76 protein-coding genes and 1 tRNA gene are annotated in these 85,519 nt (G+C 43.6%); 43 read left to right on the top strand and 34 right to left on the bottom strand.

Features of this window, described 5'->3' with window-relative positions:
• Nucleotides 1-157: 157 nt before the first annotated feature.
• Complete coding sequence (locus ACT3TH_RS12730; protein ID WP_444756199.1) at nucleotides 158-799, bottom strand: BLUF domain-containing protein; 642 nt, start codon at nucleotides 797-799, stop codon at nucleotides 158-160.
• A gap of 239 nt (nucleotides 800-1,038) precedes the next feature.
• Here ACT3TH_RS12730 and ACT3TH_RS12725 point away from each other — a divergent pair, with 239 nt between their 5' ends.
• Nucleotides 1,039-1,179 (top strand): hypothetical protein, encoded by a 141-nt coding sequence (locus tag ACT3TH_RS12725; protein ID WP_444756198.1) that lies wholly within the window; start codon nucleotides 1,039-1,041, stop codon nucleotides 1,177-1,179.
• A 322-nt stretch (nucleotides 1,180-1,501) separates the two neighbouring features.
• On the opposite strand, the gene ACT3TH_RS12720 is transcribed toward ACT3TH_RS12725, so the two are convergent.
• Nucleotides 1,502-1,592, bottom strand: a tRNA-Ser gene (locus tag ACT3TH_RS12720).
• Between the two features lie 154 nt (nucleotides 1,593-1,746).
• Here ACT3TH_RS12720 and ACT3TH_RS12715 point away from each other — a divergent pair.
• From ACT3TH_RS12715 to ACT3TH_RS12705, 3 genes are all read left to right on the top strand, one after another.
• A complete protein-coding gene (locus ACT3TH_RS12715; protein ID WP_444756197.1) occupies nucleotides 1,747-2,640 on the top strand; it encodes a DNA/RNA non-specific endonuclease in 894 nt (297 codons plus the stop codon).
• 116 nt (nucleotides 2,641-2,756) lie between these two features.
• Nucleotides 2,757-3,020, top strand: coding sequence for a hypothetical protein (locus ACT3TH_RS12710; RefSeq protein ID WP_444756196.1), 264 nt, complete (start codon nucleotides 2,757-2,759; stop codon nucleotides 3,018-3,020).
• Between the two features lie 258 nt (nucleotides 3,021-3,278).
• A complete protein-coding gene (locus ACT3TH_RS12705) occupies nucleotides 3,279-3,662 on the top strand; it encodes a DUF2147 domain-containing protein (protein WP_444756195.1) in 384 nt (127 codons plus the stop codon).
• Between the two features lie 106 nt (nucleotides 3,663-3,768).
• On the opposite strand, the gene ACT3TH_RS12700 is transcribed toward ACT3TH_RS12705, so the two are convergent.
• The 4 genes from ACT3TH_RS12700 to ACT3TH_RS12685 all read right to left on the bottom strand — a co-directional run bounded on the left by ACT3TH_RS12700 (nucleotide 3,769) and on the right by ACT3TH_RS12685 (nucleotide 8,412).
• Entirely contained in the window at nucleotides 3,769-5,031 is a 1,263-nt protein-coding gene (locus ACT3TH_RS12700; RefSeq protein WP_444756194.1) for an ammonium transporter, read from the bottom strand.
• A 75-nt stretch (nucleotides 5,032-5,106) separates the two neighbouring features.
• A complete protein-coding gene (locus ACT3TH_RS12695; protein ID WP_010197981.1) occupies nucleotides 5,107-5,445 on the bottom strand; it encodes a P-II family nitrogen regulator in 339 nt (112 codons plus the stop codon).
• Nucleotides 5,446-5,893: 448 nt separating this feature from the next.
• Nucleotides 5,894-6,754: a universal stress protein gene (locus ACT3TH_RS12690; RefSeq protein ID WP_444756193.1), complete on the bottom strand. Its 861-nt coding sequence runs from the start codon at nucleotides 6,752-6,754 to the stop codon at nucleotides 5,894-5,896.
• Between the two features lie 158 nt (nucleotides 6,755-6,912).
• Complete coding sequence (locus ACT3TH_RS12685) at nucleotides 6,913-8,412, bottom strand: SulP family inorganic anion transporter (protein WP_444756192.1); 1,500 nt, start codon at nucleotides 8,410-8,412, stop codon at nucleotides 6,913-6,915.
• 674 nt (nucleotides 8,413-9,086) lie between these two features.
• On the opposite strand from ACT3TH_RS12685, the gene murD reads away from it, so the two are divergent.
• Entirely contained in the window at nucleotides 9,087-10,511 is a 1,425-nt protein-coding gene (gene murD / locus ACT3TH_RS12680) for a UDP-N-acetylmuramoyl-L-alanine--D-glutamate ligase (RefSeq protein ID WP_444756191.1), read from the top strand.
• Nucleotides 10,512-10,932: 421 nt separating this feature from the next.
• Nucleotides 10,933-12,057: a putative lipid II flippase FtsW gene (gene ftsW, locus ACT3TH_RS12675; RefSeq protein ID WP_444756190.1), complete on the top strand. Its 1,125-nt coding sequence runs from the start codon at nucleotides 10,933-10,935 to the stop codon at nucleotides 12,055-12,057.
• 86 nt (nucleotides 12,058-12,143) lie between these two features.
• On the opposite strand, the gene gluQRS is transcribed toward ftsW, so the two are convergent.
• The 6 genes from gluQRS to ACT3TH_RS12645 all read right to left on the bottom strand — a co-directional run bounded on the left by gluQRS (nucleotide 12,144) and on the right by ACT3TH_RS12645 (nucleotide 17,682).
• Nucleotides 12,144-13,082, bottom strand: a complete 939-nt coding sequence (gluQRS, locus tag ACT3TH_RS12670; RefSeq protein ID WP_444756189.1) for a tRNA glutamyl-Q(34) synthetase GluQRS — start codon at nucleotides 13,080-13,082, stop codon at nucleotides 12,144-12,146.
• A gap of 253 nt (nucleotides 13,083-13,335) precedes the next feature.
• A complete protein-coding gene (gene dksA, locus ACT3TH_RS12665) occupies nucleotides 13,336-13,773 on the bottom strand; it encodes an RNA polymerase-binding protein DksA (RefSeq protein ID WP_444756188.1) in 438 nt (145 codons plus the stop codon).
• Nucleotides 13,774-14,264: 491 nt separating this feature from the next.
• Nucleotides 14,265-15,101 carry a metallophosphoesterase gene (locus tag ACT3TH_RS12660; protein ID WP_444756187.1) on the bottom strand — a complete coding sequence of 279 codons (837 nt, stop codon included), beginning with the start codon at nucleotides 15,099-15,101 and terminating at the stop codon, nucleotides 14,265-14,267.
• 264 nt (nucleotides 15,102-15,365) lie between these two features.
• A complete protein-coding gene (locus ACT3TH_RS12655) occupies nucleotides 15,366-16,187 on the bottom strand; it encodes a metal ABC transporter permease (RefSeq protein WP_444756186.1) in 822 nt (273 codons plus the stop codon).
• An 86-nt stretch (nucleotides 16,188-16,273) separates the two neighbouring features.
• Nucleotides 16,274-17,077 (bottom strand): metal ABC transporter ATP-binding protein, encoded by an 804-nt coding sequence (locus ACT3TH_RS12650; RefSeq protein WP_444756185.1) that lies wholly within the window; start codon nucleotides 17,075-17,077, stop codon nucleotides 16,274-16,276.
• Between the two features lie 56 nt (nucleotides 17,078-17,133).
• Complete coding sequence (locus tag ACT3TH_RS12645; protein WP_444756184.1) at nucleotides 17,134-17,682, bottom strand: Fur family transcriptional regulator; 549 nt, start codon at nucleotides 17,680-17,682, stop codon at nucleotides 17,134-17,136.
• A 196-nt stretch (nucleotides 17,683-17,878) separates the two neighbouring features.
• Here ACT3TH_RS12645 and ACT3TH_RS12640 point away from each other — a divergent pair, with 196 nt between their 5' ends.
• The 13 genes from ACT3TH_RS12640 (at nucleotide 17,879) to ACT3TH_RS12580 (ending at nucleotide 30,865) form a co-directional block, all read left to right on the top strand.
• A complete protein-coding gene (locus ACT3TH_RS12640; RefSeq protein ID WP_444756183.1) occupies nucleotides 17,879-18,766 on the top strand; it encodes a metal ABC transporter solute-binding protein, Zn/Mn family in 888 nt (295 codons plus the stop codon).
• A gap of 263 nt (nucleotides 18,767-19,029) precedes the next feature.
• Nucleotides 19,030-19,431: an ATP synthase subunit I gene (locus ACT3TH_RS12635; protein ID WP_444756182.1), complete on the top strand. Its 402-nt coding sequence runs from the start codon at nucleotides 19,030-19,032 to the stop codon at nucleotides 19,429-19,431.
• A 686-nt stretch (nucleotides 19,432-20,117) separates the two neighbouring features.
• Nucleotides 20,118-20,984: a F0F1 ATP synthase subunit A gene (gene atpB / locus ACT3TH_RS12630; RefSeq protein ID WP_444756181.1), complete on the top strand. Its 867-nt coding sequence runs from the start codon at nucleotides 20,118-20,120 to the stop codon at nucleotides 20,982-20,984.
• 33 nt (nucleotides 20,985-21,017) lie between these two features.
• Nucleotides 21,018-21,266 carry a F0F1 ATP synthase subunit C gene (atpE, locus tag ACT3TH_RS12625; RefSeq protein ID WP_010197960.1) on the top strand — a complete coding sequence of 83 codons (249 nt, stop codon included), beginning with the start codon at nucleotides 21,018-21,020 and terminating at the stop codon, nucleotides 21,264-21,266.
• A 117-nt stretch (nucleotides 21,267-21,383) separates the two neighbouring features.
• A complete protein-coding gene (locus tag ACT3TH_RS12620) occupies nucleotides 21,384-21,854 on the top strand; it encodes a F0F1 ATP synthase subunit B (RefSeq protein ID WP_444756180.1) in 471 nt (156 codons plus the stop codon).
• Between the two features lie 13 nt (nucleotides 21,855-21,867).
• Complete coding sequence (locus ACT3TH_RS12615; RefSeq protein ID WP_444756179.1) at nucleotides 21,868-22,491, top strand: F0F1 ATP synthase subunit delta; 624 nt, start codon at nucleotides 21,868-21,870, stop codon at nucleotides 22,489-22,491.
• 93 nt (nucleotides 22,492-22,584) lie between these two features.
• The gene (gene atpA, locus ACT3TH_RS12610; protein ID WP_444756178.1) at nucleotides 22,585-24,129 is read left to right on the top strand and encodes a F0F1 ATP synthase subunit alpha; all 1,545 of its coding nucleotides are present in this window, start codon (nucleotides 22,585-22,587) and stop codon (nucleotides 24,127-24,129) included.
• 208 nt (nucleotides 24,130-24,337) lie between these two features.
• Nucleotides 24,338-25,219: a F0F1 ATP synthase subunit gamma gene (gene atpG, locus ACT3TH_RS12605; RefSeq protein WP_444756177.1), complete on the top strand. Its 882-nt coding sequence runs from the start codon at nucleotides 24,338-24,340 to the stop codon at nucleotides 25,217-25,219.
• Between the two features lie 38 nt (nucleotides 25,220-25,257).
• Nucleotides 25,258-26,691, top strand: coding sequence for a F0F1 ATP synthase subunit beta (atpD, locus tag ACT3TH_RS12600; protein ID WP_444756176.1), 1,434 nt, complete (start codon nucleotides 25,258-25,260; stop codon nucleotides 26,689-26,691).
• A 93-nt stretch (nucleotides 26,692-26,784) separates the two neighbouring features.
• Nucleotides 26,785-27,201: a F0F1 ATP synthase subunit epsilon gene (locus tag ACT3TH_RS12595; RefSeq protein ID WP_444756175.1), complete on the top strand. Its 417-nt coding sequence runs from the start codon at nucleotides 26,785-26,787 to the stop codon at nucleotides 27,199-27,201.
• Between the two features lie 621 nt (nucleotides 27,202-27,822).
• Nucleotides 27,823-28,539 (top strand): response regulator, encoded by a 717-nt coding sequence (locus tag ACT3TH_RS12590; protein WP_010197939.1) that lies wholly within the window; start codon nucleotides 27,823-27,825, stop codon nucleotides 28,537-28,539.
• Between the two features lie 312 nt (nucleotides 28,540-28,851).
• Nucleotides 28,852-30,540 carry an ATP-binding protein gene (locus tag ACT3TH_RS12585; RefSeq protein ID WP_444756174.1) on the top strand — a complete coding sequence of 563 codons (1,689 nt, stop codon included), beginning with the start codon at nucleotides 28,852-28,854 and terminating at the stop codon, nucleotides 30,538-30,540.
• 145 nt (nucleotides 30,541-30,685) lie between these two features.
• On the top strand, nucleotides 30,686-30,865 hold the full coding sequence (locus tag ACT3TH_RS12580) for a hypothetical protein (protein WP_444756173.1): 180 nt from the start codon (nucleotides 30,686-30,688) through the stop codon (nucleotides 30,863-30,865).
• 48 nt (nucleotides 30,866-30,913) lie between these two features.
• Here ACT3TH_RS12580 and ACT3TH_RS12575 read toward each other — a convergent pair whose 3' ends face one another.
• Entirely contained in the window at nucleotides 30,914-32,401 is a 1,488-nt protein-coding gene (locus tag ACT3TH_RS12575) for an ATP-binding protein (RefSeq protein ID WP_444756172.1), read from the bottom strand.
• Nucleotides 32,402-32,842: 441 nt separating this feature from the next.
• Here ACT3TH_RS12575 and rpsP point away from each other — a divergent pair, with 441 nt between their 5' ends.
• The 4 genes from rpsP (at nucleotide 32,843) to rplS (ending at nucleotide 35,310) form a co-directional block, all read left to right on the top strand.
• A complete protein-coding gene (rpsP, locus tag ACT3TH_RS12570; protein ID WP_444756171.1) occupies nucleotides 32,843-33,112 on the top strand; it encodes a 30S ribosomal protein S16 in 270 nt (89 codons plus the stop codon).
• Between the two features lie 169 nt (nucleotides 33,113-33,281).
• Nucleotides 33,282-33,815 carry a ribosome maturation factor RimM gene (gene rimM, locus ACT3TH_RS12565; RefSeq protein ID WP_444756170.1) on the top strand — a complete coding sequence of 178 codons (534 nt, stop codon included), beginning with the start codon at nucleotides 33,282-33,284 and terminating at the stop codon, nucleotides 33,813-33,815.
• 87 nt (nucleotides 33,816-33,902) lie between these two features.
• Entirely contained in the window at nucleotides 33,903-34,667 is a 765-nt protein-coding gene (trmD, locus tag ACT3TH_RS12560) for a tRNA (guanosine(37)-N1)-methyltransferase TrmD (RefSeq protein ID WP_444756169.1), read from the top strand.
• A 220-nt stretch (nucleotides 34,668-34,887) separates the two neighbouring features.
• Nucleotides 34,888-35,310 carry a 50S ribosomal protein L19 gene (rplS, locus tag ACT3TH_RS12555; RefSeq protein ID WP_444756168.1) on the top strand — a complete coding sequence of 141 codons (423 nt, stop codon included), beginning with the start codon at nucleotides 34,888-34,890 and terminating at the stop codon, nucleotides 35,308-35,310.
• A 241-nt stretch (nucleotides 35,311-35,551) separates the two neighbouring features.
• Here the strand turns inward: rplS and ACT3TH_RS12550 are convergent, their stop codons facing one another.
• Nucleotides 35,552-36,109 (bottom strand): DUF4442 domain-containing protein, encoded by a 558-nt coding sequence (locus ACT3TH_RS12550; protein ID WP_444756167.1) that lies wholly within the window; start codon nucleotides 36,107-36,109, stop codon nucleotides 35,552-35,554.
• A 499-nt stretch (nucleotides 36,110-36,608) separates the two neighbouring features.
• On the opposite strand from ACT3TH_RS12550, the gene ACT3TH_RS12545 reads away from it, so the two are divergent.
• Nucleotides 36,609-38,135, top strand: coding sequence for a DUF3360 family protein (locus ACT3TH_RS12545; protein ID WP_444756166.1), 1,527 nt, complete (start codon nucleotides 36,609-36,611; stop codon nucleotides 38,133-38,135).
• A gap of 156 nt (nucleotides 38,136-38,291) precedes the next feature.
• Entirely contained in the window at nucleotides 38,292-40,136 is a 1,845-nt protein-coding gene (gene uvrC, locus ACT3TH_RS12540; RefSeq protein ID WP_444756165.1) for an excinuclease ABC subunit UvrC, read from the top strand.
• Between the two features lie 229 nt (nucleotides 40,137-40,365).
• Here uvrC and ACT3TH_RS12535 read toward each other — a convergent pair whose 3' ends face one another.
• From ACT3TH_RS12535 to lgt, 3 genes are all read right to left on the bottom strand, one after another.
• Nucleotides 40,366-40,938, bottom strand: a complete 573-nt coding sequence (locus ACT3TH_RS12535; RefSeq protein WP_444756164.1) for a dihydrofolate reductase — start codon at nucleotides 40,936-40,938, stop codon at nucleotides 40,366-40,368.
• A gap of 61 nt (nucleotides 40,939-40,999) precedes the next feature.
• The gene (locus ACT3TH_RS12530; RefSeq protein WP_444756203.1) at nucleotides 41,000-41,869 is read right to left on the bottom strand and encodes a thymidylate synthase; all 870 of its coding nucleotides are present in this window, start codon (nucleotides 41,867-41,869) and stop codon (nucleotides 41,000-41,002) included.
• Between the two features lie 87 nt (nucleotides 41,870-41,956).
• Nucleotides 41,957-42,841, bottom strand: a complete 885-nt coding sequence (gene lgt, locus ACT3TH_RS12525; RefSeq protein ID WP_444756163.1) for a prolipoprotein diacylglyceryl transferase — start codon at nucleotides 42,839-42,841, stop codon at nucleotides 41,957-41,959.
• A 417-nt stretch (nucleotides 42,842-43,258) separates the two neighbouring features.
• Between lgt and ACT3TH_RS12520 the strand changes: the two genes are divergently transcribed.
• The gene (locus ACT3TH_RS12520) at nucleotides 43,259-44,914 is read left to right on the top strand and encodes a DUF4139 domain-containing protein (RefSeq protein ID WP_444756162.1); all 1,656 of its coding nucleotides are present in this window, start codon (nucleotides 43,259-43,261) and stop codon (nucleotides 44,912-44,914) included.
• A 94-nt stretch (nucleotides 44,915-45,008) separates the two neighbouring features.
• Complete coding sequence (locus ACT3TH_RS12515; protein ID WP_444756161.1) at nucleotides 45,009-45,824, top strand: NRDE family protein; 816 nt, start codon at nucleotides 45,009-45,011, stop codon at nucleotides 45,822-45,824.
• Between the two features lie 106 nt (nucleotides 45,825-45,930).
• On the opposite strand, the gene ACT3TH_RS12510 is transcribed toward ACT3TH_RS12515, so the two are convergent.
• On the bottom strand, nucleotides 45,931-46,449 hold the full coding sequence (locus ACT3TH_RS12510) for an RNA pyrophosphohydrolase (RefSeq protein WP_444756160.1): 519 nt from the start codon (nucleotides 46,447-46,449) through the stop codon (nucleotides 45,931-45,933).
• 518 nt (nucleotides 46,450-46,967) lie between these two features.
• On the opposite strand from ACT3TH_RS12510, the gene ACT3TH_RS12505 reads away from it, so the two are divergent.
• Together ACT3TH_RS12505 and ACT3TH_RS12500 are read left to right on the top strand one after the other, a co-directional pair.
• On the top strand, nucleotides 46,968-47,381 hold the full coding sequence (locus tag ACT3TH_RS12505) for an OsmC family protein (RefSeq protein ID WP_444756159.1): 414 nt from the start codon (nucleotides 46,968-46,970) through the stop codon (nucleotides 47,379-47,381).
• Between the two features lie 14 nt (nucleotides 47,382-47,395).
• Nucleotides 47,396-47,821 carry an MAPEG family protein gene (locus ACT3TH_RS12500; protein ID WP_444756158.1) on the top strand — a complete coding sequence of 142 codons (426 nt, stop codon included), beginning with the start codon at nucleotides 47,396-47,398 and terminating at the stop codon, nucleotides 47,819-47,821.
• 60 nt (nucleotides 47,822-47,881) lie between these two features.
• Here the strand turns inward: ACT3TH_RS12500 and ACT3TH_RS12495 are convergent, their stop codons facing one another.
• From ACT3TH_RS12495 to hisIE, 6 genes are all read right to left on the bottom strand, one after another.
• Complete coding sequence (locus tag ACT3TH_RS12495) at nucleotides 47,882-48,913, bottom strand: tRNA dihydrouridine synthase (protein ID WP_444756157.1); 1,032 nt, start codon at nucleotides 48,911-48,913, stop codon at nucleotides 47,882-47,884.
• Nucleotides 48,914-49,001: 88 nt separating this feature from the next.
• Nucleotides 49,002-50,501 carry a UvrD-helicase domain-containing protein gene (locus ACT3TH_RS12490; RefSeq protein ID WP_444756156.1) on the bottom strand — a complete coding sequence of 500 codons (1,500 nt, stop codon included), beginning with the start codon at nucleotides 50,499-50,501 and terminating at the stop codon, nucleotides 49,002-49,004.
• Between the two features lie 215 nt (nucleotides 50,502-50,716).
• Nucleotides 50,717-51,586, bottom strand: coding sequence for a twin-arginine translocase subunit TatC (tatC, locus tag ACT3TH_RS12485; protein WP_444756155.1), 870 nt, complete (start codon nucleotides 51,584-51,586; stop codon nucleotides 50,717-50,719).
• Nucleotides 51,586-52,320, bottom strand: coding sequence for a Sec-independent protein translocase protein TatB (gene tatB, locus ACT3TH_RS12480; protein ID WP_444756154.1), 735 nt, complete (start codon nucleotides 52,318-52,320; stop codon nucleotides 51,586-51,588). The genes tatC and tatB overlap by 1 nt, the downstream gene beginning before the upstream one ends.
• Before the next feature lie 50 nt (nucleotides 52,321-52,370).
• Entirely contained in the window at nucleotides 52,371-52,643 is a 273-nt protein-coding gene (gene tatA / locus ACT3TH_RS12475) for a Sec-independent protein translocase subunit TatA (RefSeq protein ID WP_444756153.1), read from the bottom strand.
• Nucleotides 52,644-52,826: 183 nt separating this feature from the next.
• A complete protein-coding gene (hisIE, locus tag ACT3TH_RS12470; RefSeq protein ID WP_444756152.1) occupies nucleotides 52,827-53,663 on the bottom strand; it encodes a bifunctional phosphoribosyl-AMP cyclohydrolase/phosphoribosyl-ATP diphosphatase HisIE in 837 nt (278 codons plus the stop codon).
• 356 nt (nucleotides 53,664-54,019) lie between these two features.
• Here hisIE and rpmI point away from each other — a divergent pair, with 356 nt between their 5' ends.
• The 5 genes from rpmI (at nucleotide 54,020) to ACT3TH_RS12445 (ending at nucleotide 59,099) form a co-directional block, all read left to right on the top strand.
• Nucleotides 54,020-54,217 (top strand): 50S ribosomal protein L35, encoded by a 198-nt coding sequence (rpmI, locus tag ACT3TH_RS12465; RefSeq protein ID WP_057761939.1) that lies wholly within the window; start codon nucleotides 54,020-54,022, stop codon nucleotides 54,215-54,217.
• Nucleotides 54,218-54,342: 125 nt separating this feature from the next.
• A complete protein-coding gene (rplT, locus tag ACT3TH_RS12460; RefSeq protein WP_011281252.1) occupies nucleotides 54,343-54,699 on the top strand; it encodes a 50S ribosomal protein L20 in 357 nt (118 codons plus the stop codon).
• Between the two features lie 306 nt (nucleotides 54,700-55,005).
• A complete protein-coding gene (gene pheS / locus ACT3TH_RS12455; protein WP_444756151.1) occupies nucleotides 55,006-56,061 on the top strand; it encodes a phenylalanine--tRNA ligase subunit alpha in 1,056 nt (351 codons plus the stop codon).
• Nucleotides 56,062-56,142: 81 nt separating this feature from the next.
• Nucleotides 56,143-58,548, top strand: a complete 2,406-nt coding sequence (pheT, locus tag ACT3TH_RS12450; protein WP_444756150.1) for a phenylalanine--tRNA ligase subunit beta — start codon at nucleotides 56,143-56,145, stop codon at nucleotides 58,546-58,548.
• A 251-nt stretch (nucleotides 58,549-58,799) separates the two neighbouring features.
• Nucleotides 58,800-59,099 carry an integration host factor subunit alpha gene (locus ACT3TH_RS12445; protein ID WP_444756149.1) on the top strand — a complete coding sequence of 100 codons (300 nt, stop codon included), beginning with the start codon at nucleotides 58,800-58,802 and terminating at the stop codon, nucleotides 59,097-59,099.
• Between the two features lie 210 nt (nucleotides 59,100-59,309).
• On the opposite strand, the gene ACT3TH_RS12440 is transcribed toward ACT3TH_RS12445, so the two are convergent.
• Complete coding sequence (locus ACT3TH_RS12440; RefSeq protein ID WP_444756148.1) at nucleotides 59,310-59,681, bottom strand: hypothetical protein; 372 nt, start codon at nucleotides 59,679-59,681, stop codon at nucleotides 59,310-59,312.
• A 515-nt stretch (nucleotides 59,682-60,196) separates the two neighbouring features.
• On the opposite strand from ACT3TH_RS12440, the gene ypfJ reads away from it, so the two are divergent.
• Complete coding sequence (ypfJ, locus tag ACT3TH_RS12435; RefSeq protein ID WP_444756147.1) at nucleotides 60,197-61,087, top strand: KPN_02809 family neutral zinc metallopeptidase; 891 nt, start codon at nucleotides 60,197-60,199, stop codon at nucleotides 61,085-61,087.
• A gap of 332 nt (nucleotides 61,088-61,419) precedes the next feature.
• Here the strand turns inward: ypfJ and ACT3TH_RS12430 are convergent, their stop codons facing one another.
• The 3 genes from ACT3TH_RS12430 to trxA form a co-directional block, all read right to left on the bottom strand.
• Nucleotides 61,420-61,665 (bottom strand): hypothetical protein, encoded by a 246-nt coding sequence (locus ACT3TH_RS12430; RefSeq protein WP_444756146.1) that lies wholly within the window; start codon nucleotides 61,663-61,665, stop codon nucleotides 61,420-61,422.
• Nucleotides 61,666-62,159: 494 nt separating this feature from the next.
• On the bottom strand, nucleotides 62,160-63,428 hold the full coding sequence (gene rho / locus ACT3TH_RS12425; protein ID WP_055125334.1) for a transcription termination factor Rho: 1,269 nt from the start codon (nucleotides 63,426-63,428) through the stop codon (nucleotides 62,160-62,162).
• 532 nt (nucleotides 63,429-63,960) lie between these two features.
• Complete coding sequence (trxA, locus tag ACT3TH_RS12420; RefSeq protein ID WP_444756145.1) at nucleotides 63,961-64,287, bottom strand: thioredoxin; 327 nt, start codon at nucleotides 64,285-64,287, stop codon at nucleotides 63,961-63,963.
• Nucleotides 64,288-64,674: 387 nt separating this feature from the next.
• Here trxA and ACT3TH_RS12415 point away from each other — a divergent pair, with 387 nt between their 5' ends.
• Nucleotides 64,675-65,388 carry an RluA family pseudouridine synthase gene (locus ACT3TH_RS12415; RefSeq protein WP_444756144.1) on the top strand — a complete coding sequence of 238 codons (714 nt, stop codon included), beginning with the start codon at nucleotides 64,675-64,677 and terminating at the stop codon, nucleotides 65,386-65,388.
• 254 nt (nucleotides 65,389-65,642) lie between these two features.
• A complete protein-coding gene (locus ACT3TH_RS12410) occupies nucleotides 65,643-67,202 on the top strand; it encodes a flavin-containing monooxygenase (protein WP_444756202.1) in 1,560 nt (519 codons plus the stop codon).
• An 18-nt stretch (nucleotides 67,203-67,220) separates the two neighbouring features.
• Here ACT3TH_RS12410 and ACT3TH_RS12405 read toward each other — a convergent pair whose 3' ends face one another.
• A complete protein-coding gene (locus ACT3TH_RS12405; RefSeq protein WP_444756143.1) occupies nucleotides 67,221-68,165 on the bottom strand; it encodes a D-2-hydroxyacid dehydrogenase in 945 nt (314 codons plus the stop codon).
• 340 nt (nucleotides 68,166-68,505) lie between these two features.
• Between ACT3TH_RS12405 and rapA the strand changes: the two genes are divergently transcribed.
• Both rapA and ACT3TH_RS12395 read left to right on the top strand, forming a co-directional pair.
• Nucleotides 68,506-71,394 carry an RNA polymerase-associated protein RapA gene (rapA, locus tag ACT3TH_RS12400; RefSeq protein WP_444756142.1) on the top strand — a complete coding sequence of 963 codons (2,889 nt, stop codon included), beginning with the start codon at nucleotides 68,506-68,508 and terminating at the stop codon, nucleotides 71,392-71,394.
• A gap of 384 nt (nucleotides 71,395-71,778) precedes the next feature.
• Nucleotides 71,779-72,681 (top strand): acyl-CoA thioesterase, encoded by a 903-nt coding sequence (locus ACT3TH_RS12395; protein WP_444756141.1) that lies wholly within the window; start codon nucleotides 71,779-71,781, stop codon nucleotides 72,679-72,681.
• Between the two features lie 142 nt (nucleotides 72,682-72,823).
• Here ACT3TH_RS12395 and mutY read toward each other — a convergent pair whose 3' ends face one another.
• Nucleotides 72,824-74,047 carry an A/G-specific adenine glycosylase gene (mutY, locus tag ACT3TH_RS12390; RefSeq protein WP_444756140.1) on the bottom strand — a complete coding sequence of 408 codons (1,224 nt, stop codon included), beginning with the start codon at nucleotides 74,045-74,047 and terminating at the stop codon, nucleotides 72,824-72,826.
• 199 nt (nucleotides 74,048-74,246) lie between these two features.
• Here mutY and ACT3TH_RS12385 point away from each other — a divergent pair, with 199 nt between their 5' ends.
• Nucleotides 74,247-75,062 carry an SEL1-like repeat protein gene (locus tag ACT3TH_RS12385; RefSeq protein ID WP_444756139.1) on the top strand — a complete coding sequence of 272 codons (816 nt, stop codon included), beginning with the start codon at nucleotides 74,247-74,249 and terminating at the stop codon, nucleotides 75,060-75,062.
• Between the two features lie 107 nt (nucleotides 75,063-75,169).
• Here the strand turns inward: ACT3TH_RS12385 and ylqF are convergent, their stop codons facing one another.
• The 3 genes from ylqF to ACT3TH_RS12370 form a co-directional block, all read right to left on the bottom strand.
• Nucleotides 75,170-76,126 carry a ribosome biogenesis GTPase YlqF gene (ylqF, locus tag ACT3TH_RS12380; protein WP_444756138.1) on the bottom strand — a complete coding sequence of 319 codons (957 nt, stop codon included), beginning with the start codon at nucleotides 76,124-76,126 and terminating at the stop codon, nucleotides 75,170-75,172.
• A gap of 139 nt (nucleotides 76,127-76,265) precedes the next feature.
• Nucleotides 76,266-79,403 (bottom strand): DUF2339 domain-containing protein, encoded by a 3,138-nt coding sequence (locus ACT3TH_RS12375; protein ID WP_444756201.1) that lies wholly within the window; start codon nucleotides 79,401-79,403, stop codon nucleotides 76,266-76,268.
• Between the two features lie 215 nt (nucleotides 79,404-79,618).
• Nucleotides 79,619-80,356 carry a dienelactone hydrolase family protein gene (locus ACT3TH_RS12370; protein ID WP_444756137.1) on the bottom strand — a complete coding sequence of 246 codons (738 nt, stop codon included), beginning with the start codon at nucleotides 80,354-80,356 and terminating at the stop codon, nucleotides 79,619-79,621.
• Nucleotides 80,357-80,614: 258 nt separating this feature from the next.
• Between ACT3TH_RS12370 and ACT3TH_RS12365 the strand changes: the two genes are divergently transcribed.
• Entirely contained in the window at nucleotides 80,615-81,106 is a 492-nt protein-coding gene (locus ACT3TH_RS12365; RefSeq protein WP_444756200.1) for a YcgN family cysteine cluster protein, read from the top strand.
• Nucleotides 81,107-81,135: 29 nt separating this feature from the next.
• Here ACT3TH_RS12365 and ACT3TH_RS12360 read toward each other — a convergent pair whose 3' ends face one another.
• Entirely contained in the window at nucleotides 81,136-82,503 is a 1,368-nt protein-coding gene (locus ACT3TH_RS12360) for an Lnb N-terminal periplasmic domain-containing protein (RefSeq protein ID WP_444756136.1), read from the bottom strand.
• A gap of 263 nt (nucleotides 82,504-82,766) precedes the next feature.
• Between ACT3TH_RS12360 and ACT3TH_RS12355 the strand changes: the two genes are divergently transcribed.
• Both ACT3TH_RS12355 and lnt read left to right on the top strand, forming a co-directional pair.
• The gene (locus ACT3TH_RS12355; protein WP_444756135.1) at nucleotides 82,767-83,666 is read left to right on the top strand and encodes a CBS domain-containing protein; all 900 of its coding nucleotides are present in this window, start codon (nucleotides 82,767-82,769) and stop codon (nucleotides 83,664-83,666) included.
• A 269-nt stretch (nucleotides 83,667-83,935) separates the two neighbouring features.
• Nucleotides 83,936-85,519, top strand: a 1,584-nt coding sequence (gene lnt, locus ACT3TH_RS12350; protein ID WP_444756134.1) for an apolipoprotein N-acyltransferase, incomplete at its 3' end; no start/stop codon positions are given.

Below are 85,519 nucleotides of genomic sequence, written 5' to 3'. Positions count from 1 at the left end.
ACCCACGCTATGTCTAAACTAGACAGATATGACGAATCCCAGCATCAACTTCACAGAAGAATTTAGCATAAAGCTCCCTGCCTTAACATTACCCTATGACGCACCTATATCTAATCCTTTTAGGCGCTCTCGTTCAGAATGAGGACATGCTTTAATATCAAGCAATGACATTATATCTAAACAGCAAAATTGCTACAGCAGAACTGATTAGCACACTCAAAAAGATATAGAACAAAACATTATTACTGACCAACGTCTTTTGGACATCGGAATATCCTAGCTTATCAAAGGTAATCAGCTCTTTATTTAGATTAGAGTAATCAATGGTTTTTACGGACTCAATAAAATGATCGACGAACCAATGCGGCCAGTGCTGTGGTTTAAATGGAGAAATATCAGTTAGCTGAGTATGATTTGAGAATTTTTCCCAGTTATTATCATTGAGATTAATACTGTGCATACGCCAATCTGTAAAGCTATAACCGCTTATCTTTTTAGAAAAAACGACATCTACATCCTTATGGTTTTTATCTTTGAAGATTCTTTGCATCAGGGAAGACACAACATCCTTTGTGCCTTCTAGACATTGTAAAAAGCTCTCATTGTTGTTGCACAAAAACCCCACGATTTTGTTATCTTTATTAAAAGATTCTGAATGACGCTGTATATGCGTAAACACAGAGTTATCAGCGGTATTGATACCACTAATATATATCAATCTTATGAGAGCGTTTGCAGGGGTATCACTCATAGATTCTTCTAGTTTGTCGTGACTGTATATGTTCATATTGGTATGCATATTCAATATTATTTCTTGTTTTCATGGATATTATGATTGGTATTATAAAATATTTGTAGATATTTATTTAGCCCTAGCGTATGAGAAATATCATGAGACATCCAAATTTGGATATATTGGAATACAGTCAGCGCCATAACTCCTGAAAACCACTGATGCGTTAATGCAGTAGGTCACGAGCGGTGACCTACTAAAACCGCCTTACCATCAGTTTTTTGCAGCCTGCACGTTTGCTTGAAATGACGCGGCTATTTGCCTTGCTTGATAAAAGAGTAGGCAAAATTGTTGACCGTTATCAGCAAGTCTTTGGCATCAAGGCACTGACTGAATGTATTAGTACTTTTGATGAAAAGGGTAGCCGTGAAGGCGGTGTGCTTTAGCATACCGCAGGTAAAGGTAAGTCATTTACCATGGCTTTTTTCTCCAAGGCGCTGATTTGGTTAGATGGTAGAGTTGTACTTGCATGAGTGAGGAAGAGCGACATTTTGAAATTTTTAAGACAATGGTATTGATCGTTTTAAAGTACAAATGCGTATTAAACTAATCACACTTTTGAGATACCTAAGATTTATTAGAGGTGTTTTGGACATCATTAGATAATTAGTATGGACTGAAAGTCATACTATTGAAAAATTCAAGAGGTGTATAGGAGCGTTTAGGACAAGATACGAAAACTAGGAAGCATTGTTAATCTGATAAGATTGGCGGTGAAGGAGGGATTCGAACCCTCGATACGCGATTAACGTATACACACTTTCCAGGCGTGCGGTTTCAGCCACTCACCCACTTCACCGTTTTGAGACGGGTTAGTATAGCGGATACCATTTAGAATGTCACGACTTGCGGGCCATCTTTCTTTATTTGCAGACGCCTGCTAGGATAGCGTATACGTAATGACCTGTATGAACGTAACGACATACATACATAGATAGATGGTTGAGAGCTGAATGACAATTTCTGATAGATTCAAACACAGTGTTAAAAATAGCGTCATCATGACTGTAACGGCCGTGGTCATCAGTATGACTCCAGCGCAGGCTGACGACTTTAGCCAATGTAGTCAGTCTTTTTATGGCGGAATCTACCCCGAATTTATCAATACTAAGTTAAATAATAATACGCAAGCGCTATGCATGGATGGTTTTGCGGTGATGTACTCTGGCGTGTCGCGCACACCGCTATGGTCGGCAGAATATCTGAATCGTGCGCGCTTGGAGCAGGCCAAACAGATAGACCGTGAAGATAGCTTTCATGAAGAGAGCAGATTACCGAAATCCATGCGTGCCTCTTTGTCTGACTATTCAGGCTCTGGTTATGATCGTGGTCATTTATCACCCAATGGCGATATGGCAACGCGCAGCCAGCAATATGACAGCTTTAGCTTGGCCAATATTGCTCCACAATCACCACGCAACAATCGTTATATTTGGCGCAATATCGAATCAGCGACTCGCTATTTAACCCAGCAATATGGTGACGTTTACGCTGTGACGGGCGTGGCGTTCACGGACAAAAAAACCAAACAACTGGCAAATCGAGTGCTTGTACCCAGTCATTTTTTCAAAGCCGTCTATATCCCAGCAATTAATCAAGCAGGGGTTTATTACGCTCCTAACGATGAGTCAGAGCGCATAGAAGTCATCAGTGTGGATGAATTGGCAGGCAAGATTGGTATTGATGTCTTACCTGGGTTAGATAGTAAAACCAAAACCCAAGCTTTTGATTTGCCATTAAAAGCGGGAGAAAATACAGACACTCCCAATGCGGAAGCAAAAGAGCCTGATTGGCTGCTACTTGTTTGGGCCATCATTGAGTGGATATTGACACAACTAAAAGCATAAATCGCTGATAAATTAATGTCGGCATAAAGTCAGCAGTACGCCAAGTCAACGAATCACATAAGATATTATTAATAAAACGCCATCAGTAAGAGACTGTCAATAAAAAGGATGATCAGATGATTGAACCATTTGCCAACAATCACCAAAGCATGCAGATAGGTGAGCTTGTGATTGAAAATCAAGAAGATAAAATCATTATGTATGGTGATATTGAGCTGACTTTAGATACAGCAGGTTATCAACAAGCGCAGCAGCTCCAGCAATTGATGACCAAAATCGTGCAAGCATTTGAAAAGCCGCATCTCTATAGGAACACTGATAGCAAGTCAAAAGAAAAAGATGACCAATCGGGTAAAAATATCGACAATCCCTTTCTGTAAGTCTTTGATATGGTTTTGTTTTATCAAAATCTTAAAGTGCAAAAATATTACTAGGCAAACGCTGAAAATTGCTTATAATGAATTAAGACATCGCTTATGTCGCTTAAGTCTTTAAAAAAGTTTATAAGCACTCACGAAAATTGGCTTTTATAGCGTATAAGATCGTGATACTTACAATAAAAGATGCTAGCAAAGGATAAGCATAGAACATCAGAAACATAATGTTTCGAGTAATCATTGTATGAAGGGAGTCTATCTATGAAACTATTTACAAAAGCCACATTAGCAGTTGTCGGTATCAGTGTAGCCAGCATGGCATTCGCCGCTGATCCATTAGCCAATACGACTTGGCAGACATTTGATGAAGGCAAGCCAAAGGGTACGGTAAAAATCACTGAATCAAATGGGGTTTTAACCGGCACACTAATCGCCACTAACTCTGCCACAGGTAAAAAGCACGTTGGTAAAACCATTATTAAAGGTTTGAAATCTGATGGTGGTGGCAAGTATAGCGGTGGCACAATTACCGATCCTGAAAAAGCCAAAGACTACCGTATGACGGCAAACTTAAGTGGTAACACACTGAACATTAAAGGATACATCGGTCCATTCTCACGTAGCCAGCAGTGGAAAAAGAAATAAACCAGTCGTATATTTTTAATAAGTTTGATAATCATAAAAAATCCCGCAAAGCCTTTTGGTTTTGCGGGATTTTTATTGCATCAATGCTAATTAGAACCTAACGTCTTTATCTGACGAACTCTGGGTATGCTTCCATACCACACTCGGCTATATCTGCACCTTCATACTCATCTTCTTCAGAGATACGTAAACCAAGAACGGCTTTAATGATTGACCAAACGATTAGGCTTGCAACGAATACCCAAACAAAAATAGTAGCGGCACCAGCCACTTGTCCCAGTAGCGTCACTTCTGGATTGGTGATTGGTACGATAAGTAAACCAAATAGACCGACAACGCCATGAACTGAAATAGCCCCAACTGGATCATCTATTTTTATTTTATCCAATGCCAAAATAGATAGCACTACGATCACACCAGCAGCCAAACCAAAAAGAGTGGCTTGTAAAGCGGATGGTGTAGAGGGTTCTGCCGTGATAGCAACCAATCCTGCGAGTGCACCATTTAGGAGCATTGTTAAATCAGCCTTGCCAAAAATTATGCGAGCCAGTAAGAGTGCGCCAATAGCACCACCTGCGGCAGCTGCATTGGTATTCAAAAAGACTATCGCCACTGAGTTGGCACTAGCAATATCTCCCAGTTTCAGCACTGAGCCGCCATTAAAGCCAAACCAACCCATCCACAATATAAGCGTGCCAAGCGCTGCCAATGGCAGATTCGCCCCTTGAATAGCACGTATTTCGCCATTAGGGCCATATTTGCCTTTACGGGCGCCTAGTAGCAATACCCCTGCCAATGCGGCAGCTGCTCCTGCCATATGTACGATACCGGAACCTGCAAAATCAGAGAAGCCCAAATCGCCTAAATTGAATAAGCCAAGAACGTCTTTACCGCCCCAAGTCCAGCTACCTTCTAATGGATAAATCAATCCAGTCATCACGACAGCAAATATTAAAAACGACCAAAGCTTCATACGCTCAGCCACGGCGCCCGACACGATGGACATACAGGTCGCGACAAACACAACTTGGAAGAAAAAATCAGACGCAGCAGAATAAACAGCATCACCGCCAAAGCCATTTTCGGCTGAAGCCGCCAACGCATCTTCTACTACTGATTCACCGCCTGCAATACCACTCAAGAACAAATCACCACCATACATGATGGCATAGCCGCAGATCATATACATGGTACATGCGGTAGCAAAGAGGGCGACGTTTTTGGTTAAGATCTCAACGGTGTTTTTTGAACGGACTAGACCAGCTTCTAACATGGTGAAGCCTGCGGCCATCCACATGACTAACGCCCCACACATTAAAAAATAAAATGTATCAAGTGCGTACTGAAGCTCGAAGATTTGGTTTTGCATATTAATTCCCCCTTGAATTGATGCAATACAGCTATCGGTATGACTGTTATTTTGTGTCTATATTGATCTTGCGCTTTAGATAGCGTCAGGACCTGTCTCACCTGTACGTATACGAATGACTTGCTCAAGCGCGGTAACGAAGATTTTGCCGTCACCAATCTTACCTGTGCTAGCAATGCGAGTAATGGCTTCGATAGCAGGTTCTACCATCTCATCAATAACAGCCACTTCGACTTTTACTTTAGGTAAAAAGTCCACTACGTACTCTGCGCCACGATAAAGCTCTGTGTGACCTTTTTGGCGACCGAAACCTTTGACTTCAGTAACAGTGACACCTTTTACACCGATGTCAGAAAGCGCTTCACGTACATCATCGAGCTTAAACGGTTTTAAGATCGCAGTGATTAGCTTCATAAAAAATTCCTTATTTGTGTGATGCCGCAGGTTGATAGAAGCGTTGTGGTGCATCGTATCGCTGCCATGCTTACTATCAGTCATTCAAGAACTGTGCCAATTTACTCAAGGGGGTTAGGTAAGATTGGGTTTATTTGCTCAAAAATGACCGCAGTAGTGACAAAAATACTGACTAAGCTATAACGGCAAATGCCGTTTTTATAAGCATAGCTGACGTCAATCAACCTTTAGCGTGAGCCAACGAAAACTTTATTATAACCAACTTTTTAAGTGCTTGGGGAGGCTATCCCCTTATTTCATGTGATGTTTTGCTAACCTAATTTGACAAACTGTGATGAGCGTTTGATGAAGTAGCAGTGAGGAAGGACAAAGAAGACAATAATAAGGGTTGGAGCCCAATGTGGATAATTAGGCTCGGCGCTTAGATAGAGAGGGTTGACGTATAAGGCTAGGCGTACGCTTTTGGTAAAAGCAAATAAGGAGTTTGAGTACTGTGTAGCAGCTTTTTAGTATCACTACCCTTTAGCAGTCCACGCAAACGAGATTGACCAAAGGCGCCAGTCATCAGCAAACCGATGTTATTTTCTTTTTGATAATAATTTAGGGCAGCGGCAACGTCACGGCAATCGAGCAATGCTTTTTTAGACTTGATACCAGCTTGTCTGAGCCGTGCATAAGCCTCGCGTAGAGCGTCGCAGTTTTCTGAGTTCTCTTTACCTACCATGACAATATGAACAGTCAAGGCTCGGACAAGAGACGTTTTGCATAGCCAATTGAGTAATTTATGAGAAGTGGGGCTATTATCAAAGGCAAATAAAGCTGTGGTAGGGGGCAAAAATGGTGCATGAGTCACCAAAATGGGGCAATGGCTAACTCTAATTAGCTGACTCAATGTAGATTTGCAGGTAACGTTATGACCTATGATGATCAACTGTGCTTCGTCATCGACATAATCAATACTTTCACTAAGATTGCCATGCCGATGCAAGGTATAAGTCTTCAGCTTGTGATGATGCTGTTCGCAATATGTGGTGGCTTGATGTAGCAACAGCTTACCTTGCGCTTTTAGCTCACAATTATTCAAATGCTCTTTGGTAGTAAATTGCTCAAGTAATGTATTCTCATCATCGATATTTAGACAACCAGAATAGTTCACCGCTGCTTTTTGCTGCAATGTGGGCACAGAATGTAGCAACCCTACAGGCGCTTGCAGACGAGTAGATGCCCATATGCTTGCCTCCAATACCGCTTGCACATGATCGGGGCAGTCCAAGCATGCAATCACACTATTTGGTTTTAAATTACTCATAAGACTACCCATCGTTCAATAATAAAAATACAGCTGTTTGGCTCGAAGATGGGAGAGAACACCCGTACCCACTTCTTCGTACTAATTCAACTGTCTATTCAACTATTTGTTTATGATTGATCAATCAACGTTTGACCAGTCAGTAGACGCCACTTTGTTTAATCTAGCAAACCAATGTCTCGGCGATCATGCACAGAGAAGCGATCAATTAAGGTTCGGCTTGCATTGTTGAGTCCCACCACTTTGACATCGATGCCTTCGCGTTGCAAGCGCATGACCAGCTTATCCAGTGCATCAACAGCGCTGACATCCCAAAAGTGCGCCTGGCTGACATCAATTTGGACGCTATCCAACGCTTCTTTGGTATCAAAACTGCCCAAAAACTGCGTCGTAGAAGCAAAGAAAACTTGCCCTTGCACGTAGTAGTAGCGGGTATTACTAGTGTCATCATACTCACTAAATATACTCAAAAACTGACCGATCTTATTAGCAAACGCCAATGCTGAAAGCAGAACGCCCACGCCCACGCCATATGCTAAATTGTGCGTAAAAACGGTAGTCAAGACGGTCGCTAACATCACAATATTAAACGACATAGGGTGCGTTTTAAACTCGCGAATGGACTGCCAGTTAAACGTACCAATTGACACCATAATCATCACCGCAACCAGCGCTGCCATCGGAATTTGGCTGACCCACTCGCTCAAAAACACGACCATAATCAGCAGTACAACCCCTGCTATCAAAGTAGACAAGCGTGTCCGTCCGCCAGATTTGACATTAATCATTGACTGACCAATCATGGCACAACCTGCCATACCGCCGAAAAATCCTGACACCACGTTAGCGATACCTTGACCACGACATTCGCGATTTTTATCACTGGGCGTGTCTGTTAATTCATCAACGATTGTCGCCGTCATCATAGATTCCAATAAACCAACGATGGCAAGCGCGATAGAGTAAGGCGCGATGATCAACAATGTATTAAGGTTTAAAGGAATATCTGGCAGCAAAAACATAGGTAGCGAATCTGGTAAATCGCCCATGCTACCGACATTACGAATATCGAGATTCATATACATCGCAACAGCGGTCAACCCAACGATACAGATAAGAGGAGAGGGAATCACGCGGCCGATTTTGGGGATAAGCGGAAACAGATAAATAATCGCCAAGCCAGCAGCTGTCATAACATAAACCGTCGTGCCGACGCGCTCGGTCATGGGGTTAAGCTCTGGCAATTGGGCGACAAATATCAGTATCGCCAGCGCATTAACAAAGCCAATAACTACTGAGCGAGAGACAAAACGCATCAAATTACCAAGCTTTAAGATACCCATCACAATCTGAAACGCGCCGCATAATAAAGTAGCCGCCAGCAAATACTGTAAGCCGTGCTCGGCCACCAAATCGACCATTACTAGCGCCATCGCCCCTGTTGCGGCCGAAATCATACCAGGACGACCACCGACAAAACTAATGACCACAGCGATACAAAACGAGGCATATAGCCCAACCTTTGGATCAACCCCTGCGATAATAGAAAAGGCAATGGCTTCAGGAATCAAGGCTAGGGCGACGACCAAACCTGATAAAACGTCACCGCGAACATTGGAAAACCACTCGTCACGCAAGTTATCAATAAAAGATATCATAAGTAAACTGTATAGGGTTAGAGGCAATAGAAGTAAGCATTGCTCATTAATAAAATGATCGCGTCACTACGCTAAGAGCGCATAGTGACTCGTTTTTCTTTTGCGACAACAGGCGCTGGGTCATGTTGCGGCATTGAATTATTAAAGCTTAATAATAAGTTTGTTTATTGATTTATGTACTCATATCACACATATGCTCAACCACCATCCATACGATGATAAATGCTGTGAGAGTGCCTAAAAAGTGTGATTTAAAATAGGGTACTTAAAGTAAGGTGTTTGAATATGGCACCTACAATAACTTATTAGCGTCAGCAATGAGGTGCTGCGGTAGAGGGTGATAAACAATTTGTCAAATACAAGCGACAGTTTGACATACCATGATCACAACAAGAATCGTTGCTAGAAGGCAGTAACAATAGCGCGCCAACGGTGACAACATGGTAAACTGAAATGCTTGGGTAAATTCCCAATCACGTACAGATTAGGGCAGCTATTATAGCACTAGCGTATCAATATAAAAACAGGCGCATCATAGCATAAAGTCATAAAAAATCAGTACCGAAATCTGAGCGATACCGTTATGATGCCTCTCATCTTAACGGCATTATTTTGCTGCCTGCCACAGTCGGTTTGTTTGATGCCATTTTGCTCGTTCAACAGAAGGAATAGATATGACCACCAATACTGCAACAGACGTTTTACTTCATAAAGGCAGTGGTCTACAAGTCGTGGTCGGTTTGGGACAGTCTGGGTTATCGGTCGCACGCTATCTGGCCAATCAAGGTTATCAAGTAGCTGTCACTGATGCTCAGGCAACCCCAAGCTTAGCCAATCAATTGCCAGTCGAAATAGCGATTCGCCAATTTGGTGCCATTGACGCAGAGTTATTGCAACAAGCGGCCCGTATTATTATCAGTCCGGGTATCTCACTGAACACCGAAGCTGTTGCTGCTGCACGGCAAGCCAACATTCCAGTGGTCAGCGACATTCAACTATTTTGTGAAGCTTGTACAGTGCCAATAGTGGCTATTACTGGCTCGAATGCAAAAAGCACCGTCACTACCTTGGTTGGACAGATGGCCGCGGATGCGGGTATTAATGTCGGCGTTGGCGGTAATATAGGCGTGCCAGCTTTGACGCTACTTGATAATACCGATATGGAATTGGCCGTGCTTGAGCTGTCCAGCTTTCAGCTTGAAACCGTGACCAATTTGGGCGCGCAGGTTGCCACGGTTCTCAATATGTCGCCTGATCATCTAGACCGTCACGGCGATATGCTGGGTTATCATCAAGCCAAGCATCGTATCTTTCAAGGTGCCAAGTCCGTGGTCATCAACCGTGAAGACGCGCTGACTCGCCCGCTGGTTGCGGACAATCTGCCTCGAATAAGTACAAGCATTCAGGCTCCAGACAAAGATCAATACGGCCTCATCACTGATTCTGAAGGTCAAATTCATCTGGCGCGTGGTACAGAAAAACTACTATCGGCAGATAAACTGTTGATTAAAGGTCGTCATAATCTGCTCAATGCCCAAGCAGCATTAGCGTTAGGCGAGCTTGCTGGTTTGCCACTGGACAGTATGATACGTACCTTGCAGCAGTTCACAGGACTTGAGCATCGGTGCCAATATGTGGCAAAAGTTGCTGATATTGACTATTTCAATGACTCAAAAGGCACCAATATCGGCTCAACCATGGCGGCCATCCAAGGGTTAGGCGAAGTCTATGCCCCAAAAGACGGCAAGCTACTATTGATATTAGGCGGACAAGGTAAGGGTCAACAATTTGGCGAATTAGCACCTTTTATCAACCGATATGTCAGTCAGGTGCTGTTTATTGGCGAAGATGCCCAGCAAATTGCGCAACATCTACGTGCCGCAAAGATCAGCGACGACGTCACACTGCATCAATGCCAGACGTTAGAAAACGCTTTTATGACCATTCAACAGGTGACGAAAAGTAGCCTGTCACAAGTGCAAGCGGTGCTATTGTCACCTGCCTGTGCCAGCTTCGATCAATATAGTGGCTACGTGGCTCGCGGCGAACATTTCAGTCAGTTGGTTGGTCAATTAAGTTTGCCTGCTCAAGCAGTATGATCACGACTTAAATATTTTAATGGCATAAAACAGTCATATTTCAACAGGTTTGAATGTGAAGCAGCATTTTCTTTATAAATGATTGTTTTGCTTATAGATTGCTGCTACTGTCAAGCATGACTGATTTATCAGACGATATGCCATACTGTTTGTTTGACTATCGACGGAGTATTTTCGATTATCGACGCAGTATTACAGCTGTATCGGACAAAAGGTAGGTGTTTAATAAGGCACTTCTCCTCTGTCAGGATCAGATATTACTAAGTATCTGATCCGATTTATTTTCTATTTTTCAAACGGTGGCGTTTAATAGACGCCGTGTTTTTCGTTCGTTAGTGTATATAAAATTATGGCGCTCTCTTCTTTGTTTCGTTCCTCATCTCAGTCAACACAATCCTCTGGTTCAGACGGTGTTCTTTCTATGCCGTCAGCTCGCGCAATTTTGCTATCAAGCGTCGGCTGTATGCTGGTGCTCAGTTTATTGATGGTGGCTTCTGCATCCATTCCTTTTGCACTCAGCCGGGGTATGACAGAGCTGTACTTTTTTGAAAACCAGCTGCTGTACATGGCAATTGGTCTGATTATTGCTGCTATTCCTTACTATGGCGTGTCTTTACGAACCTTATATAAGACCGAAACCCAGTTTATTTTATTGGGTATTACCGGCTTATTGCTAGTAGCAACCTTATTTAGTACGCCTATTAATGGTTCTAAACGCTGGCTCAATCTCGGGGTATTTAATTTTCAGGTGGCAGAATTGGCCAAATTGGTCATGATTGTCTTCGTCTCTGACTTCGTGGTACGCCGATCCTTCGAGGTTCGTAATGGCTTAGATGGCTTTTTGCGAATTATGTTGGTAGTTGCACTGATAACTATTTTGCTATTGTCACAACCAGATTTCGGTTCCTTTGTCGTTATTCTAGGCACCATTTTTGCGATATTTTATATCGCTGGTGCGCCTTATAAGCACTTTTTAGCACTGGGCGCAGCCGCGGTTGGTGGTGCGGTGTTGATGGTGACGACGGCGCAGTATCGATTGGTACGTGTGCTATCGTTTGTCGATCCGTTTGATGATGTTCAGGATACCGATTATCAGCTCTCGCGTAGTTTGATCGCTTTTGGCCGTGGCGAGTTTGCAGGCGTGGGTTATGGTGAAAGCATACAAAAACTCTCACATCTACCAGAGGCGCACACGGATTTCTTATTGGCGATTACAGGCGAAGAGTTAGGGTTTGTCGGAGTGAGCATGGTGTTGATACTTGAGGCACTGATTATCGGTAGTGCGATGCGCATCAGTTATAATGCGCTCAAACGTCGACAAATGCGTATGAGCTATACCGCCTTTGGTATTGGCGTAGTATTCATTGCGCAGACCATTATCAATGCAGGAATGAACATGGGCGCGCTACCGACCAAAGGTCTGACCATGCCATTCTTTAGTTACGGCGGTTCTTCAATGCTAATTAGCTTAGTAATGGTTGCGCTATTATTAAAGATTTATAAAGAAAGCCCAGAGATAGAAAAAAGCCAGTGCCGTTACTATTAGCGATGTCTATATGATAAGTAGCTTTAATATTTAATTTTGGTTTTGCTTTCTTCTAAAGCGTCGCTAATAGCGTCGCTTTATCGTGTTTATGAGTCGCAGGAGTTCAACTGCTGCTGACCTTGTAGCGGCGTATTGTCCCATTGAGCAATCGCTTGCTTAAGCATATTGGTAGGCGTATCTTTGTCGACGGCGGATTGTTGTAATAACTGTAAAGCCTTAGCGATTAACTGGCTGGGGTCACGCGTATCAATTGGCTGTGCCAGATTTTGTTTGGAGAGCTTTTGCCCCTCAGAATTGCATATCAACGGCAAATGATACCAATGCCCGATAGCAGGTAAGCGTGCGGCATGCAGGATGCTGATTTGTGCGGTGGTCATGGGCAAAATATCCAAACCGCGCATGATATGAGTAACCTGCTGCAAACCATCATCAATGCTGGCTGCTAATATGTAGTTGATCATACCATCTTGGCGTCGAGCTACCATATCCCCTAATGTCTGCTGAGGATTGTCCCACTGTAACCCTTGAATACCGTCATTAAAACCAATGCTGTAGTCTGGCAGTTGTATGCGTAACTTGTGTTGCTGTCTATCAAGATCTTTCGCGACACAGTGACGCGGGTAACGCGTTCTATCTGACAGTACTTGGCTGCTATCAAAAGGGCTGTTTTTTTTCTCTTTTTCCCAATACTGCTCTAAGTCTTTACGCGAGCACTGGCATCCGTAAGTCAGTGGGCGTAGGGCAGAGGACAAGTAGTCATTATAAATATCAATACGCTCAGACTGATAAATAATATCACCATCCCAGTGCAATCCAAGTGCCTCTAAATCTATCAAAATCTGCTCTGTAAATTGCTGATCACAGCGTTCGGTATCAGTATCTTCGATACGCAATAACCACCGACCACCTAGTGATTTGATGTGGCAAAAGCTGGCAAGCGCTGTCGTTAATGACCCAAGATGCAGCTCACCCGTCGGTGAGGGTGCAAAGCGGCCAATAGGCTGTGATGTGGTTTGAGTTGGCATAAGAGTCTAGAGTCTAAGTAGCTTTTAAAATAAAAGACGATTGATAAAGGAAGTATACGAATAGAGTAATAAAGATGGCGGCAAAAAGATATTCATTAAATACACTTATTTTGTTAGCTACTTCTTAGTTATGCAAATTTTCGAGAAAGGGGCAACAGTGAATAAAACCCCTCACATAAAACGCAACAAGCGACCAATAATCTGGTCGCTTGTGCTTGTACTGACATAAAAGTCGTCTACGTTGACCGCTTTGTTAAGCGCCTTGGTTTTGACGTTCTTTGATTTCAGACAGTGTTTTGCAGTCGATACACTGAGTTGCTGTCGGGCGGGCTTCAAGACGGCGCAAACCGATCTCTACTCCACAAGTGTCACAAAACCCATAGTCATCGTTTTCGATTTCTACCATAGATTTATCGATTTTGCGGATGAGCTTACGTTCACGGTCACGCGTACGCAAAGCCAATGCAAACTCTTCTTCTTGAGTAGCACGATCGTTGATATCCGGCATGGCACTTGATTCGTCTTGGATATATGTCTTAGTGCGATCTGCTTCGCCGATCAGTTGGTTTTTCCAGTCTAACAAAATGGCCTTAAAGTGCTCTAACTGTGCTTCAGACATATACTCTTCGTCTTCAGCTGGCACATAAGGCGTAAACTTAACTTCACTCGGATTTGTGGTCGGGGTGCTCATATGGGTATCCTACTTTTCTCAAATTAATTCAATAAAACGACGTATCAGAAGACAAGACGCTATCAATTCCCAACGCTATAATTTGTCCCTTTATAAAACGTTTTAACACTTGGTCATACAAGTAACACAACTGATCTCATACTACATTAGTTTGGTGTGCTTACATCAGCGTATCAATAGTCAGGTATATTGTTATACATATTTTTATTTAAATAGCACTGTCTCAATAAAACTACAAATCGCTGACTATAAAAACTTAGCTTGTGATCGATTTAGCCATCCTAGCTATTATAATTCTGCCCAATATCCAATATTGGGTAGACCTCATTTTATTCTATAAGTTGTATCATTGTTTCTGATAATTATGAAGTGATTTTTTATATCGACGCCATTTTTACTTCAATGGCTCACTCATATCAAATTAAAGGACATTAGCCAAAAGCCCTGTGCGTAAGGGCTAAGCACAATATATTTGTCAATAATTCTGGGGATCAAGTATCTAGTCTTTCAACCCAGCTTGCAACCTTTCCATTGTTGGCTAATTGCAACCAACGATAACCGGGCCGCGCGTTTTTATCGTAAGAAAAATTGTTTTCAAAAGGTTTGAATTGGTAGCAGGTAGAGGGCGTGCTATAGACAGTAACTCCTTGACGATGACGAACTTGATTTTGATGAATATGACCACTGATAATCACTTTTAAATGATCAAATGCGGCCATATGTCGCCAAAAATCTTCAGCGTTTTCTGCCATATGAATGTCAATCCAAGCAGAGTCTACGGGTATCACATGGTGATGTAGGGCGATCAAAGCAGGCTTATCACAAGCGCTGAGTCGCTCACACAACCAATCAATGTCGGCAGGAGTGACTTCGCCTGCCACTTTTCCAGTGATGGACGAGTCCAATAACAGCAGTTGCCAACCATCCGTATCAATCGCGTGCCGGCTGAGCAAGCGTTTGTCGGCTGGCTGAGCAATCAATTGACGCTGCAAAAACGGCAAATCACTACCAGCTTCATCTGTTACGTCGTGATTGCCAGCGATGCAAGCAAAAGGAATACCCGTTGCTTCTAGCACTTCAAAAATATGGTCGTAAATCGTGGTCTGTACTTGACTAACCAAATCGCCAGTTACCAGAATCAAATCGCAGCGAATGTCTGTATTCAATGCTTGATGGAGTACCGTTTCAAAGCAATGCTGACAAACAGTTGCTTCATCATCATTTTCAACAATGGAAGCCACGGGTGAGGTTAAATGCAAATCAGTAAGTTGTAATATATTTACTTGTTTGTCTGAGGTACTGATTTTAGTGACTGGATAGCTTGGCATTGGATGAGTTCCTCATCGAATCAAAACAATGGATGCTGCTACAATGAAAAAATAGCCAATGATCAGTTTTTCACCACTGACAGTTCATGGCTACTAAGTTTATGGCTACTATAAGTCATATTCATTAAAGCCTTCAACGATAATGGTGTATCAGTGTCGATAACATCAGGGAAAATTTATAACATAAAGCGCGTAAAAGCTCTAGCAGTATTGATAAAATTAAGTTGTATAAAAAAGAGGGAAAACCGCGGTTTTCTTCTCGACTTATCTACCACGAGCCGCCCAAAATTTCATTTTGCTCAGCTTTGAAAAAATGAGCGCGACAAAAAATAAGATGGCTAATATCAATACGATAGAAAGCCCCGTTTGAATATCGAGCCAGATACTACCCCAAACGCCTAAAGTGACACCAAGCTGTGCGATCAGCAGCGATATAATGACCATTTGTTTTGGCGATTTTGACCACAAGCGCGCAGTGAGTGCTGGCAAAACCAACAAACCACTGATTAATAAGCTGCCAACCGCTTGTAAGGCAATCGCACAAAATCCTGCCAGCACACCCATAAAAAATAACCGCTGACGTGTTGGATTAATGCCTTGAATGCGAGCCAACGCCTCATTAGTAGCAAGTTTGATTTGTGCAGGCCATATATAAATAAGTAACCCTAATCCAACCAGTACGCTACCAGCAAGTAGTGGCAAATCGCTCCAATCAAGCTCAAGCAAATTACCGAACAAAAATCCCAATACGTTGGCTTGCTGATCAGTCAGCTGAGTCAAGGTCAACAGACCCAAGCAAAGTAAAGATACGGCAACGACTGCCAGTACGGCATCAGCTGGCAAACGCTCATCATCAATCAGTACCAGTCCCAATACGACCACGACGCTGACCAAAGCCACACCTATACCCATCGGTAACTGCCACATTACTGCCAAAGCAACGCCAAGTAGGGTACCGTGTGCCAATGCATCAGCAAAAAATGCCATGCGTCGCCACAATACCAAACACCCCAAGGGTGCAGATAGCAGCGCTAAAATACTGCCAGCGATCCAAGCAGGGGCAATGATGGCTAACCAAGCAGTCATAATACATATCCGTAAAATTTTTTATAAAGGCGCAAAGCTGGCTCTTTGTTTAATAAGCTCAGTTTTAGTAGATTTAATGATGATTCTTATAGTTCAAGCTCGCTTGGCGCACGATGCATACAAGCATGAGGCTGATGCACGTAGGGCTGCTCATAATAATGACCGAATAGTTTTTGAAACTCTGTGCTAATAGCAAGCTCGCTTGGTTGCCCCTCACAGCAAATATGCTTATTGAGACAAATCACCCGTCGACTGCCCCTCATTACCCAATGCAAGTCATGAGAAACCACCAGCATGGCGCAGCGTAAAAAGTCTGGAAGCTTATCAATGAATTGATACAACCAAACCTCTGTATCAGGGTCAAGCCCTTGCATAGGCTCATCTAAAATCAATAAATTGGGTTTGTCTAATAATGCACGTGCGAGCAATACTCGCTGAGTTTCGCCACCTGACAAATGCAGCATTTGCCGCGATAGCAAATGCGTCAGTGACAAATTATCAAATATAAATTCTCGTTGTTCGGCCGTTAACCGTTTTTTATTTGCCTGACCTAATAAGTCACTGACTCGCAATGGCAATATGGGTGGTACGGCAAACCGCTGCGGCACATAACCCAGTTGTAATGGCTGATGTGCTGTGATGCTACCCTTGGTTGGATCAATCAAACCTAAAATGATTTTAACCAATGTCGATTTACCGGCGCCATTTGGCCCGACAAGGCTGACCGTCTCATTGACAGCAATATCGATATCGATATGTGAGAGTAAACGTTGTTGCCCAATGTGGTAGCTCACATTCTGTAAGCTCAACAACTGTGTCCTATCGTCGATAAAATTAGTATCGATAGGGGAGGCTGGTTGTTTACTTGAGTATGATTCAGAAACTTTCATAGGTTTACAGCGGCTTAATTAAAAAGGAATAAAATAGAGGGTGTCGATAGCCAGATTTAGCTTGATTGACACGTCTGACATAGGCCGCTCAGCTCAATGACACTACGTGCCACGACGAAACCAATGTCTTGCTCAGCAAAGCCCATCATTTCTTGCACAGGCAAGCTACTACATTCTTGTACACGCTGGCATTGCTCGCAAATCAAAAATGCTGCTGTATGCTGTGCTCTTGGATGACAACAAGGAACATAAGCATTAATAGAAGTCAGCTGGTGAATCAAACCTTCACTCAGTAAAAACTCTAAACTACGATAAACCGTTGGCGGCGCCACGTTTTTCGCCGTCTGCTTTTTAGGAGACGACTCTTGATCTTGTGAACCAGACTCTGACAATCGCATTTGCTGTAACTGAGTGATTAAATCATATGCGCCGATAGGTTTGTTGGCTTCCAATACCAGCTGGTATATCTGTTGACGCAGTGCAGTGAAGCGTGCACCGCTCAAGCCGCATTGTTCTTTGGCGGCAGCTAAGCGTTCAGTAATGTCGTGGGGCGTAAAGTCTTGCACATCATGCAAATGTTCGCACATGGATAAGCTGGTGGACATATTGCAAGCTCCTAAAAATAAAATGGCTCATTTCATTATAGTGCTTTTTGCTTTATCATAGTATTTTTTATTGTTATAGTATAACATAATAAAGTGAAAAACAGACAAGTTGTCTATGGATACTCCTATCTTCGATAAGATAGGATGCATCGAAAGATTCACACATCACATCTATTCACACATCAAAGAATCTACTATGAACTCAGTTTTCAAATCTCCTTCACGTTTACTTGTTACCTTACAACGACTACTGATGATGGCTGCCGTAACATTCGGATTTTCGACTGTAAGTGCTCAAGCAGCGACTGTTAGCGTGAGTAATCATCCCATGTCTTTGCTCAGTCAGGCGGTGACGGATGGCACACCTGCTGCCAATCAAATTCTACAAGCTGGCGATGTCGGGCACCATGGCAGTATCAGCCCAAGCGATATGAAAGCCATTAGAGACAGTAAGTTTGTGGTTTGGTTTGGTGATGCATTAGAAAACAGCCTTACTGGCAGTTTGAAGACAGCGCCCAATGCTATTTCATTGTTTGATTTCGATGCTTTTAACCGTCATCCACTTCGTGATGTGACAGGAGCGCCCATCGCAGGTACACTTGATCCGCATATTTGGCTCGATCCTGAAAACGCTAAAGCCATCACCCGTGCGTTGGCAGTCATTCATAGCCATGCCAATCCGGAATATAAAGAAACCTATCAAGCCAATGTCGAAAAATTTGCCCAACGCATGGACTCGACAGTAGCACAGGTACAGCAGAGCACACAAAAGTCTCGTCCTTACTGGGCCTACCATGATGCGTATCAATATATTGAAAACGCCGCACAAATACAGCTGGCGGGTAGTGTCACCTCAGACCATCATTTGTCTCCAAAAGCAAGTCAGCTGCGCTGGCTTAATGAAAATCGTCCTGCTAACCAGATGTGTTTGATCAATCAAAGCACCGCTGCAAAAGGTCTACTTGCCAAACTACAACCAGTCAATACCAATGTACAAATCGAAGACATGAGTGACAGCCAAGACTTTATAGAAGGATGGACACGTATGGCGCAGCAAATCAATCAGTGTATTGATAGCAAATAAGATTAAACAAAACTGTTGATCAAATAAATGTTACTATGCCCAAACGTCAGGCACTTTAAAGACAGGTATGGCCTGACTTTAGCTATGGTATTGATCCAAATGGTTGACAAATTTTAGATTATGCTTGCTTAAAAGAATTAGGCTCCTTATAATGAGTAGCGTTTTATTTTGGTTAAAAGGTAATACCTATAAGAGTGAGCTACTTAAAGATACATTCTAAGTACGCTACATTATCCCAATGCCGCAAGGCGATAGGAATACCAATGACCAAGCCTGCCAAACGCACACAGAAAGATAAAATCGGCGTCTATATCAAACGCCAAGCATGGATATTGTTTGTTCTTATTCTTATTGCTTGGACAGTAGATGCAGTTTGGCTTCATAGTAGTCAGCTTCTTATAGCGAAAAGTACCGCTATCGGTGCGCTACTTAGTTTTGTCACTCAAGCAGTATTTGCTTTTTTTATTTTTTGGTATACCGGTTATCGCGCGCGCCAACATATTGTTAGCCAGCTATATCGGGGTCAGATGGCCAAATGGCTGTTGACTGTGTTAGGTTTCGCACTAATTTTTATTACCGTACAACCCCTATCTGCGCCTGCGCTATTTATCGGTTTTATGGTAATGCAAATTAGTCACAGTTGGATGTTGTGGCATGTACGCTAGTGTTAATAAATAATCGCTACACAGATAGTCAGATAATTGATTAATAGCACTAAGTGGGCCACCCTGCCGTCCAGCTTCTCTATGACTAGTTTTACAAAGTCGAAGCACAAAAACTGTTCTTAAACAGTACCGATGATTTTAAAAACTGCCGTATGAGCGTTTGAAATAAACGCAAAATGCAATGACGTAATAACGGGATAAATTGAACGTATTCATTATTAATAATTAGATTTTTACGTTTTGATTATGCTTGCAACGCTATATTAGCAAACGTTATTAGTAGCTAACTTATTCATACAGTAGACAAAAAAATCATAATTGACTTTACACGAATACTACGCTGCATTAATATAAGCGGCTCAATATTCTGCTTATAGGCGCTGCACTAAGCGTCAACTGTGAAAACACGGTATTAAGCAAGCACATATATAATAATTTTGCGTACATATGCAAGGGCTATTACTGAATCATTATAAGCCCTTTTTTGATAGCTAAAATTTATTTTAAGTCATCAAATTTTGCATTGGCAATAGAACTATGGGTTGGATGTTATTGGTTACATGAGTGTTTTAATGTCATTTATTTGCATGTTATCTAGATAAGGCAAATAAGGCATTCACTCTCATCAAATGACAACCATATTTTTGGTAGTTGATTAAATCGTTGATTAATAAGAAGCTTACATTATGGCATCCGAGCAAACATCATCAGAATATATCTCTCACCACTTAACGAATTGGACGTACGGTTATCTGCCGGGCGAAGGCTGGAAAGTTGCCTATACTGCTGAAGAAGCGGGGCTGATGGGCTTTAAAGCTATCCACCTTGATTCTATGCTTTGGTCAATTGGTCTTGGTGTTTTATTTTGTGCCATCTTTTGGATGGTTGCCAAAAAAGTCACTTCAGGTGTGCCAAGCAAAACTCAAGCAGCGGTTGAGATGATCGTCGAGTTTGTTGATAGCAACGTTCGTGATTCATACAGTGGTACTTCAAAATTGATTGCACCATTGGCGTTAACCATTTTTGTTTGGATCTTCTTGATGAATTTAATGGATTTGATACCCGTTGATTTCATTCCAGGTATTGCAGGGCAAATTGGCGCTGCTATGGGCCATGATCCACATCATGTTTTCTTTAAGATTGTTCCAACGACTGACCCTAATATCACGCTTGGCATGTCATTTTCTGTCTTTGCACTGATTATCTTCTATAGCATTAAAGAAAAAGGTTTGGGCGGCTTTGTTGGTGAATTAACATTGCATCCATTTAGCGCCAAAAACCCAATCGTACAAGCGATTTTAATCCCCATCAACTTTATTTTAGAAGCAGTTACCCTAATTGCTAAGCCAGTTTCACTTGGTTTACGTTTATTCGGTAACATGTATGCTGGGGAGTTAATTTTCATACTGATTGCTCTAATGCCGTTTTGGATTCAATGGGCGTTATCGGTACCGTGGGCTATCTTCCACATCTTAGTTATTACACTTCAAGCGTTCGTATTTATGATGCTGACGATAGTTTACATGTCGCTTGCATCATCAACTGAACATTAATTAGACATTCAATAGGTAAATGAGGATACATCAATGGATCCAGTATTAGGTGGTTACACAGTTATCGCAGTAGCACTACTTATCGGTCTTGGCGCACTTGGCACAGGTATTGGTTTTGCTATTCTAGGCGGCAAATTCTTAGAAGGTGTTGCGCGTCAGCCAGAACTTGGCTCACAATTGCAAACTCGTATGTTCATCGTAGCAGGTCTTCTTGATGCTATTCCGATGATCGGTGTTGGTATTGCTATGCTATTGTTGTTCGCTAACCCTCTAGCAGGTTAATCCGAAAGCTCAGTTGTAAATGTTTGGTACTCAAGGATTGTCTAACAAATATAGTCAAGATTTGACTGCCAAACATGATCAATGAAACTGATTTTTCATTAACAAAGAGGTGATCACGTGAATATCAATTTTACCCTCGTCGGTCAAGCCATTGCTTTTGCAATATTTGTGATTTTTTGCATGAAATTCGTGTGGCCACCACTGATCGGTGCCATTAATGAACGTCAGCGTAAAATTACTGAAGGCCTGAATGCCGCAGAAAAAGCAAAAGCAGATTTGGCAACCGCGGAGCAAGATGTCCAACACGAACTTGACCGTGCGAAGACCAAGGCTGCAGCTTTAATCGAGCAAGCGAACAAGAGTGCAAACCAGCTTGTTGAAGATGCCAAAGCGCAAGCCCAAGTAGAAAGCGAGCGTATTCGTCAACAAGCCCAAGCGTCTATCGACCAAGAAATCAATCAAGCGCGTGAGTCATTGCGTGCCCAAGTTGCTGAACTGGCTGTACTTGGTGCAGAAAAGATTTTGCAAGACAAAGTCGATGCGCAAAAACATGCCAGCATGTTAGACCAACTGGCGGCGAAGCTGTAATTGTGAGGATATAATGGCTGACTTATCAACATTAGCACGACCGTACGCTAAAGCCGCGTTTGACTATGCCAACGAAAACGGGGTAGTAAATGAGTGGGAAAACTTCTTATTTATTGCCAGTACCGTTGTCAGTGACAAGTCTTTCAGTACTTGGCTAGACAATCCAGCTGTTTCTGCTGAGCATAAGTCAGCTGCTTTGGTCGATCTTTATGATACGCAAGTGGCTAGCGCTAATGATTCTGCTTTTAAGCAATTATTAGGTGAGACTCAAGGGATTCGCCCTGACAGTAACGCCAGCTATCCAAAAGTATCAGTAGCACTTAGTAACTTCGTTAAACAGTTATCAGAACAAGAGCGTCTGGTGCTGCTTCCTGAAGTTTATGAGCATTATCGCCGCCACAAGGCAATAAGCTTAAAGCAGCTTGACGCATATGTGACCTCTGCCTATCCATTGACCGACGCTCAGCGTGAAATGCTTCAAACGCGTCTTGCCGCATCGTTAAATGCTAGTGTGGTGATTCACGAGTCGGTCGATCCAAGTCTATTGGCAGGCGCTACTATCAAAGTCGGTGACAAAGTTATTGACGATTCGATACGCGGCAAGTTACAACAGTTAAAAACACAGCTAACTGCCTAATGCCATTCATCGGCGCAGCCATTTAATATCTGCGTGATTGTAAGAGCATTTAAGTCAGTAGGCGGGTTATCATAAATTAAAGGAAACAAGGCAATGCAACAATTGAATCCAGCGGAAATCAGTAACCTGATTAAGCAGCGTATTCAAGACCTTGATGCGGGTGCAACTGCAAAGAATGAAGGCACGATTGTCAAAGTATCTGACGGTATCGTGCAGATTCATGGTCTTGAAGATGCCATGTACGGCGAAATGATTGAGTTTGAAGGCGAAATCTATGGAATGGCGCTTAACTTAGAGCGTGATTCTGTCGGCGCGGTAGTACTTGGTGATTACCTAAAGCTGCAAGAAGGTCAAAAAGCCTATTGTACTGGTCGTATCCTTGAAGTACCAGTAGGTCCTGAGCTGCTAGGCCGTGTTGTTGACGCCTTGGGTAATCCTATTGATGGCAAAGGTCCTATCAATGCTAAAATGACTGACAAAGTCGAAAAAATCGCTCCAGGCGTTATCGACCGTCAGTCAGTAGATCAACCAGTAATGACGGGTTATAAAGCCGTTGATACTATGATTCCAATTGGCCGTGGTCAGCGTGAGCTTATCATTGGTGACCGTCAGACAGGTAAAACTGCGATGGCTATCGATGCGATCATCGCGCAGAAGTCGTCTGGTATTAAGTGTGTGTATGTTGCAATCGGTCAGAAACGTTCGACCATTGCTAACGTCGTACGTAAGCTTGAACAAACTGGCGCATTAGAATATACCACGGTTGTGGTTGCTTCAGCATCAGAGCCAGCAGCGCTGCAGTATATTGCACCGTACTCAGGTTGTACGATGGGTGAATACTTCCGTGACCGCGGTGAAGATGCACTGATCGTATTTGATGATTTATCAAAACAAGCTGTCGCTTATCGCCAAATTTCACTACTATTACGTCGTCCGCCAGGTCGTGAAGCTTATCCTGGTGATGTATTCTATTTACACTCACGTTTACTTGAGCGTGCATCACGTGTAAATGCTGACTATGTAGAAAAATTCACTAACGGTGAAGTGAAAGGTAAAACGGGTTCTTTGACCGCGCTACCTATCATTGAAACTCAAGCAGGTGACGTATCTGCGTTCGTACCAACCAACGTAATTTCAATTACTGATGGTCAGATTTTCTTAGAATCAAGTCTATTTAACTCAGGTATCCGTCCAGCAGTAAACGCTGGTATCTCGGTATCGCGTGTGGGCGGGGCAGCTCAGACTAAGATTATTAAAAAGCTATCTGGTGGTATCCGTACAGCACTGGCTCAGTATCGTGAACTAGCAGCATTTGCTCAGTTTGCCTCTGATCTTGATGACGCGACTCGTGAACAGCTTGATCATGGTGAGCGCGTAACCGAACTGATGAAGCAAAAGCAGTATCAGCCAATGTCAGTTTCTGAGCAAGCCGCTGTTATCTATGCTTCAAACGAAGGGTTCTTAGCTGACGTTCCAGTTGAAAAGATTGGTTCTTTTGAAGAAGCTTACTTACGTTACATGCATGATGAGCAAAGTGAATTGATGCGTGAGATTGATGACACTGCGAACTACAACGATGATATCGCAGGTCGTTTAAAGTCAGCTTTAGAGACCTTTAAACAAAATCACAGTTATTAATTTAACGGGTTAAGCCGGATTGGTTATAACTGTCGTTTATAAAGTGGCGCGTTGTCTAACCAGATATTTGCGCCACTGTTTTAACCATTTACGGTATTAGATCGCGTAATGCACAAGATATAAAATATTATTCTGTAAGACTGATGTTATATATTAAATGATTGTCGCATGCGCCAATGCTTTTTAACCCTCTTATATTGGAATCATTATGGCAAGCTTAAAAGAGATACGTGCCAAAGTCACCAGTATTAAAAGCACCCAAAAAATTACTCGCGCTATGCAGATGGTAGCGGCGAGTAAAATGCGTCGTGCTCAAGAGCGCATGGAAGTGGGTCGCCCGTATGCTGATAGTATGCGCCGGGTTATTTCACATTTGGTGCATGCCTCATCAGACTACAAACATCCGTACATGGTATCGCGTCCGGTCAATAAGGTTGGCTACATTGTCATTACCTCTGACCGCGGTCTGGCGGGTGGTTTGAATATTAACTTATTCAAAGCATTATCTAAAAGTATTCAGCAGTATCAAGACCAGTCTGTACAAACTGAGTTTGCAGTCATTGGCGCTAAAGGTGTAAGTTTCTTCAAAAACTTTGGCGGTAAAGTCACCTCAGCAGTCACTGATTATGGCGATAAACCAACGTTTGAGCAATTAAACGCACCTGTTCAGGCTATGCTTGAAGACTATAGTAACGGTAAATTAGACCGTATCTATGTAGTATACAATCAATTCGTCAATGCCATGACTCAAAAACCGACGGTCAATCAGTTAGTACCTCTTCCAGAAGGTTCTCTAAATGGTGAAGACAGCGGTATACAGACAGAACTTAGCTGGGATTATATCTACGAGCCTGACATCAAGACTTTGATTGATGAGTTGCTTGGCCGTTATATTGAGTCGATTGTTTATCAAGCGGTAATGGAAAACATTGCCTCTGAGCAGTCGTCACGTATGGTTGCGATGAAAGCGGCAACAGATAATGCTGGTGACCTTATTAACGATTTACAGTTGGTTTATAACAAGCTGCGTCAAGCGGCGATTACCCGAGAAATATCGGAAATCGTTGGCGGTGCTGCTGCTGTTTCATAATTGACTACACCTATATATAGAAGTTCAAGGAGAACGCAATGAGTAGCGGTCGTATTGTACAGATTATTGGCGCGGTTCTTGACGTTGAGTTCAACCGTAACGAAGTTCCTCAAATTTTTGATGCCTTGCAGGTAGATGGTACCGAAACCACACTAGAAGTCCAGCAACAGTTAGGTGATGGTATCGTACGTACTATTGCAATGGGTTCAACCGAAGGCCTAAAGCGTAACTTAACGGTCACCAACACGGGCGCTCCTATCGCTGTGCCTGTCGGTATCGGTACGCTTGGCCGTATCATGGATGTTCTTGGTCGTCCTATCGATGAAGAAGGTCCTGTAATCGCTGATGAAAAATGGTCTATTCACCGTGAAGCGCCAAGCTATGCGGACCAGTCAAACAGCACTGAGCTATTAGAGACCGGTATCAAAGTTATCGACTTACTTTGCCCGTTCGCTAAAGGTGGTAAAGTTGGTCTGTTTGGTGGTGCTGGTGTTGGTAAAACCGTCAACATGATGGAATTGATTAACAACATTGCTCTTAAACACGAAGGTTTGTCCGTGTTCGCTGGCGTTGGTGAGCGTACTCGTGAAGGGAACGACTTTTATCACGAAATGCAAGAAGCGGGCGTTGTAAACACCGAAGACTTTAGTAAATCTAAAGTTGCGATGGTATATGGTCAGATGAATGAGCCACCAGGTAACCGTTTACGTGTTGCACTGTCTGGTTTGACGATGGCTGAGTACTTCCGTGATACTAAAGATCCTACTACTGGTAAAGGTCGTGACGTATTATTATTCGTTGATAATATCTATCGTTATACGCTAGCGGGTACTGAAGTATCAGCTTTGCTTGGTCGTATGCCATCAGCGGTTGGTTATCAGCCAACACTGGCTGAAGAGATGGGTATGCTACAAGAGCGTATTACGTCGACTCAGTCAGGTTCAATTACTTCAGTTCAAGCTGTATATGTACCTGCCGATGACTTGACCGATCCATCACCAGCAACGACGTTTGCTCACTTGGATGCGACAGTTGTACTAAGCCGTGATATCGCATCACAAGGTATTTATCCTGCGGTTGATCCACTTGATTCAACATCACGTCAGTTAGATCCATTAGTGATTGGCGAAGAGCATTATAATGTTGCTCGCGGTGTGCAAGAAATTTTGCAGCGCTATAGAGAGTTAAAAGACATCATCGCCATTTTGGGTATGGATGAGTTATCAGAAGAAGATAAGCTAGTAGTTTATCGTTCGCGTAAGATTCAGCGCTTCTTGTCACAGCCATTCCACGTTGCTGAAGTCTTTACTGGCGCACCTGGTAAATATGTACCACTACGCGATACCATTGCTAGCTTTAAAGCAATCATCGCTGGTGAATACGATGACCTACCAGAGCAAGCATTCTATATGGCTGGTGGCATCGATGAAGTCGTTGCAAAAGCAGAGAAAATGAAATCTACTGCAGCGTAAGTTGTGTTAGCATTTGCTAAAGGGCAGATAGGCTTTAACAAGCCTATTTGCCAGTAGGTCACGCATCGCAGTTTTGATTGTAAGGAGTTAAGTATGGCAACGTTACAATGTCGCGTCGTAAGTGCTCGTGAAGAGTTGTATTCAGGCGAAATTAGCATGTTAATAGCTACTGGCACCGAAGGCGAGATTGGTGTATTGCCAGGTCACACACCGCTTATTACTTTGCTAAAACCCGGTGCAATGCGAGTGCAAACACCAAACGGTGAAGAAGAAGTGATTTATGTATCAGGTGGTGTGTTAGAAGTACAACCGAAGATGGTGACAGTATTGGCTGACACGGCAATGCGTGCAGACAATCTTGACGAAAGCAAAATTGTTGAAGCGCGTAAAAAAGCTGAGCAAATGCTGGTTAACCAATCTGATACGGTACAAACCAACGCAGCTTTGGCTTCATTAGCAGAGTCAGTGGCACAACTACAGACCATTCGTAAATATAAGAATCGTGCTTAGTTTAGTAGATTGATTTAGACCTTATTAATAGTAAAAAAACAGCCCACAATGGGCTGTTTTTTTTATGTCTATGATTTACTGTTTTGGTGACTTGCTTAGTCTCACATTCATTTTATGGATCTTTATATTAGAGATTTTTAGCACATTATTATGCATAATATATAAGGTGTCCTACAATATGTGTATGAATGCTAAAGGAATAAACTATTAGTAGGAAATTGCTAAAAATGTTGCTGGCGACAATGACAATATGTGGTTATATTAGATAGGATAGATGATGAGTATCGAGTAGGGGTTGAATGTACTGTTGCTACGCAAGTCACTAAGCTCGATTATTTCTATATATTTAAACAGTGACGGGTAAACAAAATCCGCCTTACTCACTGTTATTCGCTTAGAGTGCGTAATTTTCGGACGTAAACTAAAGTTTTAATGAGTGTAGTTTATAGGTTTTGTTAACGACTATAAGCTATAGTATAGGAAGCTGTAGGTTTAATAGTATACTGTGCTACCAAGTTTGTAACAGCTATACGAACATCAATTGCACCCGCTCAAGGTGCTATTAATTTTACCGCTCTTACTTTTACTGCTTTTAAATTAGATGTATTAGAGGATATAACAATGACAACAACTGAAGAAGACAACACCCCCCGAATCTTAATTGTTGAGGATGATGAGCGTCTAGCCATGTTGACTCAAGATTACTTGGTCAAAAACGGTTTAGAAGTAGCAATTGAAACTGATGGTAACCGTGCTATTCGCCGTATCGTCAATGAACAACCAGATTTGGTCGTACTTGATGTCATGCTTCCTGGTAGCGATGGTCTTACGGTATGCCGTGAAGTTCGCCCGCACTATCAGAATCCTATCTTAATGTTGACTGCTCGTACTGAAGATATGGATCAGGTGCTTGGTCTTGAGATGGGTGCTGACGATTACGTCGCAAAACCAGCTCAGCCACGTGTGTTACTTGCGCGTATTCGTGCTTTATTACGCCGTTCAGAAAACGCACCGTCAGAAGATGTGCCACAACGCCTAGAATTTGGCGAGTTGGTTATTGACAATGGTGGTCGCTCAGTTAATCTAGGCGATGAGTTGGTTGATTTCACTAGCGCCGAATATGATCTATTGTGGTTGCTCGCCTCTAATGCTGGCCGTATTTTATCGCGTGAAGACATTTTTGAGCGCTTGCGTGGTATCGAATATGATGGTCAAGATCGCTCAATTGATGTACGCATTTCACGTATTCGTCCAAAAATCGGCGATGATCCAGAAAACCCAAAACGTATCAAAACCGTACGTAGTAAGGGTTATTTGTTCGTGAAAGAAGGCAATTAAGTCTATCTTGCTTATGCAATAGCTTACTGGTTATCACCGTAAAATAAAAAACCAGCCTATATGCTGGTTTTTTTTGGCTAAATTTTAATTTTTAAACTTAAACGCAGTGTTATGTGGTTTAATTAAGCGATTATTACGGACGCGAATTAAGTATACCTATTATCGATGTGGTTTTAGGCAATGGTTGTCCGTCAATTAAAATATAGCAGCCAAAATGGCTTTACTCAACAGTGCTCGTTACCATTTATAATGCAGCGTTTGTCTGTAAAACGGTAGCAGCAGTTTTTATTCCTTAAGTTGGTCACGGCACGTATGTCATTAGTTTCTTCTTTAAAACACAGTATCTTTGTTCGTATTTATGCTGGACTGCTCATAGTCTGTTTATGTGTGGCATTGTTTGCCCAGCTATTGATGGATACAATCAATAAAGAACGCGTGCAGTCCTACCGTGAAAGTATGGCAACAGGTGCTTTTCATCTGGTAAGTGAAGGAATTGCTCATCAAGACAGTGAAGAGCAGCGTGAATATTGGCTGTCGGATGCCAGTAGCTTATTTGGTTCAAAATTTAGCATCATTCCTATTAGTGAGGTAGATTTTAACGCCAGTGAACTGCGACGTTTCGAAAACGGCAGCACGGTGGTTCGCTATGTCAGTCAACCTATTTATGCCGATGTTTATTATCGTTTGCCAGACAATAAAAATGTGCTAACAGCGAGAATATCGCAAGTCACTGAGCAGCAAGTACGAGCAATTGCTGTATTTTTATTGGACGACTTGTCGTATTACATGACATTGTCAGATAAACGGGAACGGTTGGCTCAGTTAGAAGAAAAGTTTACTTTTCCATTGGAGTTAAAAGCATCAAACACAATGGATCTGGATTCAGACCAGATGGCACGCTTACGGCGTGATGAAGTCGTTATCTCATTACAAGATACCAATAGTAGCAAAACCAACTCTGCTATCAAGATTGTTGTACCTTCTGAAATAAGCGACATGGCAATTTTGATTGGTCCTGTGCCTTTGTTTAACTGGTTCCCACTCAATCTGATTATCAGTATGATTCTTATCAGTATGTTTTTAATCAGTTTGGGTGTGTATGCGCTTATTTTCCCGCTTGAGCGTAAACTACAATTGATTCAAGTCGGTGTCAATGAAGTCAGTAAAGGTAATCTTGATATTCAGGTTCAGGTTATTGGACAAGATGAGATTGCCCGTTTGTCGGCAACTTTTAATGCAATGACCTCGCATATCAAGCGTTTGATTGAATCACAGCGAGAATTGACACGTGCCGTCTCTCATGAACTGCGTACGCCCGTTGCTCGTATCCGCTTTGCCGTCGATATGTTGGCTGATACCGATGATGAAGATTCTCGCTTTATGCAGCGTGATTATATCGATGAAGATATTGAAGCATTGAATGGTTTGATTGATGAGATTTTGACCTATGCCAAGCTTGAAGAAGGTTCGCCAAAGTTAGATTTAGAGCCTGTGAACCTTAGGGAATTGCTTGAGCAGGTCGAACGCGAGACCAATGCGTTGGGCAAAACCATCAAGATCGTCACTAAGCTACCAAATGCTAAAGTAACGGCAATTGCAGATCGACGCTACCTACACCGCGTGATTCAGAATCTGGCTGGTAACGCGTTGCGGTATGCAGAGACGACGATTATCATTAGTGCAGGCGTCAAAAAAGGCAATGCTTTCGTAACGGTTGAAGATGATGGTCATGGTATTCCCGAAGCGGATCGCGAAAAGGTCTTTATTCCTTTTTCACGTTTGGACGACAGCCGAACAAGAGCGTCGGGTGGCTATGGTCTGGGTCTGTCGATTGTGTCGCGTATTGCCTTTTGGTTTAATGGCGGTATGAAGGTAGATGAGAGCGAAGAGCTCGGCGGTGCCAGATTTGTCATGACATGGCCGATCAAACCACTGACGCAGATTCTTGCTGCAGATGAATTAACGCAAGAAAAAAGCGAACGTGATTTTGAGGTGAAGTAATCTGGTGGATTAAATCGTAAATGTTTTTAGGTAATAGATGTTTAAGTGGATTGAGGCATTATAGAATACTTTGATTCGCGAGCAGATTTATTGTCGGTTAACTGATTCTTGCTATAAGTAGATTCAAAGGAAAGGAGGGCGAAAGATGCCGTATTTATTTGGTGGTTTGGTACTTTTGAATGCGATAACGCTGGGGTATTATTTATTTTTTAAGCCGCCATCGACGACGCAAACCCTGAAGGCTGCGAAAGACGAAATCACTCAGCCATTAGCGTTTACTAATAGTGCCAAGTATATTCCGCCTGTTATTGGAACAAAAGATTAGTTTATATCGATCAACACCAAAGCGTTGATCGTATTTTCCTGTTACTCGCTACCCTTTTTGGTCTGTGTTATCCGGCACGCTGTCATTAGCAACTGAGACCGCTTCTGTATCGGCAGCGACGGTATCATCGCCTGCAACCTTAGAGAGTAAGGGAATACGTACGCACACTTGCAGACCGCCGTCAGGATGATTGATGGCTTCTACTGTACCATGATGCAATCTTGCAATACGGTCTACGATGGCAAGACCCAAGCCACTTCCTTGTGTGGTTCGTGCGGTTTCTCCTCGCTCAAAAGGTTGCATGATTCGTTCTAGCTGGTCTTCTGCAACACCACTGCCACAGTCGCGCACACATATCAATAATTGCTCTTGTGCTTCTTTATTGACCGCATTTTCACTAACGACATCGCTGTCCTCATCTTCAATTGTTTCTATAAAGGTTGGCACAACGGTCGCCGACAGATAAATTGGTGGCTGACCATAACGCTTGGCATTGTTGACCAAATTAATAACCAAACGCTTAATAGACATAGGACGTACGGGCACAACTTTGTGACATTCAGATTGGTAAACAAACGCCATTGGTGCAAACTGCACCATGATTTCATTAAAGATGGTGTCCAAATTGGTTAAGCTGACTGGCTCATCCGATCCATCTTTCATAAATGAGATAAACTGCTCTAAAATAGCGTCCATGTCTTCAATATCGTAAATCAACCCTTCCCGAAAAAAATCATCAGGCAGCATCTCAGCTGTCAAACGCATACGAGTCAAAGGAGTCCGCAGATCATGTGAGATACCAGCAAGCATGATCGTTCGTTCTTTTTGAGCTTGGTTCAAAGTAGTGAATAGACGATTGAACGCCATATTTACCTGACGTATTTCTGTAGGGCCTTTTTGCGTGGGCAGTGTGGTGGCGTGACCAAGACGGATATAATTGGTCGCGGCACGCTGTAAGTACCGCAGTGGACGATTTAATTGCCGTGCCAATAAAATAATGGTTAATAGCGATAAAATAGGCAACCCGATAAGGAATAATACCAACAACCCTGGGCTATATTGTGAATAATAAACCACTGGTTCGCGAATCCAAAAACTGTCATCACGGCTGTCTTGTACCCACAGCTGCGGGGTAGGTTTGAATTTAAAATAAACCTCAACAGGCCGACCTAATTGTGCGCCAATTTCACGTTGCAACACATCAGTAAACACACCAACAAATGCTTTATCAGACACCTCTGGAAAGTCATTGGGATTGTTTACGACCACCACGTGCGAATGCTGATAAATCCATTGACGCACATCAGGACGATCTTGCCAGTCTTCGTTGACGCTAATCATCAACTGCAACTCGCTTGTCAAATAGCGCGCATGGTTTTTAAGTTCTGGTAAATACAGACTGCGCCAAAAAAATAAAATCGACAAGCCAACACTGATCAGAACAATAAAAGAGACCATCAAGGTTGTCAGCCAAGTGTTGGAGTAGGAGCGTGCTAGCCAACCTTTACGGCGAGGTTGCGAGTTTGGTATGGTCATATAAGTCCAAGGCGTTAAGAGATTCTTATTGATTTGAATGTAAAGCCTAAAGCCGGTAACGGATTTTTAGGGCAAGTCTGCATAGTGTGATGCATAGCACCATTTCAGTACATTGTAGCGTCATAAAGCTATAGAGTAGCACAATCCATCAGTAACACTGAGGGCTTTAAAACGGCAGTTAATATGATAATGGCTTATTAGCAATTACTCACATTTATCCAAACTCTCATATTTGATTATTCTGCTCTCATGGTTTTGCACGGCGCAAAGACCAATATACTGCGTTAAAAATCGATTGTTATTATCAATTATGTTTTACATCGATAGGCATTTAAGCTATTGTTAATAAATAATTAAATAAGCACAGTTTATGTTTTCAATAAATATAGACTGTGATATAATTATGCCCTTTTTGGTATACCTGCGAAAGAGAGAATTCACATGGTTGTTATTCGTTTAGCACGGGGCGGTGCCAAGAAACGCCCATTTTATCAAGTAGTTGTTGCTGATCAACGCCGCGCGCGTGACGGTCGCTATATTGAAAACATCGGCTTTTTTAACCCACTCGCTAAAGAGTCTGAAGAAGCAGTACGTCTAAATATGGAAGCGTACAATGCGTGGATCGCAAAAGGTGCACAACCTTCAGATCGCGTTGCTTCACTAGCAAAAGCTTATAACAAGTCTGTTGCGCAAACTGAAGCCTCTGCTTAAGTTTTCGTTGCTGTTACTGAGATGCTGATAGCAAGATTGTGAGCATGACTCAGTAGACTTTAGAACACATAGCGTAACTGGTCTAACCAGGGTACGCCATTAACTGTTTATAGCTTTTGAATCGATTGTTTTTACAATTGTTGTTTTAATCATCGTTAGGTTAGCCGTTATGTCCTCTGTTCCAAACGCTAGTACCCTTATGAAAATTGGTCAGCTTAAGAAGCCTTATGGTATCAAAGGCTGGCTTTGGGTGTTTAGCGAGACGGATGATCGTACGGCAATATTCGATATGCAGCCGTGGTGGATGAAAACTGCCACTGGCATGAAACCTTTGACTGTTAAAGCTTGGCGTGAGCAAGGAACAGGAATTGTGGCTCAGTTTGAGCAGGTTCCTGATCGTAACGTTGCTGAGACCATGAATGGTGTTACCATTTGGGTCGAACAAAACGTCTTGCCTGAAACAGCAGAAGATGAATATTATTGGTCGGATTTGGTCAGCTTGCGCGTTATTAACGAGCAAGATGAGTATTTGGGCACGATTACTGAAATGTTTGAAACTGGCGCCCATGATATTATGCGGGTTACGGCAAATTCAGACAGTTTGGACAGTGAAGAGCGCCTGATTCCATGGCATAAGCAAACTGTGATGCAGGTCGATATGACTGAGAAAACGGTTCTTGTAGCATGGCCAAGTGATTATTGATGTGACGTTTGGCTTTATCCCTAAACGTTGTAAATATTCATACCGGTTCATTTAGCCGTTGTTAGCCACTGTGCAAGTAGACATCAGATGTATTTTGCAGTCATAAGTATTTTTCCTGAGATGTTTGCCACCATTCGTGATTTTGGTATCACGGGGCGGGCAGTCACTCAAGGGCAGATTACGATTGAGTGTATCAATCCTCGTGATTATACTACTGATAACTATCGCCGTATTGATGAGCGCCCGTATGGTGGCGGTCCCGGTATGGTAATGATGGCTGAGCCATTATCAAAAGCTATCGAAGATGCACGTGTGCGGGCTAGTCAACATGGTTGCCGTGTCGATAGTACGCATTGTCCGGTGATTTATATGTCACCACAAGGACAGACGCTTAGCGAAAGTAGTGTGGTCAGTATGGCTAAGTACGAAGGCATGATTTTATTATGCGGTCGTTACGAAGGCATCGATGAGCGCTTACTGTCGCAGTATGTCGATATGGAAATATCAATTGGTGATTACGTGTTGACTGGTGGTGAGCTGCCAGCAATGGTATTAATGGATAGTGTGATACGTCGTCTGCCCGATATCATGGGCGACGATAAGTCAGCTGAGCAAGACTCCTTCGTAGATGGATTGCTTGACTGCCCACATTATACTAAGCCACATGAGTTTGCGGGTATGGAAGTACCGGAAGTATTACTTTCGGGTCACCATGCCAATATCGCTAAGTGGCGCTTTAGCCAGCAAGTTAGTCGTACGCAAACGCGTCGTCCAGACTTGTGGCAAGCGTTTACACCAACGGTAGAGCAAGCAAAGTGGCTAAAAGCATTGTCCAAAGCAGATAAAAAGTAACTTTTATAATGGTAGATTTTGTAAAAGTTACCTTATAAAACATTTTTTTGATAAACAGTTAAGCATTAGAATATTGAGCAATAATAAAACAGGTCATAGCATAATGGCCGTTGGTCACAACCCATTTACGTTTCATCTCACTATAATGAGATGCGATTAATTATTACAAACAGGTGATATGCGTTAAGCCTCTATTATCTAATGTGAGGAGATAACTCTCATGAGCAACAAGCATCCATTGGTACAGGTCATCGAAAACGCTCAATTGCTTGAGCGCCCAAGCTTTGCACCCGGCGATACCGTTGTGGTTCAAGTAAAAGTACGTGAAGGTGATCGTGAGCGTCTACAGGCTTTTGAAGGCATTGTAATCGCTAAGCGTAACCGCGGTGTAAACTCAGCGTTTACCGTACGTAAAATCTCAAGCGGCGTTGGTGTTGAGCGTGCATTCCAGTTGCATTCACCAATCATTGACAGCATTGAAGTGAAACGCCGCGGTGCTGTTCGCCGTGCGAAACTGTACTACTTACGTGAGCGCTCTGGTAAATCAGCCCGTATCCGCGAAAAGCTTCCTGCTCGTTCAGTTGCTCAGAAAAAAACTGACGCTGGCGTACCTGATGCAGTTGAAACTGCACCTGGTATTTAAGCAAAAGCTTACCATTTTTAGTTGATTGTAGAATTGTACGGTCAACCGAAAATGAGGTCAAAGTAGATACAAGCCCTTATTCATAGGTTTATTTATAAATAAGCGGGCCATACCAAAAAAAGACAAAACCCCAATCTATGCGAATGCTGGATTGGGGTTTTTGTATGTGCGGGTTTAACTTTTTATAAATCTATCAGTGGCACTATCTAAGCTTTCATTATCAATGTTTTAATTGCCGAAGTTAGTCATCTAAGTTTTCTATACGGCTGCTTTGGTCTTTTGAGTTACTGTACTTACGCAGTCGAATATAGAGTGTCTTAGTGACAGTGGCAATCACCTTTTGTTGATCGTCGACGATCTCGGCTTGATATTCACGAAATACAGCGTCGCCATCTTTTGCCAGCTCCTGAATCGTTGTCAGCTCAGAGCTGGGTATCTTCATACGAGTAGTGACTTTACTGTTGCCAGGCGCGATGAACTCGATATGTGAGTTTTTATCCCAGACCACGTAACTATTGCCCAGCTGGTGCATGAGCATCAGCATGTAAAACGGATCAACCATTGAGTACAAGCTGCCACCGAACTGAGTACCGACGATATTTTTATTCAGACTGCTCAGTCCCATGCTCACCACACACAAGCCTTGATCAAGGTCAATATGATCAATTTTGATACCAGCGCCAACATAGGGCGCATAGGTATTAATGCGCAGTTTTAGTAAATGCGGTGTCAGCAATGGCATGATGTTTTTCTTGGCTTTGCGTTTTAATGTCTCAAAGTTAATGGGTAGTAAACTCATACATGAATCCTATTGTCTTGCTTCTTAATCTTTCTTGTTTGCCAATTGAAAACGTTTATTGATTATTAGAGAGCAAATGAGAAGAAAAACATTCATCATAATTAAAAATCGTAAAGCTCGCTAGTCTTAAAGTGGCTAAAAGCCTCAATAGAATAAAAATACACTCAAAAAAGTTTGATTTATTATAGAGTTATCAACAGATATACGCTCTGATTAAGAGTGTCAACTGTACTCATATTAAATAAGTAATATCTCATATTTCGATATTACTTATTTAAAATACAGGATAATTACATTCTTAAAATCAAAAACCAAAGCTTTAAGTTATTAGCCATAGGGGTACGTATAGAACTTTTAACAGCATCTTGCCATTGCTGTAGGCTCGCATTTCAAACTTGGTTGGCATACAATAGCCCACAATTTTGACAGACGCTTTATCCTATGTAATGACAGATGAAGGGTTTGTCAACCAAAGCTTCAATCGACATAAGGACATGTGATGAGTCATACTCAGATACCTTCCCCAAGGTCTAATCAACAACCATCAAACCCCTCTGATCAGGATAGCGAACTGTTGGGCAGCTATCCTGATTTGCATAAATCGAGCAAAAGCTTTGACAGCCGTGACGCTTATTTGAATCACGAACTACAAATCATGCAACCAAAACGCTGGCGTGCTAACTTACCGTTTCGTGATTATCGCTTTGAATACGAAGACACCATTCCAGCCATGGCAGCAACCATCGGTAAAGTAGTCATGGTGGGTGCCATTGCCGCAACGTTTGCAGGGCCACTTGGTTTAAGTGATGCGTTTATCTTAGAAAATGTACGTTATGAGCTACTCATTGTAGCGTTCTTCGTTATTTTGTTCTCAGGCTTCCTGCTACCTACCGCCAACCTTGCCGGCACTCATGGGCCGCTTATTCCCCTCATTCCTATCGTCGTGGCTGCTGGTGGCCACCCAATGGCTTTTGGCTTACTCATTGGTGCCTTCGGATTGTTACTGGCAATCAGTAAAGGAGGCAGTTTACTGGCAAACCTGACCAGTAAAGGCGTTTGTGGTGGTTTGCTGCTTTATTTGGGCTTTATTGGTACAATCTCGCAGGTCAAAAACCTTTTTGCGTGGGCTGAAGGTATTGGCATGGCACATATTGCCTTTGTAGTGATTCTTCTTACGATTATACTTTATGCATTGCTAGAAAATTTCCAAAAGCGTTGGCTGGCTGTTCCGCTCAGTTGCCTGTTAGGTGGTGGCGTTGCTTTTGCCATGGGAGCGCCATTTGCGTTCGAAACTGCGCCTGGCTTACCAAATATGAACCCAATGTATTGGTGGGGTGAAGACACAGGTTGGATGTTGGGATTACCGACAGTCGAAAGCTTTATCGTGGTACTGCCATTTGCAGTGCTGGCTGTTGCCATGTGGTCACCAGATTTTTTAGGTCATCAGGTCTTCCAAAAAATCAGCTATCCAAAGTGTACAGAACGTGTACTTATGGATATCGATGACACGATGACAAGCGCTTCAATTCGTCAGGTGGCAGGCTCCATACTTGGGGGCGCAAACTTCGCGTCATCGTGGGGCACGTATATTGTGCCTGCGGCGATTGCTAAGCGTCCTATTCCAGCGGGTGCAGTGTTAACTGGTTTGTTTTGTATTATTGCTGGGATCTGGGGTTATCCTATGGATTTGGCCATTTGGGAACCAGTAATGTGTGTGGCACTCATCGTTGGGGTTTTTATTCCACTGCTTGAGGCAGGGATGGAAATGACACGCGAAGGTAAAACGACACAATCTGCTGCAATTGTCGTATTTGCTTCAGCATTGGTCAATCCAGCTTTTGGATGGTCGATTACTTTGGTGCTGGATAATCTAGGATTGATCGGCTCTAAAGAGCGCAGTGCCAGTTTATCAAAAATGAGTCGCTGGATTATCCCGGTTATTACCTTCGTGGTCTTAACTGGGGTCATGGCGATTGTGGGTATGCTGCCTGGTATTCCAGCATTGCTACCAAATTTTCGTCATTAATAGTGTTTAGGTTATACTCATAAAATTTGTACCAAAAAAGCCAGCTTCTTGCTGGTTTTTTATTGACGGTCGTTAAAGGGTTTGCTGGCTTGCAAAATGAGGGTCATCGCCCCATAAATATCGATATTACTTACGTTTTTAAGAGCACAAGATTCTATGGTTACTGTCCCAGAGTCGATTCCTGTCGATGATAAAAAAGCTCGTCTTAAGCATCTCATCAAACGTTTGCCGAATCTGCCAGGGGTTTACAAAATGCTGGGCAAAAACGGCGATACCCTATATGTCGGTAAAGCCAAATCGCTAAAAAGTCGCGTAAACAGTTACTTTGCTAAGACCATCGATCATCCAAAAACGCGAGCGTTGGTGGCTCGTATTCACAATATTGAGACGATCATCACGCGTAGTGAGACGGAGGCGTTACTACTTGAGCAAAACCTGATCAAAGAGTATCGTCCTCCCTATAATGTTTTATTGCGTGATGATAAGTCTTACCTCTATGTGTTTATTTCAGCGGACAAACCTTATCCTCGATTGGCGTATGGTCGCGGTAAAGGCAATCATCAAAAAGGCCGGTTTTTTGGGCCTTTTCCTTCGGCTCACGCTGCCAAAGAAACGCTGGTGCTGATGCAAAAAATGTTTCAGATGCGCCAATGCACCAATACTTTTTTTAAACAACGCAAGCGTCCTTGTCTTGAATATCAGATTAAGCGCTGCCGTGCGCCTTGTGTGGGCTTAGTGTCACCCGAGGAATATGCAGAGGATGTCAATAACACCATTCGTTTTTTGAAGGGCGATTCTAGTGATATCCATAGTACGTTGATCGAAAAAATGGAAGGGGCAGCCGAAGCTCTAGATTTTGAAAAGGCGGTATTTTACCGTGATCAATTGTCTATGCTGCGCGAAGTACAAGCACGGCAAGCCGTCTATACCGTACAAGGTGAGGCCGATGTGATTGCTATCTCGAGCCAAGCAGGCATGACGTGTGTCAATGTATTGACCGTGCGCGGCGGGCGTGTGTTGGGGGGCAAGAATTACTTCCCAGACGTCGATAGCAGCGAGCCGTTAGCGGATAATTTATCTGCCTTTATTACCTCGTTTTACTTTCAGGTGACTGACGATCTGCCAGCAGAAATCATTTTGAGTCATGAGCTGCCGGATCAAAGCGCGGTTAGTGAAGCACTGGCAACGCATTTTGGTAATAAAGTCGTGATGAAAACCAATGTGCGTGAGCATCGTTCAGAGTGGTTAGATTTGGCAAAATTAAATACAAATAACGCGTTAAAAACCAAGCTGGGCGATTATTTAGAGTTGCATGCACGTTTTGGTGCACTAAAAGATGTCTTGACCGACGTCACTGATCGCACTATTGATCGGATTGAATGCTTTGATATTTCTCATACGATGGGCGAGGCGACCATTGGTAGCTGCGTGGTCTTTGATCAAGGTGGCTCGCGTCGTCGTGATTATCGCCAATACGCCATTCATGACATTCAGGGCGGCGATGATTATGCCGCGATGAAGCAAGTACTGACGCGTCGTTATAAAAAGCAGCCACTGCCGGACTTGTTACTGATTGATGGCGGTAAAGGTCAGCTTGGGATTGCAAAAGAAGTACTGGTCGAATTGGGCATCCTTGGTGATACCTTGCTCATCAGTGTGGCAAAAGGCGAGGGACGTAAAGCGGGTCTTGAAGTATTACACTTTATCGATCATGAACCGCTTGATTTGCCAATGGATAGTAAGGCATTGCATTTGTTGATGCACATTCGCGATGAGGCACATCGTTTTGCGATTACGGCCCATCGTAAGAAGCGTGATAAGCGTCGTTCATCGTCCGTGCTAGAAGTCATACCAGGATTGGGAGAGAAGCGCCGTCGTGACTTGCTTAATCATTTTGGCGGTATGCAACAGTTGCTTGGCGCCTCACAGCAAGAGTTGGCAGGCGTGCAAGGCATCGGACCAGTACTTGCCAAAACGGTATATAAAGTGCTGCATGAATAGGTCAGATGATTACAATATAAAAGGGTCTATCATAAGCGACGTTGTTGCTTATGATAGACCCTTTTTTTAGCAAGTACGCTGCTATAGTCCATCTATCTTAAGAAGAGTACGGTTCTACTGGTATCAATTTTACTCACTGGCTGCTCGCAAGCGTGACAGATGCTTCGCAAAATTTATTCCAGTAGAACATAATGACCGTATGTATCACTCTTATTTTTGATTGACTGTGTTATTCAGCAGCTTTTTTTTGATAAGTCACAAATCTAAAGTCTAAATAACTTTTGTCATCGTGCATCTGTTCAGACTCTGAGGCGACAATAAAATTGTCCGATAGTTCTGGAAAAAATGCATCGCCGTCTGTAATTTCAGTATCGATATGCGTCAGCTCAATACGATCGGTATACATCATTGCCTCATTGAATACACGCTCACCGCCGATTATCCAAATGGTATCAAGATGGGCACCATGAGCGAGGCTTGCCGCTTGCGTTAACGCATCGTCTAAATTGTGTACCACGTGAGCGTTATTTTTATCGATCAGCCCTTTTTGCTCAGCGTAGTCCATTTGAGTGCTGATGATAAAGCTGACGCGCTTTGGCAAAGGCTTGCTGCCCATTGACTCAAACGTCTTGCGACCCATAATGACGATACCTTGTATATCACCATCATTTTGTTTGGTGGTCATTTTTTTAAAATGCTGCAAATCTGCTGAGATATGCCATGGTAGCTCATTGTTTTTACCGATACAGCGATTGCTACTAATTGCAGCGATTTGGGCAACTTCAGTGTGGGCATAACTCATAACATATCCTTATTTTTCTTATTAAAATTACAGTCATTAAAACTATAGTAAAAAGCACTATTTATACAGCAACTTTCGCTTTGATCGCAGGATGTGACTCATAGCCATTAACGCTGATATCTTCATAAGTGAACGCAAAAATATCATCGACATCTGGGTTGAGCGTCAAAGTTGGCAGCTCATAAAGCGAGCGTGTTAGCTGTAGCTCGACCTGCTCGCGGTGGTTTTGATAAATATGGCAATCGCCACCTGTCCAGATAAACTCACCAACTTCTAGTCCACAAACTTGCGCGACCATATGCGTCAATAGCGCGTAGCTTGCGATATTAAATGGCACGCCTAAAAACAAATCGGCTGAACGCTGATACAGCTGGCAGGACAGCTTATTGTCCGCGACAAAGAATTGAAACAGGGTATGACACGGCGGTAAGGCGACTTGCTCGGCTTCACCCGGATTCCAACCAGACACAATCAAACGGCGTGAATTGGGGTTGGTTTTTATTTGCTCAATGACTTGCGTAATTTGATCAACGCCGTCGCTATTATAGCTGCCATCATCACCTTTACTGGCACCGTAGTTACGCCATTGATGACCATAGACGGGACCTAAGTCGCCCTCAGGACGGTTGAAACGTGCCGTCTGCTCAGCTGTTGCCCATTCGTTCCAAATACGTACGCCATTTTTTTGTAAATAGTCGACATGGGTACTGCCGCTTAAAAACCACAATAGCTCATAAACGATGGATTTGAAGTGGACTTTTTTTGTGGTTAATAGGGGAAACCCTGATGCTAAGTCAAAACGCAGTTGTGCGCCAAAATGGCTTAGCGTGCCAGTGCCAGTACGGTCACCTTTTTCGGCACCTTCGCTCATAACTTGCTGGAGCAGACTTAAGTAGGCCTGCTCGTTTTTATTGCTAAGGGGTTGATTCATGGTATTACTATTCATAAAAATGCTCTTATACGCTATCAAAGCGTATGATTGTTACAGTGCTTAGAGTGTGGCTCAGTAAAGATAGGCTTAATAAGCCGACTGCTTGCCCCAATCATAAATGCCGCGTTTGTACGCGTAAACCAATAGGGCAAATCCAATAATAATCATGGGTGCGCTCAACATCTGGCCTTTGGTCATCCAACCTAACAATATAAATCCTTGATCGGCATCGGGCTGACGGAAAAACTCAATGATAAAGCGACTGATACCATAGCCTAATAAGAACACAGCAGTTACCGCCATACGTGGACGCGGCTTTGATGAATACCACCACAGAAAAAGAAACAACAATAAGCCTTCAGCAAATGCTTCATACAACTGTGAGGGGTGACGAGGCAACAAATACTGTCCATTGACTTCAAGCATCAAGGATTGTAGCTCAGGATTGGACTGTAATAGTTGGGCATCAGAGGCGGCGGCTTGCGGAAAATACGTCAGCCAGTTATAGCCACCGTCTGAGACGCGTCCCCATAATTCACCATTGATATAATTACCAATACGGCCAAACAGTAAGCCCGTTGGTACACAAGGCACAATGAAGTCAAGCACTTGAAAAGGCGTTTTTTTATACTTACGGGCAAAATATAACATGCCCAGTAAGACACCAATCATACCGCCGTGAAAAGACATACCGCCTTCCCACACCTTGAATAGGTACGCAGGGTTTTGCAGCAGCTCGCCGAATTGATAAAACAACACATAACCGACACGGCCACCTAAAATGACACCAAGCGCACCAAAAAAGACTAGGTCTGAGACCATATCCGTCGTCCAGCTGTCGCGTTTGGTGCTGCGATACCAAGCCAGACCGTAAGCGGCAGCAAATGCCAGCAGATACATCAGGCCATACCAATGGACTTCCACAGGCCCAAGTGCCAATGCTACAGGATCATACTGAGGGTGAATCATCATAAGGGCATCATAATATCGATAATAAGATGTCGCTCATAATAGCAAATTTCATGCGCTGGGCATACATAATTGCTCCAACCCAGTCACTGGACGTTAGTGGTTTAGAGTAACGGCCTTACGCTTATCTTTAGATTGGTGGACAGGAGTTATGATAAATCAAGTAGGGCAGATATCAGCGCTAGGAGCCGTCATAGAAGAAAGTTTTGGGATGACAGGGGTGGTATTGATGATTGATAAGAGTACACTATAGTTTTGAGATAAATCCCAAGATGGATAACTCATCTACAAACATATCCATCACCAACAATCATTAAAAAAGCGATAGCAATACGTTTAGGATACGTATGGTTTTGCGCACTTATCTTTTATCAGGCTTGTACTGATACCATAAAAAATTTCATTTCTAAGGAAAGATGTATGAACGCATACCCAACCCATTGGTCTGTCATGACTGATCATACACGCGAATTACCGCCGCTCACCCAAATAACGCGGTTTGTTGTTCTGCCGCTTATACTTGGTGGCAGTACTGTGCTGGGATTATCTAGCGCTCAAGCAGCAACCAGCAGTATTGAGCAAGTGACAGTTTACCAAGGGCTGGCAAGCGTCACACGGGCATTGCCCATCACTGGTAATGGTGAGCAAACCGTTATATTTTCGTGCCTATCGCCTTATATTGATAAGGACAGCTTGAGCGTACAGGCAGTGGGTAACGTCAACGTTGGTGAAATCAGTATTGAAGAGTTAACAGGAGAGCAAGCAGTCCAGTGCCAATATCAAGGTGATGCCACGGTACAGACGCAGCAAACGACATTAGCCAGTATCAAGGCTGAATTAGAAGCAGCGCGCTTAGCAAAAGCCTATTTACAGAATTTGACCACAGTCACGCAGATCAATACGGATGGGACTATCGCCAATAATGCGCGCGATATAGAGACGCAAGCGACAAGCCTCAACCAAAGAATTTTTGAGATTCAGCAGCGGCAGGCACGCGCACAAGACGCACTGAATCAGCTTATGGCAGGCAGCGCAACGTCAAATGCTAACAATGTGACACAGGTGAGTGTACGCACAGCCAGTCGCTCACCAAGTAGCATCAAATTACATTATCAAGTGCGCGGTGCGGGCTGGCAACCCACGTACCAAGCGCGCCTAAACACAAATAGTGACCAGTTAAATGTGACTGCCTCTGCGATCATCGCTCAGCAGACGGGTGAGAATTGGACAAACGTACCTGTGACACTCAGTACCGCTAACCCTAACCAAAATCCTACAGGTCAACTGCCTTATGTGCCGCGCCTGTCGCTATATGAAGAAAATCAAAATGTTCAGTATGTACCGCCTATGTTTGATAACACGCCTGTTGTGTTGGTATCTGGAGGAGAGAGTTATAGCGATGCTGCACTAGAACCGACTATGTTACCGCTACCGAGTTTTACAGTCAGTAGTCAAAACAAGAACGGTATCATTGGGTATCGATTACCGCAGTTGGTGACTATTCCTAGTGGTGGTAGAAGAGTTCGCACTGTCATTGGAGAGCAATCTGGCAGCAGTAAGCTGTGGGTTCGAAGTACACCCAGCGTTGAGACAGCTGCCTATTGGTATGCGTCAGCACCATTTCTGACTCCAGATTGGGTAGACGGCTCATTACAGCTGTACCGTGATGGCAACTATGTTGGGCAGTCGTATTATAGCTATCAGATGCTAAAAGAGCAGGGAATCGGTTTTGGTCGTGATTCAAACATGATGGTGAAAGAGTTGAGCAATGAAGACAAGCAAGGTGAGAAAGGCGTGCTGAGTAGGCAGCAAACCTTAACGACTACTAAAGCTTATCAATTTACAAATCAGCATAACCGCAGTGTGCGCTTACAGGTATTAGGTAGTGAGCCTATCAGCCGTGACGACAGTCTGAAAGTTTCAGTCAATCATACGCCGCCTGTCACTGAACGTAATTGGAATGACAATCAAGGTATGGTAGCGTGGGAATTTGATTTACCGAGTAAGCAGTCACAAGTGATTCGCTCGACCTCTCAACTCAGCTATCCTGCCAACAAAGTATTGATCGGTAATTAATAAATAATGACGGTTTAGCTAACCCCATTTTTAACAATGGTTCTTATCTTTGCTAAAAAGCACTTGCCCAACAAAATATTATAAAAGGAACGCTATGTGTATCGTCGCCATTGCTTGGCAATTATTTGATGAGCTACCTTTGGTATTATTGTCCAATCGTGATGAGTTTTTACAGCGTCCGACAGCGCCATTACATCAGTGGTCTGATCAGCCTATTTATGCAGGGCGTGACCGTCAAAGCGGTGGGACTTGGTTGGGAATTCATCAAGAACAGCAGCAAAACTTTCAACAACAAAACGGGCGCTGGGCGGCCGTATTGAACTTTCGAGATGGTGTACAGGCTAGCAGTGATGAGCGCTCACGAGGGGCATTGGTCACTGAGTTTTTAACAGGTACGTTAAGCCCAATGGACTTTGCGCGCAACATTAATCTGCAAGAATACGCAGGTTTCAACCTCATTATCGGTGACACAAAGCAAGCCGTTATTGTTAACAATCGCGGCCATGCTCCTATGCCTTTGTACGCAGGATTACATGTCATATCGAACGGTCAGCCAGAGGATAGCTGGTTTAAAACCGAGCGCTTACGTGGCAGACTACGGCAAGAAGTACTACCTTTGATCGCTGAAGATAGCTCGCCTGAGTACTGGCAACAGGCGGCTTTTGACGTGTTATCCGATAATATTCAAGCACCGTTTGATCAGTTACCTAAGACTGGGATGGCGGTTGAGACGGAACATGTCCTGTCTTCGGTTTATATCGAGCCTATCGCCTTTGGCAATGTGACAGAGAATGTACCCACTTATGGGACACGTACTCAAAGCATTTTGACCTTGACCAAAGATACCGATAAAGACTCAAATATCAGAGCGAATATCATTAGCCGAGAGTGTCATCAGCAATCCAGCTAATCACAGAAAATAAAAAAATGTCCACGATAATCGCCAAAGATTCTAGCGACTATCGTGGACATCTATTATTACATCAAAACTAATTACTTGATTGAGCGAACACTAATTACACCAACAAATGATTGTCTTGTTCTGGAATAATCAGCTCTTGTTCGAGGGGGAGTTCACGCACCAGCTCTTGCAAAGCTCGGCGGTATACCCCGCGTTTAAAGTGAATCACTTGTCCGAGTGGATACCAGTAGCTGACCCATTGCCAATGGTCAAACTCTGGTTTGCCCTCATCAAAGCGGATGTGTTGGGTATTCGGCTCATCTAAGCGTAGCAAAAACCATTTTTGTTTTTGCCCAATACATAGGGGGTGCTGTCCGTGACGCACATAACGTTTTGGCAAACGATAACGCAACCAATCTTGCGTCACTGCCAACAAGTCTACATGACACGGATGTAGGCCGACCTCTTCCCAGAGTTCGCGATACATCGCATCCAGCGGCGTCTCCCCGCGGTCGATACCGCCTTGCGGGAACTGCCAAGCGTTGTGACCAATACGTTTTGCCCACAGAACTTGCCCTTGTGTATTTGCCAAGATGATGCCGACATTGGCGCGAAAGCCGTCTGCATCTATCATGACCAAACCTTTTTAATTTGTTTAAAATATAGCCTACTTTGACAAGACATCGTGACAGCAATCATAATTATTATAAGGTGATTATTATCGATATCAGGTAAAAATAAGATTCATTAGCGTTATTAAACCAAGAAACAAGCAAAATGTGTAACAGTATTTTGCTATAAAATGTTTCACGAGTTTAACTTTTTAAAATCAGGTAGTTATAATTAAACTTTTGTGTGTTTATTAAAAATTAAGATGTTGGAGATAGGTGAGAGTTAGAAAGTAGGTTCTATATATAAGGTCTAAATCATTTACCAAGAACGATTCGAAAAGCATGTGCAATTGAAAAACGAAAAGATAAATTAATAGGGGTTATCCATATATTAGTAGTGTGAGACGACAATCTAAGACAATGGCTTTATAAAACCTTGCTTTGGCTTATGTTACACTAGCGCTAACCTTCAATTAGACAAATCATTGCCTTAATAATATAAAAACAGGCAATGTACCATTTCATATAAGGATCATTCAAAATGTCAGAATCAAAGGCAAGCGTTACATGGCAAGAAGATAAAGCATTTATGGGCGTATCCCCATCAGGACATAATGTACAAATGGATGGTGGTAAAGAAAAAGGCGCTAGCCCAATGGAACTGATTTTATTAGGGCTTGGTGGTTGTGCCAGTTATGATGTGGTATCAATTTTACAAAAATCGCGCCAAGAGGTAAAAGATGTGCGTTGTGAGCTGACCGCCAAGCGCGCTGATGCTGTGCCAGCAGTATATACTGATATCCATATGCATTTTATCGTGACCGGTCAAGATATCAAAGACAAGCAAGTTGAAAAAGCCGTGAATCTGTCTGCAGAGAAATATTGCTCAGCCAGCCGAATGCTGGCACAAGGTGGGGTGAATATTACCCATGATTTTGAAGTTATTGCAGGATAGGGGTAAAGATACTCATGAATGCAATCTTTGGTTTGGTCTCTGATACAGCGGCATCTGCTATTTGGGCGATGGTGGTGGCAAGCCTACTGCCAATAGTGATGGCAATGTTGGCTAAAGCGTTTGGCGGTTTCAATCTGTCTGACAATTCACACCCGCGGGATTTTTTGCAACACACGACAGGGGCGGCCGCGCGTGCTAATGCTGCACAGCAAAACAGTTATGAGACGTTGCCAGTATTCTTGGCCGCCGTCTTGGTTGCTATGTTGTTCTTTGTACCGCAACTGATTATTAATACATTGGCTTGGTTGTACGTGCTGATTCGTGTTGGTTATTGCGCGGCATATATTTCCAATTTGGCAACGTTTCGTTCCATACTTTGGGTGTTATCGATTGCTTGCTGTTTGATGCTGTTTTATTTAGCCATTCGCATTAGTATTTAATACTCGGCCTGTTATCATAGGCATGTTTTAAGACATATCTAAAATAAGGGCAGTTGATTGTTACCGTACACTGGTTTGCAGTGCGCTGATAATCGCTGCCTTATTTTTTTCTCGTTTGATACCTTCCCATAGTGTTTGCGCTTCGCTATAGCCTTTGGTTAGCATGCCTAGCCACTGTTTATAACGACCCACTAAGACCACGTCACTTTTGGCCGCCCCTTCTAAAAATTTGATTTGATGCGCGATTAAATCTTGCCATAGTAATGTTTTATCTGCTGGGTTTTTATCATCAACTCTAACAAAACCATGATCAACATTAGCAATCAAGTCAGGACGGGTAACTGCGCCGCGACCTAGCATTAAATGCGGCGTTCCCGCCTGCATCATACAGTTTTGTGCTTGCTCTGCTGTCCAAATCTCACCATTGGCAATCACAGGAATGTCTAGCGAATTAAAATTTTGAATTTTATCCCAATAAGCTGGTGGCTTGTAACCTTGGGTTTTGGTACGCGCATGAATGGTGAGCCAATCAGCGCCACTAGAAGCAATCGCCCCACGAATATCGTCCATTCGACTGGTATCGGTATAACCCAGACGAATTTTTGCTGATACAGGGATATGAGTAGGAACAGCGCGGCGTACCGCACTGATAATGTCATACATGACTTCAGGCTCGTCAAGCAACACTGAGCCGCCGCGATGGCTATTGACAGTCTTGGCAGGGCAACCAAAATTGATATCGATAGCGGGCGCGCCAAGCTCGCAAGCATAAGTGGCGTTTTCTGCCATTAGCTGCGCCTCGCTACCGAGCAGTTGCACATGAATCGGCGTGCCAGAGGTGGTTTTGGCATCATGATGAAGCTCAGGGACGTACTTATAGAATACGTGGGCAGGCAAGACATGCTGGGTCACGCGAATAAACTCGCTGACCGACCAATCATAAGGGCGACCTAAATCTGTCGCAATTTGCGTTAAGATTTGTCGCATCAAAGGATCGGTTAAGCCTTCCATCGGGGCGAGGAGGCGGACAGGATTGGCAAATAATTGGTTTATAGTATTTTGACATGTTTTAAATTGCGAATTATTAGTCATTGCTTATTGTTCACTGCTAGAGGCTAATTAAAGAGAGGTACATAAAGGAAATACATAAAGAAGCTAGATGGGTAAATACGAAGAATGATTAAGTATTACCAAAAATCACCTTCTTCCCTGTCTGCAATCCCGAGATTAAGTCTTTGATATTATGAATATCCAAGTTACTTTGGGCGCGCGTACAAGCGACATAGAGCAAGCGCAATTCTTCTGGGCTTATCTTGACCGCATTGGTCGTGACATCATAATAAAAGTCATCATCCAGTTGTACTTTCCCCCACTCAAGCCCTTTAGCCTTATGCGCCGTTGAGATAACATAATCGGCATTCTCGATACGAGTTAGGCTATTGACGGCTTGGCTCAATACATTGGTGCCATGATCGTCAACCAGTTTGACCAGTGTTTTTAGGTCGCTGCCTTCATTGGTTTCAGAATATTCTTGTACATCGCCCCAATTATAGAAATACGCCAGTTCAGGCACGCCATAAGCTGACTTGCCATTCTTTAAGTTTTCTGCGGCTTGGCAGAACTTGAGCATGCGGTCAGTGTCGGCTTGTAGCGCCACGCGATGACCCAGCTTCAGACCTGTCAACAGCTGTACCATGGCAGCAGCGTTGGTACGGCACAAAATGGCATCTTTTTTACTATGTACCATGCCTTTGTCGGTAGAGGACTGTTTATTGGGATTGCCTTTTAACGGCACGTCTTCTTGTAATGCTTTTAATAACGTATTGGCCACTTCTGCAATGGGTTCACCAAAGCGAAAGGATTGCGTCAATAACGTTTGCGGCAACGGCAGTTTTTTCATCGCATTGACAGCGCCGCGCCATTCATAAATCTGTTGATGCGCGTCACCCACATAAATCACTTGTCTTGGCTGCTGCGTCAAAATTCCCATCATCAATGGGTCGGCATCTTGCGCTTCGTCAAATAAGATAAAATCGGCAGGAATGCTGGGTTTAGATAGTGCCCAAAGCTTGAGATAAATATCATGACCGATACCAGCAGGATGGCGCGCATCAATCGATTGTAGCCAGCGCTGCTCGACGGCAGGGTAGAGCATTTCGCGCAGCTGCTCTGCGTCTGACTCATCGAGCCAACTCGGAAACAATATGTGCCGAGGCGCAGGATAGCTGGCATGGGTACTACAAAAATTGCTCACTGCATCACTAACAAAGCGTGACAATCGAGCGGGCGTAAGCGTAATGTATTTATTGACCCCATCCATTTGACGACGGACTTGCACCGGCTGCAAACCTAAATCATCACCCAAACGCTTAGGAGAAAAACGCGGTAGGGATAGCTTCGCCGTAATATCACGAGCAACATGACGGTAAGCGAGCGAATGAAAGGTACGGCATTCTACATGCGGCGGGAATTTTTGCCGTGCGTCATTGGCAATTGCTTTGTTGAAGGCCAGATATAAGCCGCGTCCACGCAAGCGCTCACCAATCAGTTTGAGCGTTGTCGTTTTACCCGCACCAGCATAAGCGACCACCTTAAATGACTTATGATCCATCGCCATATTCAGCGCACTCAGTTGCTCATCAGTGGGATCGCTCATATAAGCTGGCATAGATGCGGACATAATAAAGCTACCTAAAATACGAAAAGTAATTAAAAACAACGGCGGTAAAAAAAGCCACTGCATAAACAATGGCTAGTAGACGGTGATAATGCTTGATTGTGATAATAAGCGCTAAGCTTATTTATGGTATAAGAGAAAAACAAAATAATGGCAAATTAAACCATTATTTTTTTCTGTTGAACAGACCCATATCAAAAATAAGAATATTGAGTGTCTTATTCTTTATCTGTTGAAGCAAGAGCAGGAGTTGGCGCTTCTTTGATTAAAATTTTGGCCAGCAATAAACCAAGCTCAAACAATAACCACATCGGAATCGCCAGCATTAGCATAGAGACCCCATCAGGTGGCGTGACGACAGCGGCTACTCCAAAACAGCCGACGATAATGTAACGACGTTTGTCTTCTAGGGTCTGAATGGAGACAATACGTGCCAATATCAATAGCAAGGTGACGACGGGAATCTCAAACGTTAACCCAAACACCATAAACAGTTTTAGTGCAAAGCTTAGATAACTGTCGATATCTGTCATCGGAAGGACGTTTTGCGGGGCAAACATAATAAAGAATTTCAATACGCCTTTTAGCACGACAAAATAAGAAAAGGCCACGCCCGCATAAAATAAAAATATAGACGATAATAACACTGGAATTGCGATTTTCTTTTCTTTTTTATATAACCCCGGCGCTACAAATGACCAAATTTGATACAGAATATAAGGCATTGCAAAAAATGCAGCGACAAATATAGTAAGACGTATCGGCGCCATAAAGTTGGAAGTGATGTCTGTCGCAATCATCGTTGAATTGGCAGGTAGCTGAGCCACCAAGGGGTCTGATAAAAAGTTATATAGTTCGCGTGAAAACCCTGCCAACGCCAAAAATATGACCAGTACAGCCACACATATTTTGATTAAGTGGCGACGCAGCTCAATCAAGTGCTCGGTAATCGGCATGTCAGCTAATGTGCTCAAGACATCGGTAGAAGCCTTATCATGAACGGTATCTGTGTTGGTCTCAATGCTCGAGCTAATATCCGAATCGACAATTTTTTCTTGGCGGCTTTTTTTGCGTTTGAACAATCCCATCAATCCGCCTCCTGTTTGTTGAGAGAGGCCAGTTTTTCTGAAGTGTCTGCATGACTGTTCAATAATGTATCGGCTTTATAATTGGGCAAATACGGCGGCATAGGGAGGCGACGGGCTTTATCATAAGCACCCAGCCGAAACCACATGTTTTCCCACGGTCTGGTCATGACGGGTGGTACAAACTGGCTGGCAGGATTATTGGTGACGCTCGTTAATTGGTCATCAACGCCTTGTAATGACGACTCACGCTGAGTAGGCTTTTCATTTTGCTCGTATGTCTCATACGCATAGTCGAATTCTTTTGGCATCGCTGGTTGATGACGAACCTCTTTATCATTAACGACGTCATTGTTAGTACCACTACTGTCAGCAAGATTAGCATTCACTTTATCGTTTTTACTAGGCTCGGTATTATCGACTTTAGCATGTGAGGGTTTTAAATGCTGATTTTGAGAGTTTTCAAACTCCTTCATATTGCCGCGCATCTCTGCCATCTCCCGTCTCATATCTGCTTCAGTCTGACGAATTTTGGCAAGCTCTTTTTGCATGAGCTGTCGCGTCTCAGCCAAGTCCAGCTCCGCTTCTATTTCGGACTGTAACGTGGAAACGGTGCGACGAATTTTGGCATACCATTGCCCAGCTGTCCGCGCTGCCTGAGGCAGTTTTTCTGGACCCAAGACAATCAAGGCAATAACGCCAAAGAGGAGTAATTCAGAAAATCCAATATCAAACATAATGGTTGGATGTCACTATTTTAAATAAAGCAGGCTAAGTACTGTTGGAATTATACGTTGTGCTTATCATCAACAGGGACAGAATGAATGTTGCTCTCATCGACCTTTTGGCTTACTGGGCGGTCGGTCGTACGTGCGTTGCCATCATGATCCAAAACCACATGCTTTTTAGCGTGTTCTGTATTTTCGTCCTTGACGGCTTCTTTAAAACCTTTAACCGCACCGCCCAAATCTTTGCCCGCATTTTTGAGTTTTGCAGTGCCAAATACGACCACCACCACAACCAACAATATCAGCCAATGCGTAATAGAAAAACTGCCCATAATGAGATCCTTTTGACTTGGTTTTCAGTCTTTATATAAGTGCTTTGAGTTTATAGGAGAGTGATCTATGAAACAAAAAGCATCGAGATATAACGTGAAGTGAAAAAGACTATATTATAACCTGCACTTATGACAAAAAGGTGAAACCAAAAAAGGCAGGCGATTTTTTTGTAACATTACAAGCTATCGAGATGCTTTTTCCTCGATACCAGAGAGACCAAAGCGTCGACCCAGCTCATTTAGTACAGCGTCCGATTCTATGTCGAACCATGCCAGCCCAACCAAGGTGTGAAACCAGACGTCCGCCACTTCATAAATAAGCTCGGCACGCGCTTCATCAAATTGCGCCTTGTCTCTACTTTCATCACAATGAGCAAAGTCTTTGGCAGCGATGATACTCTCTGTACTTTCTTCGCCTACTTTTTCTAATATTTTATTCAAACCCTTAGCATATAAACTGGCGACGTAAGAGCTGTCGGCGTCAGCTTGCTTACGCTCTGTCAATACCTGATCGAGTTGCTGTAAAATTGAGGAGTCATTGGTCTGAGTATGAGCAGTATCACCAGCGTCAGAGCTAACGCTTGGGGTTTCTACTGAAGGTTTAATCGACACATCTGAATGATAAATGTCAGCGGGATCTTTTAAGACCTTATCGACCGTTTGCCACTCAGGGGTTTGACCAGACAAGTCTAACTGCCGATAAAAACAAGATTCGCGCCCTGTATGACAAGCGATGCCGCCAGCTTGAGTAACGCTAAGTACGATGACATCAGCATCACAGTCCAAGCGAATGTCATGTACGGTCTGCGTATGTCCTGATGACTCACCCTTATGCCATAATTTGGCACGTGATCTCGAAAAATAAACGGCTGTCTTGGTTTGCGCAGTTAATTGAAGCGCTTCTGCATTCATCCATGCCATCATCAAAATACGCCCAGACGCATGATCTTGGGCAATCGCAGGAATCAAACCATCAGCATTAAAATTTATGGCAGTTAGCCAAGCAGGTAGAGTCGTCATTTATCTGTCTTCTTATAGGTAGGAATAATATGTGGTTCTAATAGCGCTTAGCTCGCCTCAACGCTTGCCTTCTACTTAAGCATAGCTCAAGCTGACATTCAATCTATTTGGTCGAAAATTTGCAACTTTATGGATGCGCCAAATGGGTAGGCAATAGGTTAGTTCAGACAAGCCAGTTGTAGTCGCGACTCGCTAAGTCAAGACAAAAACTTTACTTGGCAAAACAAGCCACTATCTGCTAAAATAGCGCCTCCCACCTCGAGGCAAATAGAGGTTTAGTGATTGCTTATATAGTTACTATTCGGTATTTACTATTTGACGACCAGGTTCTAACAAAGAAAAAGAGGCAAATCATCATGAAAGTTAAGATGAAAACCAGAAGCGGTGCCGCTAAACGCTTCAAAAAAACAGCGAACGGTTTTAAGCGTAAGCAAGCTTTTAAGAGCCATATTTTGACTAAGAAATCAGCTAAGCGTATTCGCCAGTTGCGTGGTCTTAAGTTGGTGCACAAGTCTGACGAAGCAGCAGTTCGTCGTATGTGCCCATACATCTAATAGCCTATCGTCATTTATATTTAATTAAAATTATTTGATTAATTCATATCTGACTTTGCAATCTGACAACGATGCCTACTATTTAATAGCGTCGTTATTCGTTTAAAAATATCTTGGAGTAAATTATGGCCCGTGTAAAACGTGGTGTACAGGCAAATCGCCGTCACAAAAAAATCTTAAAGCGCGCAAAAGGCTACTACGGTGCCCGTTCACGTGTTTACCGCGTAGCGGTACAGGCAGTGACCAAAGCTGGTCAATATGCTTATCGTGACCGTCGCAACAAAAAACGTACTTTCCGTCGTCTTTGGATCGCACGTATCAATGCTGGTGCACGTTTAAATGGCTTGAGTTATAGCCGCTTTATCAATGGCATGAAAAAAGCCAACATCGCAATCGATCGTCGCGTACTTGCTGATATCGCTATGCATGATGCAGCGACTTTCACAGCCTTGGTCGAAAAAGCAAAAGCGGAATTGGCCTAAATATTAACCATCCGTTAGGTATTCAGCTTACTTGATTGAGTATTTACATGGATAGGACTGATATTGATTAATAGTATGATATTAATAGAAGCTACCGCTGGTCGGTGGCTTTTTTTATATAATATGGTTTTGCTCATGGTGCATGTCGATATTGAAATTTCATGCCAGACTAGGCTGACAACTGTCTAAATATTCAAGCCATTCATATCACTCGATTTTATATCAAAATGACTGAGTAAATGGTTTGCAATATTTGGTCAAATCCCTACAATTAATAGTCCGTTCAAATCAGGAATGATGCGTCTTATGACTACCCCTGCTGCCACCAACGACTTGTCGGCGCTACCGACTTTACCTTCAGAGTTAAGTGATGTTAGTGAAGCTCAATTGATAGAATTTGCTAATGCGTCTGAAGCTCTCGTTTTACAAGTAACTGATGCGCGTATTTTGCAAGATTTGCGTGTACAACTGACTGGCAAAAAGAGTCTATTAACTGGCTGGTCAAAACAGATGGGCAAGCTCGACGCTGATGACAAAAAAACCTATGGCGGCTGGCTGCACGGGGTGCGTAGTCGCATTCAGCAAGCCCTAACTGATCGCCAGCAGCAATTAGATGTCGCGGCGTTAAATGCCAAGTTAGAAGCTGAAAGTATTGATATTACATTGCCTGCTCGCGGTGGACAAAAAGGCCATTTGCATCCAGTGACAATGATTACGCAGCGTATGCAACAGTATTTTGTGCAGGCAGGCTTTAATGTGGCGACGGGCCCTGAAGTTGAGAGTGATTACTACAACTTTGAAGCGCTTAATATCCCATCACATCATCCTGCACGTGCCATGCATGATACCTTCTATTTCGATGCACATTACTTGCTGCGTACGCATACCAGTCCGGTGCAAATTCGTACCATGGAAAAGAATGAACCACCGATTCGTATTATCTGTCCGGGCCGTGTTTATCGCAATGACTCAGACCAAACCCACTCACCGATGTTTCATCAATTGGAAGGGCTGATGGTTACAGAGTCGAGCACTTTTGCAGAGCTAAAAGGCTTGATCAGTGAGTTTTTAGAGGCATTTTTTGCAAAAGAGCTGACCGTGCGTTTCCGTCCTTCATTCTTCCCATTTACTGAGCCCTCGGCCGAAGTAGATATCTTAGATGACAATGGTAAATGGCTTGAAGTCATGGGCTGCGGTATGGTGCATCCGCAAGTGCTAACCAATTGTGGCATTGATGCTGACAAATACACAGGTTTCGCGTTTGGTATGGGTATTGAGCGCTTTGCGATGCTGTACTACGGCATTGATGATTTGCGTTTGTTTTTCCAAAACGATGTACGCTTCTTAAAGCAGTTTGGCTAGAGTATCGCTTTTAGTTGTTAGTATGCATATGCCTACCTTTACTCCAAAATCTTTATTATAAAATTCTGATCCGAGATATTTATGAAAATTAGCGAACAGTGGCTACGTCAATGGGTGAATCCCAATAATACCAGTGAGCAATTGGCCGAACAGTTAACCATGGCAGGGTTAGAGATTGACGATCGTTATGCGGTTGCCCGTGCTTTTAGTGGTGTGGTCGTTGGTGAAGTTATCAGTGTCGAGCCGCATCCAGATGCGGATAAACTTCGCGTCACGCAAGTGAATATTGGCGACGCTGAACCTGTGCAGATTGTGTGCGGTGCGCCTAATGTCTTTGTCGGTATGAGAGCACCAGTTGCTACTGTTGGTGCAGTCTTACCGTCTGATGATAAGGCTGGTTTTAAAATTAAGAAAAGTAAGCTGCGCGGTATTGCTTCGAACGGTATGCTGTGCGGTGCTTCTGAAATTGATTTGGTTGACGAGATTGATGGTTTGCTTGAGCTGCCAGGTGACGCGCCAATTGGCACAGATATTCGCGATTATTTGGGCTTGGACAATCAGATACTTGATATCTCAATCACGCCAAACCGTGGTGATTGCTTTAGCGTACGCGGTATTGCTCGTGAGATTTCAGTCATCAATGATTTGCCTATGCAGATGCCAAAAATTGCTGATAGCGTCGCCATTAACGATAACGGCGTAACACCAGCCGTCACAGTGAATGCAGTAGAAGCATGTCCCCGTTATTTGTTGCAATCTATTAGCAATATTGATCGTCATATCGAGACGCCAAAGTGGATGCAGGACGCGTTGGCTCAGTCAGGACTACGCCCACATAACTTCTTGGTGGATGTGACCAACTATGTGCTTATGGAGCTTGGTCAACCGCTACATGCTTTTGATGCGGATACGATCAAAGGCGATATCGTCGTACGTTTGGCGCAACCAGAAGAAAGCGTCACCTTATTAAATGAGCAAACCATTACCTTAACTGGTGATGAATTAGTCATTGCCGATGATAAAGGCATACTTGCCCTTGCAGGTATCATGGGTGGTCAGCGCAGTAGCGTAACAGATAGCACAAAAAATATCATATTAGAAAGCGCCTTCTTTAATCCGCTGGCAATCGCTGCACGTGCTCGTCGTTTTGGCTTGCATACCGATGCGTCACAACGTTTTGAGCGCGGGGTAGACTTTGAGTTGCCAGCCCTTGCATTAGCACGCGCTTGTGAATTGATTACTAGCGTCACTGCCGGTCAAGCTGGCACCCTCGTAAAAGTTGAGAATCAAAAGCATCTGCCAGCACGCGATCCAATTACCTTACCAACTGCTAAGGTTCGTGATGTCATCGGCATAGAGATTGAACCTACCGTCATGGTGCGTATTTTAACCCAACTGGGGTTTGAGGTAGAGCAAAAAAGTGATGCGTTGATCTGTACACCCCCATCTTATCGCTTTGATATGAGTATCCCCGAGGACTTAATCGAAGAAATTGCGCGTATTTATGGCTATGACAATATTCCAAGCGTATTGCCACACTTACAAGTAAGCATGGATTACGATGATACCGCAGATTTGACGCATGAGATGAAGCTTGCGCTCGTCGACAACGGCTATATGGAAGCGATTAGTTTTAGCTTTAGCGATGCAAAACTAGAAGCATTGCTTGATGATGAGGCATTGGGGGAGGTGTTGGCATTGGCCAATCCGATCTCCAGCGATTTGGCGGTGATGCGCCGTACTTTGCTATCAAGCCTATTGCCTTGTGTACAATACAATCTAAACCGTCAACAATCGCGTGTACGTTTCTTTGAAACGGGTCTAAGCTTTGTGGGCAATAACATCAGTGACTTGGTACAAACGCCAAGTATCGCTCTAGTCGCAGTGGGCGATGTCTGGGATGAGCAAGCGTATCAAAACCGTACGCTAGATTTTTATGATCTAAAGCACGACATTGAGCAATTATTACCTGCCCAAATAGATAGTAATCGTGTTCGCTATGAGCGTAGCGCGCTTACCTTCTTGCATCCTGGGCAAAGCGCCAAACTATATATCGATGACGAGTATGTTGGCTGGCTCGGACAATTACATCCCAATACTGCCAAACAACTAGGCCTACCAGCGACTTGGGTTGCTCAATTATCGCTAGCACCGCTACTCACACTGGCACGTGAACAGCATACGATCACTACGCCGAGCAAATTCCCGCAAGTACGTCGCGATATTGCGATCTTAGTTGATAGCGACATTAGCTTGCAAACCCTAGAGTCAACGATACGTGCTGCTGCAGGTGAGCTGCTGACGGATCTTTGGTTGTTTGATGTGTATCAAGGTGATAAAGTCCCAGCCGGTCAACGTTCATTGGCTTTTGCCTTAGTTTGGCAAGATAAGATGCAAACCTTGTCTGATGAGGCTGTAAAAGCAACTACGGATAGGGTGGTTCACGCATTGACTGAGCAGCACTCAGTACAGTTGCGTGATAGCTAATCTTTCATATGAATCAAACATAATGCGCCATAGCCTTTGCATCCTTGGGGTTATGGCGCATTACTGTTCATAGTTATTTTTATAAAAAAGCACTATTTTATAAAAAATTTCAGTTCTAAATAAGTTAAGTCGTTATTAATAAAAGATTTTAATGTGGTCTTTGTTAAAAAAAGACCAAAAAAGCTTTATAATGACTTTAATAACGCTAAACCATGATATTCGACATCACGACATAGCATAGGAGTCGTACTGTGAGCACCTTAACCAAATCTGACATGATTGAGCATTTGATGAGTCACCTTAACCTTACACGCCAAGAGGGCCGCTGTTTGGTAGAGAACTTTTTTGATGAATTGTCAGAGAGTTTGATTGATGGCAAAGAGGTCAAGCTTTCGGGCTTTGGTAACTTTGAGCTTAAAGATAAAAGCAGCCGTCCAGGCCGCAACCCTAAGACAGGGGAGCCCGTTGCTGTATCGGCACGCCGTGTGGTTACCTTTAAAACAGGACAAAAATTTCGTCAACAAGTTGATGAGAAATTATTTGACGCATAAATGTAGCTATCCGTATATAGCTGACCGTTTCAGCGTTTCATAGTGCATTGATAATTTTAGTTGAGACGGGCGGGCTATAGCGGTAAGTATATGTGATAGCGAGTATTAAGTATTACTGCCCGCATTAAGTCTCTTAAATCTTACGCATAAAAAAAGAGAGCATACGCTCTCTTTTTTAACTACAGTGTTTTTATCGTATGAACAATAAAATTACTGAGCTGGTTGCTCAACAACAACTTCGTCAGAAGCGGCAACAGCAGCAGTATCAGTAGTAGCAGGAGTTTCGCTAGCTACGTCTACGCTAGTAGTAGTACCGTCTACAGGAACTTCAGCGTCCATTTCTTCAGTAGCAGTAGCTGCTTGAGCATCAGCAATTTCTGCTTCAGCAGCAGCAACTTCAGCTTCAGCGCCAGCAGTAGTTTCGCCTTCAACAGCAGCTTCGTCTAGCTCTTGTGAAGCGTCTTGCACTTCTTCTTGCGCGTCAGATAAATCTTCAGCAGCGTTTTCTTTGTTGCTATCACAGGCAGTTAAGCCCATAGTTGCAGTCATGATACCAGCTAGAGCAAGTAATTTAAGTTTCATAAGGTATTCTCCGGAAAAATGAAATGAGCAGTAGCAGCAACAAAAGTCGAAATCCAAGATATCCCGGAATTCAACTATTCTTAGTCACAGCTACTCAGCTTCCACGCATTCTATATGTTTTTTATTTAAATAGAAATAGTCTGTACAATTAAGTAACAATATTATTTAAAATAATTTTTTATGAGGTTTACTTCATATAATTATTGATACAACATTCTCAAGTAATCGACGTATAATCAACGACATTACTCTAACCTAAAAGGCTCTAGATGTCTTGATTCTATCCACATTTTCTGGTGTTCTCTTATATCTAAGTAGATAGAATTTGGATTAACCGAGTTGCTCGGTGCGACATCAAGAAGTTGAAAAGGCAGAAGCTATCTTAACAGTATTAAGACGACTGATTTTTCTATGATGGGCTAGTGCAGTAGAGTTAATTATTTAGCAAAACATCCATAACATGAACAACTATTGATACGTATAGCAGTGTCTATCGTACGCTTGAGGAAAAAACTATGAAATGGCAAGGCAGACGAGGCAGCTCTAACGTACGCTCAAGCAAGGGTGGCGGCAAAATGATTGGTGGTGGTATTGGCGGTCTTATTATCGCTGGTATCCTATGGCTGGTTTTTGGCGTCAATCCGATGACCGCTTTACAAACTGGTCAAGTCATTGCGGGTGGAGGCGGAGGTAGCACATCTACCGAACCTGTGACAAGCACTGACCGAGATACACAGTTTGTAAAGGTGGTCTTGGCAGATACAGAGGAAGTCTGGAATCAGGTATTTAATGAAGCAGGTAGTACGTATAAAGAGCCGTCATTGATTCTTTTTAATGGTCAAGTCAGCTCTGCTTGTGGCAGCGCCAGTGCCGCAACTGGGCCTTTTTATTGTCCAGGCGATCAGACCGTTTATCTGGATACATCGTTTTTTGTAGAGATGCGTCAAAACCTTGGTATTACAGGCGATCAGCAAGGTTCAGGTGGTGAAGAAAATCAGGGTAAGGCAGGTGACTTTGCGCAGGCTTATGTCATCGCTCACGAAGTTGGTCATCATGTACAGACACTATTAGGTATCACTCAGCAAGTTAATGAGGCCAGTCGTCAGGTTACCTCTGCACAGGCTAATAAACTGTCAGTACTACAAGAATTACAAGCGGATTGTTTTGCTGGTGTTTGGGCACAGCGCAATCAAGAGCGCGTACAGTTCTTAGAAGCAGGTGATATTGATGAAGCCATTAATGCCGCTGGTCAAATCGGCGATGATCGTCTGGCAAAAACCAGTGGCAGAGAGGTCGTACCTGATAATTTCACTCATGGCACGAGCCAGCAGCGTATCGAGTGGTTCACTCGTGGATTAGAGAGTGGCAATATTCAGTCTTGTGATACTTTTAGTGGCGCACTGTAATAAGCGCTTCTATATAGTCAATACGAACTTGTCTCGTATTGACTAAGATCGACACGGTGATAGCCTTATACTACTGGTGTAAATTTTCTTAGTGACTACTAATACAGGGGCTGCGAAAAATTTGTTCCACAAGTAGCGTTTTCTTCACTAGTATTTACCTCATTGCTACTGTGTCGATTTTAAACAAGCTTAACCATATATATGTTATCTATGCAAATATAAGCCATAAAAAAGCCTGCAATAATAATTGCAGGCTTTTTGTTTTAAGGCATTCTTTACTAAAAAATTGGCTTAGAATTATATACCAAGTATTTTAAACAATGATTCAGCGATTATCTGCTGTTGTTAAGGATGTATGCACCTGCGCCGCCAACTGCAGCACCACCTAGTGCGCCACGAGCGATATCTTTGCTGTCGCCGCCACTTCTGATTAGAGCACCAGCGGCTGCACCAGCAGCAGCGCCTTTGGCTGTGTTGCTTATGCCACTATTGTATCCGTACCCGCCGCTTGCACAGCCGCCCATGATAAGAGCAGAGCTAGTAAGAGCAGTCATTGCGATAGTTTTAGCAAATTTCATAGTATCACCTGTTAGGTTATCAAGTTGGTTGGTCAAATTAAAAGACGATATTTCCATTACCGCTACTTTTTATACCGAGATGCTGGAATAAAGTATCTGGGTAATTATCCTAAAATAATCTATTTTGCTACCGCAAGACGTAGTAAGGTCTGCATTAGTAAGGATTATTAAGCATAGCAAATATCTCAAAACACATACTACTATCAATACCTGATAGCAGAGTATATCTATACTGGCTCCTATGCTAACCTATCTTACAATTACTAGCCGTAGTAAAAGCGCTAACCTTTACAAATAATCTGTAAAAGATGTTGCCCTACTGTATCGTTAGTAGGCTTTTTGCTCAGACTTATTGTATTTAGATAGAGATTAGGCTAACTGTTTCTAAATTCTTAAAACTCAAAAAATATAAAAGAAAAAAGACCGCACGAAGGCGGTCTCAATTGTGAATACTGTATCTTTAGTAAGCGACTTAAAAAGGCACCAAGCTCGAACTAGTTTTGTGATTTACGTTTCATCTGTTCAAAGAATTCATCATTGGTTTTCGCTTCTTTTAGACGATCCAATAAGAATTCAGTAGCTTGTACGCCATCCATCGGTTGCAGTAATTTACGTAAAATCCAGACTTTACGCAATTTGTCTTCATCAAGCAAACGCTCTTCACGGCGCGTACCAGATTTTTTGATATTGATAGCAGGGAAGACACGTTTTTCAGCCAAGTCACGCTCAAGCGTGATTTCTTGGTTACCCGTACCTTTGAACTCTTCAAAGATAACACTGTCCATCTTACTACCGGTATCAATCAGCGCACTGGCAATAATGGTCAAACTGCCACCTTCTTCAACGTTACGTGCCGCACCAAAGAAGCGTTTTGGACGCTCTAGCGCGTTGGCATCCAAACCACCAGTCAATACTTTACCTGAAGAAGGAATAACGGTGTTATAGGCGCGAGCAAGACGAGTAATAGAATCCAGTAGGATAACGACGTCTTGCTTGTGCTCGACCAAACGTTTGGCTTTTTCGATGACCATTTCGGCAACTTGTACGTGACGCTGCGGTGGCTCATCAAAGGTAGAGGCAACCACTTCACCGCGTACGGTACGTACCATCTCGGTGACTTCTTCTGGACGCTCATCAATCAGTAGTACGATCAAATAACATTCAGGATTGTTACGAGTAATCGACTGAGCGATGGTTTGTAACAGCATCGTTTTACCCGCTTTTGGCGGTGCCACGATAATAGAACGCTGACCTTTACCAATTGGCGCGATAAGGTCGATAATACGGCCAGTTAAGTCTTCAGTGGTGCCATTACCAAGCTCGAGCTTTAGGTGCTCAGTTGGAAATAGCGGCGTTAAGTTCTCAAAGATAAGCTTATGACGCGAACGATCTGGCGTATCAAAGTTGATCTCGCCAACCTTTAATAACGCAAAATAACGTTCAGAATCTTTTGGTGGACGAATCGTACCAGCGATACTGTCGCCCGTCTTGAGGCTAAAGCGACGAATTTGACTAGGGCTGACGTAAATATCGTCAGGGCCTGCCAAATAAGAGCCTTCTGATGAGCGTAAAAAGCCAAAACCATCAGGAAGAACCTCAAGTACGCCGTCACCATAGATGGCTTCGCCGTTACGGGCATGCGTTTTTAAGATAGCAAAGATGATGTCCTGTTTACGGCTACGCGCCATGTTATCAAGACCCATTTCTTTGGCGATAGCCAATAGCTCAGCAATGGATTTTTTCTTTAATTCAGTTAGATTCATAGATAGGTCATTAGCAATTGATCAGATGAGAGATGCCATTAGCAGCACAAGTCACGACATTGAATAAAACAATGATAATATGGCGATAAAGGATGCGTGCACAGAGCTAGGATTTATGTAGTTTTGGTTTATGCGTCAGCTTATGTACGAATTGCAATCGTTCGATGCAAGGTAATAAGAAATAAAGAAGGCTACATAAGAGTCTGCGTCAAAAACTCAATATCAGTAATTGTGTTTAGTCATTTCGTTCAGCAATGGTGTTTATAACGACGATTGTGTTTTTGTTGATAAACACGAGGAGAATAGCGATAAGACATTTAGGAAAACCGTTAGTTTTCTCTTGTCAGCAGACTATACGGTCTTCACAATGACATTGTCAATAAATTTTGCCAAAAAAGTCGTATAATTGAGTTTTTTGCATAAAAAATAAGCAAAAAAGCCATCGTCTGAGTCAGATAATGGCTTTTTTAATCAAGGTATTACTATTGTATTGCGCTGGCATCAGACATCGCTGATGTCAGCTAGCTTTGAATTACAAATGCTTGTCTAACACTTTGGCCAATTCAGCCTTTGGCTGTAGACCCATGACTGAATCAACTTTTTCGCCATCTTTGAATACAAATAGCGTTGGGATATTGCGGATACCAAAACGGCTTGCCGCTTGTGGGTTGCTATCCACGTCAACTTTGACAATTTTAACTTTGCCTTGGTATTCAGTCGCTAGATCTTCTAAAATAGGCGCGATGGCTTTGCAAGGACCGCACCAAGCTGCCCAGAAGTCTACTAAAACTGGAACGTCTGACTGCAACACGTCTTGGTCAAAGTTGGTATCAGTAGTATTAACAATAAGGTCTGACATAATATTATCTCTCTTGTTTTATTGTTCTTATCGTCGTTCATCCACCTAGATATTGATTTGATAATAGAGTGATGAGCGATCAAAGAATCATTTAGAAGGGGTGAAAATGTGCCATTATATTAACATGTTTGCCAACGATTGGCAGAGCTATACCAGTTAAATTGCTCAACAATTACTATTGACACAATAAATCAGAACATAACGAAACAGGTTATGTTTTATCTGTCACCTGTAGTCTTTATCGTTACGTTAAGCCTGCGTTTCAACAGCGTTTTATCATTTTATTCAAGTCTATATAAATATATTAGCCAACTTCATTTTTGCCCCATAATTACCTGTACACGAGAGTCAGTACTCTCAAGTCCCACAATATAAGTAGCTCATTTTATGCCTTTTACTGAAGAAGAAGTAGACGCCCTTAACAGTCAAGAAAACGCTTATCCGCTTGAGTTTTTTCGAGCATTTGCGCAAGACATTACCGTTTATGAAGATGACGACATTTGGGTGGTCGATAAACCCGCTGGCCTACTGAGTGTCGATGGTAAGACGCTAAAAGTGAGTTTGCTGGCGCGACTTGAGCGCGCCAATCCCGCAGTTAAGCTGATCCATCGTTTAGATATGGATACCTCGGGATTACTCATTTTTGCAAAAAACGCGGCGGCACAGACTCACATCAGTAAGCAATTTATTGAGCGACTTCCGCAAAAAAGATACCAAGCACGTGTCTTTGGCAAATGGCAGAGCATAGGCGCCACTGGTGAGATATCAGTACCAGTACGCTATGAGCCTACGACCAAACCGCGCCATATCGTCGATCATGATTGGTCAAAGCATGCATTAACCTTATATGAAGTGATCGCTCATGAAGAATGTAATGGTCAGACAGTTACGCGCGTCATGTTGAAGCCCGTGACAGGTCGCAGCCATCAGCTGCGCGTCCATATGGTACATGTTGGCCATGTGATGATTGGTGATCCGATTTATGCGGAAGGCGCGGCGTTGGAGATCGCTCCAAGGCTCAATCTACATGCTCAGCAACTGCGTCTTAAGCATCCTACGCTTGGCGCATGGATGGATTGGGAAAGTCCTAGTCCTTTTTAACTTGTTATGAGTCTCGTGACTGCTATCAATTTTTCTCGCTTGCTGTGAGCTTCGCTCGACAGAGGCTTCAAAAAACTGATACCAGTACTTTTAAGCGTTTCATTCATATATAAACGACATTGCGTAAAAATCATGCAAGTACAGGGATGCATGCCACTACAAGGATAGAAAATATGCTTGATATCATTACTTTCAAACAGGCGACCAAACAAACGATTAAAAATCGCCTCAAATTTAAAAAGTCCTCATCAAACATACCAGTCGATTATGAGGTGCTCATCATTGGTGCAGGGATTGCGGGTATTGGTATGGCGTGCCGTCTACAGCAGCGCCAGAATAAAGGTTTGTTTGGCAATAAAAAGCCTAGTAAAACAAAACGTCAAGAGGCAAAGCCAAACAAACAAAAAACCACTCAGCGATTTGCGATATTAGAAAAACGAGCAGACTTGGGCGGGACATGGGATTTATTTACTTATCCTGGCATTCGCTCTGATTCTGACGCACTAACTTTTGGCTACAGCTTTCGCCCGTGGTTAGACCATAGAATGTTGGCAAAAGGCGCTGATATCAAACGCTATATCGCGGATACAGCACGCGAGTTTGGGGTGACGGAGCACATTCGTTATCAACATGAGGTGCAGCAACTGTCTTGGTCAAGTGTGACAAAGCGGTGGACTGCAATGGTAAAAAATCATAGCAATGGTGAAGTGTTTACCTTAACGGCTCAGTTTGTGGTTGGTGCTACTGGCTATTACGATTATGAGCAAGGCTATCAGCCTTATTTTGATAAAGAAGAAGCGTTTCAAGGTCGCATTGTCCACCCGCAGCACTGGCAAAACATCGATTATGATGACAAAAAAGTTGTGATTATCGGTAGTGGCGCTACCGCGATGACTTTGCTGCCAGCCCTACTAGATGAAGCGAGCGAGCAATGCGCGCGACATGTCACGATGCTACAACGTTCACCCACCTATGTGGCCAGCGTACCGGGCGATGATTATGCGCTTGACTGGCTATCGGGTAAGTTTTCTCCTTTATCAAAAGAGCAGGCCTATACCGTACTGCGCGCTCGCAATGTCGTGATGCAGCAAGGCATTTACCGAGCCGCTGTCTTTGCACCGAAGGTCATGAAAGCGGTATTAAGGCACGGCATTAAAAAAGAACTAAAAGGCAGTAATGTCGATGTGGCTCATTTTGAGCCTGATTATAATCCGTGGGATGAGCGACTATGTGCAGTGCCAGACAGTGATTTATTTAAGGCCTTGCATAGCAAACGCGCCGAGATGGTGACAGATCAAATTGATCACTTCACCAAGACGGGCATCCTGCTAAAATCTGGTCAGCATCTTGATGCCGATATCATCGTCACGGCAACTGGGCTAAAGATACAAATGCTTGGCGGTGCAACCGTCTATATCGATGGTCAAGCGGTCGATATCGGAACTCGTATGACTTATAAAGCAGTCATGATGGAAGGCATACCAAATATGGTGGCACTGTTTGGCTATACCAACGCATCGTGGACGCTAAAGATCGATTTGGCGTGTCAGTATGTCATGCGCTTGCTGGGCTATATGCATAAGCAGCGGTATCAAGTGGCCTTGCCTCAAGCGAAAACAAAAGACGACGAGGCGCATATGCAAGCGGATACGGTAATGGGTGCATTGTCGGCAGGATATGTGCAGCGGGCAAAAGATGAGCTACCTAAGCAAGGCGATCGCTATCCTTGGTACGTGACCAACAATTATCTTAGCGATCGCATAATGCTTAAGTACCGTAAAATAAAGGACGACTGGTTACATCTTAGTCGTTAGTGCTTAGATCGTTAGTCTTTATGTTTGCTTATTAATAAATTCAGCAACTTGTTTGCTTAGCATTTCCCACAAGGTCTCTTGTGCGCTTTTGCTACCCCATGCATTGTGCGGGCTAAATATGACACGAGGATGATCGGCGAGGGTCAATAGTGGATCATCATCTGTGATTGGCTCTTGTTCAAACACGTCACTGGCGTAACCGATGATTTGCTTATCGTTAATAGCGTCAGCTAAGGCTTGACTATCGACGATCCCGCCGCGTGCGACATTGACGATAAGTGGCTGCTTTGTCATTTTTGTTAAAGTGTCTTTATTAATAAGATGCTGAGTTTGTTCGTTCAGCGGGCAATGCAACGTAATGACATCAGCGCGGGCAAGGACTTCATCGAAGGCTGTGTAATCTTCATTACGCGGTTCTTGTCCTTGATGATCGGCCCATAGTACGGTCATACCAAAGGCACGGGCGATTTCGGTCACGCGTTTACCAATGGTGCCAACCCCAATGATGCCGAGCGTTTTATCTTCCAAATCTATCAGTGGAATATCAAGCAGACAAAAATTACCGTTTGCAAGCCATGTGCCATCAGCGACTTTTTGATGATAATGAATACCTGCGCGCATCGCAGTCAGCATCAGCATAAAGGTATGTTCAGGTACGCTTTTGACTGCATAACCGGCAACGTTATAGAGGGCAACATCGTGTTTGTCGCACGCGTCTTGATCGACGTTGTTCATGCCAGTCGCCGTCAATTGAATCAGCTTGAGCTTGAGCAATTTTGCAATCACGTCAGCGCCAATTTTAACCTTATTGGTAATGATGATGTCGGCATCTTTGCAGCGCTCAATGATGACATTATTGTCTGCAGGCGTGTCGTTATAAGTGACATAATCGCTCACACCAGTCGGTGCGGGCAAATCAACACCATCAGAAAATGTACCTTTATCTAAAAAAACGGCTTGCATGGGTATTCCTTATTTATTGTTTTTACATCGAAAGTAATTATCGACTTAATGTAGCACGTGACTGTTCTTAATCAAAAACGAATCTGTTTTAGGCAAAAATGAATTTGTTAAATACCTTATAATCTCAAGCGCTATCGCAAGCCATCTCTTGAAAATTTAACTTAACGCACTCATCTAGCCGCTAACGTTATATAATGGTTCGGTTTAATGGTTGATTTGATTTATGTTACGACATTGCGCTCATCTCTTTGACGCGTTGCTGCGTGAGTAATCACACCTGCTATTATAGCCACCATAGCTATCTATTTTCTTATCATCTGAGTACAAAAGACATCGCCCTATGACTATCTCTATCGCTTCATTGCACAGCACCGAATTTGCCGTTGGTCAACGTTATTTATCTGATACGGAGTCCGAGCTGGGCTTGGGTGTGGTCATCGATGTAGACGACCGATGTGTACATATTTTATTCCCGCAAAGTGAAGAGACGCGCGTCTATGCCAAAAACTCTGCGCCTTTATCACGCGTGGTGTTCAAAGTTGGCGATAGCATTTACGACCAAGAAGGTAAAAGCTACACAGTCAATGCCGTTGATGAAGTCATGGGTGTGCTCAAATATGGCGTCGATGAGCACGAAAGAGGCATCATGGAAACCCGTCTTGCGGCCAATATCACGCTGGCAAAACCGCTTGAGCGTCTGCTGGCGGGCCGTATTGAACGCGGCGATTGGTATGAGCTGCGTCAAGATATCTTGCGTATGCAGTCGGCGCTTGCCGGTCACCCTCTTAAAGGGCTGATGGGCGCGCGTGTCGATATTATTGAGCATCAGCTGTATATCGCGCATGAAGTGGGTAAACGCATTGCCCCAAGAGTCTTGCTTGCAGATGAAGTAGGACTGGGCAAAACCATTGAAGCGGGTTTGATTATTCATCAGCAGCTACTCACGGGTAAGGCTGAGCGCGTGCTCATCCTTGTGCCAGACAGTCTGCAATATCAGTGGATGATCGAGCTGCGCCGCCGTTTTAATCTAAACTTTGCACTGTTTGATTTGGTGCGTACCGCTGCGATTAAAGAACACGATCCTGAACAAAACGTCTTTATGACTGAGCAATGCATCATTGGTGGCATGGATCTCTTGCTTGATCATCCTGATTTGTATGATCAAGCGATGGAAGCTGGGTTTGATTTATTAGTCGTCGATGAAGCGCATCATCTGCATTGGGATGAGGCGCAAGGCGGCAATGATAAATACGATTTGATTGCAGACTTTGCAGAAGAGACACCTGGGGTCATGCTATTGACGGCAACGCCTGAGCAACTTGGCGCACAAAGCCATTTTGCACGGTTACGCTTACTAGATCCCGATCGTTTTGATGACTTGGATGAGTTCATCGATGGTCAAGAAGCTTTTGCCGAGACGGCAGCCGTCGCTGGCGTGTTGATAGAAGACAAGCCAGTCAGTGACAATCAAATTGCCGCATTAAGCAGCCTATTAGATATCAGCATTGACGAGTTAGCCGCGATCAATGAAGATGAAAAACTGCGAACTTATGCACTTAATGAGTTACTCGATCGTCATGGTACTGGTCGTATTCTTTTCCGTAATACTCGTGAGAGTGTAAAAGGGTTTTATGGTCGTAGCAGTCAGCCGTATCCGCTGCCATTGCCTGAGGCATGGAAAGACAGCTATCAAACCAATGGTAAATTGCGCGAGCAGCTATGGGGCGAAGAAAACCAGCCCGACGGTGGCTGGCTAGAAGACGACCCACGTGTGTCTTGGTTGATTGATATCTTGCGAGGTGATCTCAAGCACAACAAAGTATTGTTGATTGCGCGTAGTGGGGCGACCGTTGAGAGTTTGGAGGCGGTATTGCGTCTGCATGCAGGCATTAAGACCGCTATCTTTACTGAACAGATGACCTTACTTGAGCGTGACCAAGCTGCGGCGTTCTTCGCTGATAGCGAAGGCGCACAGATATTATTGTGTTCAGAGATTGGCTCTGAAGGTCGTAACTTCCAGTTTGCCAGTCAGTTGATTTTATGGGACTTGCCTGCCAATCCAGATACACTAGAGCAGCGTATTGGCCGCTTAGATCGTATCGGACAAACGCAGCAAATCATGTTGCATGTCCCATACGTACAAGGTACGGCACAAGAGCGTCTCTACCATTGGTATAACAGCGCGCTCAATATGTTTAATCAAATTTCACCGACGGCGCAAAGCGTGCAAGAGCAGTATATCCAAGATCTTAAGCCAATGCTTGAAGGTGCTGATACTGCCGATAACCGCGCAACATTGCAAGACATCATTGACGAAGCGCTACAGACGCGATTGGGACTAGAAGCACAGCTGCAAGCAGGTCGCGATCGCTTGCTTGAATATAACTCGTGCCGTCCGCGTGTCGCTGGGCGTATCGCCGATGCCATGCGCGATTTTGACAGCCATAACTTATTGCCGCAATTCATCGAGCGCTTTTTTGCCTCAGCCAATATAGATCACAACATCCAGCGTGATGGTTCGTGGGTCATTGCACCGATTGACAGCACTGAGATTAGTGATTATATCGATGGTTTGCCACTAGGTGATGAAGATGGTATGACGCTCACCTTTGAGCGTGAGCAAGCACTACAACGTGAAGACATCGAGTTCATCACACACGAGCATCCATTGATGCGCGCAATTTATGAGCTGGCGAGCACCAGCACCTTTGGTAATACCACAGTTGCAATGCTAAAAAGTGCCGCTGTCCCTCAAGGCATGGTATTGCTTGAGGTGAATTTTCGTGTTGAAACAATTGCGCCAAGAGTGCTTAACTTGCCTGCGACATTGACCACGCAAAACATTCGTGTGTTTATCAGCGAGCAGGGCAGTGATTTATCTGCTCGCATTAGCGCTGATATGATTATGCCGCACATTGAGCGTTTGGATAAGAACCGTGCCCGTCAAGTGATTAAGGTGCGCGGTGATGTGATTGAGCAGCGTTATTATGAAGCCGAAGACATTGCGCGTCAGCAGTTAGCCGAAATTGGTGAACAAGCCAGTGCACGCTTTAGCCAGCAGTGGTCGCGCGAAATCAAACGCCTAAAGCATCTGCAAACCATCAATCCTAACGTCCGTCCGGCGGAAATTGAGCGTTTAGAACAATTAAAAGCCCAAGGTGAGCAAGCGCTAGGTAGCTTGTCCTTAGTACCTGACTCTATCCGTGTGCTCGTAGCTGTGAAGCCATAAATTTGTCAAATAAATAAAAACGAGAGGTTATCGGACCTCTCGTTTTTTATGGTTCAGGTTGCTTTTATTAACCGCTCCTTATGTATCAGCTCAGTTAAATAAGCTGAGCGATACTTATGAGTAGGCGGTTAGTCTCTAGTCAAAGCCATCAATATTGGGTAAGATGTTTACCTTGCCAATTTATAATAAATGCCTAGGTAGTAAATACTGAGTGATAGCGCTGCTATGACTGTATCTTCTGTTCTAAAATCTCGCTTGTGTGTTTTTAGCAAGTGACATCATATTATTTGAAATTCAAACGCAAAGGATCTGTCGCAATATCATAATCCTATTGATATCGCTGGGTGCTGGGCGTTTTTTATAAAAATAAGGAAACATATCGTCATGTCCGATTATTCGAAACTGATTGATGAGCTGCTGAACACTGTGGCGCTTATTGAAGTGACCCCAGATGTTTTTGAGGGCAAAAGCCATGACTATGTTGGCACTCGTATTTTTGGTGGGCAAGTACTCGCCCAAGCGATTATGGCTGCGGCTCATACGCTGGATAAAGATAAGCCTTGTCACTCATTGCATGGGTATTTTTTGCGCGGTGGTGATATCAATCAGCCTGTTATTTATCAAGTGCGTCGATTGCGTGACGGTCGTAGTTTGTCTGCGCGTGAAGTGACCGCGATTCAATATAAAGAAATGCGCGGTAAGGCGCCTGTTGAGCAAGTCATATTTTCGATGATAGCGTCTTTTTCACCGATGGAAGAGGGCTTGGAGTATCAAGAAGACATGCCAGTTTACCCGCCACCTGAAGATTTGCTGGCAGAGCAGGACTTAAAAGAAGAGTATGTGGGCAAAGTCCCAGACGCACTCAAAGCGCGCTTTATGCGTCGTCGTCATGTGGAGATTAAACCAGTCAAGCCGCGTGACCCGATTCATCCAGAGCCAATGAAACCTAAGCAGGCCAACTGGCTGCGTATTCGCGAGCTGGGCAATCAGCCCGTTGCTATTCAGCAAGCTCTGCTGGCGTTTTCATCAGATTTTTACCTCGTAGGAACAGGGCTAATGTCACATGGCGTTAGCTTTATGACTAGTGGTTTGCAAGCGGCCAGTATCGACCACTCAATGCATTTTCACCGTGATTTTGATCTGAATGGCTGGATGCTATACGACATGTGGAGTGATACAACATCCAATGCTAAAGGGCTAAATCATGGCCAGTTTTGGCAAGATGGTAAGCTGGTCGCCACCGTACAGCAAGAAGGCTTAATGCGTTTGCGTGTGCCCAAGTCCTAGAAGCCAGCCTCAAAGGCATGTCTTAAAACCCAGTCTAGATGCTCAGTCATAAAAAAGTTCTAAGCCCTACCTTTAAAAATGATTTTAAAAATAGCGCTTAGAACTTAGTACTAAATATAAAGTCTAACCATCAATCCTGAGTTTAACGCTCAATAATTTTCATCATGGCGCGAGGCAGTCCTAAACTGTCTTGCGCTTTTTGTTCGGTCAGCCATTTAAAGGCGATATCAGCGGCGACTAATTTTTTATTCAGTCCTGCCATTTGTGTCGCATCAATCGTGAGTTTTTGCGGCGTTAAATACCAGTGAAAATGCGTGAGCGAATGCTTGATAGGCGCGTCATCTAATAAAGTATTGCTCACCGATTCTGCGACCAGTTTATTTTCAATCAACCATTCGCTGATAATTTGCTCAGCGGTAGTAAATTCTACCTCGTATACCTTTTCATTGCTCCGTACGTCTAATAGCGTATCGCCAGTAGCCTTTTCACTTTTCCCTGTCACGTTACCCGTAATTTTTTCGACAAACTGCAATGGCAAACTCCACAATCCGCCCCAAATGCCATTATCAGGACGTTGTAGCCAGAGTATGTCGTGGTCTATACTTTCAATCAGTAAGGCATTGCTAAATTTACTAGGCTTGGCCTGCTTTTTTGCTTTAACAGGGTAGTCGGTTTCGCGCCCCTCTGCATGTGCCAAGCAGTCGTCTTGCAATGGACACAATAGGCAAGCAGGTTTGCTACGCGTGCATAACGTCGCGCCCATATCCATCATCGCTTGCGCGAATAATCCTGAGCATTCGTTAGGCGTTAAACGCTCTGCTAGTGTCCACAGCTCTTTGGTCGTGGCGGACTTGGTAATATCACCATCAATCGCCGCCCAGCGCGTCAGTACGCGTTTGACATTGCCATCGCAGATGACGCCATAATGATGCAATCCCATCGCCATAATCGCGCCCGCCGTCGATGGGCCAACGCCAGAAATCGCTTCCCAGCCTGCTAAGGTCTGTGGAAAATCACTTGTTGCCTCGATGACCGTAACCAATTGCTTTGCGCCTTTATGCAAATTACGTGCGCGCGCATAGTAGCCAAGCCCTGCCCAATGTTCGGCGACCAAATCCCAGTCGGCAGCAGCTAAATCTTGCACGGTCGGAAACGACGCCATAAAGCGTGCAAAGTAAGGCAGCACGGTCGTCACTTGCGTTTGCTGGAGCATGACTTCTGATAGCCAAACGATATAAGGATTCGGTGTATCGGTTTGGTGCTGTTGCCACGGCAGATCGTGGCGACCATTTTCGGCAAACCAGTCGAGTAGGCGTGGGGCGAAGGAGTTGAGGGAGGAAGAGAGCTGAGAAAAATGAGTAGGCAAAGATGTTCCTTGTGCGTCAATAAATGACTCAGAGGGGTTATGGTTAAGGTAGTTTATGGGGTTTAATATGACTGATACAAGAAAGTAAGAGGTAGGATAACTGAGAAATTTGCCAACATTAGTTTTTTAATATATTATCTAGTAAATTTTATTAATGCTTATAAGTATAACAGCATAAATTGTTTAGTAGAAACATGACATGGTTGAATTTAGAATACTACTCCTACAAAAAGCAATTATTTTCTTAGTCGCAGCAATCTTACCGGTTTTTACTTTAGCATCAGATTTTAGACAAACGCAAACTATAGCTAAAGAAGGTGATGCTGAGGCTGAATACAATTTAGGTGTTTTATATAGTAAGGGTAGAGGAGTCTCGCAAGATTTCGCTATGGCAGCGAAATGGTATATGAAGGCAGCTAACCAAGGGTTAGCAGAAGCTCAAACTAATCTAGGTACATTATATAGAAATGGAGAAGGTGTTCCTCAGAATTATTCTAAAGCAGCTGAATTGTATCAAAAAGCAGCCAATCAAGGTCTACCAGAAGCTCAATATAATTTAGGTGTATTACACAGTAAGGGTAGAGGAGTTCCTAAAGATCCTAACAAAGCATTTGAGCTGTATGAAAAAGCAGCTAGTAAAGGGTTAGGTCAGGCGCAAACAGCTATAGCTTTAATGTACTACGAGGGTACAGACATCCCTCAAGATTATGCTAAAGCAGCTGAATTGTATCGAAAAGCAGCCAATCAAGGGTTAGCTATGGCTCAAGTCTCTCTAGGTGTATTATATAGTAATGGGCTTGGCGTTCGTCAAGATTTTGAACAAGCAAGACAATGGTATGAAAAAGCAGCTAATCAAGGATCAGTCGAAGCTCAATACAATTTAGGTATAACATACATAAAGGGAGCTGGTGTTCGTCAGGACTGGGCTACTGCTAAGAAGTGGTTCGGCAAATCTTGCGATAATGGCAGTCAAAAAGGCTGTAATAATTATCTAATGTTAAATCAGAATTATTAGTAGAAAAAACAATTAATTTATGTGGTTATCAAATAAGATCTAGCAACGTTAGAAGTTAGAGATAGAAATATTTACGTTGCTAGGCCTATTGTGTTTATTAACTTTGATTACTTCCGATTCTGTCGCGTCCGCTTTTTACGTAGACGTTTTTCCTCTTCCTTGGCCTTTCTTTTTTCTTCTGCGGCGATGCGCTGCTCGGCGACGACGATTTCTTCCGCTTCAATCATAGCGGGTGTCTCAAGCGTGATACGTCCAATCTTTGCGCTACGCAGTTCATTAATCAGAATTTCAGACATGCGATACGTATCGACTTGATTGCCCGCACGCACACAGCCACGATTACGACCTGCTATTTCAAAAAACTCCCAATCGGTCTTGGGTAGCTCGTCAATTTTATAGCGAGTTTTTAGCAGCTCAGGGTAGGCGTGCATTAGGTATTCAGCGGTATAGCTTGCGACATCAGCGAAGTCAAACGCGGTGTCACGGATACCGCCCGTAGCAGCCAGACGATAGCCAGAGTTTTCATTTTCAACCTTTGGCCATAGCATACCGGGCGTGTCGTAAAGCATGATGTCATCGTCGAGTTTGATAAGCTGCTGCGACTTGGTTACTGCTGGCTCATCGCCTGTTTTTGCCACAGCGCGTCCAGCCAAGGTATTAATCAAGGTTGATTTACCTACGTTTGGAATGCCCATGATCATGGCTTTGATTTGGCGACCTGTCCCGACTTTATTGGGAACAAGGTGTTTACAGATGGCGATGATGCGTTTTACATCATTGGCTTTATCGGTGTCGCACGCAATCGCTTTGACGCTGTTTTGCTGCTCAAGATGATCCATCCATATTTGGGTCAATTCAGGATCAGCAAGGTCGGCTTTGTTCAAGATTTTGATGACGGGTTTTTCGCCGCGTAGTGCTGCGACCATTGGGTTTTCGCTACTATAAGGAATGCGCGCATCAATCACTTCGATGATCACATCCATTTGGGGCATGATTTCTTTGATTTCGTTGCGGGCTTTGTTCATGTGCCCGGGGAACCACTGAATACTTGCTCTCTTATCCATCTGCTTTTATAACCTTGTCATTCATAGAATTTGGCGCTAAGGGTATTGCTTTTATTTTGGCAACACCTTTAGTCATGGCAGTCAGTTTACTACAGAACCACCTTGCTCACGGCACAATTTCATCTTGCTAGACACCTAGTTACTTTTGCGGCTTATCAATACTTTCTTCAATGGCTGGCGGTAAGGGTGCCAAATACCCAATCAACAGTATCAAGCTGCCCGCACCAAGGAAAGAGATCACCCGCCAAATCGCTTCGGTCTGTGACAGATCGACCAAGACCAGCTTCAGCACGACGATGCCGAGTAGCCCAATGCCCATAAACCAAAGCGCGCGCTGCCAGTAGCGACTGGCGATGATTGTGGCGATCAATGCGAGAAGCGTCCATAAAATCGTCAACCCAGTCTGCACTTGCTCACTCTGCCAAGCGCCTGTATCCCAAAGTGGCGTACCAATAAAGGCGTGTAGCGTCCTGATTAGCACAATGGAGATAAACCAAAAGCTAATCAGTCCGAGTACAATCAATAGATTGTCCGTATTAGTGACTTTTTTAAGTTTGCGATCGGTGTTTGATGAGCTTGGCTTGGTCGCATCGTACTTTTGGTTTATATAATAAAGGCCAAAACCCGTCAACAGCACCAGTGATGATGTGACGTCATATAGATTCAGCACGGGGAAGTAGGGCAGACCCCAAATCACACCGTCATAAGACCAGTTAGTAATAATCACCCAAAGCAGGGCAATGGGCGTAAAAACGCTTGCGCAGTTTATTAATGCCTGTTGCCAGTCAAACCAAGGTAGCAGACGAGTTGATGTGTTCTGCACTTGCGCCGCTTGATGACGACTACGGGCAAGACGATAACTAAACCACAATCCTGATACGATCAAACAAGTTGGAATTAAGATGGTCATCACGCCTTCAGAGTCTGGAAGCCCATAATGGGCAGCAGCAGCGATAAGTAAAAGACCGGTGCCAAGCCAAATAGCGTCAGCATAACGCGGTGTCTTAATATCGTTATCAGCATGCCAAGTTTTTAACCAGAGCTGCCCAATGCTTAACCAGCCAATTATTAAGACCGCAAACACAAGCCATTCTACTGTTGTCCATGTCAAATTTTGCTCAAACTTCTGCGGTAATTGTAGTACCAACATCGCATAAAATACGAGCGACACCCAATAGCTAAGTTTTTTGATTTCCGTCCATGAGTAATACCGATTGATTAGCCAATAAGCCGCTAAGCTAATAAGGGTCGCCTGCGCAATGAGCATAGAGGTTGACTGCCAGATGTCGAACCAATGGCTCAAGTCAATCATCAGTACATGTAGCATCCAGACCACTGCCGTCAAGGTCAAAAACGAGACCAATATCGGATTGCGCCACACAAGGTTAAATACTTGGCTTTGGCTGTCGATTGAGGCAAGCCACTGGCGAGCGGCGCGAGTGCTAATACCTAGGGCGTCGGCGTAGGTCGATATGGTCGCCGACGTCGCATCAAGTTGTGAGTCATCTGCTGAGAAAACTGCAAGGCTATCGGCATTGTCTTTTTTGGCTATAAATACCGTCGGTGAGTTGCTGACACGTAAGATAAATACCGTGGCAAGATAGCTGAGTGCCGAAATACTTAAGGCTAATATAGGGTCGTCTTCACCAGAGAATACCGTGGTCTCTATCAACATTCCGATACTTAAAAGCTGTAATAACACGCCAAACAATACCGACCATGCTCGTAGTGAGCGCCTGCCAAACCAAACCAGCGTCAATCCTTGCATTGACCAGCCAAAGGCAATCCATTCAGCATCGAATACCAGCGGAATGACTAATGCCAAAAACCCAAAGCCGAGTGCCAGCATGCCTTCAGTGATGAGCGCATAACGCTGACTTTGCTTAATAAAGACCCAGCCCAATCCAAGATATACAACCGCTAAAATCGCACTGGTGATCGATAAGGCATTGGGAATGTCATCAAGTAATGCCGCAAGTAGCCCAAAAGCAAGCAGCGGCACTGAAAACAATAAGCCGGTATCAATAGGAAACAGATAAGTCGTCTGCCCGGTAGCTAAAATATCTGCCGTATCTGTCTTAGCATTATTATTGAGCGATTGAACAGGGCTAATAGCAACTTCGTTAGATGTGTTATAGCTGATAATTTGCTGCGCATAGCGAATGACAACAAAGAGATAAAGAAGCCAATGTAAGACAACCAGTAACACTAAAGGCCAGCGCTGCGAGTCAATCAAAGCGCTTAAGTTCTCGCTCATGCCCCAGTAGTAGGCCAGACCAAAAGTTATCACGACTCCGAATAGATTTAATATTTTCCAAGGACGGTAATGAGCGATTACGGCAATGGTGACGTTTAGCAAAAGATAATAGCTGAACAATACGACCAAACTGCCTGTATCCTCACTGGTCAAGATGGGCGCAAAAAAACCGCCGGATAATGCCAGTAAGGCAAGCGGAAAAGCGTTTTGCCGCACTGCCAAAAAAATCGTAATGACAGACAACAGACCAAGTCCAATGAAGCTCGGTATACTTGGAATAATCTGATAAACGCTATAAGCGAAAAAGGTACTCAAATACGCAATCGCCAGACCAGTACCTTGTAAAGTGGTGCCATAGGAGAAGCGTTTTGCCGTCAGTTTGTATCCCAGTCCCGCCAGCCCAAGTCCCATGATACCGATTGCCATGAGCTTAGTCGCAATTGAAATCTCTATATACTCGCTCAACAGACGTAGCAACAGCACCACGCCCACTAGTAATACCAACACGCCAACACGCACGACCAAATTGCCACCGAAAAACCAGTTTTTAACCGAATGGATCAATGAGGTGACGATGGGTAATGAGCGCTCATCAGGCTCTATAGGCGAGGTCTGTGTGTTGTTTTTTGCAGTGGTTTTTGTAGTGATTAACGGGCTGTTGTCTAATGAATCAGCACTAGAAGCAGATGATGAAAGATCGGTTGTAGCAATGGTTGGGCGCGATGGTGGCCATGTGGGCACAGCAGATGAATCTATAGATAAGTCTGATGAATTAAGAACATTATTAGTGATGCTACTGTCTGTCGCAGAACCATCGTATCCATCTTTTTCATCAGCTAAGTGAGCGTGCGCAGACGTTGTATCGCGCGCTTTTTGTTGCTCAAGCGCTATTTGCAGCTTAATCACATCGCGGCGTAGCTGCTTTACTTGCTGGCTTATCCTACTATATAACGCGACAACCACGATCAATAAAGCGATAAAAGTCAACCAACCCAATTGACTTATCAATAGATATAACATCTTCTTCACTCAATCCCATTCACGATGAAAAGATAATGACGCTATTTGCTGAGAAGTACAAGATAGGTTGTGCTACTTGCCCAGATAAATGTTGAAGGGTAAAAAAAGAGGCCAGCTTAATAAATAAGCTGACCTCACATTTGTTTTTATCTTACTTTTATCTTATTGAGTATATTTTTATATAAGATCTCAATAAAGGTTATACCGATACAGATTTATGCCAAGTTGGTTTTCATAAACTCAAGCATATTTTCCCAGCTTTGCTTGGCAGCGGCTTCATTATAGCCAAGATCTGCATTGTTTTCAGCAGCGCGTTCGTCTGCATGCGGGTTAGTGAAGCCATGTTTGGCATCATCATAGACATCAATAGTATAATCGACATCAGCGGCATCCAGCTCTTCTTTTAGACCTTCAATCGCTTCCATCGATACCATTGAGTCATCACGACCATGAGCGACCAGTACTTTTGCTTTAAAGTTTTTGTCCGCAGGTTGTTTTGGTGTTGGATTACCATGGAAAGTTGCCACTGCTTTTAGTGGCATGCCTTCGCGCGCCATATCGAGTACCACTTTGCCACCGAAACAAAAGCCAATCGCTGCTAGCTTGTCACCATCGACTGCTAACTGATCGCTAAAATCATTTAGAATCAAGCGGCAACGTGCCATCAGCATGTCTTGATCGGCCAATACTTGCTCCATCCACATGTTTGCCATTGATGCATCGGTGGTCAGTTTGCCTTCACCATAAACGTCCATAGCAACAGCGGCATAGCCAGCTTTAGCCAAACGCTCAACCACAGATTTTGGATGATCGACCACGCCCCACCATTCTGGTGCAACCAAGATACCTGCAACTGGCTTATCATCAGCAGCATCTTCTGGTAAGGCGACATAGCTTATCAGCTCAACGTTATTTTCGGTGGTGCTGATCAATTCAAAGGTTTTAATTGACATTTTATTGTCCTTTTTTGTGTTATGAGTTTTAGTTATCTATATTTATAGTCGTTCGTTTTCTGACTTTTATTACCTTAACGCCCATGCCAAGCAAAAACAGCTATAATACTGTAACGCTCTTTATCAAAATGCTACTGCCGCCTTATGACTATCAATTTTTTAAACCAAAACACTGCCAGTTTGAATACTGACTTAGAGGTGTTGTTAGACTCTCAGCCAAATATTCAGGCGACTACTAAGTCCGACCAGTCTGTGACTTTGTTCCCCGAAGCGGGTGGGACTGAGACAGTGCGTCCAGAGTTTTGGTCACGCTTTGCCTTGACTGAGCTAAACCATAGCGAGTGGGAAGCCTTGTGCGATGGCTGCGGCAGTTGCTGTTTAATCAAATACATCGACAACGATGACGATGAAGAATTGGTTGAGTACACTGATGTCACCTGCCAGCTAATGGACTGTGCAACGGGGTATTGCCAACATTACGCGACGCGCCAAGAGCATGTGCCAGATTGTATCCAGCTCACTATTCACAATCTGCCCAAAATGATGTGGCTACCCTCGCATTGTGCTTACAAGCGCTTGTATAAAGGTCAAAATTTGCCAAGTTGGCATCTATTATTGACTGGGAATGCGGTGGCGACGCAGCAGCAAATGCGCGCCGCAAATGTTGGCGTCGCTGGGCGCTGCGTGAGCGAGATCGGCATGAGTGATGAAGAAATGGAAACGCGGGTTGTCAATTGGGTAAAGCCTTAGGCGGCTTCAAGTTTTACCCTTTTACGCCGCTATTCAGCTACCTGAGATGCAGATTCGGCCTGCGCTTCGGCCTCAGCTTTTGAATCAGCCAGTTGCGGAATGGGAATGCCTTGACGGATTTGCTGAGAAAAATCACGGCTATTACGATTAGAGTCTACATTGATTTGATTATCAAATCCTATCACTTTTGGGTTGATGTGTGTGCGCTCATACCACGTGTCCATCGACCAAGTCTGACCATCCGCGTTTGGATTGGCATCGAGCATACCGACATCGTATAGGTAGTTTGGCAGCCAGCCAGATACCCAAATGCGATAATCCCACGGCAAGCGATCGCCACTGACGATGCGTGCCATATAAAATATAATATTGGTGCAGTTGCTAAGCAGTGTATTGTACCAAGCAGGCGCTGCATTCAAGTCGTCGGCGGCACTCAGATAAGAGTCAAACAGCGATCTGACCTCATGGTGTTGCAAATGGCTGACAGGAAACAGATAAACCTGCTCACCGCGCGCGTTACTACGCGTGTAGATGACATCGCGCTCTTCTGCTGCAATAAGGCTTAGCTCATACCGTCTAAAAAACCCCGCCAATGCCGAAAAAGACTCGCCTTTTTCTTTACGAATCTCAAATGAGAAGGCAAGCGGTCGATCATCTTCAAAACGAAAGCTGACCAAGGTATGAGCGATAAGTGGCCCCATCCAATAGGAGTTCGTGACATCGACGCCCGATAATTTGGACAAATCAACTGTTCGTGTCTCCCAATGCTCTGTCGCATCAGTGTCAGTTTGCCAATCAAAATTTCGTACATTGGTCAAGGTAATCAAATCAGGATTGGTCGCATTGCGCTCATAAGTGACTTGCCGGTCGACCTCCGCCATCCAGTCGCGGTCTTGCTTGGGTTCAATAGAAAAAAACCAGCCAACACCCATGAGCCAAACAACCGCGTACAATCCTGATAGCCATTTAATATGAGTGTTTTTATAGGACGTTCTCTTAGTATTAATGGGAGAAACAGTGCTGTAAGTCGTCTTTTTCTTAAAGAATTTTTTGTCAAAAATTTGAGGTGAATAATGGGCTGCAAACAACGCCGTCAACAAGCCAACAATCACAATTGTTGTTGACCAAGTGATTGCGCTTGCGCTTCCAAATTGATACCAAATCGCTAGCAGTAACCACACTGCAGACAATATAAGCACGAGTGCAATGAAACATTGAACAATATAACGTCGCCACTGTTGCCATTTGGTCAGTTGAGGGTTGTCACGATAGGTTTGTTTTTCTGCATCATAACTGTTCTTGCCATAACTTTTGCCGTGACTGTCTAAGCCGTTATCTGATTGATGGCTATTGGAGTGAGAAGAAAGCAAGCGAGAAAAAAAGGAACGTAGCGACATAAGGATTATTTTGATAAATAAAGGCTTTGACCATAACAAAGTTTATAACACACTGACAATACAATTTGAGTGAATTTGTCGTTGAATGTCGGTCACCCATACGATAAAGTGAAGCTGATTTATGTCGGTCTCTTATTGTTTAATAATAAAAGAGCGGTTTTATTTGTGACTTCTGTCCCCATCTACAAGCTATCTGTCGTTTATTTACTATTTTCATTATTATTGACTATCGTCATTAACTAAAGAGGTTAAATCACACCACCATGTCTGACGACACTCCCAGCCCGAGTAGTTGGTCGATGCGCGGCTTAAAACGCTGGCTATCGACCGCCCCTGAAACCCGTGATGAACTGATTCGTTTGGTACAAGACTCGCGCCAATTTTTAGAACCTGATACGGTTGATATGTTAGAAGGCGTGCTAGATTTGCCAGCGACGCAAGTGCGCGAAATCATGACGCCTCGCCCGCAAGTGATTGGCTTGCATGAAAGCACAAGCCTCACTGAAGTGATGGATATCATCCTAGATACTACCCACTCTCGCTATCCAGTATTTGACAGTCAAGATGATGATGCCGTCATTGGTATCTTGCTGGCAAAGGACTTGATTCCTATTCTTGTCCATATGGTGCGTAACCAAGAAGAAAAAATCGATAGTAAACGTCTCAGAGACTTAGTACGTCAGCCACTATATATTAGTGAGACGGCGCGCTCTGATACATTGCTACGCTCATTGCAGCGCACGCAAGTGCACATGGCAATTGTCGTCGATGAGTTTGGTAATTTTGGCGGTGTGGTTACTATGGAAGATTTGCTCGAAGAGATTGTCGGTGACATCGTCGATGAGCACGATGACTTTGACGAGGACAGCGATATCAACAATATCGTGGCCGATCCTGAAAAGCCAAACACATGGCGTGTGCAAGCGTCTACCGTGATTGAAAACTGTAACGATGAGTTGGGCAGCCATTTCGATGATACCGATGTTGATACCATGGGCGGTCTCGTCATGCAGGCACTTGGTCATGTGGGTGACTTAGAAGGCGAGAGTGTGATAATAGATGATTGGAAAATTACCATTACCGATGTCGAGGGGCGCTTTATTCAAAACTTAGAGCTCACCAAGGTAAGTGAGAGTCCGCAAATATTGATAGGCAGTCATTAATTCCTCAATAATGGTCTCATAGCTAGAAATCTATTTAAAAAACACGATTGCGGTCGTGTTTTTTTTTGATAAGCAGTTTTTGCTACGCAATTTTACCCATTGATTGGGTTAGGCTGGTATCATGAGCGGGTTTAATTTTTAGACACTTTTTATACATTGTATGAAACCTACTACGGTCGGTTTTCGCTTGGGTTTACCTGAGTATTTAATGTATCAAAAGTATCGAAAATATCAATGCTTGAAAATCTTGGGAAATCTGGATAACTGCTATGCGTCTGTCTACTGTTGATTTGCAAAAACGTCTGAACCCCGATAAACCAAAACGCTTACCGATGTTGGTGACGGTATTGATTGCTTGGCTGGCGGGGGCCGTGTTTACGTTTGCACTCGCACCTTATGGTATTTGGCCGCTTGCGTTGTTGTCGCCTGCTATTTTATACGCTTTACTGATTCCTGAGATGAGTGGTAAACGTGCTTTTCTTATCGGGGAAGCTTATGGGACTGGACTCTGGTGTGTTGGCGCGTTTTGGCTATATACCTCAATTCACGTTTATGGCGATACTCCTGTATGGCTTGCGCTTATTATGATTGCATTGATGGGTCTGGGCATGGGGTTGTTCCATGGCTTTATGGCACTGATATTCAATCGTATGGTCGGTAAGCAGCCGCTGTCTTTTGCCGCGCTCTGGATCTTGCAAGAATGGATGAAAACGTGGTTATTTACCGGTTTTCCGTGGTTGTTCGTGGGTTACGCCTTCACCGAACAGTATTGGTTGTCTTCATTAGCGCCTGTTGCAGGCGTTTTTGCCGTCTCTTTTGTCGCTGTATTGGTCGCGACAAGCGTGGTCGAGCTATTGCGTCGCCGTGGCGGTTATATGCTTCCATCAGTGGCTTTGTTGGTTATTAGCACAGCATTATGGCTTATCAACCCACAGTGGACAAAACCAAAAGGTACGCCTGATTTGTCCGTGTCTTTGATTCAAGGTAATATTCCACAAGACTTAAAATGGCTTACCGAATATCAGATTGAAACCCTAAAAATCTATGCAAACTTGACGAGTACAGAGTGGGATCGTGACCTTGTTCTGTGGCCTGAGTCATCGATTCCGATGTTTCAAACAGAAGCGGTTGGCTTTATTAGTGAAATGGTCAAAATGGCCAAAGAAACTGATACAACGTGGGTGACAGGCATCCCTTATAAGGATGAAGCGGCTTTCAATGCCAGTACTGATAAGTATCCTCCGTTTTATAACAGTGTGATCGCCTTGGGCGCAGACGCAGAAGGTCTCTATAAAAAACAACGCTTAGTACCGTTTGGCGAGTACATACCTTTTGAAGGGGTATTAGATATTTTGCCAAACTTAGCAGGCAGCCAAGACATCATGAGTTACAGCCGTGGTAGCGATAAGCAAGCACCGCTGCGTGTACGTGGCCATAATTTGGGCGCTGCTATTTGTTATGAAGTTGCTTATCCAGATACCACGCGTAGAAATGCGATTGGTACGGATTTTTTATTGACCATCTCAAATGATGCATGGTTTGGCACATCAGCCGGTCCATTACAACATTTGCAAATGGTACAGATGCGAGCGCTTGAAAACGGTCGCTGGTTTATGCGAGCCACCAATACGGGTGTAACAGCGATTATCGACCATAAAGGCCGTATCGTCGAACGTGCGCCGCAATTTGAGCGTACGGTATTGCGCGGTGATGTTCAGGCACGGGTTGGTAATACGCCATTTATGCGTTTTGGTCATTATCCTATTTTGTTTGTCATGACGCTGTTGCTTATATTGAGCTATTTTGGCAAGCGTACAACGAAGCACGCCCGTTCGAACAAGCAGATTACTAAG

Source organism: Psychrobacter sp. AOP22-C1-C5 (assembly GCF_052378885.1).
GTDB lineage: Bacteria > Pseudomonadota > Gammaproteobacteria > Pseudomonadales > Moraxellaceae > Psychrobacter.
The sequence above is the reverse complement of the archived record's forward strand: the minus strand, read 5'-3'. Positions and strand labels throughout refer to the sequence as shown.

What these genes read in the sequence shown, in the direction of transcription:
- ACT3TH_RS12375 (WP_444756201.1), bottom strand. Translation starts at nt 79,403, where the DNA reads ATGTTATATCTATTGATAAGTCAATTGGGTTGGTTGACTTTTATCGCT.
- ACT3TH_RS12615 (WP_444756179.1), top strand. Translation starts at nt 21,868, where the DNA reads ATGGCTGACTTATCAACATTAGCACGACCGTACGCTAAAGCCGCGTTT.
- ACT3TH_RS12545 (WP_444756166.1), top strand. Translation starts at nt 36,609, where the DNA reads ATGAGTCATACTCAGATACCTTCCCCAAGGTCTAATCAACAACCATCA.
- rho (WP_055125334.1), bottom strand. Translation starts at nt 63,428, where the DNA reads ATGAATCTAACTGAATTAAAGAAAAAATCCATTGCTGAGCTATTGGCT.
- ACT3TH_RS12705 (WP_444756195.1), top strand. Translation starts at nt 3,279, where the DNA reads ATGAAACTATTTACAAAAGCCACATTAGCAGTTGTCGGTATCAGTGTA.
- rplS (WP_444756168.1), top strand. Translation starts at nt 34,888, where the DNA reads ATGAGCAACAAGCATCCATTGGTACAGGTCATCGAAAACGCTCAATTG.
- ACT3TH_RS12490 (WP_444756156.1), bottom strand. Translation starts at nt 50,501, where the DNA reads ATGTCCGCATCTATGCCAGCTTATATGAGCGATCCCACTGATGAGCAA.
- ACT3TH_RS12635 (WP_444756182.1), top strand. Translation starts at nt 19,030, where the DNA reads ATGACCAAGCCTGCCAAACGCACACAGAAAGATAAAATCGGCGTCTAT.
- atpG (WP_444756177.1), top strand. Translation starts at nt 24,338, where the DNA reads ATGGCAAGCTTAAAAGAGATACGTGCCAAAGTCACCAGTATTAAAAGC.
- tatB (WP_444756154.1), bottom strand. Translation starts at nt 52,320, where the DNA reads ATGTTTGATATTGGATTTTCTGAATTACTCCTCTTTGGCGTTATTGCC.
- rpmI (WP_057761939.1), top strand. Translation starts at nt 54,020, where the DNA reads ATGAAAGTTAAGATGAAAACCAGAAGCGGTGCCGCTAAACGCTTCAAA.
- ylqF (WP_444756138.1), bottom strand. Translation starts at nt 76,126, where the DNA reads ATGGATAAGAGAGCAAGTATTCAGTGGTTCCCCGGGCACATGAACAAA.
- uvrC (WP_444756165.1), top strand. Translation starts at nt 38,292, where the DNA reads ATGGTTACTGTCCCAGAGTCGATTCCTGTCGATGATAAAAAAGCTCGT.
- tatC (WP_444756155.1), bottom strand. Translation starts at nt 51,586, where the DNA reads ATGGGATTGTTCAAACGCAAAAAAAGCCGCCAAGAAAAAATTGTCGAT.
- ACT3TH_RS12685 (WP_444756192.1), bottom strand. Translation starts at nt 8,412, where the DNA reads ATGATATCTTTTATTGATAACTTGCGTGACGAGTGGTTTTCCAATGTT.
- ACT3TH_RS12660 (WP_444756187.1), bottom strand. Translation starts at nt 15,101, where the DNA reads ATGCCAAGCTATCCAGTCACTAAAATCAGTACCTCAGACAAACAAGTA.
- ACT3TH_RS12385 (WP_444756139.1), top strand. Translation starts at nt 74,247, where the DNA reads ATGGTTGAATTTAGAATACTACTCCTACAAAAAGCAATTATTTTCTTA.
- ACT3TH_RS12730 (WP_444756199.1), bottom strand. Translation starts at nt 799, where the DNA reads ATGCATACCAATATGAACATATACAGTCACGACAAACTAGAAGAATCT.
- ACT3TH_RS12500 (WP_444756158.1), top strand. Translation starts at nt 47,396, where the DNA reads ATGAATGCAATCTTTGGTTTGGTCTCTGATACAGCGGCATCTGCTATT.
- atpE (WP_010197960.1), top strand. Translation starts at nt 21,018, where the DNA reads ATGGATCCAGTATTAGGTGGTTACACAGTTATCGCAGTAGCACTACTT.
- ACT3TH_RS12655 (WP_444756186.1), bottom strand. Translation starts at nt 16,187, where the DNA reads ATGACTGCTTGGTTAGCCATCATTGCCCCTGCTTGGATCGCTGGCAGT.
- ACT3TH_RS12650 (WP_444756185.1), bottom strand. Translation starts at nt 17,077, where the DNA reads ATGAAAGTTTCTGAATCATACTCAAGTAAACAACCAGCCTCCCCTATC.
- ACT3TH_RS12515 (WP_444756161.1), top strand. Translation starts at nt 45,009, where the DNA reads ATGTGTATCGTCGCCATTGCTTGGCAATTATTTGATGAGCTACCTTTG.
- ACT3TH_RS12690 (WP_444756193.1), bottom strand. Translation starts at nt 6,754, where the DNA reads ATGAGTAATTTAAAACCAAATAGTGTGATTGCATGCTTGGACTGCCCC.
- ACT3TH_RS12695 (WP_010197981.1), bottom strand. Translation starts at nt 5,445, where the DNA reads ATGAAGCTAATCACTGCGATCTTAAAACCGTTTAAGCTCGATGATGTA.
- atpB (WP_444756181.1), top strand. Translation starts at nt 20,118, where the DNA reads ATGGCATCCGAGCAAACATCATCAGAATATATCTCTCACCACTTAACG.
- ACT3TH_RS12715 (WP_444756197.1), top strand. Translation starts at nt 1,747, where the DNA reads ATGACAATTTCTGATAGATTCAAACACAGTGTTAAAAATAGCGTCATC.
- hisIE (WP_444756152.1), bottom strand. Translation starts at nt 53,663, where the DNA reads ATGACGACTCTACCTGCTTGGCTAACTGCCATAAATTTTAATGCTGAT.
- ACT3TH_RS12395 (WP_444756141.1), top strand. Translation starts at nt 71,779, where the DNA reads ATGTCCGATTATTCGAAACTGATTGATGAGCTGCTGAACACTGTGGCG.
- ACT3TH_RS12595 (WP_444756175.1), top strand. Translation starts at nt 26,785, where the DNA reads ATGGCAACGTTACAATGTCGCGTCGTAAGTGCTCGTGAAGAGTTGTAT.
- pheS (WP_444756151.1), top strand. Translation starts at nt 55,006, where the DNA reads ATGACTACCCCTGCTGCCACCAACGACTTGTCGGCGCTACCGACTTTA.
- ACT3TH_RS12355 (WP_444756135.1), top strand. Translation starts at nt 82,767, where the DNA reads ATGTCTGACGACACTCCCAGCCCGAGTAGTTGGTCGATGCGCGGCTTA.
- rplT (WP_011281252.1), top strand. Translation starts at nt 54,343, where the DNA reads ATGGCCCGTGTAAAACGTGGTGTACAGGCAAATCGCCGTCACAAAAAA.
- atpD (WP_444756176.1), top strand. Translation starts at nt 25,258, where the DNA reads ATGAGTAGCGGTCGTATTGTACAGATTATTGGCGCGGTTCTTGACGTT.
- ACT3TH_RS12430 (WP_444756146.1), bottom strand. Translation starts at nt 61,665, where the DNA reads ATGAAATTTGCTAAAACTATCGCAATGACTGCTCTTACTAGCTCTGCT.
- tatA (WP_444756153.1), bottom strand. Translation starts at nt 52,643, where the DNA reads ATGGGCAGTTTTTCTATTACGCATTGGCTGATATTGTTGGTTGTGGTG.
- ACT3TH_RS12710 (WP_444756196.1), top strand. Translation starts at nt 2,757, where the DNA reads ATGATTGAACCATTTGCCAACAATCACCAAAGCATGCAGATAGGTGAG.
- trmD (WP_444756169.1), top strand. Translation starts at nt 33,903, where the DNA reads ATGTATTTTGCAGTCATAAGTATTTTTCCTGAGATGTTTGCCACCATT.
- ACT3TH_RS12535 (WP_444756164.1), bottom strand. Translation starts at nt 40,938, where the DNA reads ATGAGTTATGCCCACACTGAAGTTGCCCAAATCGCTGCAATTAGTAGC.
- ACT3TH_RS12530 (WP_444756203.1), bottom strand. Translation starts at nt 41,869, where the DNA reads ATGAATCAACCCCTTAGCAATAAAAACGAGCAGGCCTACTTAAGTCTG.
- rimM (WP_444756170.1), top strand. Translation starts at nt 33,282, where the DNA reads ATGTCCTCTGTTCCAAACGCTAGTACCCTTATGAAAATTGGTCAGCTT.
- rapA (WP_444756142.1), top strand. Translation starts at nt 68,506, where the DNA reads ATGACTATCTCTATCGCTTCATTGCACAGCACCGAATTTGCCGTTGGT.
- ACT3TH_RS12360 (WP_444756136.1), bottom strand. Translation starts at nt 82,503, where the DNA reads ATGTCGCTACGTTCCTTTTTTTCTCGCTTGCTTTCTTCTCACTCCAAT.
- ACT3TH_RS12585 (WP_444756174.1), top strand. Translation starts at nt 28,852, where the DNA reads ATGTCATTAGTTTCTTCTTTAAAACACAGTATCTTTGTTCGTATTTAT.
- atpA (WP_444756178.1), top strand. Translation starts at nt 22,585, where the DNA reads ATGCAACAATTGAATCCAGCGGAAATCAGTAACCTGATTAAGCAGCGT.
- pheT (WP_444756150.1), top strand. Translation starts at nt 56,143, where the DNA reads ATGAAAATTAGCGAACAGTGGCTACGTCAATGGGTGAATCCCAATAAT.
- ACT3TH_RS12510 (WP_444756160.1), bottom strand. Translation starts at nt 46,449, where the DNA reads ATGATAGATGCAGACGGCTTTCGCGCCAATGTCGGCATCATCTTGGCA.
- gluQRS (WP_444756189.1), bottom strand. Translation starts at nt 13,082, where the DNA reads ATGCCAACTCAAACCACATCACAGCCTATTGGCCGCTTTGCACCCTCA.
- ACT3TH_RS12725 (WP_444756198.1), top strand. Translation starts at nt 1,039, where the DNA reads ATGACGCGGCTATTTGCCTTGCTTGATAAAAGAGTAGGCAAAATTGTT.
- ACT3TH_RS12575 (WP_444756172.1), bottom strand. Translation starts at nt 32,401, where the DNA reads ATGACCATACCAAACTCGCAACCTCGCCGTAAAGGTTGGCTAGCACGC.
- ACT3TH_RS12505 (WP_444756159.1), top strand. Translation starts at nt 46,968, where the DNA reads ATGTCAGAATCAAAGGCAAGCGTTACATGGCAAGAAGATAAAGCATTT.
- ACT3TH_RS12415 (WP_444756144.1), top strand. Translation starts at nt 64,675, where the DNA reads ATGCCTTTTACTGAAGAAGAAGTAGACGCCCTTAACAGTCAAGAAAAC.
- ACT3TH_RS12640 (WP_444756183.1), top strand. Translation starts at nt 17,879, where the DNA reads ATGAACTCAGTTTTCAAATCTCCTTCACGTTTACTTGTTACCTTACAA.
- ACT3TH_RS12405 (WP_444756143.1), bottom strand. Translation starts at nt 68,165, where the DNA reads ATGCAAGCCGTTTTTTTAGATAAAGGTACATTTTCTGATGGTGTTGAT.
- ACT3TH_RS12580 (WP_444756173.1), top strand. Translation starts at nt 30,686, where the DNA reads ATGCCGTATTTATTTGGTGGTTTGGTACTTTTGAATGCGATAACGCTG.
- ftsW (WP_444756190.1), top strand. Translation starts at nt 10,933, where the DNA reads ATGCCGTCAGCTCGCGCAATTTTGCTATCAAGCGTCGGCTGTATGCTG.
- ypfJ (WP_444756147.1), top strand. Translation starts at nt 60,197, where the DNA reads ATGAAATGGCAAGGCAGACGAGGCAGCTCTAACGTACGCTCAAGCAAG.
- ACT3TH_RS12520 (WP_444756162.1), top strand. Translation starts at nt 43,259, where the DNA reads ATGAACGCATACCCAACCCATTGGTCTGTCATGACTGATCATACACGC.
- ACT3TH_RS12550 (WP_444756167.1), bottom strand. Translation starts at nt 36,109, where the DNA reads ATGAGTTTACTACCCATTAACTTTGAGACATTAAAACGCAAAGCCAAG.
- lgt (WP_444756163.1), bottom strand. Translation starts at nt 42,841, where the DNA reads ATGATGATTCACCCTCAGTATGATCCTGTAGCATTGGCACTTGGGCCT.
- ACT3TH_RS12495 (WP_444756157.1), bottom strand. Translation starts at nt 48,913, where the DNA reads ATGACTAATAATTCGCAATTTAAAACATGTCAAAATACTATAAACCAA.
- dksA (WP_444756188.1), bottom strand. Translation starts at nt 13,773, where the DNA reads ATGAGCACCCCGACCACAAATCCGAGTGAAGTTAAGTTTACGCCTTAT.
- ACT3TH_RS12700 (WP_444756194.1), bottom strand. Translation starts at nt 5,031, where the DNA reads ATGCAAAACCAAATCTTCGAGCTTCAGTACGCACTTGATACATTTTAT.
- murD (WP_444756191.1), top strand. Translation starts at nt 9,087, where the DNA reads ATGACCACCAATACTGCAACAGACGTTTTACTTCATAAAGGCAGTGGT.
- trxA (WP_444756145.1), bottom strand. Translation starts at nt 64,287, where the DNA reads ATGTCAGACCTTATTGTTAATACTACTGATACCAACTTTGACCAAGAC.
- ACT3TH_RS12590 (WP_010197939.1), top strand. Translation starts at nt 27,823, where the DNA reads ATGACAACAACTGAAGAAGACAACACCCCCCGAATCTTAATTGTTGAG.
- ACT3TH_RS12440 (WP_444756148.1), bottom strand. Translation starts at nt 59,681, where the DNA reads ATGAAACTTAAATTACTTGCTCTAGCTGGTATCATGACTGCAACTATG.
- rpsP (WP_444756171.1), top strand. Translation starts at nt 32,843, where the DNA reads ATGGTTGTTATTCGTTTAGCACGGGGCGGTGCCAAGAAACGCCCATTT.
- ACT3TH_RS12645 (WP_444756184.1), bottom strand. Translation starts at nt 17,682, where the DNA reads ATGTCCACCAGCTTATCCATGTGCGAACATTTGCATGATGTGCAAGAC.
- ACT3TH_RS12370 (WP_444756137.1), bottom strand. Translation starts at nt 80,356, where the DNA reads ATGTCAATTAAAACCTTTGAATTGATCAGCACCACCGAAAATAACGTT.